Consider the following 113,356-nt stretch of genomic DNA (forward strand, 5'->3'; position numbering starts at 1 on the left):
TTGCCGATGCGCCGTGATGGCGCGATACCGAGTCCCTGATGCGCGAACTGATCCTGCTGCGACACGCCCACGCCGAATCGGCGCATCCCGACCAGCCCGACTTCGACCGGCCGCTGTCGGCCGACGGCCTTGCCGAGGCCGAGGCCGCGGCGCGCTGGCTGCTCGAACAGCGCCTGATCCCCGACCAGGTGCTGTGCTCGCCGGCACGGCGCACGCGCGAGACGCTGGAAGCCGCGCTCGCGGTGCTGGGCTATGTCGACCAGCGCCTGGAGCCGTCGATCTACGAGGCCACCCCCGGCACGCTGGCCGCGTTGCTGGACCGCTACCGCGACACCGAACGCGTGCTGCTGGTCGGCCACAACCCGGGGCTGGAGCGTCTCGTCGCACTGCTGCACAGCGGCCAGTCGGGCGACTACCGCGGCATGCCGCCGGCGGGGGTGGCGGTGCTGGAGTTCGATGAAGGTGCCGCCGTGGAACCCGGTGCGGCGCGCCTTGCCGCGTTCTGGTGGCCGTGACCGGCAGGACCGCGGAACGCTGGTGCTGTGCCTGGCTGTTGCTGCTGGTGGCCTGCCTGCCACGGCCGGCGACTGCGCTCGATGTCACCCGCGTGGATGCGCAGGACTCGGAGGTCGGCTTCGTGCTGCGCACCCGCTGGGGCCAGCGCCTGGAAGGGCGCATCCCGGTGCTGAGCGGTGACGTGCGCCCGGTGGGCGCCGGCCTGCGCCAGGTGCGGCTGCGGCTGTCGGCACGCGATGTCGAGATCGTCGGCCATCCACGCTACACCCAGCTCACCCGCGACGAGGCGTTCTTCGATGCCGACCGGCATCCCGAGGTGAGCTTCGTGTCGGATCCGTTCGGCCCCGAACTGGTGCGCACCGGCGGCGCGCTGGTGGGCGTGCTGCAGTTGCGCGGGGTGGAGCGTCGCGAGACCTTCCATGTCGAGCCCGCGCCCTGCGAACAGCCGATGCGCGAATGCGCGGTGGTGGCCGCCGGGGTGGTCAACCGTGGCGACTATGCGATGGACCGCTGGAGCTTCGCACTCGGCGAGCGCGTGCAGTTCCGGCTGTCGCTGCGTGGCACGGAGGCGGCCGCGCCGTGACTGCCGTGCTGCGTGCGTGCCTGGCCGCGCTGCTGGCGCTGGCCACCAGCGGCTGCGCCGGGCTCGGCGCGGTGCAGCGCGCCGAGGCCCAGCGCATCGCCGATGCCGCGCGCGACACCGTACTGGAATGCGATGACCCCGTCGGGCGCTGCGCGCGCGAGTCGCCGCTGCGCGCGCTCGCCAGCCGCGCCTATGCGGCCAGCACGCCGGACGCGCCGCGCCACTACGCGCTGATGCTCGACTACGGCCAGGACGCGTTGCTCGCGCGGCTGGACCTGATCCGCGGCGCGCGCGAGTCGATCGACCTGCAGACCTACATCTTCGACGAGGACGATTCCGGGCATCTGATCCTCGACGAACTGCTCACCGCGGCGCGGCGTGGCGTGCGCGTGCGCATGCTGGTCGACCAGCTCTCCGCGCTGCGCAACGTCGACACCCTGGCCGCGCTGGTGTCGGCGCACGCCAACTTCGAGCTCCGGGTCTACAACCCGGTGCTGGGCCGCGCGCGCATCAGCTATCCGATGTATGTCGCCGCGGCAGCCTGCTGCTGGCGCCAGCTCAACCGCCGCATGCACAACAAGATGCTGCTGGTGGACGGCATCGTCGGCCTCACCGGCGGGCGCAACTACCAGGACAGCTATTTCGACTGGGACTCCAGCTACAACTTCCGCGATCGCGACATCCTCGTCGGCGGTCCGGTCACCCGCGACATGCAGGCCAACTTCAACGCGTTCTGGATCGCACCGCTGAGCATTCCGGCCGCGCAGCTGTCCGATGTCGGCCGGCGCCTGCTGCGGCATGGCGCACCGGAGATGCCGCACGAACCATTCGCCGCGCCCGACCGCGTGGCCACGGTGTCGCGCCAGGCCGATGACCCGCTGCTGCTCGGGCAGCGGCTGGTGGATGCCGTGATCGCGGTGGGCGAGGTCGAGTTCATTGCCGACACGCCGGCCAAGCATCGTCCGGGGCAGCGTGCGCTGGCGCCGTCGACCGGGCGCCTGCGCGAGCTGATCGAGTCCGCCGACGAGGAGGTACTGCTGCAGACGCCGTACCTGGTGCTGTCGCGCCCGGCGCAGGACATGTTCCGCGCGCTGCACGCGCGCGACGACGGCCCGCGCGTGGTGGTGTCGACCAACAGCCTGGCCGCCACCGATTCCTTCATCACCTACGCGCTGTCGTACAAGTACAAGCGCCGCTACCTGCGCGAGTTCGGCTTCAACATCTACGAGTACAAGCCGTTCCCGCAGAACGCGCCGATCGACCTCGACGCCACCCGCGCGCTCGATCCCGGCTGGGGCCTGGCGGTCACCGGCCACGCGCAGGCCGACGAAGCGCGCGCGCTGGCCGACATCGACGCCGGGCATCGCGACGATGTCCGCCGCAGCGCGGCAACCGCGACCGGCGCGCATGCGGTGCGCGCGGTCGTGGCCGACGACCGGCCCGCGCCGGGCCAGCGCACCCAGCAGCAACGCCTGCCACTGGACCGCGAGTACGCCGCGCTGCGCTATGCCGGCCTCGGCGTGAACCGTCCGGTGCCGCTGCGTCGCGCAGGGCTGCGCTTCGGCCTGCATTCGAAGTCGCTGGTGATCGACCAGCGCGTGGGCGTGGTCGGCACCCACAACTTCGACCCGCGCGGCGACAACCTCAATACCGAAAGCGCGGTGGTGATCGGGGATCCGGCATTCGCGCGCGCACTGGCGGCCAGCATCCGCAACGACATGCTGCCGCAGAACTCCTGGGTGATCGGCCCGCGCGACAAGGCACCGGTGCTGTCGGGCGTGGAGTATTCGCTGGGCAAGGCCTCGGAACAGTTGCCTCTGTTCGATCTGTGGCCGATCCGTTACGCCACGAGCTACGAGTTCGCACCCGGGCCCGGCTGCCCGGTGCCGCCGCCGCCCGACCATCCGGATTTCCGCGACTGCCACCGGCCGGTGGGCGATTTCCCCGAGGTGAACCTCGGCTTCAAGTCGTTGCTGACGCGCATCTTCACCGCGTTCGGAGCGGGGCTGGCGCCGATCCTGTAACTCGCCGCGGCGTCAGGCGTCAGGCGTCTGCAGCTGCCGGCCGCATTGCCCGGATCCGGCCGGGCACCGCGTCACCCCCGTCGTCCTTCTCCCGGTGCCGTCGCGGTCTGACCCGCCCGGCGTGTGCGCGCACCAGGGGATCGGCCCTGAAGCTGAATAGGGTTATGCGACCCATTCAGAAAAGCCTGGAAACGGGCTGAAACCGACCGTCCGTCGGCACATGTTCAGTCGGCCATCCCTATAATCTCTTTCAAATCAACAGCTTGGATCGGATGCGTCGACGGGATGACTTCCGGCACATGGTTTTGCGGACAGGTGTTGTAGTCTACCAGCACACCGCAGCACTACATGCCCACAACGGAGTCCCCCATGAACGTCCACGTCCTCCCCGCCGCCTCCCGTCGCGAGCTGCTGGTCCAGACCCTCAACGCCGTGCGCCAGGCACCGACCGCGTCCTCGCATCGCAACCGCGACTTCGGCATCGGCTACGGCCGCAGCAGCGGTTACGGCCGCGCGGCCCGCTATGTCGACTCGAGCCCGGCGCCGCGGTTCCGCCTCGCCTGACACCCTTTCTTCCAACCAGGAGTTCCATCGATGAAACGTTCAACGTCCCCGTCCATCCCGACCCCGCGGCCGGCCGACGAGCGCCCCCGCAGCGAGCGCAGCACGCGCAGCCATGAGTTCGGCAACTACGCGCGCAGCACCTACCTCAACCATCGCCGCTATGCGTACAGCCCGATGGCCTCGCGTTTCCGCATCGCATGAGCGAAGGCGGCAGCCCACGGGCGCAACGCCCACTGCAGGGATCCACCGCATGATCCGGCCCCATTGACGGCCAGCCCGCCCAACCGCGCGCTGGCCGTCCCCGCCGTGGCTCGGCTATCGTGCCGCCGATGAACGACACCGTTGCACCCGCCAGTACCCGCCCGCTGTTCCGCGGCCAGCCCGACCTCGACGCGCTCAATGCGATGTCGCGCGGCACCGCGATGGAAGCCCTGGGCATCGTCTTCACCGGGGTCGGCCCCGATTACCTGCGCGCGACCATGCCGGTCGAGGCGCGCACCCACCAGCCCTATGGCCTGCTGCATGGCGGCGCATCCGCGCTGCTGGCCGAAACCGTCGGCAGCACCGCCGGCATGCTCGCGGTCGAGGAAGGCAAGGGCTGCGTCGGCATCGAGATCAACGCCAACCATCTGCGCGCCGTGCGCAGCGGCCTCGTGACCGCCACCGCACGCCCGCTGCACGTGGGCCGCCAGACCCAGGTGTGGGAGATCCGCATCGAGGATCCCGCCGGCCGCCTGGTGTGCGTGTCGCGGCTGACGCTTGCGGTGATCCCGCTGTCGCCGTCGCGCGAACCCTCGGCGGACTGACCGGCCGGGGCCGGGCGCGGGCTGACGCATAATCGACGCCGTTCGCGCGCCTGCGCCGCATTTCCATACATGACCACCGCCAGCCCCATCCCGTCCTCCGGCCCGCCCGCCCGTGCGCTGCGCTACCTGCTGCGCACGCCGCTGCTGGCCTGGCATCTCTTCGTGCACCTGACCGTGGTGATGATCGTGGTGGTGTCGCCGCTCGGCCGGCTGCGGCTGCGCAGCGGCGAGTCCCTCGGCCACCGCATCATCCGCGCATGGCAGGCGGGGCTGATGCGGGTGTTCGGTTTCCGCCTGCGCCGCAGCGGCACGCCGTTGCCGGGTGCGGTGCTGTTCGTGGCCAACCACGTCAGCTGGATCGACATCGTCGCCCTGCACAGCCAGCACATGATGGGCTTCGTGGCCAAGAAGGAGATTGCCGGCTGGCCGGTGGTGGGCTGGCTGGCGAAACACGGCGAGACGATCTTCCACCAGCGCGGCAGCCAGGAGTCACTTGGCGGCGTGCTCGAGGAAATGCAGCTGCGCCTGCGCGAGGGCCGTGCGGTCGGGGTGTTCCCGGAAGGCCGCACCCGCGACGGCGCCGAACTGGGGCCGTTCCATGCGCGGATCTTCACCGCGGCGGTGGAGACCGGGGTGCCGGTGCAGCCGGTGGCGTTGCGCTATGGCACGCATGGCGAGGCGCAGCGCGTGGTCGCGTTCCGCGGCCGCGAGAGCTTCGTCGCCAATTTCTTCCGCCTGCTCGGCGAGGCGCCGCGCGATGCCGAGGTCGCCTTCCTCGAGCCGATGATGCCGGGCGATGCCGACGGCCGCCGGCGCATCGCCGAGGTCTCGCGCGAACGCATCATGGCTGCGCTCGGCCAGGCGCCGCGGCACCGCGAGCGTCGCGAGGCCCACGAGGTCGCCGCCGATGCAGGCTAGGGCCCGCGTGACCGGCACCGCGCTGCCCGCCAGCGCCTACGCACCGCCACCCTGGCTGCGCAATGCGCATGTGCAGTCGGTGCTGGGCAGCAGCCAGTGGCGGCGTCAGCGCGGCGCGCGCGCACTGGTGGCGACCGGCGCCGTCACCACCGAGCACCTGCTCGACGGCGGCGACGGCGTGCGCCTGCACGGCCTGCACAGCACCATCGAAGGGCGCACGCCGCGCGGGCTGGCGCTGCTGCTGCACGGCTGGGAGGGCAGCACCGAATCGAGCTACATGCGGCTGACCGCGGCGCGTTTCCTGCGTGCCGGCTTCGACGTGTTCCGGCTGAACTTCCGCGACCACGGCCCGACCCACCACCTCAACGAGGAACTGTTCCACTCCGCACGCATCGACGAGGTGGTGCATGCCGCCGCCGATGTCTGCGCGCGCTTTCCGGCGCGCCCGCTGGTGACCGCCGGCTATTCGCTGGGCGGCAACTTCGCCCTGCGCCTGGCGCTGCGCGCCCCCGGCGCGGGCCTGCCGCTGGTGGCGGTATCGGCGGTGTGCCCGGTGCTCGACCCGGCGCTGACCCTGCAGCAGATGGAGCGGGGCATGCCGATCTACCTGCACCATTTCGAGCGCAAATGGCGCGAATCGCTGGTGCGCAAGCGTTCGCTGTTCCCGCACCGGCTCACTCTCGACGACAGCGTGCTGCGGCTGGGCATGCGCGACCTCACCGAATGGCTGGTGCTGCGCCACACCGCGTTCGGCTCGCTCGACGAGTACTTCGAGGGCTACTCCATCGCGGGTGGGCACCTGGGCGCACTCGAGGTGCCCGCGCATGTGCTGACCAGCGAGGACGACCCGGTGATCCCCGCCGACGGCTTCCGCGCGCTGCCCGACAACCCCTGCCTGCAGGTGGAGATCGCGCGCTGGGGCGGGCACTGCGGCTTCATCGAAAACGCGCGTCTGGACGGCTATGCCGAGCGCTGGGCGGTGGAGCGCCTGCTGGCCGACCCGCAGGTGCTGGCGCAGGCCGCCGCGCACTGAGGGCGCAGGGCGCGTCCGCCACGGCCGCTACAATGGCCGGCCCGGCCAGGTGGCCGAAGCCTGCGGATCCGCGCCCCATGTACGACAGCATTCTCGATGCCCTGCGCCGCGGCGCGCCTGCCGAGGCCCTCGCCGCCGCGCGCGCGCTGGCCACCGAACGCCCCGACGATGCCCGGGCGCGGGAACTGATGGCGCAGGCGCAGCGGATGGCCGGCGACACCGATGGCGCGCTGGCCAGCCTCGACCATGCGATCACCCTGCAACCCGACGAGGCCTCGCTGCAGTTCCAGCGCGCCGCGATCCTGCTGGCCCGCCGCGACATCGACGGCGCGACCTCCGCGCTCGGCCGCACCCTCGAACTCGACCCCAACCGCTACCAGGCCTACATCGTGCAGGCGGAACTGGCGATCGGCCGCGGCGACCTCGACGAGGCCGAGCGGCTGGAAAAGATGGCCGCGCGGCTGGGCGAGGGCGATCCGGGCCTGTCCGCCGTGCGCGGCATGATCGCGCTGCGCCGGGGCGACCGCGACCGCGCACTGTCGATCCTCTCCAGCGCCGCCGAGCGCAACCCCGATGATCCGCAGTTGCTCAATGCGCTGGCGTTCGCCTACATCGCCAGGGACCACCTCGCCTTCGCCGAACAGACCCTGCTGCGGCTGTGCGACCTGGTGCCCGGCAACACCCCGGCGCGCCGGCTGCTGGCCGACGTGGTGCTGCGCCAGGGCCGCCCGGGCGATGCCTCGGCGCATATCGAACAGGTGCTGGCGGCCGGACGGGCCTCGACCGAACACCTGCGCTTTGCCGGCGGCGTCGACATGCAGACCGGGCAGATGCCGCGTGCGACCACGCGGCTGAAGGAGGTGCTCGCCCGCACCCCGGACGACCGCACCACCCTCGACCTGCTGATGCGCTGCTGGGAACTGCAGGACGACCGCGACGATGCCCGCGCCACGCTCGAGGCCGCCATCGCCCGCAGCCCGCGCAACGCCGCGCTGTGGGATGCCCGCCTGGGCGTCGACGGCCATGACGGCGAGGCCGCGCTGGCGGTGGTCGAGCGCTGGAGCCAGGCGATGCCGGAGAGCCCGGCCCTGCTGCAGGCACGCGTGCGGGTGGCACTGGCCGCCGGCGACGCCGCCGCCGCCGAAGCCGCCGCGCGCGAACTGGCCGGACGCCTGCCCAACGACCCGCGCGCCCAGACCCAGTACCTCGACATCCTGTCCGCGCGCGATCCGCAGGCCTCGGTGGCGCATCTGCGCACGCTCGAGGCCGCGGCCGGCGACGACGACAACCGCCGCCTGCAGGTGCAGGGCTGGCGTGCGCTGGCCCATGACCAGGCCGGCGAGGCCGCCGACGCCGCCAGGGTGTGGCTCGACACCCACGCCGCCTGGGCGCAGCGGCTGATGCCGCTGCCGCTGTGGTCGGCGCCCGACGCCCCGCGTGCCCCGGCTGCCGCCGTCGATCCCGACGCCGCCCGGCTGGTGTTCATGGCCGGCCTGCCCGGTGCCGGCCACGAGCAGGTCGGGCGCCTGCTCGACGGCGTGGTGTCGGCGTTCCGTGCCGACCGCCTCGGCACCAACCCGCCGCGCGACGCGCTGCAGAACGTGCACACCGTGGGCCGGCTGGTGCGCGGCGAAACCACCGCCGCCGACGTGCACGCCGAATGGCGCGCGCAGCTGCCGGCCCGTCGCATCCAGGGCGCGCTGATCGACTGGCTGCTGTGGTGGGACAACGCCTACCTCGACATCACCCGCGCCCACCTGCCGCATGCCGAGCTGCTGATGGTCGTGCGCGACCCGCGCGACATGCTGCTCAACTGGTTGGCCTTCGGCAGCCCGGTGCCGTTCCGCATGGGCACGCCCGAGGAAGGCGCCGCCTGGCTGGCGCAGGGGCTCGAGCACATCGTGGTGCTGGCCGAGCAGGAGCTGCAGCCGCTGCTGCTGCTGCGCACCGACGAGGCCGGCAACGACCCGCGGGTGCTGTCGGCCACGCTGGCGCAGCTGCTCGGCGTCGAGCTGCCGGTGCCGCCGCCGCAGCTCTTCAGCGACCAGTACCGCTTCCCGGCCGGCAACTGGCGCCGCTACACCGGCGTGCTCGGCGCGGCGTTCGCGATGCTCACCCCGGTCGCGGTACGGTTGGGCTATTCCGAAACCTGATCCGGAGGATTCCCATGCACATCCGCAGCGACAGTTTCGAGCACGGCCAGCCGATCCCGTCGGAGTTCGCGCTGGGCGCGCCGGAAGGGTTCGGTGGCAACCGCAACCCGCACCTGGCCTGGGGTGACGCGCCCGGAGGCACGCGCTCGTTCGTGCTGATGTGCATCGACGCCGACGCCCCCACGCAACCGGAGATGGCCGGCAAGGAGGGCGTGGAGATCCCGTCCGACCAGCCGCGCGCCGACTTCGTGCACTGGATGATGGTGGACATCCCGCCATCGACCACCGCGATCGACGCCGGCGCCTGCAGCCACGGGTTCGACAAGGGCGGCAAGCCCGACCCGCAGGGCCCGGCCAGCGCGCGCCAGGGCCGCAACGACTACACCGGCTGGTTCGCCGGCGACGCCGACATGGCCGGCACCTACCGCGGCTACGACGGCCCGTATCCGCCGCCCAACGACCTGCGCGTGCACCGCTACTTCTTCCGGGTGTTCGCGCTCGACGTCGACCGCCTCGAGGTCGGCGACGACTTCACCGCCGCCGATGCATTCGCCGCGATGCACGGCCACGTGCTCGCCGAGGCCACGATCCACGGCACCTACTCGCTCAACCGCAACGCGGGCGCCTGACCGTCCGGGCAGCTCCGCGCTGGCTCCAGGCGAGACCCGAGGGGAACGAGTCGTCGCCCCTCTCCCACGTGCGGGAGAGGGTGCCCCGGAAGGCGGGTGCGGGCGGCCCAGCGGCGCTGCGCCCCAGCCGGCAGATGCTCCGCGAAATGCTCCGGAATCCCTGAAGCGCGACCGTTCGACTGTCCTGTGGCGCGAATCCGGTGCCGCCGCAAGTCGGCGCCCGATATCGCCTTGGTTGCGACGGCACCGGACCCCCGCTGGGCGCATCGCGCACCTGCCTTCCGTTCCGACGTCGCGAGCCCGTCCAGGCGCCTGTCGGGTGTTTCGCCGACCAAGGCGGTATCGGGCGCCGACTCGGCGGAATACCCGGCAGGCGTCCCCACGCGGCTGCGCCCCGCGCTCACAAACCCTACCTTGCCCTGGGGCGCCGGCTTCGACTGACCGCCGACGTCGCCTCAACTCCCCGCCGGCATCCATACCAGCAGCGCGATGCCCAGCAGGATGCGGTAGATCGCAAAACCGGTGAAGCGGTGGCGCTTGATGTAGTCCATCAGCCAGCGCACCACGATGAAGCCGGTGACCGTGGCGGCCGCGAACGCCACTGCGACATCGCCCCAGTCCTCGCCACCGGGACCCTCGTCCAGCCACAGCTCCAGGAAGGCATAGCCGCTGGCCGCGAACATCGTCGGGATGCCGACCAGGAACGCGAATTCGGCCGCCGCGGAGCGCCGGCTCAGGCCAAGCAGCATGGCCAGGAAGATCGTCGTCGCCGAGCGTGAGGTGCCGGGAAACACCCCCGCCACCACCTGCGCCAGGCCCACCGCGATCGCCACCGTCCAGGTCACGTAGGCACCGTCGCCGCCGCGGCGCTCGGCGAAGTATTCCGCCACCAGCATCCAGATCCCGCCCAGCACCAGCGCCCACGCCACCGGCGTCACCGACTCCGGCAGCTCCCAGCCGGCCAGCCGCACCGGCAGCCCCACCAGCGCGGTGACCAGGAATGCCACCGCCAGCTTGGCCACGTAGTCGCGGTTGTCGCGATCGCCCAGATTCGTGGCCAGCCCCCACAGCCGCTGCCGGAACACCAGCGTGATCGCCAGGATCGCCCCGGCCTGGATGACGATATTGAAGAAGTCCGAGCGCGCACCGAGCCAGTGCTGCGCGATCAGCAGGTGCCCGGTGCTCGACACCGGCAGGAATTCGGTGACGCCTTCGATGATGCCCAGGACGAGGGCGGACAGCAGGTCGGACACGGGACGGGCCGGCAATGGGAACGCGCGAAAGGATACGGGAGCGTGGCCTGCAGCCGCCGCCGGCGGATGCACCGGGGTGGTGCAGAACATCCAAAGTCCCGCACCAATTCCGGTCAAACACCCACGGGCGCCGCGCCGGTGCCCAATGAAATCAACCACCTGGAATTGGCACGCACCCTGCTATGACTGTGTCATCCCATCCCGCACAGGTGCCACCCGATGTCGTTCGAACAGGTCGAGAAGCTGGTCAAGGATCACAAGGTCGAGTTCGTCGACCTGCGTTTCACCGACATGCGTGGCGTCCAGCACCACGTCACCTATCCCGCCTCCATCCTCGAGCCCGGCCTGTTCGAGGACGGCGTGATGTTCGACGGTTCGTCGATCGCCGGCTGGAAGGGCATCGCCGAGTCCGACATGGTGCTGCTGCCCGATCCGTCCAGCGCCTACATCGACCCGTTCACCGCCGACCCGACCATCATCCTGGTCTGCGACGTGCTCGACCCGGCCACCATGCAGGCCTACCCGCGTGACCCGCGCGGCATCGCGCGCCGCGCCGAGGCCTTCCTGAAGTCGTCGGGCATCGCCGAACAGGCGTTCTTCGGCCCCGAGCCCGAGTTCTTCATCTTCGACTCGGTGCGCTATGCCAACGAGATGGGCAACACCTTCTTCCACATCGATTCCGAGGAAGCGGCGTGGAACACCGGCCGCGAGTACCCGGGCGGCAACCACGGCTACCGCCCCGGGGTGAAGGGCGGCTACTTCCCGGTCGCACCGCTGGATTCGCTGCACGACCTGCGCGCGGAGATGTGCAAGACCCTCGGGCAGATCGGCATCGAGGTCGAGGTGCACCACCACGAAGTCGCCAACGCCGGCCAGTGCGAGATCGGCACGCGCTTCAACTCGCTGGTCAAGAAGGCCGACGAGCTGCTGGCGATGAAGTACGTGATCAAGAACGTCGCGTTCCGAAACGGCAAGACCGCCACCTTCATGCCCAAGCCGATCGTCGGCGACAACGGCAGCGGCATGCACGTGCACCAGTCGCTGGCCAAGGGCGGCAACAACCTGTTCTCCGGCGACGGCTACGGCGGCCTGAGCCAGATGGCGCTGTGGTACATCGGCGGTGTGTTCAAGCACGCGCGTGCCTTGAACGCGTTCACCAACGCCGGCACCAACAGCTACAAGCGACTGGTGCCGGGCTTCGAGGCGCCGGTGATGCTGGCCTACTCGGCGCGCAACCGCTCGGCGAGCTGCCGTATCCCGTACGTGGCCAACCCGAAGGCGCGCCGCATCGAGTTCCGCTTCCCGGATCCGATCCAGTCCGGCTACCTCACCTTCGCCGCGCTGCTGATGGCCGGCCTCGACGGCATCAGGAACCAGATCGATCCGGGCGGCCCCAGCGACAAGGACCTCTACGACCTGCCGCCGGAAGAGGAGAAGAACATCCCCAAGGTCGCGCACTCGCTCGACCAGGCGCTGGAGGCACTCGACGCCGACCGTGGCTTCCTCACCGCCGGTGGTGTGTTCACCGACGACTTCATCGATGCCTACATCGATCTGAAGATGAAGGAGGTCACCGCGTTCCGCTCGGCGACCCATCCGCTCGAGTACCAGATGTACTACACCATCTGATCGCGCCCGCTGTCCTCTCCCGTGCGCGGGAGGGCCATGCACGAACCCTTCTCCCGCATGCGGGAGAAGGTGGCGCGAAGCGCCGGATGGGGCCCGACTGGCCGCCGGCACCTGCCTGCGCTATACCGGTGCACCCCCGCTTCCCGGACTGCATCGCACCGTGATCCGCACGCTCCTGCTTGCCTCCTGCATCGCATTCCTCGCCGCCTGCAGCCACGCCCCGCCGCGCAACCCGATGGCGCAGTGGGTGGAATCACCCAACCACGATGCACGCCGGCCGACGCTGATCGTCGTCCACTACACCGAGCAGGACTCCGCCGCGCAGAGCCTGCACACGCTGCGCACCGGCAACCGCTTCGGCCCGGTCAGCGCGCACTACCTCATCGGCGCCGACGGCACGCTGTACCAGCTGGTCGCCGACGAGCGCCGCGCCTGGCATGCGGGTGCGGGCAGCTGGGGCACCATCAGCGACGTCAATTCCGCCTCGATCGGCATCGAGCTCGACAACGACGGCCACAGCCCGTTCGCCGATGCGCAGATCGACGCGCTCATCGCACTGCTCGGCGACCTCACCACGCGCCTGCGCATCCCGCGTACGCACGTGATCGGCCATTCCGACCTCGCACCCGGTCGCAAGGTCGATCCCGGCCCGCTGTTTCCCTGGCAGCGCCTGGCCGGGGCCGGCTTCGGCATCTGGCCGGCCGCCGATGCACCGCCCGCGCCGGAAGGCTTCGATCCGCTGGTCGCCCTGCGCCTGCTGGGTTACCCGCTCGACAATCCCTCGGCGACGATCCGCAGCTACCGCATGCGCTTCCGCGGCGACAGCGCCGACACCCTGGACGCCGAAGACCTGCGCATCCTGCATGCGCTCACGCGCCACGAGCCCGTGCCGGCGCGGTAGCGGGCGCTGGGAGGAGGTGCCGGGTTCGGCGTTGCCCGTTCGGGGACACGCTCGATGCGAGCCCGGGCGGAGCCAGAGCCAGAGCAGGGCATTTCTGGCGGGTACCGCAGAGCACAACGGAGCAATTCACGCACGCACGAACACTCCAGCAGCAGGCGTTCGCGTCTCGTCTGGAGAGAAGCCTTTCTCAAGCTTTCTTCCGCCTGGGGGCAGTCCACGCGGCCCGCCGCGGCCACAGGGGGATGCCCAGCCGGATATCTCCGCGTCCTGCTCCCACATCCGGCCGCCGGCCATCCATGGCCGGCTCTGGACATCCCCCTGCGTCCGCGGCGGGCACCGACACGGCGTCGAGTCGGGAAGAAGGTCAACGGCGAAGAGCCCCAGACCCGTCGTGGCAGTGACCAACTTCGGCTGCCGCGCTGCTGACCTTCATGCCGCAACTGCCGACGCATGAGCGTGTTGGGCGACGGCTTCAGCAAAAACCGCCGCCGCTTTCCATGCGGTAGCCGGGGAGTCCAGCGTGTGCCATCGCGGACGACTGCAGACCACCGGCCCCGTTCTCCGTGCCGAAACCCACGAACGTTCTGGCCCGTCGCGTGCATCGGGGGATGTGCTCCCAGCCGGCCATGGATGGCCGGCGGCCGGCCGTGGTAGCTGGACGCGGACTCCGGCCGGGGGAGCACATCCCCCGATGCGCGCGACGGGCAGCGCGGGTCACACCGGAGCAGCTCGCGCACGCTCAGACGCGAGGAACCGCCATCCCCCGCACTCCGGGAAACGCGTATGAGCGCGCCATGCCGCAACGCCATCGATGGCGGAAAAAGCGCCGGCCTCCGCACCTGGAGCGTCAGCGCTGGCGCCGCGAGCGTCGCGCGCCGCACTCCACGCGCCGCCGATGGCGAAAAAAGCGCCATCGACGGCGCAGTTGGACGCACCAGAAGCGTCACGCAGCGCCATGCGTGGCGAAAAAAGCGCCATTCGCGGCGATTCGAGCGCGACCCGTGACCGTTTTTCCGCCGGCGCCCGCGTTGCAGACCCCGTGGCCCGGGTCGCCAAGCCCATCGATGGCGCTTTTTTCGCCATCGATGCCGGACCTTGCGGAATGCACGGCCCGCCAGCGTCGCCCGCCACCCAGGAGCGGCCCATGCCTGCCCCGATGTCGTGCCGCGGCGATCGCACCGCCCGGTGCTGCACTACGATGGTGCAATGTCTGCCGACCCTGCACCGCCGCCTGCTGCGCCGGAACTCGATGCACTGACCACGCCGCTGGCCTGGGCCGGCGCGGACGGGCGCGTGGCCGGCTGCAACCACGCGTTCGCGCGCTGGCTGGGGGTCGCGGTGCGGCGGGTGATCGGCACCCCGTTGGCGGCCCTGGACGCGGAGTCGCCGGCACGGCTGGCCGACGTGCTCGAACGCGGCGGACCGCTGGACGCGCCGCTGCGGCTGCGCCGCCTCGCGCTGGCCCTGCCGGGCGGGTCGCCGCGCTTTGCCGACGTCTGGCTGAGCGCGCAGGCCGATGGCGGCTGGCTGCTGGAGGCGCATCCGGTCGATGAATTCCCCGGCGAGGACCCGCTGCGGGTGTTGCCGAGTGCGTTGTCGGCGGCGCTGCGTGGCCTCGCGCACGAACTGCGCAATCCGCTGGCCGGCATCAAGGGCGCCGGCCAGCTGCTGGCGCGGCGCGCGCAGGACGACGACAGCCGCGAACTGGTCGCGCTGGTGCAGTCGGAGGTCGACCGCCTTGCACGCCTGGTCGACGACCTGCTCGAGCCCACTCCGCCGCAGCCGCACGTGCCGCTCAACATCCACGCCGTGCTCGAGCGGGTGCTGCGGCTGGCCGAGAGCGATGCCGGCTGGGGCGTGCGCCTGGTGCGCGACTACGACCCCAGCCTGCCGGAACTCGACGGCGATTCCGCGCGGCTGACCCAGGCGGTGTGGAACCTGGTGCGCAACGCGATCCAGGCCGGCGCCGACACCGTGACCCTGCGCACCCGCATCGAACATGCGGCGCGCATCGCCGATGCACCGCCCGCGCCCGCGCTGCGGCTGGAGATCGTCGACGACGGCCGCGGCGTGCCGGAAGAACTTGCCGAGCAGGTGTTCCTGCCGCTGGTGTCGGGCCGCGCGGACGGCACGGGACTCGGGCTGGCGGTCGCGCAGCAGGTGGCGCGCGAGCACCGCGGGTCGCTGGCCTACCGCTCGCGCGCCGGCCATACCGTGTTCACCCTGCTGCTGCCATTGGCCGCAGCACACGAGGAGATGCAGGGCGATGGCTGATGGCGCGCAGGTCTGGGTGGTCGACGACGACCGTGCGGTGCGCTTCGTGCTGGCCGCCGCGCTCAGCGAGGCCGGCTACGAGGTGTCGGCCTTCGACGGCGCCGCCGCCGCGCTCGGCGCGCTGGGGCAACGGCCGCCGCCGCAGCTGCTGTTCACCGACGTGCGCATGCCCGGCGAGGACGGCCTGGTGCTGCTCGAGCGGCTGAAGGCCGCGCAGCCGCAGCTGCCGGTGATCGTGATGTCGGCCTATACCGACGTCGCCAGCACCGCCGGGGCATTCCGCGGTGGCGCGCACGAATTCCTCTCCAAACCCTTCGACCTCGATGACGCGGTGGCGCTGGCCGCGCGCACGCTGCGCCCGGCGGCGATGCCGGCGGCCGCCACGCCCGTCGTCGACAGCAGCGCAGATGCGCTGATCGGCGACACCCCGCCGATGCGCGAGCTGTTCCGCGCGATCGGGCGCCTCGCGCAGGCGCCGCTCAACGTGCTCATCACCGGCGAGACCGGCACCGGCAAGGAACTGGTGGCGCGCGCGCTGCACCGCGAGTCGCCGCGCGCGCGGCGGCCCTTCATCGCCATGAACACCGCCGCGGTGCCGTCGGAACTGCTGGAAAGCGAACTGTTCGGGCACGAAGCCGGCGCGTTCACCGGCGCCCACAAGCGCCATGTCGGCCGCTTCGAGCAGGCCGATGGCGGCACGCTGTTCCTCGACGAGATCGGCGACATGCCGCTGCCGCTGCAGACACGGCTGCTGCGGGTGCTGGCGGAGGCGGAGTTCTTCCGCGTCGGCGGCCGCGAACTGATCCGCGTCGACGTGCGGGTGGTCGCCGCCACCCACCAGGACCTCGACGCGCTGGTCGCTGCCGGCCGTTTCCGCGCCGACCTGCTGCACCGGCTCGACGTGGTGCGCCTGCACCTGCCGCCGCTGCGCGCGCGCCGCGACGACGTGCCGACGCTGGCCGACGCCTTCCTCGCCGCTGCGGCGCAACGCTTCGCCGCACCGGTCAAGCGCCTCGACGCCGGCGCTCGCGAGCGCCTGCGCGCGCACGACTGGCCCGGCAATGTGCGCGAGCTGGAGAACCTGTGCTGGCGGCTGGCCGCCCTGGCACCGGCGGAGGTCATCGGCGCGGGCGACGTGCGTGCCGCGCTGTCGCCCGGACGTGCGGCGCAAGGTGGCGGGATCGCGGTGACATGGGACGATGCCCTCGCGGCCTGGGCGCGCGAACGCCTGGCCGCCGGCGAACCCGACCTGCATGCGCAGGCACGCGAACGCCTGGACCAGGTGCTGCTGGATGCCGCACTCGAACACACCGGCGGGCGGCGCAGCGAAGCCGCGGCCCGGCTCGGACTCGGCCGCAACACGCTCACCCGCAAGCTCGGCCCGCGGCGGCCTGCGCGGTAGCCGTTGCAGCATGCGCGGGCGATTGCGTGTCTGCCGCGACCGGAACGGAAGTCGCCGAAGCGCCGACAGCCGGATGCGGCCCGTCAGGTGCGCACGCAGAGATTGCGCGCTGGGCGGGAGCAACGCACTGGACCGCTTCATCCTGGCTGTCGCCGACGGCGCTATCTTCGACGCCCTCCCGCATGTCCCGACTGCCGTTATGAACTTCCGTCCCGGTCTTCCATGTGCCGTCCTGCTGCTGTCCGCCTGCGCCGCGACCCCGCGCACGCCGTCGCCACCGGTACCGGCAACACCGCCACCGCCGGTGCATGCCACGGTCGGCACCGCGCAGGAAGCATTCGTGCCGCTGGCATCGGCCTCCGGCAGCCTGGTCAGTGGACGTGCGTCGCTGCTCGCGGCGGACGGTGGCGTGCGTGTCACCGGCGAGGTCGGCGGGCTGGTGCGCAATGGCGCGCATGGCCTGCAGGTGCACGAGCGCGGCGACTGCAGCGCCGCCGATGCCAGCAGCGCCGGCGCCTATTTCGATCCCGCAGCCGGCGCCGACCAGCGCGGGGTAGTGGCCGGCGCCGGGACGCTGCGCATCGTCGCCGACGCCGAGGGCGTGGCGCGCTTCGACCTGCAGGTGCCGGGTGCGGTGCTTGGCGGCGGCGCGGCCAACGACATCGCCGGGCGCGCGCTGGTGGTCTCCGGAGCCACGCCGGGATCCTTCAGCGCACGGGTGGCCTGCGGGGTGATCCGCGTGGTGCGCTGACTGCGCGGCAACGCCGCTTGCGGTATACCGGGTGCCCAGTCCCGAATCGGAGTTCCCCATGCGCAGGATCCTGCTGCTCACCCCGCTCGTCGCCGCTGTGGCCGCGTGTTCGCCGGCCGACCGTGGCGAAGGCGAAATGGCCGCCGACCAGCCGTCGGCCTCGCCGCAGACCGCGCCGCTGGCGACATCCCCGGCCGACCCGGCCGCCAATGCCGACGCGCAGATGATGGGTGGCGTCAACGACCTGATGGCCGCGACCGTCACCCTTGCTCCGACCGCCGGCAACGACGTCAGTGGCAACCTGCGCTTCACCCGCTCCGGCGACGGCATCCGCGTCAGCGGCGACGTGCGCGGCCTGCCCGCGGGCGGCGAGCACGGCTTCCACGTGCACGAGAACGGTGACTGCAGCGCACCGGATGCCACCAGCGCCGGCGGCCACTTCAACCCCACCTCGCAGCCGCACGGCCGCGCCGGCGAAGGCGACCACCACGCCGGCGACAGCGACAACCTGCAGGCCAACGACGAGGGCGTGGCCAGCGCCGACCATCTGCTGGCCGGTGCCACGCTGGGCGATGGCGCACCCACCGACATCGTCGGCAAGGCGGTCATCGTGCATGCCAACCCCGACGACTACACCACCCAGCCGACCGGCAACGCCGGTGACCGCCTGGCGTGTGGCGTGATCGAGGCAAGCGCCGGGCGTTGATGCGCTGCCGCCCTCTCCCGTACGCGGGAGAGGGCGGTCGTGCCGCCGGTGCCGGTGACCTCAGCCGACCACGCTGCGCGGGTCGGCGTCGTCGGGGCAGTGGTCGAAGCGCACCGGGACGCCGTGCGCGCGCAGCACCGCGTCGAACTGGCGCTGGCGCGCCTCGAAATGCATCCATCCCCGCTGCAGGCGCGCCTCGTCGTCCTCGCCTGCGGCATAGCGCGCGCGCCACGCCGCGGGTGAGAACAGCGCAATGCGTGCCTCGCCGCCGGTGTAGTGCACCAGCGGCTCGGGTGCGGCATCCAGCCAGGCTTCGTCAGCGGGTGACAGCAGCGCGACCTCCAGCACCGGCCACAGCGGCGCGATGCCGGCGTGCTCGTACTGCAGCGCGGTCATCGCCAGCAGATCGTGCGCGGTGAGATAGCGCGCATGTTCAATGGCGAGGCCGAACACCTCCTGTGCGTGCAGCGCGGTTTCCGCGCCGGCCATGCCGGTCTCCATCAGTTCTCGCTCGAACGCATCGGCCACCGCCGCGGTGGTCCCGGCGTCGCCACGCAGCACCAGCGGGACCAGCCGCAGCGGGCCGCCAGCGTGCTCGGGTGCGGGGGACAACGCACCCGGCAGGCGGCCTTCGTGGGCACCGAATGCGATGACCCGGCCCCCGGCCTCGCCCGGCGCGCGCGCCGCGAGCTGGTCGAGTTCGCCATGCAGCGGCCAGCCCGGGCGCAGCAGTTCCACCGGGTCGTAGTGGGCACCGACGGTGATCAGGTCCAGCCCGGCCGCGGCAGGCACGAAGCCTGCGAGGTCGCGCGCGATGCGTTCGCCCAGGGCACCGGCATCCGCCTGTGCGAGCGTGTCCGGACCCTGCGCGCGCACGTCGCCGAGTTCGAGTGCGAGTGCGGCGCGCACCACCGGTGCGGGATTCAGCGCGGAGTCTGGCATGTCGATTGGACGTCCCGTACGGCGGCGTTAAACTCGATCGCATTATGCCCGTCAAGGTCGACAGGCACCTTCTTCCCGAGGAGCTCCCGATGCCGTCAGGTCGTCCCGTCGCCGTTCTCGGTGGCGTCCGCATTCCCTTCTGCCGCCAGAACAGCGCCTACGCGGACGTCGGCAACCTCGGCATGTCGGTGCGGACCCTCGGCGCGCTGGTGGAGAAGTTCGGCCTGCACGGGCAGCAGCTGGGCGAGGTCGCGATGGGTGCGGTGATCAAGCACTCCAGCGACTGGAACCTCGGCCGCGAGGCGGCGCTGTCGTCGGGGCTGTCGGCTCTGACCCCGGGCATCACCCTGCAGCGTGCCTGCGGCACCTCGCTGGATTCGATCATCACCGTGGCCAACAGGATCGCCGTCGGCCAGATCGAATCGGGTATCGGCGGTGGCGCCGACACGACCTCCGACGTGCCGATAGTCTACGGCCGCGCACTGCGCCGGCGCCTGCTGGCGGCGAACGCGGCGAAGACGCCGAAGGACAAGCTGGCGGCGTTCCGCGGCTTCCGCCTGCGCGAACTCAAGCCGGACTTCCCGGGCGTGGCCGAGCCGCGCACCGGCAAGTCGATGGGCGAGCACTGCGAGGACATGGCCAAGGAGTGGAGCATCTCGCGCGACTCGCAGGACGAGCTCGCCGCCGCCTCGCACCACAAGCTTGCCGCCGCCTACGACCGCGGCTTCTTCGACGACCTGGTGGTGAGTTTCCGCGGCGTCGCGCGCGACAACATCCTGCGCCCGGACACCTCGATCGAGAAGCTTGCGACGCTCAAGCCCGCGTTCGACCGCGCTTCGGGGCGCGGCACGCTGACCGCCGGCAACTCCACCCCGCTCACCGACGGCGCCGCCGCCTGCCTGCTTGCGAGCGACGAATGGGCACGCGCGCATGGTCATGTTCCGCTGGCATATCTGCGCGATGCGCATGTGTCCGCTGTCGACTTCGTGCATGGCGAAGGCCTGCTGATGGCGCCCACGGTGGCGGTGGCGGAGATGCTCCGTCGCAACCAGCTGACGCTGCAGGACTTCGACGTCTACGAGATCCACGAGGCGTTCGCCGCGCAGGTGCTGTGCACGCTGCGTGCGTGGGAGAGCGCCGACTACTGCCGCAACCGGCTGGGCCTGGATGCGCCGCTGGGCCGCATCGAGCCGGCCAAGATCAATCCGCTGGGCTCGTCGCTGGCGACCGGCCATCCGTTCGCCGCGACCGGTGCGCGCATCATCGCCACCGCGGCCAAGCACCTCGCCGAGCGCGGCGGCGGCCGCTGCCTGGTGTCGATCTGCACCGCCGGCGGCATGGGCGTGGTGGCGATCCTCGAACGCTAGTCGCTCACCCGTGCCGCGTAAGCGGACGCGGGTGTCGACTTCCCGGAGAGATCGATGTTTCCGGAGCCCGGGCAAGCGGGGCGCCCGCGGGTTCCTGTCTCTCAGCGTGAGCAGCCGGCAGCAGCCACGCCTTATCGGTGCTACTGGCGGTGCCGCACCCGCCCACCGACATGCGCCGGCGTCACGCGAGCCGCTACCGCAGCGGCGGATCCAGGTCGCGGTCGCGCATCACCTCGCCATCCAGCGGCATCACCGTGCCCGTGCCCGTGCCGGCGCCGCTGTCGCGTGGCGGCAGTGCGGCCACCGGCTGTCCGCGGCCGGCGCGCAGCGCATTCGCGTAGGCATAGCGGGCACGGCCCTCGTCGCCCTGTGCCAGCCACGCATCGCCCAGCACTTCCCAGGCGCCGGTGCCGGCGCCCTGGTCGATCGCGCGATGCGCGTAGTCCTCGGCGCGCTGCCACTGCGACTGCTCCGCGGACAGCCGTGCCAGCGCCAGCAGCAGGGCCGGGCTGCCCGGGTGCTTCGCCAGCCAGCGCTCGCAGGTGGCGATGCGGTGTTCGCTACGGCCCAGCGGCAATGCGCCATAGCGGATCGCAAGCTTCTCGTCCCAGCGCGTGTCCAGCGCCTGTTCGAGGCTGCGGGTGGCCGCTTCCTGCCAGCCCAGTGCGGCCGCGCGTTCGGCATAGGCGGCGGTCACCGGTGCGTCGGCACGCACGCCCTTGGGCAGTGCCTCCCAGCGCGATGCCAGCAGGTTCTGGTCCTCGGCCTCGCGCAGCGACGCGGCCGCCCAGCGTGCCTCGAGATCGTCGAGCCGCTCCTTCGGCAGGGCGTGCTGCTGGCGCAAGGCACCGAGCAGTTCGTAGGCCTGCATCGCCTGGCCGGACGCGGCGAGCGCTTCCGCGCGCAACGCCAGCCCGCGTGGCGGCAACGGCTGCGCCGCGGGGGTGTCCAGCGCGACCAGTGCATCGGTGGGACGTTCGTCGGCCAGCGCGAGCTCGGCGGCAGCGATGGCGCGTGCGGCAGGATGCCGGTCGCCGAAACCCTCCAGGCCACGGCGCGCAGCGGCACCGTCGCCGCGCGCCCATGCCGCCTGCACCGCGGCGATGCGTGCCGCGGCCTCGGTGTCGGGGTCATCGACCGCCTCGGCCAGCAGCTTCTCGGCGCGGCTGTAGTGGCCCTCGTGCAGGGCGACCATGCCCTCGGGCAGGCGCAGGCGCGCGTGGCGGTCGCGGCGCCGGTTCCAGGTGCGGAACGGAAAGCTCAGCAGTGCCCACACCAGCCACAGCGCCAGCAATACCAGCAGCGCGATGCCGATCGCCTCGACCAGGCTGGCGGTGTAGTCGTAGCCGCCATAGCGCACCAGCACATGGCCGGTGTCGCCCGACAGCAGCATGTGCGCAATGAACGCGCCCAGCACCGCGAGTACCAGCAGGAACAGCACGTTGCGAAGGACAGTCATGGAAGGCGCTCCCCGAGTGGAAGGACTTGGGCCACGCCACGCTAGTGCGCGCCCTGTCTGCGGAGAATGAATGCGCGAACGGGCGTCGCCCGCTCAGGGCAACGCCATCGCCGCCGCCAGCAGCGCTTCCGGCTGCGGGCTGTGGGCCGCGCGCGCGTGGGCGAAGCCCGATGCGCGGGCGAGATCGGCCAGGCGTTCGCTGGCCGCAACCACCCGTGCCGAGCGCAGGCGGCGCGCGGCGGGCCCGGGCAAGGCCTCGAGCACGCGCTGCAGCGCCTCGCCACTGGTCAGCGGCAGCAGCAGCGGGGCATCACCGGTGTCGAGCAGCTGCGCGATCGCCGCAGTGTCGAGCGGCAGCGGATCACGCACATAGACATCGGCGCGCACCACCCGGGCGCCGCGCGCGACCAGTTCGGCAGCGATCTGACCGCGGCCGCCCGGGGCGGTCACCAGGCCGACGATGCGGCCGCGCACCGCGGCGGCGTCCACCTGGGGCATCGCCAGCAGTCCTTCGCTGTCCTGGCGCTCGGGCGCAGCGGCGTTGGCGACGCCGGCGGCGCGCAAGGCCGCGCAGGTGCCGGCCCCCACGGCCAGGCGCGCGCCGGCACCGGCCAGCGGCATCAGCGCGGCGGCAGCTGCCACCGCGGGCGGGCTGGTGAAGATCGTGACCGGCGCATCCAGCGCGGCGGCCAGCGCGGTACGTGCCGCGGGATCGTCGCGATGCACGATCCGCCACGGCGAGAGCGCGATCAGGCCCAGGCCATGGGCGGCGGCGGCGCGCTCGAGGGTCGCGTGTTCGCCCGCCGGGCGCAGCGAGATCACGTAGGATGCCGGCCGCTCGGGCACGGCGGGAACACTGGCATGCGGCATGGCCGCAGCTTGGTGCCTGGGCCGACGTCCCGCAACCGCGACAGGAGTTCCGATGACCGCACCGATCACTGCCGACCCCGCCGCCCTCGAGCGCCTGCAGGCGCACTTCGACGGCATGCCGCCGGTCGCGGCGATGCAGGTCGGCGTCACCGGCTGGGACGGCGACTGCCTGCGGCTGTCGGCACCGCTGGCCACGCACGTCAACGACAAGGGTTGCGCGTTCGGCGGCAGCCTGGTGTCGCTGGCAACCCTTGCCGCCTGGGGCCTGGTGACCCTGCAGGTGGAGGCGGCCGGGCTGGACGCCGATGTCTTCGTCGCCGCCACCGAGGTGCGCTACCGCGCGCCGCTGTTCGCCGACCTCCACGCGCAGGCGCGGCTGGAGGAGGGCGCGTGGCCGGACTTCATCGACACCCTGCGTACGCGCGGCCGCGCCAGCACCTGGCTGGTCGCTTCGGTCCCGCTGCCCGACGGTGGCATCGCCACCGAGGCACGCTTGCGCTACGCGGCGATCCTGCGTGCGCCGGTTTCCGCGCCGGGGCAGGCCGACTAACATGCCGGCGGGGACCAACAACGGGATGCATGCGATGCGCTGGATGCGGTGGGGCACGATCGTGGCGCTGATGCTGGGCACGCTGCTGCTGGCGGGCTGCGCCACCGCCGGCAAGAAGACCAGCGAACTCGAACGCATGCAGTACATGTATTCGGCGGCGATCCGCTGGGGCGATTTCGAGGGTGCCTGGAACCTCGTCGATCCGGAGCTGCGCGAGGCGCACCCGATGAGCGAGCTCGAGTTCCAGCGCTACGAGCAGATCCAGATCTCGGGCTACCGCGAACTCGCCACGCAGCCGGGCGAGAGCACCGCCGCGCGCGAGATCCAGATCGGCGTGATCAACCGCCACACCATGGCCGAGCGCACGGTGCGCTACACCGAGCAGTGGCGCTACGACGCCGAGGCCGGCCGCTGGTGGCTGGCCGGCGGGCTGCCGGACTTCTGGGCCGGCGAGTAGCGCCGCGTCCGCGCATCACCCGGTGTTTTGCGCCCCGCCGCGCGCTGGGCGACAATCGCCGCCCGCCGTCTGCAGTAACCGAATCCCGTGACTTTCGAAGAACTGCTGGCATTTGCCGGCCGCAACCACCTGCTCGCGTTGGCGCTGGCCGGCATCACGCTGGCCCTGATCTGGACCGAGATCGCCCGCCTGACGCGCGGCTTCAAGGGTCTGCGCCCCGCCGAGCTGACCGTGCTGGTCAACCGCGAGAACGCGCTGGTGGTCGACCTGCGCCCCAGCGGCGACTTCGAGAAGGGGCATATCCCCGGCTCGAAGAACGTGCAGATGAGCCAGTTCGATCCCGAGAACAAACAGCTCGCCGCGGCCCGCGCGCTGCCGGTGGTGCTGGTGTGCAAGACCGGCCAGACCGCCAACACGGCCGCCAAGCGGCTGAAGAAGGCCGGCTTCGAGCAGGTCTACGTGCTCGAGGGCGGCATCGGCGCCTGGCAGCAGGCCGACCTGCCGCTCAAGCGCGGCCGCTGAGCACACCCGGCGCGCCGCGGTCGCGGTGCCATAATCGATCCTTTCCGATCCCACTACCCGAATTCCGCTGGAGTCCACCATGTCCGAGCAAGACAACGTCGCCGCCAATGGCGCCGCCGCCCCCGCGCAGCCCGCCGGCGCGCAGTTCACCGTCGAGAAGATCTACGTCAAGGACGTGTCCTTCGAGTCGCCCAAGGCGCCCCAGATCTTCAACGAGCAGGCGCAGCCGCAGCTCAACATGAGCCTCAACCAGAGCGTGCAGCGGGTGGGCGACAACGGCTACGAGGTCGTGCTCAAGATCACCCTGACCTGCTCGCTGGCCGAGGACAACACCGTCTACGTCGCCGAAGTCGCGCAGGCCGGCGTGTTCGGCCTGGCCGGTTTCGAGCCCAACGTGCTCGACGCCATGCTCGGCACCCACTGCCCGAACGTGCTGTACCCGTACGCGCGCCAGCTGCTGGGCGAGCTGATCCAGGCCGGTGGCTTCCCGCCGTTCCTGCTGCAGCCGATCAACTTCGACGCGCTGTATGCCGAAGGCCTGCGCCAGCGCTCCGGCCAGCAGGCCGGCGACGGCACCGAGATCGTCGGCAACGCCTGACCGATGGTGTCGCGACCGCATGTCGCGGTGCTGGGCGCGGGCTCCTGGGGCACCGCGCTCGCCGCCCTGATCGCCCGCCATGACGTCCCCACCGTGCTGTGGGGACGCGATGCGCAGGCGGTCGAGGCGATCGACCGCGACCACGTCAATGCCCGCTACCTGCCGGGCATCGCCCTGCCGGAGTCCCTGCGTGCAACCGCCGACCTCGGCCGCGCCCTCGACGGGGCCGGCCTGGTGCTGGTGGTGGTGCCATCGCACGCGTTCGCGGAAACGCTGCGCGCGATCGCACCGCTGCGCCCGCATGCTGCCGGCGTGGCCTGGGCGACCAAGGGCTTCGAGCCCGGATCCGGGCGCTTCCTGCACGAGGTCGCCGCCGAGGTGCTCGGCCCCCACGTGCCGCTGGCGGTGGTGACCGGCCCGTCGTTCGCCAAGGAGGTCGCGCTCGGGTTGCCGACCGCGCTCACCGTGCATGCGCACGACGAGGCCTTCGCCGAGCAGGTGGCCGGGGTGCTGCACGGCCCGGCCTTCCGTGCCTACACCGGCAGCGACATGAGCGGCGCCGAACTTGGCGGCGCGATGAAGAACGTGCTGGCGGTGGCCACCGGCGTCGCCGACGGCATGGGCCTGGGCCTCAACGCCCGCGCCGGCCTGGTGACCCGCGGTCTCAACGAGATGCTGCGCCTCAACATGGCGATGGGCGGCCGCCCGGAAACCCTGATGGGCCTGGCCGGGCTGGGCGACCTGGTGCTGACCGCCACCGGCGACCTCTCGCGCAACCGCCGCCTCGGGCTTGCACTGGGCCGCGGCCAGCCGCTGGAGGAAGCGGTGCGCGAGATCGGCCAGGTGGTGGAGTCGGTACAGACCGCCGACGAGGTCATGCGCCTGGCCGACCGCCATGGCGTCGACCTGCCGATCGCCGCGAACGTGCGCGATGTCCTGCATGGCGACATCACCCCCGCCGAAGGCGTCGCCCGCCTGATGGCCCGCGAGCGCAAGTCCGAATACCCGGCAAAGCTGTTCGGCTGAGCCGGGCGCCCCGGGGCTGGTGGCAGCCGCCGCGGAGCAGGTTCCTTTCGGTTGAGCGAGCGCCGCTGGCCCGCCGCGGCCACAGGGGGATGCCCAGCCGGATATCTCCGCGTCCTGCTCCCACATCCGGCCGCCGGCCGTCCATGGCCGGCTCTGGACATCCCCCTGCGTCCGCGGCGGGCCCCGAACGGTCGTCGCGTCTGAAAGAAGATCAACGGCGAACAAGGTCAGGCCGTCGCGGCAGTTGACGACTTCGGCTGCCGCCGTTGTAGACCTTCATGCTCCTGAAAAACGGGAGACTGTTGACTGCTGAACGCACGAGCGTGATCGGTTGCAGACGGCACCGGCACTCACCGCTGTTGATTTCCGTGCCGGAGCCGGCGAATGCCGGAGCCCGTCGCGTGCACCGCGGGGTGTGCGGACAGCCGGCCATGGATGGCCGGCGGCCGGCCGTGGTAGCTGGACGCGGACTCCGGCCGGGGGAGCACACCCCCCGGTGTGCGCGACGGGCAGCGCGCGCCACAACGGAGCCACTCGTACGCGCGCACGAGCAGTCCAGTCGCCTGTCATTGCCCACGACCTTGGGACGAACAAAAAAAGACCCGGCCGTTGCCGGCCGGGTCGAACGTCGCATATCGGGGGAGAGAGAGATCTTGCGACGTGTCCCGCGGGTCGGGGAGGGAGCTCCCGCGGGGTATTGCCCTGTGCTGGTGCTTACCAGGTGAAGCGCGGACCGACGAACCACTGGGTGTCGCCGCCGGCGAACTTCACGTCGCCGGACACGCCCCAGTTCGGGGTGAACTTCCACTGTGCGCCCAGGCGGCCGTAGAAATCGTCGCCGTAGATGCCGTCGAAGTCCTCGTAGCCGGCCATCGCATAGCCTTCGAACTGCGGGGCCAGCGCACCGCGCAGGCCGACCTCGACGCTGAAGCCGTCGGCTTCGTAGTTGTTGCCGAAGATGTCGCGGCCGGCATCGAACTTCTCGTAGGCCACCCGGGTCACCAGGTCGGCATTCGGGGAGATGCCGTGGTTGTAGCCGATGCCGACGCGCCACTCGTCGAAGTCGACCGGGGTGTTGTCGATGTCCTGGCGCTGGAAGCCACCGAACACATGGAAGTTCGGGTGGAACGCGACCGAGCCCCGCGCGGCGAAGCCGTCGGCGTCGCTGTCCGAATTGTTGGTGGCGATGTAGCCGGCTTCGACATAGTTGTAGGACAGCGCGGATGCCGACTGCGCGGACGCGGCGAACGGCAGGGCCACGGCCAGGCCGAGGGCGAGCAGGGAAGCCTTGATTCGGGACATTCGGAGCGCCTTTTGAGTGGAAAGCGGCTGAAAGAGGGCCGGCCCGGGAGGACGGGAGGGAGGGAGCGCGAATCCAGACGAACGAACTTGCGCACCGGCCTTCCGGACCGACGGGCGTCATTTTGCTGACTGGGGGCCAACGTGCCCTGAATTGTGTACGGCGCAGTACAGGAACTTTTCCGGAACTGTTCAGTTGCGATCACGGGTGACTGACGGCGGGCCCGGAAGAATCGGCGGAATGAGCCCTGTGCTCGCCCGACCCGTCTGCCCGTGGAGCCCGCCATGCGCCGTATCTGCTGCCCCGTGATCCTCGCCCTCGGTCTAGCTGCCTGTGGCGGCGGCGACACCGAATCCGCCGTGGACACCCCCGGAGCGGACGAATCGCCGAAGACGCGGGTGCTCGAAGCCGGTGCCGCGGTGCTGCAGGACAAGCCTCCGATCGATGCGATCAATGCCTACCTCGACGGCTTCCACTTCTACAACGGGCGGATGGAGGCGCAGATGGAGGCGCACCACTACTGCTCGCACCTCAACGAGGACGTCATCCAGTGCGTGATCTACGACGGCAACGTCGGCGACGCCAAGCTGATGGGGGTGGAGTACATCGTCAGCGAGCGGCTGTTCGCGGCGCTGCCCGAGAGCGAGAAGCCGCTGTGGCACAGCCATTCGTACGAAGTGAAGTCGGGCACGCTGGTCGCGCCCGGCATTCCGGAAATTGCCGAGGACGAGCTGATGGAGAAGCTCGTCGGCACGTACGGCAAGACCTGGCACACCTGGCATACCGACCTCGACAAGGAACTGCCGTACGGCGTGCCGCAGCTGATGATGGGCTTTACCGCCGATGGCCAGTCCGACCCGGCGATGGTGGCCGCGCGCGACGAGCGCCTCGGGGTGGACGGTCACGCCAAGCGCGAGCGCCGCGCCGATATCGTCGTGCCGCCGGTGCTGCCGGGTGCGAATGCGTGGGAGCAGGGCAACGTGATCCAGCTCGACGATCCCACCGGGCACGAGCACGGTCGCAGCGGTGCGACGCCACCGGCGGGGACCGATCCCGCGGAGCGCAATGCGAGTTCGCAGACCGGAGGTGAGACGACCGCACCCGCGGAGTGAGAGGTCCGACCGGAGCAGTCAGGCCATCACTCGGGTGGCGTTCGCCGCTTGCGCGGGGCTGATGGATGCGGCCGCCAACGCGGCACGTGCGGATGACCCGGCACGTGCCAGCGCCAGTGGAAATCGATGGCCTGGCTGATGCCGATGCGCGGCCCGACCGCAGGCGTTGCGGGCGGCGGGGTGCCATCGTCGACGATGGCGATGCCGCGGTCGGGCGCGACGAGGTCGGCGCCGTCGAAGTCGCCGGTGATGCCCATCGCCTGCGAGAGCTTGCCCGGGCCGTTGGCGAGATCGCGGTCGCGGCGCGCGCCCGGCCGTGCGGCGCGGATCAGGTCGAGCCCCTGCAGCGGTTCGATCGCCCGTAGCAGCACGCCGGCGCCCTCGCCGACATCGCCGCACACCGCGTTGCTGCCCCAGTGCATGCCGTAGGTGAAGTAGACATACAGGTGGCCGGGCTCTCCGAACATCGTGGCATTGCGCCGGGTCGGGCCGCGGTGCGAATGCGCGGCGGGATCCTCGCTGCCGGCATAGGCCTCGACCTCGACGATGCGGCCGGCGCGGCCGTCATCGCGAACAAGGATCCTGTTGAGCAGCTGCGGCGCCACTTCCGTTGGATGGCGGCGGTAGAAGTCGCGGGGCAGCAGCGTCCAGTGCGCGGGCAATGGAAAGGGCATGCGCATCCTGTGTGGGTGGGGTGTGCAGCCTGCACGGATGCGGGTGGCTGCGGGGTCAACGGCCATCGGCACCCACGTAGGGGCGCCTGAGCCGGAGGGCGTTCGGGGCTCCGGGATGATGAAAGACGGATACGCAGGGGCGCCTGCCGGGTATTCCGCCGAGTCGGCGCCCGATATCGCCTTGGTCGGCGAAACACCCGGCAGGCGCCTGAGGACGGCATCGCGATCTGGACGGAAAGCAGCGCGAGAGGAGATGTCGGAGCCCCCACGACCAAGTACGGAGAACTTCTCCCAGTCGTGCCGGGACGCGCCCATCGTCCGGCGTGCCGCACCGTGGCTGCGATGATGATGTTCCCGCACAGCTGCACTGTCCTGCCATGCCCGATCTCGAACTGCGCCCGGTCCTACATCTGCTGCTGCACGTGCTGGTGCCGCTGGCGGTCGCGCGCATCGTGTGGCCGGAGCATTGGCGGCGCGCCGCGATCTGGATGCTGGCGGGCTGGCTGATCGATATCGACCACCTGCTCGCGGACCCCGTCTATGCCCCGGGGCGTTGCAGCATCGGCTTCCATCCGCTGCACACCTGGCCCGCGGTGGGCGTGTATGCCGCGCTGATGGTGCCGAAACGTACGCGCTGGTTCGGCACCGGGCTGGTCATCCACATCGTGCTCGACGCGATCGACTGCGTGCTGATGTAGCGGCGCTACACCGAACCCGCGAACCCGTGCTGTCGCCAGGCCTCGAACACCACCACCGCCACCGCATTCGACAGGTTGAGGCTGCGGTTGTCCGGGCGCATCGGCAGGCGCAGGCGGCGGTCGGCCGGGATTCCGGTAAGCACGTCGTCGGGCAGACCCCGGGTTTCCGGGCCGAACAGGAAGGCATCGCCCGCCTCGAAGCGCACCTGGTCGTGGCGCGTGCTGTTGCGGGTCGACAGTGCGAACAGCCGCGGCGGCGCGAGTGCCACCAGCGCCGCTTCCAGCGAGTCGTGCACGTTCAGCGTCGCGTACTCGTGGTAGTCGAGACCGGCGCGCCTGAGCTGGCGGTCGTCGAGGTCGAAGCCCAGCGGGCGGATCAGGTGCAGGCGCGCGCCGGTGTTGGCGCACAGGCGGATCACGTTGCCGGTGTTGGGCGGGATCTCGGGCTGGTAGAGCAGGACGTCGAACATGCGCGTGGTCACCGGCGGGGGCGCAAGTGTCGCACCCGCTGCCGCGCCGCGGTCACCAGGGGATCGGCTCGCCCTGCCAGTCGAAGAAGCTGCCGGAGTCGGCCATCGACAGGTCGTCGACCCGCGCCAGCAGCCCGGCCACCGCATCCTCGGGCGCCACCTCGGCCTGTTCGCCGCCCATGTCGGTGCGCACCCAGCCGGGGCTGACCGCCACCACCACGATGTCGCGCACCGACAGTGCCTGTGCCAGCAGCACCGTCGCCATGTTCAGCGCGGCCTTGCTGATCGCATAGCTGGGGGTACCGAAGCGCGTGGTCAGGCCGATCGCACCGATGCGCGAGGACATGTTGACCACCCGCGCACCATCGGCGAGCTGCGGTGCCAGTGCCTGCGTCAGCAGGTAGGGCCCGGCGGTGTTGGTGCGGAAGCTGTGTTCGAGGTTGTCGAGGTCGAGCGCGCCGAAGCGCTCGCCCGAATGCAGCACGCCGGCATTGTTGATCAGCAGGTCGATGTGCGCGTCTTCCAGGACCAGCGGCAGCTCGCGCAGCAGTTCCGCGTGAGCGCGTGGTTGGGTGATGTCGAGCGGCAGCACGTGCAGGTGGCCGGGATATTCGCCGGCCAGGGTGTTGAGCGCGGTGGCCCTGCCGGGCTCGCGTGCGGTGGCGACGACGCGGTCGCCGCGGGCCAGCAACTGGCGGGTGAACTCCAGGCCGATGCCGCGGTTGGCACCGGTGACGAGGACGTGGCGGGACGGTTGGCTGTTCATGCCGAGAGTGTGCCTGCCGGCGGCGCCAAGGGCATGTGGGCAATGACCAGTGGCGGGTGCGATGCGGTGATCGTGGCGGCTACCATCGGCGTCCATCGACCGTCCGCCCGGACAAGGAGACCGCATGCGCCACGCCCGTACCGCTGCCGCCGCAGCACGCCCCCGTACCGCCATCCTCGCCTGCGCGCTGGGGCTCGCCCTCGGGATGGGCGCGCTGGTGCCGTCCGCGTTCGCACAGACCCCGCCGCCGGCGGTCGACATCGCCTACGAGCAGTTCACCCTGCCCAACGGCCTGCGCGTGGTGGTGCACACCGACCGCAAGGCGCCGATCGTGGCGGTGAACCTCTGGTACCACGTCGGCTCCAAGGACGAGCCGGCCGGGCGCACCGGCTTCGCGCACCTGTTCGAACACCTGATGTTCCAGAAGACCGAGCATCACGAGGGTGAGTTCTTCGCCCCGTTCGAACTGGTCGGCGCCACCGACATGAACGGCACCACCAACTCCGACCGCACCAACTACTTCCAGAACGTGCCCACCACCGCGCTCGACATGGCGCTGTGGATGGAATCCGACCGCATGGGCCACCTGCTCGGCGCGGTCGACCAGGCCGCGCTCGACGAGCAGCGCGGCGTGGTGCAGAACGAGAAGCGCCAGGGCCAGAACCAGCCCTATGGCCAGGTCTGGGAAGTGCTGGGCAAGTCGCTGTACCCGAAGGGACACCCGTACCACCACAGCGTGATCGGCTCGATGAACGACCTCGACGCCGCCACGCTCGAGGACGTGCAGCAGTGGTTCCGCGCCTGGTATGGCCCGAACAACGCGGTGCTGGTGCTGGCCGGCGACATCGACGTGGCCACCGCGAAGGAGAAGGTCGCGCGCTACTTCGGGCATATCCCGGCCGGGCCGACGATGGCGCAGCCGTCGGTCGATCCCGCGCGCCGCACCGCCACCACCCGCGACACCCTCGAGGACAAGGTGCCGCAGACGCGCATCTACCGGGTGTGGAACGTGGCCGAAACCGGCTCCGAGGATCTCGAGCGGCTGCAGGTGCTCGCCCATGTGCTCGGCGGTGCGCGCACCTCGCGGCTCGACCGCCGGCTGCTGCACACGGACCGCCTGGTCGACAGCATCAGCGCGATGGCCGGGGGCGGCCAGCTGGGTTCGCGTTTCATGATCATGGCCAACGTGCGCGACGGCGTTGAGCCCGCGCAGGTGGAGGCCGCGATCGACGAAGAACTCAAGCGGTTGATCGCCGAAGGTCCCGATGCCGGCGAGGTGGAACGCGCGAAGACCGCGGTGCGCGCCGGCTTCATCCGCGGCATCGAGCGCATCGGCGGCTTCGGCGGCAAGGCCGACGCGCTGGCCGAATGCACGGTGTACGAGCAGGACCCGGGCTGCTTCCGGCGTTCGCTCGAGACGATCGCCGCGACCACCGCGGAGCAGGTCGCCGCGGTGGGCGGCACCTGGCTGGCCGCGGGCGACCACGTGCTCACCGTGGTCCCGGGCGAGCGCCAGGAGATTCCCGAGGAGCCCGCGGTGACGCCGGCGCCGTTCGAGCTGCCACCGGTCGACTCGAAGTACACGCATACGCAGCCGCAGGTCGATCGCAGCCAGGGCGTGCCGGTGCCGGAGAGCTTCCCGGAACTCGCGTTCCCGGCGCTGGAGCGCGCGCAGCTCTCCAACGGCACGCAGGTCATCCTCGCCCGCCGCAGCGACATTCCGGTGGTGCAGATGAGCTACGAGTTCCCCGGTGGCTACGCCGCCGACCAGGGCCGCAGGCTCGGCACCTCCGGTTTCACCATGGGCATGCTCGACGAGGGCGCCGGCGAGCTGCGCGCGCTGGAGTTCGCCGAGCGTGCCGAGGCGCTCGGCGCGGTGCTGTCGTCGGGCGCGAGCCTGGATGGCGGCAACGCCTACCTGTCGGCGCTCAAGGAGAACCTCGATCCGTCGCTTGCGCTGTATGCGCAGATGATCCGCGCGCCGCGCTTCGACCCGTCCGAGATCGACCGCGTCAAGGCGACCTGGATCGCCGGCATCCGCCAGGAGAAGGCGCGCCCCAATGGCGCCGCGCTGCGGGTGCTGCCGCCGCTGCTGTATGGCGAAGGGCATCCGTATGCGATCCCGCTCAGCGGCAGCGGCACCGAGCAGTCCGTGGCCGCGCTGACCCGCGACGACCTCGTCGCCTTCCATCGCGACTGGGTGCGCCCGGACAACGCCACCCTGGTGGTCGTCGGCGACACCACGCTGGACGAGATCGTCCCGGCGCTGGAGCGCCACTTCGGCGACTGGCGCGCCGCCGGTCCGGCCCCGGAGCTGCCGTCGGTGGATGCGGTCGCACGCCCGGCCAGCCCGCGGGTGTTCCTGATCGACCAGCCGGGTGCGGTGCAGGCCAACATCTTCGTCGGCCAGCTGGTGCCATCCAGCCGTGATGACGGCGCCACCCGCTTCGGCATCGCCAACTCGGTGCTCGGCGGCACCTTCACCTCGCGGCTCAACATGAACCTGCGCGAGGACAAGCACTGGTCGTACGGCGCGTTCACCACGACTGTCGGTGCGGTCGGGCCGCGGCCGTGGATCGCGCTGGCACCGGTGCAGATCGACCGCACCGCCGATGCGCTGGCCGAGATGCGCCGCGAGATCACCGAATACGCCAGCGGCCAGACCCCGGCCACGGCTGACGAAGTGGCCAAGATCCAGGCCACCGAGATCCGCGGCCTGCCGGGTTCATACGAGACCGCCAGCAGCGTGCTGTCCGAGATCTCGGCCATGGTGCGCTACGGCCGTGCGGACGATTACGTCGAGCAGCGGCGTGCCGAGATCGAGGCGCTGACCCCTGACCAGGTCCACGAGGCGGCCGCCACGATCGACCCGCAGCGGCTGACCTGGGTGATCGTCGGCGACCTGTCCAAGATCGAGGCCCCGGTGCGCGCGCTGGAACTGGGCGAGGTGTCGGTGGTCGACGCCGACGGCAACCCGGTGGCGGGCAGGTAACCACGACCGGCAAACCGCACCCTTCTCCCGCGAGCGGGCAAACCACACCCTTCTCCCGCGAGCGGGAGAAGGTGGCCCGAAGGGCCGGATGAGGGCAGGCAGGGCATCCGCGCCACGGCGGATCGCCATCGGCAGCGGTCAGCGCCGCCGGGCAACGCACCCCCGCCCGCCGCCAATGGCAGAATCCCCGCTCTTCACGCCTTCCGGAGTCATCCCATGCGCGCACCTCTCCTTGCGGTCCTGTTCCTCGCCACGACCGGCTGCACCTGGGTGCACATGGCGCCCGGTGCCAGCGCGGTGCGGGTCGCGCCCACCGCGCCCTCCGGCTGCGAGAAGCGCGGCGAGGTGGAGGTGTCGGTGAAGCACAACGTGGCCTTCATCGAACGCAACCAGCTGCGCGTGCGCGAGGAGCTGGAAACCCTGGCCCGCAACGAGGCCCCCGGGATGGGCGCCGACACCGTGCATCCGCTGGCCCCGCCGACTGCCGGCAGCCAGCGCTTCGCCGCCTGGCGCTGCGGCGGCTGAGCCGCGCACCCCGCGATTCAGTTTGACCGCCCATTCAAAATGCGCGGGGAACCGGAAGCCGGTACCCTATGTCACCTTTTTTGCCGCGGTGCCCACGTCCATGCTGTTCCAACACGTCGCCATTGCCGGTCTGGCCCACATCGACGCCCCGCGGCGGCTGACGTCGGACGAAATCAACGCGCGCCTCAAGCCCACGCTCGACCGCCTCAACATCAAGACCGACGTCCTGCAGGACATCGCCGGCATCCACGCCCGGCGGCTGTGGGACGACGACGTCCAGGCCTCCGATGCGGCCACGCTCGCCGCGGTCAAGGCGCTGGCCGATGCCGGCATCGACCCGGCCAAGGTCGGCCTGCTGGTCAACACCTCGGTCAGCCGTGACTACCTCGAGCCGTCCACCGCGTCGATCGTCAGCGGCAACCTCGGCATGTCCGACACCTGCCAGAACTTCGACCTCGCCAACGCCTGCCTGGCCTTCCTCAACGGCATGGACGTGGCCAGCCGCATGATCGAGCGCGGCGAGATCGACTACGCGCTGGTCGTCGACGGCGAGACCGCCAACCTCGCCTACGAGAAGACCATCGAGCGCCTGCTGCGCCCGGAGGCCACCGAGGAGGACTTCCGCAACGAGCTCGCCACGCTGACGCTGGGCTGCGGTGCCGCGGCGATGGTGCTGGCACGCGCCGAGCTCGCCCCCGGCGCGCCGCGCTACAAGGGCGGCGTGACCCGCGCGGCCACCGAGTGGAACACCCTGTGCCGCGGCAACCTCGACCGCATGGTCACCGACACCCGGATGCTGCTGATCGAGGGCATCAAGCTGGCGCAGAAGACCTTCATCGCCGCCAAGGCCAAGCTCGGCTGGGCGGTCGAGGAGCTCGACGAGTTCGTGATCCACCAGGTCAGCAAGGCGCACACCGCCGCCTTCATCAAGGCCTTCAACATCGATCCCAAGAAGGTCATGACCATCTTCGGCGAGCACGGCAACATCGGCCCGGCCTCGGTGCCGATCGTGCTGTCGAAGCTGCGCGAGGACGGCCGCCTGAAGAAGGGCGACCGGGTGGCGCTGCTGGGCATCGGCTCCGGCCTGAACTGCTCGATGGCCGAGGTGGTCTGGTAATACCGGCCACACCTTCGTCGTGATCCGGGGCCGGCCTGTCCGGCCCCTGTCATGTCCGCCCGCGGCGGCCTGACCGGCCCCGCGCGCCGCCACGCGCGACGCATCGGTTCGCGGGCGCGGCACGCGCCACGCGCGCCTTGCACACCCACCCACATCGACCGGTGCCACCGCGCCGCGCTGGTGCAGATCCCATGGAATTCGGCCTCGACGTCCTCGCCCTGCTGGCCCTGGCCGCATTCGTCGCCGGCACCATCGACGCGATGGCCGGCGGTGGCGGGCTGATCACCATCCCCGCGCTGATGGCGGCCGGGGTGCCGCCGGTGCAGGCGCTGGCCACCAACAAGCTGCAGTCGAGCTTCGGCACCAGTGGCGCCGTCTACGCGTTCGCCCGCCGTGGCTGGATCGACTTCCGGCGCATCGCCTGGCCGGCGGGTGGCGCGTTCGCGGGCTCGGTGGGCGGCGCACTGGCGCTGCAGGCGGTGGATCCCTCGTTCCTCGCCGGGCTGGTGCCGCTGCTGCTCATCACCATGGCCGGCTACTTCCTGTTCGGGCCGAAGCCCAGCGAGACCGATACCCGAGCGCGGCTCGGCGAGGGCGCGCTGGTGGCGACGATGACCGGGCTGGGGTTCTACGACGGCTTCTTCGGCCCCGGCGCCGGCTCGTTCATGGCCACCGCGCTGGTGGCGCTGTTCGGCATGGGCCTGGTGTCCGCCACCGCGCATACCAAGTGCCTCAACCTCGCCAGCAACGTCGCGGCGCTGATCACCTTCGTCATCGGCGGCCAGGTGCTGTGGCTGCTGGGCCTGGTGATGGCGGTGGCCAGCCTCGCCGGCGGCCAGCTCGGCGCCCACCTCGCGCTGAAGGTCGGCAGCCGCGCGATCCGCCCGCTGCTGGTGGTGATGTCGCTGGCGCTGACGGTGAAGCTGCTCGCGGACCCGGACAATCCGCTGGTGGAGTGGGTAAAGCGTGTCTTCGGCTGAGGCACCGCATGGGACGTGCCTAAAAAACGTCAGAATTTGTACACGTCGCCTGCGATGTGTATAAGAATCCGGGTTTCCTGTCCACGAGGACTCCGGCATGCCCCTGCCTCCCCTGTCCGATCTGGACCCGCATCGGTTTGAAACCGTGCCGATCTTCCGGCTACTGGTTGAAGCCAACCGCAGGCTGGCCGAACTCAAGGGCGTCGCCGCCGGCATTCCCAACCAGAACATCCTCATCAATACCTTGACCCTGCAGGAAGCACGGGACAGCTCGGCCATCGAGAACATCGTCACCACGCAGGACGATCTCTACCGCGATGAGGAAGCCAGCGATGCCGTCGGCACGGCCGTCAAGGAAGTCCTGCGCTATCGCCAGGCGCTGCGCGCCGGCCACGAACGCGTGAAGGCGACCGGCCTGCTCACGCTCAATACCATTCTCGACATCCAGGAACAGCTCGAGTGCAACCGCGCCGGCCTGCGCAAGCTGCCCGGCACGGCGTTGCGCGACGGTGCCGGGCAGCTGGTCTACGAACCGCCGCAGGATGCCAACGACGTGCGCCGGTTGATGGGTGGCCTGGAGCGCTTCATGCACGACGAGCCGTCGTTCGCGGCCGATCCGTTGGTGAAGATGGCGCTGGTCCACCACCAGTTCGAGAGCATCCACCCCTTCTACGACGGCAACGGGCGCACCGGGCGCATCGTCAACGTGCTGTATTTGGTCAAGGAGGGGCTGCTCGATATTCCCGTGCTCTACCTCAGCCGGCACATCGTACGCACCAAGCCGGACTACTACCGGCTGCTGCAGGCGGTGCGCGACGACGATGCATGGGAAGACTGGGTGCTCTACATGCTTGAGGCTGTCTCCGTCACCGCGGCCGAGACCATCGACACCGTGCAGGCGATCAAGGTGCTGTTGCAGGACACCAAGCAGCACCTTCGCAGCGAGTACCGGTTCTACAGCCAGGACCTGCTCAACAACCTGTTCAACCACCCCTATACCCGCGTCGAGTTCCTGCAGCGCGAGCTCGGTATCGCGCGCGCCACGGCCACCAAGTACCTGGATCAGCTGGCGCGGGACAGCGTGCTCGACAAGATCCGCGTGGGGCGCAACAACTACTACGTGAACCGGCCATTGTTCGCCCTGCTCAGCCGCGAGGGTGCGCCGGAGGAGCGCGCGTGAGCCTGTCCGTCGACGCCGGGAGTGCGTACACATGCCGCTGGGTCTCGACGAAGTCCGCGACCGCGCCCAGCCGGTGTGGGGCAGGGCCCGACCTGTCGAGTTGTGGCATCACTACCTAATCAATTGCGTCGCGAGCAATCTCCCGAAGCAGATCCCGATGAAACCGCTCCGGATCCTGGATATGCGGCGAATGCCCGAGATCCTCGTACTCCACCAGTACCGCGCCCGGGATCGCGGCCGCGGCCCGGCGCCCCAACGTCCGATAGTCGCCCAGCCTGGCCTGGGCCTCGGCCGGCGCTGCCGCCTTCCCCAGCGCCGTCCGGTCATGCACGCCAATGAACAGCGTCGTCGGCACCCGTAGCAGCGGCAGTTCGTAAACCACCGGCTGCCACATCAACATGTCGAACGTCAGCGCCTGGTGCCACGCCACCAGTTCGCGGCCCGGGCCTGCATACATGCCGGCCTGCATCCGCGCCCAGCGCTCGAACTCCGGGCGCCATTCGCCCGCGTAGTACACCCTGGTCTGGTAGTCGCGGATGCTGTCGTAGGTGGTGCGCAGTTCCGATGCGTAGACCGCTTCCACCGGCTGGTAGGGCACGCCCTTGGCCTTCCAGTCCTCCAGGCCGATGGGGCCCACGAGGGCCAGGTGCTCCACGGCGTCGGGATACATCAGCGCGTAGCGCATCGCCAGCATGCCGCCCATGGAATGCCCGACCACCACGCTGTGCTCGATGCCAAGCGAGGCCAGCAGGCCGCGTGTGTTGTGGGCCAGGCCGGCGAGCGCGTACTGGTAGCCGTCGGGCTTGCTGGACTTGCAGAAGCCCACCTGGTCGGGCGCGATCACGCGGTAGCCGGCCTGCGCAAGCGCGGCGATGGTCTGCTCCCAGGTGGCGGCGCAGAAGTTCTTGCCGTGCAGCAACAGCGCGGTGCGGCCGTTGGCCTCGCCGGTGGGCGCCACGTCCAGGTAGATCATCTCCACCTGCCGGCGCTGCGATTCGAACGCATGCGTGTGGACCGGGTGCGGGTACTCGAAGCCTTCGAGCCGCGGGCCGTAGGCGGCGCGGTTGTCCGCGGACGCAATGCCGGTGATGCCCGGGAGGCCCGCGAACAGGAGTGCTGCTGTGGTCAACCGGATCCCGCTGCGCATGCCTGCTCCTGGTCGGCTCAGCCCGCGTGCTTTTCGCGATGGTTGCCGGCGTGGTGCATCAGCCGGTCGGTCCAGGCGATGCCGATGGCCGACAGGATGAAGATGGCATGGATGATCGCCTGCCACATGATGCCGTCGGCGGTGTAGGTGGTGCAGGTGCGCACGTTGGCGGCGCCGCCCATCTCCATCCACAGTTTCGCCGCCTGCAGTGCGTCGACGGTGCCGCAGGTCGGCAGGCCGCCGGCCATCCCGGCCTCGATGAAGGTCTTGAGCAGGTGGATCGAGCTGATGCCGATGATCGCCATCGCCAGCTTGACCTTGAGCACGCTGGCGTTGACGTGGGACAGCCACTCCGGCTGGTCGGGATGGCCTTCCAGCCGCAGCCGCGACACGAAGGTTTCGTAGCCGCCGACGATCACCATCACCAGCAGGTTGGAGATCATCACCACGTCGATCAGGCCGAGCACGATCAGCATGATCGCCTGCTCGCCGAGGCTGGCCGCACCGTGGATCAGGTGCCACAGCTCCTTGACGAACAGCACGACATACACGCCCTGCGCGGCGATGAGGCCGAGGTAGAGCGGAAGCTGCAGCCAGCGGGAACTGAAGATCAGCCCGGCGAGCAGGCCGGGCGGGGTGGTGGTGGCGGGGGAGGACATGCAGGCGCCGCAGGACAGGGCGGCGCAATGTAACGACCGCGCCGGCATCCTGCCAAGCGCCGCGTGTGTGGCTGCCGTCAGTGCTCGATGGCCTCGCTGCCGATCAGCGTCTGCAGTTCGGATTCCAGCACCGAGATGCGCGCCGCCAGCCGCGCCGCCTCGTCCGGGCCCACGTGCACCAGACCGTCGAGCAGCTCGGACAGGCGCAGCAGGCGCTCGCGCTGGTCACGCACCGCCACCCGCGTGCGCCGCGCGCGCAGGTCGCTGACCTGCACGTGCAGGTCGCTGCGCCGGTAGCGCTCGCGCAGCAGCATGCTCAGGCGGTCGGCGGTGCGCTGGTCGGCATCGCTCCACGGCACGCTGCGCCCGCGCACCACCTCGTGCCAGGCGGAGAAGGAACGGCGTGGGCCGAGGCGGTTGCCGCTCGCGTCGAGCTGCATCGGCTCGCCAGGCGGCCCCGCCCAGCGGACCTCCTCCACCTCCTCGCAGCGGAAGAAGAACAGCCAGTCGCCGGTGGCCGGATCCAGCGGCAGCGCCAGCACGCCGGCAAGGCCGTCACCGTCGACGTCGCCTTCCCAGTCGCTGGCATTCGCGGTGGCGATGATGTTCGGTGCCGAGCGGTGCTCGGCCCAGCGCACCAGGCGTGGCTTCGCGTCCGCGCCCGGCGTACGCCCGGCGGTGTGCCACTGCCCGCGCTGGAACAGCGCCACGCCGTCGCTGGCCACGGCACGCAGCAGCAGGTCGAGGTTGTCGGGCAGCGCCAGGCGCGGGTCGGGCGCGGCGGCCAGGCGCAGGGAGAGGGTGTCGCGCACCTGGCGTGCGTCGTCTTCCTGCGCCACCGCGCGCTGCTGGTCGCGCGCGGCGATGCGCATCGACACGAACAGGCCGAACAGGTCGGCCGAGGCGCGCACGCCCGGCGACAGCCGCCGCGGCGTGCGGTGGTGGCAGGCGATCAGGCCCCACAGGCGGCCGCCGGCGACGATCGAGATCGAGGCCGATGCCGCCACGCCCATGTTGCGCAGGTATTCCATGTGCACCGGCGACACGCTGCGCAGCGCGTGCTGGCCGAGATTGAGCGGATCGCCATTGGCGTGGCGGTCGGGGATCACCGGCACCGGCACGTAGGACACGTCCGGGATCACCCGCACGCGGTTTCGCAGGTACAGCGCACGCGCCTGCGCCGGAATGTCGGAACCCGGATAGCGCAGGCCGAGGTAGGAGGGCATGCCCGGATCGCGCGCCTCGGCCACCACCTCGCCGGCATCGTCGTGGCGGAAGCGGTAGATCATCACCCGGTCGTAGCCGGTCAGCAGGCGCACCTGTTCGGCGACCTGCTGGTTGAAGCCGTCGGCATCGTCGTGGCCGGCCAGGCGCGAGATCATCGCCTGCGCGGCCATCGTCGGCGAACGTTCGCCCGAGGCGTTCTGCGGCTGCACCTCGATCTCCAGGTGCACCAGGCCATCGGCCACGTGCACGCCGATATCGCACAGCTGCGCCATCGGCCCGATATTGCCGATCGCGGCGCGCTGCGGCGGTGCGCCGGCTTCGGTGAAGCCGATGGTCTCGGCGATCGGTTCGATCAGGTCGCTGGTGAAGAACTCGCGCAGCGACTGCCGCAGCATGTCTTCCGGCGGGTAGCCGGTGACCTCCTCGATGTTTGCCGACACGTGGCGGATGGTCCAGTCGGGCAGCGCGCAGCTGATCATGTAGCCATGCGGCTGGATCGCGCCGGACTGGTGGATCGGTTCGCGTGCGCACGCGGCGAGCGCGCGGTCGAGGGGCTTGGTCATGGCACATCGTCCAGAAGGAGCGCACGGCGCAGGCCGGCTTCGGCGGCGGCGAACGCATCGTGCGCGCCCTCGACGAGCAGCGCTTCGCGTGCAGGTGGGAGTGCCGCTTGCGCGAGCTGTTGCAGCACCGCCGGCCATTCGCCGTCGATGGCATGGCGGTCGAGGAAGCGGGCGCCGCGCTGGGCGGTGAATCCCAGGCGCTGCGCATCGCGCCGCAGCAGGCGCGCGCCCATGCTGCTTCCTGCTATCACGTAGCGCCAGCCAAGGCGTTCTTCGGCACCGGTCGCGCGCTGCAGCCTGCCGCACGGCGGCAATGGGGGCAGTTCCAGTGCAACCAGGTCCGCGGACAGCCACAGCGAGCGCAGCGGAGGCTCGTCGAGGACCGCTTCGGCATCGCTGATGAAGCGGTGCATGCCGCGCAGGTAGGCGTGGTAGGTGGCGACGTCGGCCAGGCCGCCCGCAAGCAGCCCGTCGAGCTGCCGGTGGGCGGACAGCGTTGCTTCTCGCAGCCGATCGCGCAGATCGGCGACGGGTTTCAGGGCGGTCAGAGGCATCGGTCGAGGATACAGATCGGGCCGGCAGCAGTATTCACTTTCGTGGCACCCGCGTGAACGAGTCAGCTTCAGCCGGGCGTGGCTGCGGCGTCCCTGCCCGCCGTGGGTGCCGGTGCTGTCGATGGCAGGGCGCGCCGGGTGCCCGCGATAGAATGGGCGCGCCGCCGGATTCCGGCATTCCAGGCGTTGTGCGTGCAATTTCCCGATTACCCGTTCCAGGGCCGGCGGATCGAGGTCCGGCCGGGCGTGCTCCAGAAGGGCGTGCTCCAGCACGTGCTCGACGAGGGCCCGCGCGATGGCGAGGTCGTGCTGATGCTGCACGGCAACCCGTCGTGGAGTTACTACTGGCGCCACCTGGTGCTCGGGCTGCGCGACCGCTACCGCTGCGTCGTGCCCGACCACGTCGGCATGGGCCTGTCGGACAAGCCCGACGATGCGCGCTACGCGTACACGCTGCAGTCGCGCATCGACGATCTCGACACCGTGCTCGACCGCCTCGGCATCGACGGGCCGGTGACGCTGGCGGTGCACGACTGGGGCGGCATGATCGGCTTCGGCTGGGCGCTGCGCGATCCCTCGCGCGTGCGCCGGCTGGTGATCCTCAACACGGCGTCATTCCCGCTGCCGGCGGCGAAGAAGATGCCGTGGCAGATCGCCTTCGGCCGCGACCTGAAACTCGGCGAGCTGGTGATCCGCGGCTTCAACGCGTTCTCCGCCGGTGCGTCGTGGATCGGGGTCGAACGGCGGATGCCGGCGGCGGTGCGCCGCGCCTATGTCGCGCCGTACGACAGCTGGGCCAACCGCATCTCCACCGTGCGCTTCATGCAGGACATCCCGCTGGGCCCGGAGGATGCCGCCTGGCCGCTGCTCGAAGCGGCCGGCCGTGCGCTGCCGGGGTATGCCGACCGCCCGGCCTTTATCGGCTGGGGACTCAAGGATTTCGTGTTCGACCATCATTTCCTCGACGGCTTCCGCCGCGCGCTGCCGCAGGCCGAAGTGCAGGCCTTCGACGACGCCGGGCACTACGTGCTCGAGGACCGCCACGAGGTGCTGGTGCCGCGCATCCGCGCCTTCCTGGACGCGCATCCGCTGCAGGCGGGGTAGGCGAATCGGCCGCGGGCTCGGCCGTGAGCCAGGAGTCTGGAATTCGAAGCCCGGAGCTCAGGCCCGGAGCCCAGAGCCCAGAGCCCAGAGTCAGAGCCAAAGCCTGAAGCCGAGCCCGGGGTGGCCCACCGCGGCCACAGGGGGATGCCCAGCCGGATGGCTCCGCGTCCTGCTACCACATCCGTCGCCGGCCATCCCTGGCCGGCTCTGGGCATCCCCCTGCGTCCGCGGCGGGCCCCGAGCTGGTGTCGTGTCTGGGAGAAGGTCAACCGCAAGAGCGTCAGGCCGCCGTAGCAATCGACGACGTCGGCTACAGCGGGTTCTCCCTGTCGGACTGATCGACGCACGAGCGTGGTCGGCTCCGTTGAGGTCTCCACGACCACTGAAGCGGGGAGGGGCCGGAACAGACAACCAGTAGCTTTGGAACCCCTTCTCCCGCCTGCGGGGTGAAGAGGCGCGTTTGCGAGCCACCGGCTCGCGCGGCGATGAACGCCCGAGCGGCGACGCGAGGGGCTGGGGCGCGGAGCGGGGGCAGGGGTGAGGGCCAATGCCACGTAGGAAAGCCCTCATCCGCCCCTTCGGGGCACCCCGCTCGGCGCCGGGCGTTCGGATGTGCGCGAGCAGTGGCTCGAGAGCCGCACACCCTCACCCCGCGAGCAGGACAAGGGTGGTCACAGCGACCTGGTCGGCCACCGCGCCTGCCCTTCCTGCCGAAGCCGGCGAACGTCCGGGCCCGTCGCGTGCGCCGGGGGGTGTGCTCCCAGCCGGCCATGGATGGCCGGCGGCCGGCCGTGGTAGCTGGACGCGGACTCCGGCCGGGGGAGCACACCCCCCGGTGCGCGTGACGGGCAGCGCGACCGCGAACGAAGCCCCATCGCCGGCGAAGCACGCGCGACGGGCTGCGCGCCCCGGAACGGAAGCAACTACCGGTGCGCGCGACGGGCAGCGCGAACGCGAATGAAGCCCCGTCGCCGGCGCGACCCGCGCAACACGGGCAACGCGACTCGGAACGAAGCAAGTACCGGCCGCGCGACGGGCAATGCCTCCCCCGGCGCGACCTCACGCCGCCAGCGGCGGTGCCGGGGTGGGCGGGTCGCGGTCGTGGTCGCCGTCGTCCGGCCAGCCCTCGTTGGCGGCCTCGCGCCAGGCCCAGTCGCCCGGCTGCAGCGGCGCCAGGCCGTGGGCGGTGCGGGCGCGGTCGCACTGCGGGCTCGGCCGGCCGTGTTCCCAGGCCGCCTCCACCTCGCGGCACACCGACGGCCGCGACGGATAGATCGTGCAGCCGGCGCGCACCCCGATCTCGGCATCCAGCGCGGTGCAGCGCGAAGGCAGCGAACGCGTGCCGCGCATCACCAGCCGGTGCGGATCCAGCGGTTCGGTGAGCGCGGCCGGCACCGGCCCGCCCAGCGCGGGGTCGGCTTCCGACCAGTGGAACGCGACGCGGAAGGTGGCGCAGCAGGCGCCGCAACTCAGGCACGGATGGGTCATGCGTGCGGCCGCGAAAGGAGGGGGACGGGCGCGCGATTCTCCGCCGCCGCCGCTGCGTCGGCAATCACCGGCGATTGTTCCATCGATCGGGTCAATGACGTCACGCATGACGTCATTGACGTCATCGTTCATATCGCGGACCTCATCGATGAGGTCGGCGATATCACGCATGAGGTCCGCGACGTCATCCGCGAGGTCCGCGATATCAACGATGAGGTCGCGGACGTCAACGATGAGGTTGGGTACGTCAACGATGAGGTCGCGCACGTCAACGATGAGGTCCGCGATATGACGCGTGAGGTCGCGGACGTGATGCATGGGGTCGACGACGTCATGGATCAGGTCGCCGATCTCACCGGTGACGTCGGCGACCCATCCGCCATGTCCGCGACCCTGTACGCGGCGCCGGTGACCCCGCCGGCGGCGCCCGATGCACGTCGGGGCGGGTGGCGGGCGCCTGTATCCTTGCCCGCATGAGCGTAGAACCCGATTTCCCGCGCGCCGCCGTGCCGGCCGCGGGCGCCTGCAACATCGCCGCGGTGCTGCCGGAACTGGCCGCCGCCTCCGCCGAGCGCGTCGCCATGCACTGCCCCGGCCGCACCGGGGCCTACGACGTGCACCTGACCTACCGCGAGCTCGATGCGCGCAGCGACGCCATCGCCGCGGGGCTGGCCAGCCACGGCATCGTGCGCGGCACCCGCACCGTGGTGATGGTGCGGCCGACGCCGGAGTTCTTCCTCTTGATGTTCGCGCTGTTCAAGGCCGGCGCGGTGCCGGTGCTGGTCGATCCCGGCATCGACAGGCGCGCGCTGAAGCAATGCCTGGACGAGGCGCAGCCGGACGCCTTCGTCGGCATTCCGCTGGCGCACATCGCGCGGGTGGTGCTGGGCTGGGCGCGTTCGGCGCGGGTGCGCATCACCACCGGCACGCGGCGGCTGTTCGCCGATGCCACGCTCACCGAAGTCGAGCGCGCCGGCGCCGGTGCCGGGCCGCAGCTGGCGGCCACCGATCCCGACGATATCGCCGCGATCCTGTTCACCAGCGGCTCCACCGGCGTGCCCAAGGGCGTGGTCTATCGCCACCGGCATTTCGTCGCCCAGGCGCGGATGCTGCGCGATGCCTTCGGCATCGCACCCGGCGGCGTCGACCTGCCGACCTTCCCACCGTTCGCGCTGTTCGATCCGGCGCTGGGGCTGACCTCGATCATCCCCGACATGGATCCCACGCGGCCAGCGTCCGCCGACCCGCTGAAGCTGCACCGCGCGATCGAGCGCTTCGGCGTCGACCAGCTGTTCGGCTCGCCGGCGTTGATGCGGGTGCTGGCCGAACATGGCCGCCCGCTGCCGACGCTCCGCCGGGTGACCTCGGCCGGGGCGCCGGTGCCGGGCGACGTGGTCGCGCGCATGCGCGAGCTGCTGCCCGACGATGCCAACTTCTGGACCCCGTACGGCGCCACCGAATGCCTGCCGGTGGCGGTGATCGAGGGCCGCGAGCTGATCGCGCTGCGTGCGCGCACGGAGGCCGGCGCCGGCACCTGCGTCGGCCGCGCGGTGGCGCCCAACGAGATCCGCATCATCCGCATCCGCGACGACGCGATCGCGGACTGGTCGCAGGCCGAGGAACTGCCGGCCGGCGAGGTCGGCGAGATCACCGTCGCCGGGCCCACCGTCACCGACAGCTACTGGAACCGCGACGCGCAGACCCGGCTGGCGAAGATCGCCGAAACCGTGGCCGACGGCAGCACCCGCATCGTCCATCGCATGGGCGACCTCGGCTGGTTCGACGACGAGGGCCGGCTGTGGTTCTGCGGCCGCAAGTCGCACCGGGTGGAAACGACCGCGGGGCCGCTGTACACCGAGCAGGTCGAGCCGGTGTTCAACACCCATCCGCAGGTGGCGCGCTCCGCGCTGGTCGGCGTCGGCGACGCCGGGGCGCAGCTGCCGGTCGTGTGCGTGGAGCTGCGCGGCAGCGCCGATGCCGCCGCGCGCAACCGTATCGCCGCCGAACTGCGTGCGATCGGCCAGCGCCATGCGCATACGCAGGCGATCGCGCTGTTCCTGTTCCATCCCGGGTTCCCGGTCGACATCCGCCACAACGCCAAGATCGGCCGCGAGAAGCTGGCGGCCTGGGCCACGCAGCGGCTGCAGCGGCGTGCGGGAGCACAACGATGAAGGTGTTGGTGACCGGCGGCGGTGGCTTCCTCGGCCAGGTGCTGTGCCGCGGGCTGGTGGCGCAGGGGCATGCGGTGGCGAGCTTCAATCGCGGCCATTACCCGGCGCTGGATGCGATCGGCGTGGAGCAGCGACGCGGCGACCTCGCCGATGCGGCGGCGGTGCGCGATGCATTCGCCGGTGCCGATGCCGTGTTCCACAACGCCGCGAAAGCCGGCGCCTGGGGCAGCCATGACAGCTACTACCAGGCCAACGTGGTCGGCACCCGCAACGTGCTCGATGCCTGCCGCGCGCACGGCATCGCGCGGCTGATCTACACCTCCACGCCCAGCGTCACCCACCGCGCCACGCATCCGGTCGAGGGCGGCACCGCCGACACCGTGCCCTATGGTGAGGACCTCAAGGCGCCGTACGCGGCCACCAAGCGCATCGCCGAGGAGGAGGTGCTGGCGGCCAACGATGCGACGCTTGCCACCATCGCGCTGCGCCCGCGGCTGATCTGGGGGCCGGGCGACAACCAGCTGCTGCCGCGGCTGGTGGAGCGCGCCCACGCCGGCCGCCTGCGCTTCGTCGGCGACGGGCGCAACCGCATCGACACCACGTTTATCGACAACGCCGCGCAGGCGCACCTCGATGCCTTCGCGCATCTACAGCCCGGTGCCGCCTGCGCCGGGCGTGCCTACTTCATCAGCAACGGCGAGCCGATGGCGGTGCGCGACATCGTCAACGCGCTGCTCGAAGCCGCCGGAGCGCCGCGGGTGGAGAAGACCATCCCGTTCCGCGTCGCCTATGCCGCCGGTGCCGCCTGCGAGGCGCTGTGGCCGCTGCTGCGCCGCAACGACGAACCGCCGATGACGCGCTTCCTCGCCGAGCAGCTGGCGACCACCCACTGGTACGACATGGCCCCGGCCACGCGCGATTTCGGCTACGTGCCGCGGGTGTCGATTCACGAGGGTCTCATCCGGCTGAAGGCGAGCTGGCAGCGCTGATACACCCATCACCCGATGATGACTGGGGGCTGGCCACGATGGGGGCCCACGCCACTTCCGGCACACAAGGGAGACCCCCGATGCTCAGCTATGCCGTCATCTTCTTCGTCATCGCCATCATCGCCGCCGTGCTGGGCTTCAGCGGTATTGCCGGGGCCGCGAGCAACATCGCCTGGATCCTGTTCGTCGTGTTCCTGGTGCTCGCCGTGATCTCGATGATCCGCGGCCGCAGGGTATAAAAAGCGCTGCAGATCGCGATTGCACGAAGCCCGCCGCAAGGCGGGCTTCGTCGTTGTGGGCGGGCGGATGCGGACGGCATCGCGACGTAGGGCACCGGCACATGGCGGCGACCGGCGCGCCGCTACAATGCCGCCATGGCCGCATCCCCGTTCCCCCGTGTCCTCGCCTGGAAGCCGCTTGCCGGCCGAGCGCTCGAACTGGCGCTCAACCAGCTGCTTGCGCTCGATCCCGACACCCGCGACGCGGTACGCCGCCTCGACGGGCGCCACGTGGTGGTGCGGCTGGCCGCCCCGGAACTTGCATTGCGGCTGGATGTCGACGGTGACCGCCTGCGGGTCGGCGCGGTCGAAGGCGATGCCGAGGCGGACCTCTCCGTGCGCGGCACGCTCGCTGGCCTGCTTGCGCAGCTGCCGCTGCTGCAGCGCTCCGGCGCGGCGGGCACCGGGCGCGTGCGCATCGAAGGCGATGCCGATCTCGCACGGCAGCTGCAGCAGCTCGCACGCGGCTTCGATCCCGACTGGCAGGCGCCGTTCGTGCGCGTGTTCGGCGAGGTCGCCGGCGTGCAGATCGCGGACCTGTTGGCCGGTGCGTTGCGGCGTGCCGATATCGCCGGGCGCAACCTGGCCGGCACCACCGCCGAGTTCCTGACCGAGGAATCGCGCGACCTGGTCGGCCGCAACGAGCTCGAGGCCTTCCTCGACGATGTCGATGCGCTGCGCGACGGCGTCGAGCGCGTCGATGCACGGGTGCGGCGCCTGCGCACGCTCGCGTCCGAACGGGGCATCACCATGCCCGGGGCTGGCCGATGAGTGCGACCCGGCGTGCCCTGCGCATCGGCCGCGTCCTCATCCGCTACCGCCTCGACGACCTGCTGGCCGACACCGCCGCGGAGCGCTGGCTGCGGCTGATGCGGCCGTTCGTGCCGCGTGCATCGCCCGAAGTGGCGGCGATGCCACCCGGCGTGCGGCTGCGCCTGGCGCTCGACGAACTCGGGCCGATCTTCGTCAAGTTCGGGCAGATCCTCTCCACCCGCCGCGACCTGATCCCGCCGCCGATCGCCGAAGAGCTGGCATTGCTGCAGGACAGCGTCGCGCCGTTCGACGGCGCGCAGGCGCAGGCACTGGTGGAAGCCGCCCTCGGCCAGCCGATCGACGTGGCGTTCGCGCGCTTCGACACGGTGCCACTGGCCTCGGCCTCGATCGCCCAGGTGCATGCCGCCACCCTGCATGGCGTGGGCGGTGCGCCCGGGCGCGAGGTGGTGGTCAAGGTGCTGCGGCCCGGCGTGGAAACGCGGATCGCTGCCGACATCGCGCTGCTGCGCCGCATCGCCGCGCTGGTCGAACGCACCCATCCGCGCGCCGACAAGATCCGCCCGCGCGAGGTGGTGGCCGAGATCGAAAGCACGCTGGCCGCCGAACTCGACCTGCAGCGCGAAGGCGCCAATGCCTCGGTGCTGCGGCGCAACTGGCTGGGCTCGGATGCGCTGTACGTGCCCGAGGTGGTGTGGTCGCACACGGCCGAACGCGTGCTGACGCTCGAACGTGTGCATGGCATTCCCAGCGATGACATCGCCGCGCTGGATGCCGCCGGCATCGACCGTCGCGCGCTCGCCGCCAGGGGCGTGCGCGTGTTCTACGAACAGGTGTTCCGCGACAACTTCTTCCACGCCGATGCGCACGCCGGCAACATCTGGGTCGATCCGGATCCGGCGCGCGCGCGCGATCCACGCTTCATCGCACTGGATTTCGGCATCGTCGGCCAGCTCTCGCGCGAGGACCAGTACTACCTCGCCGAGAACTTCATGGCGATCTTCAACCGTGATTACCGCCGCATCGCCGAACTGCACCTGGAGGCCGGCTGGATGCCGCCGCACCTGCGGCTGGACGAGCTCGAAGCCGCGGTGCGCGGGGTGTGCGAGCCGTACTTCACCCGGCCGCTGTCGGAGATCTCGCTGGCCGAGGTGCTGGGCAAGCTGTTCCGCACCGCGCAGCGCTTCCAGCTGACCCTGCAGCCGCAGCTGATCCTGCTGCAGAAGACCCTGCTGTCGATCGAGGGCCTGGGCCGGCTGCTGGATCCGAAGATCGACATCTGGGCCGAGGCGCGGCCGGTGCTCGAGCGCATCCTGCGCGAGCGCTACAGCCCGCGCCGGCTGGCGCGCGAGTTCCGCCGCCGGTTGCCGGAACTGGTGACCCATGCGCCCGACATGCCGGTGCTGGTGCACGCCTGGCTGCGCCAGCAGGTCGAGGGCCGCCACGAACTGCGCATGCGCTCGTCCGACCTCGCCGCGCTCAATGACAGCGTGCACGGGCTGCAGCGGCGCGTGGTCGGCGCGATCGTCGGCGTCGGCCTGCTGATCGCGGCGTCGGTGCTGTATGCGCTGGAAGCCGGCGGCGCGTCGCTTGCCGGCATCCCGCTCGCCGCCTGGGCGGCCGGCCTGGGCGGGCTGTGGGCCCTGCTCGCCGCCTGGCCGCGGCGCGGGCGTTGAGCGCGTACGACCAGGCTCCCGCCCGCGCGGACGCATGAGCGCACATATGGATCTCTCTCCCCCGAGCCCAGGGCGCATGGGCGTTTGCATGCACCCTTCTCCCGTCTGCGCGAGACAGATCGGCAGGATTGCCGATCTGGACGGCGAACGCCGCCCGGAGGGTGAGCGCCATGGATGGCGCGAATCCAGGTGGCGCGAAGCGCCGGATGAGGGTGCTCCCCGCCACGCCCGGACGCCGGTGCGCCGCCCCATGTCCGCGTCCGCATGACGGATTCCATCCCCGTCCTCCACGCGGACGACCTGCTCGCCGTGGTCGACAAGCCGGCCGGACTTGCCATGCACGACAGCAGGCTTGCCCGCGGCGAGCCGGAGTTCCTGGTCGATCGCCTGCGCGCGCAGTTCGACCGCCCGGTCTACCTCGCCCACCGCCTCGACCGCGCCACCAGCGGCTGCGTGCTGGTCGCGTTCGACCGCGAGGTGGCCGGGCTGCTCGGCGAGCAGCTGATGTCGCGCACGGTCGACAAGGAATACCTCGCGGTGTGCCGCGGCTGGCCGGCGGAGGTGGAGTTCACGGTCGACCACCCGCTCGACGGCGGCCCCGGCAAACCGTTGAAGAAACCGGCGACCACCTCGTTCGAACGCCTCGCCACCGTCGAGCTGCCGATGCCCACCGGGCAGTTCGACAGCGCCCGCTATGCGCTGCTGCGCGCGCGCCCGTTGACCGGCCGCTTCCGGCAGATCCGCCGGCACCTCAAGCACCTTTCGCACCACCTGATCGGTGATACCAGCCACGGCGACGGCCGCCACAACCGCAATTTCCGCATGCTCGGCATCCACCGCATGCTGCTGCACGCCTCGGCGCTGTCGTTCCGGCATCCGGGCGATGGCCGCGCGCTGCGGGTGGACTGTGCGCCGTCCGGGGAGTTCACCCGCGCGCTGGCGCTGTTCGAGCGCGCGCCGGCGGACCGCCCGCCCGCCACGCCATTGCCCTGAGCCTGGACCCGGCGCATTCCCGGAAGCGGCGATCCGTACGTCGGGCATCCGTGGATGCGGCAACGCCCTGTCGGGGCGAATGGCCCTCGCCGGGCAATTGCGGCGAGGGCGCCATGGGGCCGGGATGCCGCGCCGGCGAGCCGCCGACGCGTTGCACCGCCGGCCGGTCCTGCGCCTATTCGCCCGCGGCGATCGCGCGGATGTCCTGCTCCATCTCCTGCAGCATCGGGATCACCATCTGCTGCACCGCGGCCATGGTGTTCTGCATGAGCTGCGGCATGCGGTCGAGCAGCTTCTGCCCGGCGTCACTGGAATAGAAGCCGATCATCGCGTCCATGTCCTCGCTGGTGAACGTGGCGAGGTAGATGTCGCGGTACACCGGTTCCAGCTTCTCCCAGGCCAGTGCCTCCACCATGCGCGCCTGGTTGCGTTGCATCAGCTGTTCGAGCTGCGCGCGTCCGGCGGCGTCGAGTTCCTGCCCGGCGGTGAGCTGCGCGACCATCTGCTGCTGCGACATCTGCACCTGCGGCAGGATCGCATCGACGGTCTCGCGTGCACGCATCACCTCCAGCAGGCGGTCCGCCTGCGCGGCGGTCGGTGGCGCGGCGAACGCGGCGGGGGCGAAGGCGAGGGCCGCCACGAGGGCAAGGGTCTGCAGGTGCTGGCGCATCGGACATCCTGGTCATCAAGGGAGCGCGGATGGTCCGCGACGCGTCCGCAGGCGTCAAACCGCGGATCAGACGCCCATGTAGCGCCCGGGACGGTGGTTGAACATGATCACCAGGCTCAGCACCGTCGCCCCGATCGCGGAATACAGCACCAGCCCCGGCTCGAACAGCAGCAGCGCCAGCGTCATCAGCGCCGCGTCGAAGCCCATCTGGATGCGGCCGGCGCTCCAGCCGCGGCTGCGCTGCAGGTACACCGCGAGGATGCCCACGCCGCCGAGGCTCGCGCGGTGGCGGATGAAGAACAGGATGCCCAGCCCGGTGAGTGCCCCGCCGACGATCGCGGCGTACAGCGGCGACAGCTCCGCCGCCGACACCCAGCGCGGCAACGCATCGGCCACCCAGCCCACCGCGGCGACCGCGCAGAAGGTCCTGATGGTGAACTCCCAACCCATCCGCCGCGCCGCCAGCCAGTAGAACGGCAGGTTCACCAGCACGAAGGTCAGGCCGAACGCCCAGCCCAACGCGTGGTGCAGCATCAGCGCAACGCCGGCCATGCCACCGATCACCAGCCCACCTTCGGCGAAGACCCCGAGGCCGAGCGAGGCGGTCAGCGTCGCCAGCAGCAACCCCTGTACGTCTTCGGCAACGGTGTGGCGCGCCGCGGCGGCCGCGGCCGGCGTTCCGGCGGAATCGGGCGGTGGGGTCAACGGGCCGGAGGTGACCGGCATGGTGCCGGCGTCCGCATGGGCCTGCGGGGCGGGGTCTGGCGGCGCGGGCACGGCGGTGTCCATGGGGTGCTTTGCTGCGGCGCAGCATGATCGCAGCCACGCACTGCCGCGACAATCCCGCCCGCAGTGCCTCGTTCATCGCCCCCGCGTGTCTCCAGCAGCCTTCCGGCCCCCGCCCGGCACGCGCGCGCGTGCCCCGTCGCGGGCGATCGGGCGTGAGCGCGCGCTACGAGGTCCCGGAGGACGAGATCGTGGAGCGCTTCGTGCGGGCCAGCGGCCCCGGCGGCCAGAACGTCAACAAGGTCTCCACCGCGGTCGAGCTGCGCTTCGACATCGCCGGCTCGCCCACGCTCGACGACGCGCTGCGCACCCGGCTGCTGGCGCGACGCGACCGCCGCGTCACCGCCGACGGCGTACTGGTGATCAGCGCGCAGCGCTTCCGCACCCAGGAGCGCAATCGCGAGGACGCCCGCGTGCGGCTGCAGGCGTTCATCGATGCCGGCCTGCATGTGGATGCCCCGCGCATCGCCACCCGGCCTACCCGGGCCTCCAAGAAGCGCCGCCTTGATGGCAAGCGCGCACGCAGTGACATCAAGCGCGGCCGTGGCCGCCCTGACTGGAGCGATTGAGTTGGACCCGACCCCCGAATCCCAGGACGACCTCCTGATCACGGTTCCACCCAACGTGCCGCGCGTGAAGCCCAACCGTTTCACCCGCTGGCTGGCGCGGACCATCCTGCGTATCGGCGGCTGGCGGGTGGTCGGCGAGCTGCCGGACGTGCCGCGGCTGGTGCTGATCGGCGCGCCGCATTCCTCCAACTGGGACGGGTTGTGGGCGTTCAGCGCCAAGGTCGCGCTGGGCCTGGACATCCGCGTGCTGGGCAAGGATTCGCTGTTCCGGATGCCCGGACTGGGCTGGTTGCTGCGCCGGCTCGGGGTGATCCCGGTCGACCGCTCCGCGGCCAGTGGCGTCGTGCTGCAGGCCGCGCAGCTGCTGCGTACCCGCGAACAGCTCTGGTATGGCCTGGCCCCGGAAGGCACCCGCAAGCGCGTGGAGCGCTGGAAGCCCGGCTTCTGGAAGATCGCCAAGTCCGCCAACGTGCCGATCCTGCGGATGTACCTGCACTACCCGGACCGGGTGGTCGGCTTCGGCCCCCTGTTCCACCCGGGCGCCGACCTCGCCACCGACATGGCCGAGCTGCGCGAGTGGTACCGCCCCTGGATCGGCAAGAACCGGGGGACGATCTGAAGCCTGCACGCGCCGCCCTGGCAGGTAGCCTGGCGCTGTTGCTGGGTGCGGCGGGCGTCTGGCTGTGGCTGTCCCGTGAGGAGGCAGGCCCCGCGCCGGTTGCCGGGACCCCGTCTGCCGCGGCAGACGGCGCCGCCGTCGGGCAGGTGCCGGCGCCGTGGGCGCCGTTGCCCCCGCCGGGGCAGCCACTGCGACTGGTGGCGGCCGACCTGCGGGCGCGGGCCGACCGCGGTGATGCCCGCGCCGCCTGCAGGCTCGCCGCGGAAGCGATGTACTGCGATGGCGCCTGGCTCGCGGCGCGCGAGGCGGAGCGCAGTGCCCAGCGTGTGTTGGCCCACGTCGCGAAAATGCCGGTCGATGCCGGCACCCGCGAGCGCGTCCGCGGACAGCAGGCAGCGGCGGAGGCGAATCTCGCCGCGACCGAGGCGCGGTGCGGCGGGGTCGACCCGCTGGACCCCGCCGAGCGCGTGCACTACTGGCGGCAGGCGGCGTTGGCCGGCCATCCCGCGGCAATGCGCCACTACGCGGTCGGCAACGCGTTCCGCTGGCGCGACGTGGTGGAGGTTGCGCCACAGCTCGATATCTACCGGCGCGAAGCCGAGTCGGTTGCCACCCGGGCCGCGCGCGCGGGCGATCTGGACCTCGCCATCGCCCTCGGGCTGGCTTATCTCGGGACCCGAGACGACCCGTCCTGGCGCCCGTTCCTTGCCCAGGTGCTGCGGCCCGATCCCGCGCGCGCACTGGCGTGGTTGCAGGCGGCACGCGCGCATCCGGCCGTCGTCGCGCTCCCGCCCGGCCATGCACTGCGCGAACGCCTGGATGCGGGACTCGAGGAAGCGGCCGGGCAGCTGCCGCTCGACCAGCCGGTGCCAGCCCCGGAAGCCCTGCCAGTGCTCGCGGGCGTGGTGCCACGGGCGGATCCCCGCAATGGCGGCATTGGCGATATCGACCCGACGGCCTGCGACGCGGAGCTCCTTCGCCGGCACTGACCCTCAGCGGTCGGAGTGCGCGCCGCGCCTGGCGCCATCGGCGTCGAACAGGTCCGGCTTGATCAGCTCGATGAAGGCGCGCGCCTGCGGCGACGGGCGCTTTCCCTTGCGCATCACCACCCCGTAGCTGCGGCGCGGGAACCAGCGCGCCAGCGGGCGCGCGGTCAGGTGCGCGAGGTCGGCGCCGTCCAGGCACATCGCGGTGACGATGCTGATGCCCAGGCCCATCGCCACGTAGCGCTTGATCACCTCCCAGCCGCCGACCTCCATCGCCACCGTGTACGGCACCCGGTGCTGGTGGAACACCATGTCGACCAGGCGGTAGGTGGTGAGCCGGCGTGGCGGCAGGATCAGGCCGTAGGGCGAGAGATCCTCCAGCGCCAGCTCGGCCTTTTCCGCGAGCGGGTGGCCGTGCGGGGTGATCAGCATCGGGTCGAAGCGGTAGACCGGCGCGTAGTCCAGATCGCCGGGCACGTCGAGCATCGAACCCACCGCAAGATCGACCGCGTCGCGGCGCAGCAGGTCCAGGCCGCCTTCGCCGGTCACGTTGTGCAGGTGCAGGCGCACCTCCGGCTGCGCCATCCGGTAGGCGGCGATGATCGGCGGCAGCAGGTGGAGGATGGTCGCGGTGCCGGCGGCGATCTGCAGCTCGCCGGCGTCCATGCCGCGCAGCTGGTCCCTGAAGGCCGTGGTCAGCCCGTCGAACTGCTCCACCAGCGGGCGCGCCAGCTCGTACAGCGCCTCGCCTTCGCGGGTCGGCACCAGCCGCCGGCCGCTGCGCTCGAGCAGGCGGACGCCGAGGTCGCGCTCGAGCGCCTGCAGCTGCAGGGTGACCGCGGGCTGGCTCAGGAACAGCGCCTCGGCTGCACGCGACACCGAACCGAGCCGGGCGACCTGGCAGAACGCCCGCAGCGGCTTCAGGCGGTCGCCCTTGTAGGCGAATACCGCGCCCGATCGTGCTGGATTGGCGGATTTTGGCGGCATATGAGTTCGCCTTATGCAAGCAATTGATAAAACTGCTTTGCCAAATACAGTACGCGAAAGGATGGTGGGGCTCGACCCCATGCAAGGAGCTTCGTATGTCCGCCGTCCTCAAGCCCGCCGCTGCGTGCGTCGAATATCCGGCCGACGCCGACGACCTGCTGCCACCCGGCGTCGGCGCGCTGCTGGCCGACCTGCATCGCCGCTTCGAACCCCGGCGGCAGGCCCTGCTGGCCGCGCGCGCCGCACGGCAGGCGCGTTTCGATGCCGGCGCGCTGCCGGATTTCCGCGCCGATACCCGCGCGATCCGCGAGTCCGCCTGGCGGGTGGCGCCGCTGCCGCCGGCGCTCGAGGACCGCCGGGTCGAAATCACCGGGCCGGTCGACCCGAAGATGGTCATCAATGCGCTCAATTCCGGCGCCAACTGCTACATGGCCGATTTCGAGGACTCGACCGCACCGGCGTGGGCCAGCCTGGTGACCGGCCAGCGCGCGCTGCGCGAGGCGGTGGCCGGCACCCTCGAATTCACCAGCCCCGAGGGCCGCCACTACGCGCTGGTCGCGGCTGAAGAGCAGGCGGTGCTGATCGTGCGCCCGCGCGGCTGGCACCTCGACGAAAAGCATGTGCGTATCGATGGCGAGCGCCTGTCCGCGGCGCTGTTCGATGCCGCGGTGTTCGTGATCCACAACGCCGCGTCGCTGGCCGCGCGCGACCGTGGCCCGTACCTGTACCTGCCCAAGCTCCAGTCGATGGAGGAGGCGCAGCTGTGGGAGGCCGTGCTGGCGCACCTGGAGCAGGCGCTGGGGTTGGCAGCCGGGCAGATCCGCGTGACCGTGCTGATCGAGACGCTGCCGGCGGTGTTCGAGATGGACGAGATCCTGCACGCGCTGCGCGGGCGGGCCGCCGGCCTCAACTGCGGCCGCTGGGACTACATCTTTTCGTACATCAAGACCTTCCGTCGCCACCGCGACCGGGTGCTGCCCGAACGCGCACAGGTCACGATGGAGCAGCCGTTCCTCAGGGCCTATTCGGAGCTGCTGATCCAGACCTGCCACCGCCGCGGCGCCCACGCGATGGGCGGCATGGCCGCGCAGATACCGATCGCCAACGATCCCGAAGCGAATGAAGCGGCGATGGCGCGCGTGCGTGCCGACAAGCTGCGCGAGGTCACCGCGGGACACGACGGCACCTGGGTCGCGCATCCCGGGCTGATCGCACTGGCGCGCGGGATCTTCGACGAACGCATGCCGACACCGCACCAGCACCATTTCGCCCGCGAGGACGTGCTGGTCGGCCGCGACGAGCTGATCGCGCCGCCGCTCGGCTCGATCACCCGCAAGGGCTTCGAGGACAACGCCGAGGTGTGCGTGCGCTACCTCGCGGCGTGGCTGTCGGGCAACGGCTGCGTGCCGATCCACGGAATGATGGAGGACGCCGCGACCGCGGAGATCGCGCGTGCCCAGCTGTGGCAGTGGCTGCACTACGCCGATGACCCCGGCAGCGACCCGCTGTGCCTGGACGACGGCACGCCGATCGACTTCGTGCTGTTCGACGCCGTCCTGCTCAACCTGCCGTCGCGCCTGCAGCGCGAGCGCGTGCCGGGGCTGGATCGCGTGCCCGAGGCGCTCGGCCTGCTGGAACGCCTGACCCGCGCCGAGACCCTCGTCGACTTCCTGACCCTGCCGGCCTACGAGCGGCTGGACGACTGATCGCGGCTTTTTACCCTTCCAGGACTGGAGCATTCCCATGAACCACCAGACACTGCCCGACGCCGATGCCATTGCCCGTGACTGGGCCGGCAACACCCGCTGGACCGGCATCACCCGCCACTACGGCCCCGAGGACGTGGTCCGCCTGCGCGGCACCGTGCACGTCGAACACTCGCTCGCCCGGCTCGGCGCGGACAAGCTGTGGACGTCCCTGCACAGCGAGCCATTCGTCAACGCGCTGGGTGCGCTCACCGGCAACCAGGCCATGCAGCAGGTCAAGGCCGGGCTGAAGGCGATCTACCTGTCGGGCTGGCAGGTGGCGGCGGATGCCAACCTCGCCGGGCAGATGTATCCCGACCAGTCGCTGTACCCGGCGGACTCGGTGCCGGCGGTGGTGAAACGCATCAACAACACCCTGCTGCGCGCCGACCAGCTGCACCATGCCGAAGGCGACGATTCCATCGACTTCCTGCAGCCGATCGTGGCCGACGCCGAGGCCGGCTTCGGCGGCGTGCTCAATGCCTACGAACTGATGAAGGCGATGATCGAGGCGGGTGCGGCCGGCGTGCATTTCGAGGATCAGCTGGCCTCGGTGAAGAAGTGCGGCCATATGGGCGGCAAGGTGCTGGTGCCGACCCGCGAGGCGATCGAGAAGCTCAATGCCGCCCGCCTTGCCGCCGACGTCATGGGCGTGCCGACGCTGATCATCGCGCGCACCGACGCGGAAGCCGCCGACCTCCTCACCTCCGACATCGACGACAACGACCGCCCGTTCTGCACCGGCGAGCGCACGGTGGAAGGCTTCTACAAGACCCGCAACGGTCTCGACCAGGCGATCAGCCGCGGCCTCGCCTATGCGCCCCACGCCGACCTGGTGTGGTGCGAGACCGGCAGGCCCGACCTCGAGTTCGCGCGCCGCTTCGCCGAGGCGATCCATGCGAAGTACCCCGGCAAGCTGCTCGCCTACAACTGCTCGCCGAGCTTCAACTGGAAGAAGAACCTCGACGACGCGACGATCGCCAGGTTCCAGAGGGAACTGGCGGCCTACGGTTACCGCTTCCAGTTCATCACTCTGGCCGGCTTCCACGCCCTCAACTACTCGATGTTCCACCTCGCCCACGGCTACGCGCGCGAGCAGATGAAAGCGTTCGTGGAACTGCAGGAAGCGGAGTTCTCCGCCGCCGAACGTGGCTTCACCGCGGTGCGCCACCAGCGCGAGGTCGGTACCGGCTATTTCGATGCGGTGACCCAGGTGATCCAGCGCGGCCAGTCCTCGACCACCGCGCTGACGGGGTCGACCGAGGAGGAGCAGTTCACCCGCGCGGCATGAGTGGGGTTCTGGCCGCGGACCTGCGCGGATGGGCACGGATCAAGGCAAGAGCGTCAAGGCGGGAGGAATGGATGGGAGGCCAGCCTTGGCAAGGAGCATTGCTGTCCGTGTTGATCCGCGCCATCCGCGGCTGATCGTCTCAAGCCACCGCGGCCACCGGCTCCTGGGTGAAACCGCGATAGGTCAGTGCTTCGGCGAGGTGCGGGGCGAGGATGTCGGCGCTGCCGTCGAGGTCGGCGATGGTACGGGCCACGCGCAGGATGCGGTGCATTGCCCGCGCCGACAGCTGCAGTGATTCGATCGCACGTTCGAGCAGTTGCTGTTCGGCCGCGCGCAGACGGCAGTGCGCGGTGGTCGCGGCTTGGTCCAGCTGCGCATTGCAGCGGCCGCTGCGTGCCTGCTGCAATGCACGCGATGCTTCGACGCGTGCACGGATCGAAGCGCTTGCCTCGCCTTCGGGTGCATCCGGCCGCAGCTCATGGGCGGGCAGCCGTGGCACCTCCACATGCAGGTCGATGCGATCCAGCAGCGGCCCGGAGATGCGCGAGCGGTAGCGGCGCACCGCGTCGGGTGCACAGCGGCAGCGTCCGGATGTATCGCCCGCCCAGCCGCAGGGACAGGGATTCATCGCGGCGACCAGCTGGAAGCGCGCAGGAAACTCCGCCTGCCGCGCGGCGCGCGAGATCGTCACCACGCCCGATTCCAGCGGCTCGCGCAGCACTTCCAGCGCCGAGCGGTTCCATTCGGGCAGCTCGTCCAGGAACAGCACCCCGCGGTGCGCCAGCGAGATCTCGCCGGGCCGCGGTTCGCTGCCGCCGCCGGCAAGCGCCACCGCGCTGGCCGTGTGGTGGGGTGCCCGGAACGGCCGTTGCCGCCAGCGCGCCGGGTCCAGCCCGCCGTTGACCGAGGCCACCGCGGCGGCTTCCAGGGCCTCGTCGTCGCCGGGCTCCGGCAGCAGTCCCGGGAGCCGCGAAGCGAGCAGCGTCTTGCCGCATCCGGGCGGGCCCACCAGCAGCAGGTGGTGGCCACCGGCGGCGGCGATCTCCAGCGCACGGCGCGCGCGCGCCTGCCCGCGCACATCGCGCATGTCCGCGGTACTGGCCGGAATCGCCACCGGAGCCACCCCGGCCGGCAGAGTCGCGCGGCCGTGCAGCATCGCGCACACCTCCAGCAGGGTGCGCGCGGCGCGCACGTCCACCCGTGCGGCGAGAGCGGCCTCGGCGGCATTCCCGGCCGGCACCACCAGGCGGCGCCCGGTCTGCGCCACCGCGAGCGCGGCGGGCAGCGCGCCGGCCACCGGGCGCAATTCGCCGGTCAGGCCGAGCTCGCCGATGAATTCGGTATCGTGCAGTGCCTCCAGCGGGATCTGACCGCTGGCGGCAAGGATGCCCAGCGCGATCGGCAGGTCGAAGCGGCCGCCGTGCTTCGGAAGGTCCGCCGGGGCGAGGTTGACGGTGATGCGGCGCGCGGGGAATTCGAACTGCGCGCACTGGATTGCGGCGCGCACCCGGTCCTTGGCCTCGCGTACCGCGGCTTCCGGCAGGCCGACGATCGACATCGACGGCAGGCCACCGCCGAGGTGCACTTCCACCTGGACCGGTGGTGCTGCAACCCCGACACGCGCGCGTCCATGCACGAGTGCGAGTCCCATGGCGGCTGCCGTTGCGCCCTCAGTGGGCGGAACCGTCCCGTGGGGGATTGCGGGCGAGCTCGGCCTCCAGCCACTGCACCGCCTGCTCGAGCGCCTCGAGCTTCTCGCGCGTGCGCAGCAGCACCGCGCGCTGCACGTCGAACTCCTCGCGGGTCACCAGGTCGAGCTTGCCTAGCCCGGATTGCAGCACCGCGCGGAAGTTCTCCTGCATCTCCTCGCGGCTCTCGCGCAGGCCCGGCGGCACCAGCCCGCTGAGGCGTCGTGCGAGTTCGTCGATGTTGCTGAGGTCGATCATGGGGGAGGCTCCGGTTTCGCGGCCAGCATGGATGCGCGCCGCTGTCGGCGCAGTCGGCGCGGATCGCGAAACGCGGTAGGAAAAGTCCGTACGGGACGGATCGGTGATGGATCGCATTGTAGCCGCCGGGCGCCCGCAGGCAGTGCGCTATGCTGCCGCTCGATCCGATGGAGGTTGCGTGAATGAAGATGGTCATGGCGATCATCAAGCCCTTCAAGCTCGACGATGTGCGCGAGGCACTGGCCGATGCCGGCGTCGCCGGCATCACCGTCACCGAGGTCAAGGGCTTCGGCCGGCAGAAGGGCCATACCGAGCTCTATCGCGGTGCCGAGTACGTGGTCGACTTCCTGCCCAAGCTCAAGCTCGAGGTGGCGGTGACCGACGACCAGGTCGACACCGTCGTCGAAGCCATCCTCAAGGCCGCCAACACCGGCAAGATCGGTGACGGCAAGGTGTTCGTGTATTCACTCGAACGCGCCGTACGCATCCGCACGGGTGAGCTCGACGGGGATGCGCTATAAGGGAGGTCCGGGGGCGTCGATCGTCGGCGCATGCGCCAGGATGTCGAGGAGAGCGGAATGAACGGAAGGATCGCAGCGGCGATGCTGTTGCTTGGGATGTGGACGGGTGACGCGCTGGCCCAGTCGCAGGGGCCTGTTCTAGTCGAAACCGATGCGTCCGCGATCGTTGCGCAGCAGAACGAGATCCGGCAGGCCGCACAGCAGCGCAGCGGGCGATACAAGGACATGGCAGGCGCCGACCGCGATCGGCTCCTGCAGGTGCAGGACAGGGTGTTGGGCAAGCTCGATGGCCGCACCAGTACCACCGAGCTCCCGCGGGCCGACCAGGTGGCACTGTTCAACGATCTCGAGGAGATCAGCGCGCTGGTCAACAAGGCCGAGGACGACCGCATGATCTGCGAGCGCAGCCGGCCGATCGGCAGCAACCGTCCGGTCAGCGTCTGCAAGACCGTGGCGCAGCGTCGCGAAGAGCGTGAGCGTTCGCTCGAATCACGTGGCCCGCGTGATGCGCGTTGTGCGGGTGGGGCGTGTCCGCAGACCGGCACGCCTGGCTGGAACTGAAGCGTGTGCCACCGACCGCGCTGACGGTCGGTGGCGTTGTCCCGTCAGACAGCCATCAGCGCGCCGCCAGCGCGTTGGCCACGAACGGCGGCAGTACCTGCGCCGCGCGGTGCATCTCGGCGCTGTAGTACCGGGTCTCGAACGCCTTGGCTGCTGCGTCGTCGGCGCGGAAGTCGAAGCCGCGGCCGCCCTTGCGTGCCAGCGTGCAGCTCCACCAGCCGGTGGGGTAGCAGGGCTGCGGGAAGGGCAGGGTCTGGAAGCTGTCGAAACCGGCCTTGCCCATTTCCGCGCGCATCGCCTGGATCAGTTCCAGCAGCACCAGCGGTGATTCCGACTGCTGCACGAGGATGCCGTCGTCCTTCAGTGCGCGGAAGCAGCTTTCGAAGAAGCTCCTGTTGAACAGCCCTTCGGCGGGGCCGACCGGATCGGTGGAATCGACGATCACGATGTCGAGCGAGCCCGGCGGGGCGTCCTTCATCCAGGCGATGCCGTCGTCGAACAGGATCTCCGCGCGCGGGTCGCCATTGGATTCGCACAGCTCCGGGAAATACTTCTCGGCCATCCGCGTGACCTGCTCGTCGATATCGCACTGCACCGCGCGCTCGACGCCCGGGTGCCTGAGCACCTCGCGCAGCGTGCCGCAGTCGCCGCCGCCGATGATGACCACCTGCTTCGGGTCGGGATGGGTGAACAGCGCCGGGTGCGACATCATCTCGTGGTAGAGGAAGTTGTCGCGCGTGGTCACCATCATCGCGCCGTCGATCAGCATCACGTTGCCCCAGTCGGTCGACTCGTAGATCTCGATCTTCTGGAACGGCGACTGCACCTCGTCGAGCTTGCGGGTGACGCGATAACCGATCGCGGAGCCTGCGGGGTCGAAGTTCTCGTACAGCCAGTCGGTCGTGGTCATGGGGGTGCTCTCGCAGGGACGCGGCCCGCGTGGGCGTTGTCGTGGGGCGCGCGCGGAGGCGTCGCAGCGGGGCCGCGGATTGTAACGGAGCCGGCGTGACCACCCCTGCGCGCCGGCCTCCGTAGAATGGGCGCCCCCACGCTTTCTCCGGATGTCCGCCATGGCTGCCTGGTCCATCGACCACGCCCGCAAGACCTACTCGATTCCGCACTGGTCGGAAGGCTTCTTCGACGTCGACGAACAGGGTCGCGTGGTCGTGCGTCCGGGCGACCGCGACGCCCGGGCACTGCCGCTGCCGGCGATTGTCGACGACGCGCTGGCACAGGGCGCGAACCTGCCGCTGCTGGTGCGCTTCCCCGAGATCCTCGGCCACCGGCTCGGCCAGCTGCAGTCGGCATTCGCCGAGGCCCAGGCCGACTGGGAGTACACCGGCGGCTACACGGCGGTGTATCCGATCAAGGTCAACCAGCACGCGGGCGTCGCCGGCACGCTGGCCTCGCACCATGGCGAGGGCTTCGGGCTGGAGGCCGGCAGCAAGCCGGAGCTGATGGCGGTGCTCGCGCTGAGCCGGCCCGGCGGCACCATCATCTGCAATGGCTACAAGGACCGCGAGTACATCCGCCTGGCGCTGATCGGCCGCCGGCTGGGGCTCGAGACCTATATCGTCATCGAGAAGCCGACCGAGCTGCGGCTGGTGATGGAGGAGTCGGCCGCACTCGGTGTCGAGCCGCTGCTGGGCGTGCGTATGCGGCTGGCGTCGCTGGGCGCGGGCAAGTGGCAGAACTCGGGTGGCGACAAGTCGAAGTTCGGCCTGTCGCCGCGGCAGCTGCTGGATCTGTGGAAGAGCCTGCGCGACAGCGGCCGCAGCGACCGCCTCAAGCTGCTGCATTTCCACATGGGCTCGCAGATCTCCAACGTGCGCGACATCGCCAACGGCATGCGCGAGGCCACGCGTTACTTCGTGGAGCTTTCGCGGCTGGGCGCGAAGATCAGCCGTGTCGACGTCGGCGGTGGCCTGGGCATCGACTACGAGGGCACCCGCTCGCGCAGCTACAACTCGGTCAACTACGGCATGCGCCAGTACGCCAGCAACATCGTGCAGCCGCTGGCGCAGGCCTGCGCGGAGCATGGCCTGCCGCAGCCGCGCATCCTCACCGAATGCGGTCGCGCGATGACCGCGCACCACGCGGTGCTGGTGGCCAACGTGTCGGAGGTCGAACGCGCCCCGGAAGGCCGGGTGCCCGACATCCATGACGACGAGCCGTCGGTGGTCAGCCAGCTGCGCGAGATCCACGGCGAGCTCGACCAGCGCCCTGCCGTCGAGCTCTACCACGAGGCGCAGCACTTCCACGCCGAGGGCCTGGCGATGTACGCGCTGGGCCAGCTCGACCTGGTGCACCGCGCGCGTATCGACGACCTCTTCTACGCGATCGCACACGCCGTGCGTGCGCGGCTGACCTATGACGAGAAGAGCCATCGCCCGCTGCTGGACGAGCTCAACGAGCGTCTGGTCGACAAGTACTTCGTCAACTTCAGCATCTTCGAATCGATGCCCGACGTGTGGGCGATCGACCAGGTGTTTCCGATCGTGCCGATCGAGCGCCTGGACGAGGCGCCGGAGCGGCGCGGCATCATCGCCGACCTCACCTGCGACTCCGACGGCCAGATCGACACCTACGTCGAGAACGAGGATCTCGACAGCTCGCTGCCGCTGCATGCGATGCGTCCCGGCGAAACCTACCGGCTCGGTTTCTTCCTGGTCGGCGCCTACCAGGAGATCCTCGGTGACATCCACAACCTGTTCGGCGACACCGACGCGATCGAGGTGCGCCGCAGCGGCGACGGCTTCGCGATCCACCAGCAGCGCCGTGGCGACACCACCGACGTGATGCTCGACTACGTGGGCTACCGCATCGACGACCTGCGCCAGCGCTACGAGGACAAGCTTTCCGCCGCCAGCCTTGGGGACGACGAGATGGTGCGCCTGCGCGAGGCGCTGGAAGCCGGGCTCACCGGCTATACCTACCTGGACAGCGCGCCGCTGGACTGACTGCCACGCGGCGCTCCTGCGGGAGCGCCTCCAGGCGCGATCGTCTTTCCAGCCGGTTCTTTCAGCCCGCGCGCGCGATCTGGAAGCCGGCGAACGACTGGCTGACCGGCATCACTTCCAGCCGGTTGATGTTGAGGTGCGGTGGCAGGTTGGCCACCCACCACAGAGTTTCGGCGATGTCGGCGGCAGTGATCGGGGCCGCACCGCGGTACAGCGCATCCGATGCCACCTGGTCGCCACCGGTGCGCACCAGGGTGAATTCGGTCTCGGCCAGCCCCGGTTCGATCGAGGTCACGCGCACGCCGGTGCCATGCAGGTCGGCGCGCAGGCCCAGCGAGAACTGGGTGACGAAGGCCTTGGTGCCGCCATAGACGTTGCCGCCCGGGTATGGGTAGCTGCCGGCGATGGAGCTCACGTTGAGAATCGCGCCGCGGCGCGCGATGAGCGTCGGCAGCAGCACGTGGGTCAGCGTGGCCAGCGCGGTGACGTTGGTGTCGATCATCTGCCGCCACTGCGCCAGGCTCGCCTGCTGCGCGGGCGCGGTGCCGAGCGCGAGGCCTGCGTTGTTGACCAGCACGTCGATGTCGCGGAACGCATCCGGCAGGCCGTCGAGCGCGGCCTGCATGGCATCGGCATCGCGGATGTCGAAGGCGCAGGCATGCACCTGCTCACCCAACGCGTCGGCCAGTGCCTGCAGGCGCTCGGCGCGGCGGCCGCAGGCGACCACGCGCCAGCCGGCGCTGGCGAAACGTTCGGCGGTGGCGCGGCCGAAACCGGCGGTGGCGCCGGTGATCAGGATGGTCCGGGTCATCTAAGCACTCCGTCGCAGGCGGAAAAGCGGTGCCGAAGGTCGCTGGCGCGTGCTGCCGCCAGACCCGCCCGAGGCGGCGTCACGCCACGCCGGCGCGCGGTATTACTGCACCTTGATCGGCAGCGCCTGCAGCCCGCCGTTCTGGAGCTTGGCCTTGGCATCGGCCAGTTCGGTGGCGGTGCCGTAGGGGCCCATGCGCACGCGGTAGACGGTGCGCCCGTTGGCGTTGCCGGATTCGACCCGTGCCGACAGGCCCAGCAGCGCGATCCGCGCCTTCAGCGCCTCGGCATCGCCGGACGCGCTGAACGACCCGGCCTGCAGCAGGTAGCGCGCGGTGGTGTCCTGTGCCGGTGCAGCCGTCGCGGCCGGCGTTGCCGGGGCGGTCGTGGTCGCCGGCGTGGTGGTCGCCGCGGTGGAGGCCGGCGACGGTGCCGCGGCGGGCGCCTGCGGGGTGGCCGGGTCGGCGGCGTCCTGGCGGCGCTGTGCATCCTCGCGCTGGCGGCGGGCCTCTTCGGCGCGGGCGCTGGCGGCGAGCTCGGCATCGGTCATCGGCACTTCCTGGCCCGGCAACACGGTGTAGAAATCGTAATCGGGCTCGGTTGCCGGCAGCGGCGCGGGGTCGGCGGCCGCCGGGCGTCGGCGCGCGGGCGCGGGTGCTGCGTCCTCGTCGATGCTGGACGGCAACGCCGGCTGCGCATCCGGGTTGGCGCGAGGGCGGTAGAAGCCGTCGCTGCCGTCGGACTTCAGCACGCGCGGCGCCAGCATCACCACGATGATCGTCAGCACGATGCCGATGATCATCCACGCCCAGCCGGGCAGCCCGCCGGAGTTGCCGCCGTTGCGCCGTGCCTGCGATCTACCGCGTCGTGCTGCCACTGCCTTGCCTTCCTCGAGTCGTTGCCGCCAGGCGGCCGGATGGAACAGAAAAATCCCGCGATCCAGTGTATGCCGAAGGCGCGGACCGCGCCGTCATCCCGCGGTGCGGGGCTACATCCGCTGCGGTGCGGCCACCCCGAGCAGGGCCAGGCCGTTGGCCAGCACCTGGCGGGTGGCGAGCGCCAGCGCCAGTCGCGAATCGCGCAGCCCGGCATCGTCAACCAGGAACTGGTGGTCGTTGTAGTAGGACTGGAACGCCTGCGCGAGTTCGACCAGATAGGCCGCCACCAGGTGCGGCTCCAGCGACTGCCCGGCCGCCTCCACCACCTCAGGGAAGCGCGAGAGGTCGGTGAGCAGGTCGCGGGTCGCGCCGCTGTCGAGGTCCGGCAGCCGCTCCAGCCCGCTGGCGGCGTCGAATGCCAGTCCGCGTTCCTCCAGCTGCCGCAGCAGGCCGCAGATGCGCGCGTGCGAGAGCTGCACGTAGTAGACCGGGTTGTCGAGCGACTGGCTGCGGGCGAAATCGATGTCGAACACCAGCTGCGAATCCGGGCGCCGCGCGACCAGGAACCAGCGGGTGGCGTCGCGTCCGACCTCGTCGATCAGGTCGCGCAGGGTCACGTAGCTGCCGGCGCGCTTGGACAGCTTCACCTCCTCGCCGCCACGCATCACCGTGACCATCTGGTGCAGCACGTATTCCGGCCAGCCCTGCGGAATGCCGGCATCCAGCGCCTGCAGGCCGGCGCGCACCCGCGCCAGCGAACCGTGGTGGTCGGCGCCGAGTTCGGTGATCGCGCGCTCGTAGCCGCGCTGCCACTTCGACAGGTGGTAGGCGACATCCGGCACGAAGTAGGTGTAGGTGCCATCGGACTTGCGCATCACGCGGTCCTTGTCGTCACCGAAACCGGTGGTGCGCAGCCACAGCGCGCCGCCTTCCTCGTAGGTGTGGCCGTGGGCGATGAGCTCGCGCACGGTTTCCTCGACCTTGCCGTCGGCGTACAGCGACGACTCGAGGAAGTACACGTCGAACGCCACCCCGAACGCGGCGAGATCCGCGTTCTGCTCGCGGCGCAGCCAGGCCACCGCGAAGCGGCGGATGGCATCGAGGTCGTCGGGGTCGCCGGCACCGGCCACGGTGTGGCCGTCGACCTCGACGCTGTCGCCGCGCAGATAGGCGGCGGCCACGTCGGCGATGTAATCGCCGTTGTAGGCGTCCGCCGGCCAGTCGGCATCACCCGGCGCATGCCCGTGGGCGCGGGCCTGGGTGGAGCGTGCGAGGTTCTCGATCTGCACGCCGGCATCGTTGTAGTAGAACTCGCGCGCCACGTCCCAGCCATTGGCCTCGAGCACGCGGGCGATGCAGTCGCCGATGGCCGCCGCGCGGCCATGGCCGACATGCAGTGGTCCGGTCGGGTTCGCCGACACGTATTCCACGCCGGCGCGGCGCCCGGCCCCGGAACTGTTGTGGCCGTACGACTCGCCGAGCTCATGCACCGCGCGCAGCTGCGCCTGCCACGCCGTGGGCGTGAGGCGGAAGTTGATGAACCCCGGTCCGGCGATGTCCACCGAGGCCACCAGCCCGGTCTGTGGCAGCGCCGCGGTCAGTGCCTGGGCGAGTGCGCGCGGATTGCTGCGGGCAGGCTTGGCCAGCAGCATCGCCACGTTGGTGGAGAAATCGCCATGGCTGCGATCCTTCGGCCGCTCCACGATGAATTCGGGCGTGGCGAGGTCGCCGGGCAGGTCGCCCCGGGCACGCAGGGCGTCGAGGCCCTGTTCGATCAGGGCGCGGAGCTGGGATTTCACAGGCGTTGGGCGGTATTGCAGGGGGCCGATAGTGTAGACGGCCGCGGGCCGGCACGTTCCGCCGGGCGTTGCCTACACCCAGCCGCGCGCCGCCAGCGACACCGGTGGGCCGTCGCCGATGACGAAGTGGTCGAGCAGGCGCACGTCCACCAGCCCCAGTGCCTGCTTGAGCTGCGCGGTCACCGCCCGGTCCGCCGCGCTCGGCTCGGCGCTGCCGCTGGGATGGTTGTGGCCGACGATCAGCGCCGCGGCGTTGTGCGCCAGCGCGCGCCGCACCACCTCGCGCGGATGCACTTCGGCACCGTCGATGGTGCCGCGGAACAGTTCCTCGAACGCCAGCGCGCGGTGGCGGGTGTCGAGGAACAGCGCGGCGAACACCTCGTGCGGGTAGCCGCGCAGGCGCTGCGCGAAATAGCGGCCGGCGGACTGCGGATCGCTCAGTGCCTCGCCACGCTCGAGGCCGGCGGCGAGGTAGCGGCCGCACAGCTCGAGCGCGGCCGCCAGCAGCGCCGCGCGTGCCGGGCCCAAGCCGGGAAGTGCGGCCAGCTGCGCCGGCGTGCGTTCGAGCAGCTTCCGCAGCGGGCCGTGGCCTGCCAGCAGCTCGCGCGCGGTGGCAACCGCGTCGCGCCCGCGCAGCCCGGAGCCCAGGAACAGCGCCAGCAGTTCCGCATCCGACAGCACGGCGGCACCGCGGGCCAGGAGTTTCTCGCGTGGTCGTTCGCTGCTGGGCCAGTCGCGGATGTGCATGGCAAGCCTCGTGGGAAGAGCGTCGCGGCGGGCGGCCTGCACGACAGGGGAGGCCGTGGGTTTCGGGGTGGCCGCCCGCACGACGACGCCGGATGCATTGCAGCGCGCGGCGGCAGCCAGCGCAGCCGGGGGCGGCCCTGCCTTCGGGTAAGCTGTGGGCCCGCGTCCGTGTCGGATTTTTCCCACCCATGAGCCAGTCACCTCCGCCGCTCGACGGCCTGCTTGCCGGCCAGCGCGTGCTGGTGTGCGTGGGTGGCGGGATCGCCGCGTACAAGGCCGCCGAACTGGTGCGCCGCCTGCGCGACGCCGGCGCCGTGGTGCGGGTGGCGATGACCGAGCACGCGCAGCAGTTCGTCGGCACCGCGACCTTCCAGGCCGTTTCCGGCGAGCCGGTGCGCACCTCGCTGTGGGATGCCGCCGCCGAAGCCGCGATGGGACACCTGGAGCTCGCCGCGTGGGCCGACCGGGTGGTGGTCGCGCCGGCCACCGCCGACCTCATCGCGCGCCTCGCGCACGGTTTCGCCAACGACCTGGTCAGCACCCTGTACCTCGCCACCGAGGCGCGGGTGGCGATCGCCCCGGCGATGAACCACCGCATGTGGCGGCACCCGGCCACCCAGGCCAACGTGGAGACATTGCGTGCGCGCGGTGTGCAGGTGATCGGCCCCGACGACGGTCCGCTGGCCGAGGGCGAATCCGGCCCCGGGCGCCTGCGCGAACCGGAATGGATCGTGCGCGAGCTGGCCGGATGAGCAGAGCGCTTGCCGGCCTGCGCATCGTGGTGAGCGCGGGCCCGACCTACGAGGACATCGACCCGGTGCGCTTCCTCGGCAACCGCAGCAGCGGGCGGATGGGCTTCGCGGTGGCCGCGGCGGCCGCGCGCCGCGGCGCCGACGTGGTGCTGGTCGCGGGCCCCGTGCATCTCGACACCCCGCCGGGCGTGCAGCGCATCGACGTACGCTCTGCCGCGCAGATGCACGCGGCGGTGTTCGCCGCGATGCCGGCCGATGCCTATATCGCCGCTGCCGCCGTCGCGGACTACACCCCGCGCGTGGTGGCCGCCGACAAGCTCAAGAAGAACGGCGACACCCTGCTGGTCGAATGCGTGCGCACCGCCGACATCCTCGCCGATCTGGGCGCGCACGCGCTGCGGCCACGCCGGCTGGTCGGCTTCGCCGCCGAGACCGGCGACCTGGCCGGCTACGCGCGCGACAAGCTGGTGCGCAAGCGCCTGGACGTCATCGCTGCCAACCGCGTCGGCCAGCCGGGCAGCGGTTTCGAGAGCGAGGACAACGCGCTCACCGTGTACTGGCCCGATGGCGAACAGTCGCTGGGGCCGGCGCCGAAGACCGTTATCGCCGAGCAACTGCTCGACCTGGTGTTCGCCAGCTGATCCCACTGCCGCCCCGCTCCGGGTGCGGCCCTGCCACGGAGCCACCGGTGTCCGCAATCCATGTCCTGCAGGTCCAGCGCCTCGATCCGCGTTACGGCGACGAATGGCCGCTGCCCGCCTATGCCACCGCCGGCAGCGCCGGGCTCGACCTGCGCGCCGCGCTCGATGCACCGCTCGAGCTCGCGCCCGGCGATGCGGCGCTGGTGCCCAGCGGGCTGGCGATCCATATCGGTGATCCCGGCCTGTGCGCGGTGGTGCTGCCGCGCTCGGGCCTCGGGCATCGGCACGGCATCGTGCTGGGCAACGGCACCGGGCTCATCGACGCCGACTACCAGGGGCCGCTGATGATCAGCGTCTTCAACCGTGGGCGCGAGGCCTACACGATCGCCGTCGGCGACCGCATCGCACAGCTGGTGCTGCTGCCGGTGGTGCGTGCGGATCTCGAGTTGGTGGATGGCTTCACGGCGAGCGCGCGCGGCAGTGGCGGCTTCGGGCATACCGGTGTGCGTTGACGCCGCGCACGTTGCCGATGTCGCGCATGGCGCGGATCGGCGGTACGTTATGCGCCGTGCGCCGGTGCATGGCACGCATGTTGCGTAGACATCTGGACGCGGTGGCGGCGCAGGGGGCGTCGCCACGACGCGTCCTGATCCGGCTGCCCTGGGGAACCAAAGGATGAGCGACACCCAACCGCACAAGGCCCGCCTGCTGCTGGCGCGCGCGCGACCGTTCCTGCCGCTGGTGGCGATCGCGCTGGCGGCGCTGGCGCTGTGGATCGCCTGGGGCGGCTGGCGGCATGTGCAGGACGGCAACCGCCGCGCCGCGCTGGAGCAGGCGCGCGACCTGGTCTCGCTCTCGGTCGCGCAGGCCCTGCAGGCCGAACAGGAGCGCCTGCGCGAGCGGCTGGAATCGGCCGACGTGCGCGGCCCGCTGCTGCGTGGCGAGGTCGAGGCCGCGGCTGCCGCGCTCGCGCGTGACTGGCCGATGCTGGAAGAGGCCGCGGTGTATCCGCCGGCCCTGCAGAGCGTCTACGCCGATCTGACCCGGAACGGCTTCGGCCGCGCCGCGGTGCTGGAGGCGGCGATGAGCGAGGACCGCGCGCTGTCGCTGGTCATCCGCGAGGACGGCAGTGAACGCCTGGCGGTCGCGGCGCCGATCAAGGATGCCGGCGGCGCACTGGCCGGCGTGGCGGTGGCGCGGCTGCCGCTGGCGCGCATCCGTGCCGGGTTCGACAGCGCGGTCATCGACGAGGGGCGCATGTACCTGGCGCTGCGGCAGGGCAGCGTCACCCTGCTTGAACGCGGCAGCGCCGAGCATGCCGGCGCCGCCGAGCGACTGGGCACACCGGTGGCTGGCAGTGGCCTACGGGTCGCGGCCGGCCTCCCGTATGGCGTTGCCGCGCCGTTCGGCCTGGCCGGAATGCCGGCGTTCGTCGTCGCGCTGGTGCTGCTGCTGCTCGCCTACGTCGCCTGGCGCGTGCTGCCCGGCCTCGCACGCGATGCGGTGGCCGGCGAGGACGGCGCGCCCACCCTGCTCGAAGCCGTCGCCCTCGCCCCGGGCGACATCGAATCCCCCCAGAAATCCGAGGTCAAGGACGTGTCCAAACCCCAAGCGGCCCGCATCGATCGCAGCATCTTCCGCGCCTACGACATCCGTGGCGTGGTCGGCGAGACCCTCGATGCCGGGATTGCCGAGCTGATCGGCCAGGCCATCGGTTCGCTGATGCGCGAGCAGGACCTCGCCGACATCGTGATCGGCCGCGATGGCCGCCTGTCCGGCCCCGACCTGCTGGCCGGGCTGACCGAAGGCCTGCGGCGCGCCGGCCGCAACGTCATCGACATCGGCATGGTGCCGACGCCGGTGGCCTACTTCGGCGCCTACCACCTGCGTACGGGCTGCTGCATCTCGCTGACCGGCAGCCACAACCCGCCGGACTACAACGGCTTCAAGATCGTGGTCGGCGGCGAGACGCTGTCGGGCGACGCCATCGTCGACCTCTACGCGCGCATCGCCGAGGACCGCCTCTACACCGCACCGGCGCCCGGCGGGTTGAGCCAGCAGGACATCGCCGACGCCTATGTCGAGCGCATCGCCTCCGACGTGCAGGTCGAGCGCCCGCTCAAGGTGGTCGTGGATGCCGGCAACGGCGTGGCCGGCGAGATCGGTCCGCGCGTGCTGGAAGCGATCGGTGCCGAAGTGGTGCCGCTGTACTGCGAGATCGACGGCACGTTCCCCAACCACCATCCGGACCCGAGCGAGCCGCACAACCTCGAGGACCTGGTGAGCATGGTCAAGCGGCTGGATGCGGACCTCGGCATCGCCTTCGACGGCGACGGCGACCGCCTCGGCGTGGTCACCCGCGACGGCGAGAACATCTTCCCCGACCGCATGCTGATGCTGTTCGCCGCCGACGTGCTGGAACGCAACCCGGGCGCGGTGATCATCTTCGACGTCAAGTCGACCGGAAAGCTGCCGGGCCACATCCTGCGCCACGGCGGCAGCCCGCTGATGTGGAAGACCGGCCACTCGCTGATCAAGGCCAAGATGCGCGAAACCGAGGCCGAACTTGCCGGCGAGATGAGCGGCCACTTCTTCTTCGCCGAGCGCTGGTACGGCTTCGACGACGGCATCTATGCCGCCGCGCGCCTGCTGGAGATCCTCGCCGCGCAGGCGGAGACGCCCACCGCGGTGCTGCACGCGCTGCCGGCCGGCGTGTCCACGCCGGAGATCAAGGTGCAGGCGCCGGGTGGCGACCCGCATGCCTTCGTCGAGCGCTTCCAGGCCGCCGCCACGCTGGACGGCGCGCGCCTGTCGACCATCGACGGCGTGCGCGCCGACTGGGCCGACGGCTGGGGCCTGGTGCGTGCCTCCAACACCACCCCGGTGCTGGTGCTGCGCTTCGACGCCGACAACGAGGCCGCATTGAAGCGCATCCAGCAGACCTTCCGCGAGCAGCTGCTGGCGGTGGATCCCGCGCTTCCGCTGGAGTTCTGACCAGCAGTCCGGCTCCGGCCGGTAGCAGCCGGGAATGATGCGATGCGGCGGCCTGCGGGCCGCCGCGTTGCGATGGAGAGTCGGCAACGGTCCGCGTCGATCCCGGGAGCCCTGATTTTTCCTGCAGTTCACCGCGCGGTTTCCAGGCGTCTGCCGGGTGTTTGCCGACCAGGGCGATACCGGGCGCCGACCCGGCGGAATGAGCGGCAGGCGCCCCCGCTCGCGTCCTTGCTACAGCGCCCAGCACGTCAAAACCCGACGCGCGACCGCGGATTTCTCCGATGGCGCTGGATGACATGTCGCGCGAAGCTCGACCTGTCGCCCAGGGACGGGCACCGGATGCCGTGACATGGACAGGACGGTCGTCAAACCACTGGCTGCGGATCGCGCTGTTGTGCGGCGTGTCCGCGTGCAGCACCGCACTGGCGGTACCGCCGGGTGATGCGCCACCGATGCTGGCCACCAGCTACGCCGACAGCGTCGACGACATCGGCGCGTACTGGGTCAGCGAGAAAACTCGATGGCGTGCGCGCGCGCTGGGACGGCAGTGCGCTGTGGACGCGTGGTGGCATGCGCATCCGCCCGCCGGCGTGGTTCACCCGCGGCTGGCCCACGCAGGCGATGGACGGCGAGCTGTGGATCGGCCGCAACCGCTTCGACGAAGTGAGCGCGCTGGTGCGAGCGAGTGACGGCAGCGATGACCCCGCCTGGCACGCGGTGCGCTTGCTGGTGTTCGACCTGCCCGGCGAGGAGGTGGGCTTCGAGGCGCGCATCGCACGCATGCGGCGGCTGCTCGACGCCGCCGGCATCGACTGGCTGCGCCCGGTGCGCCAGCGGCGCTTCGCGGACCGCGCGGCGCTGGATGCGCACTTCCACGCGGTGCTCGCCGCCGGTGGCGAGGGCCTGATGCTGCACCATCGCGATTCGCGCTACCGCAGTGGCCGCAGCGAACTGCTGCTGAAGTACAAGCCGCATGACGATGCCGAGGCGCGGGTGATCGCGCACCTGCCCGGTCAGGGACGGCATGCCGGCAGGCTGGGTGCGTTGCTGGTGGAACTGCCGGATGGTCGTCGGCTGCGGTTGGGCAGCGGCCTCACCGACGCCCAGCGCGATGCGCCGCCGGCGATCGGCAGCTGGGTGACCTTCCGCCATTCCGGGCTGACCACGCGCGGCCTGCCGCGCTTCGCCCGCTTCCTGCGTGTACGCGACGAACTGCCGCCCGCCGACCCGTGACGCGCGCTGCCCGGCCTCAGTCGGCCTGCAGGCGCTTCAGTTCGCGGTAGCGCGCCAGCGCGTCCTGCAGGTCGCGGTCGAGGGTGCTGCGCTCGGCCAGCTGCTGCTGGAGGATCGCCTGCTGGCGCAGCAGGTCGGCATGCTGGGCAAGGATGTTGTCGGCCAGCGGCTTGCGCACCGGCTGCTGCTGCAGCTCGAGGTCGGCGGCCTGGCGCAGCAGGCTGAGCAGGCTGGCGCGCAGGTTGGCCACGCCCATCTGCGAGGTCTTCACCGATTCCTCGACCAGGGTGATGCGCTCGCCGTAGGCACGCTCGAGGTCGGATTCGGCCGCGTAGGACTCCACCATCGCAAGGTCCCGGCGCTGGCGTGCGGTGTCGGCTTCCGCGGCCTGCGCGGCCTGCCGTGCGGCCTCGGCGGCGGCGGCGCGTTCCGCCGACGACAGTGCCCGCCCCAGCTGCTCGCGCGCCAGGCCGGTGCGTGCGTTGAATTCGGTACGCGGGGCATCCACCGCCGAGGCCGGCAGCGCATCACCGCAGATCTTGCGGCCACTCTCTTCCCAGCAGTACACCCGGCGGGTGTCGCCGCCGGCCTTCTGCGCGGTGACCGGCAGGCAGGCAAGCAGGGCGGTCGCCCACAGCGCCGCGGTGATGATCGTCTTCGTTGCCATGACTGCTTCCGTCCCCCCGGTCGGTCCGCCGGCGCTCATTGCTGGCTGCCGTAGCGCGCGCGGTAATCGACCAGCCGCGCGTGTTCGAACGAGAGTGTCGTGCTTCGGGTGGCGAACGCAAGCAGATCGTCGAGCGTCGCCACCGCGACCACCGGCACGCCGTGCGCGTCCGCCACCGCCTGCGCCGCGGAACGGCGCGGCGTGGCATGCACGTCGACCACTTCCTGGCGGTCGAGCGCGATCACGATGCCGGCCACGGTGCCGCCGGCGTCGGCGATCAGCCCGAGTGCCTCGCGGATCGCGGTGCCGGCGGTGATCACGTCGTCGACGATCAGCACCCGCCGGCCCGCCAGCGGTGCACCGATCAGCGTGCCGCCCTCGCCATGCGCCTTGGCTTCCTTGCGGTTGAAGGCCACCGGCAGGTCACGGCCGCGGCCGGCGTATTCACAGGCCAGTGCGGTCGCCAGCGGGATGCCCTTGTAGGCCGGGCCGAACAGCAGGTCGAAATCGAGGCCCGCCGCGTCGATGGCATCGGCGTAGCAACCGGCCAGCCCGGCCAGCGCCGCGCCGGAATCGAAGCGGCCGGCGTTGAAGAAATAGGGGCTGGTGCGGCCGGACTTGAGGGTGAACTCGCCGAAGCCCAGGGCCTCGGCCTGGAGCGCCAGCTGCAGGAACCGGGTGCGATGGTCGGGCATTGAGGTGCAGGGCGGCCGCGGGGTCGCAATGGTAACAAGCTGCACCGCGTTGACCGGGATCAACGCGACGAGGACAGCAGGTGACCTAAGGTCGGGGGTGACGGTATCCCGACATGGAGGAGCGACATGCAGCATCCGACCCGGACTGGACTGGCGATCGCGGCGACCCTGCTGGTGGCGGTGGCCTGCAGCCAGAGCGACGGTGATCGCGCCGCACCGGCCGACAGCGGCGCGGGCGCCACGGCGGAGACCGCGACGGCGCAGGCGACCCCGGCCGCCGGCGGGCAGGTTGCCCTCGAGGGCGTGCCCGGGACCGCACCGACCGCCGATGCACCGGACCCGGCCGATGCCGCCGCCGCAGGCGACGGCGACCGCCTGCGCACCACCGCCGCGGCGCTGTTCGGCACCATTCCGGAGCGCGTGGAGGAACTGCGCGGGCAGCCACTGTCGCAGGCGCAGGTCGACCTCGGCCATATGCTGTTCTTCGAGCCGCGCCTGTCGCGCAGCCAGCTGCTCACCTGCAACACCTGCCACAGCATCGGCACCGGCGGTGCCGACAACGTGCCGGTCTCCATCGGCCACGGCTGGCAGCAGGGCCCGCGCAACTCGCCCACGGTGTTCAACGCGGTGTTCAATGCGGCGCAGTTCTGGGACGGACGCGCCGCCGACCTCGCCGAACAGGCCAAGGGCCCGGTGCAGGCCAGCGTGGAGATGAACAGCACGCCGGAGCTGGTGGTCGAGACCCTGGAGAGCATCCCCGGATACGTCGAGCGCTTCGGCGAGGCGTTCCCGGGCCAGGCCAACCCGGTGAGCTTCGACAACATGGCGCTGGCGCTGGAGGCGTTCGAGGCCACCCTGGTGACACCGGATTCGCGCTTCGACCGCTGGGTGCTGGGCGACGACGGCGCGATGGACGGGACCGAACGCCGTGGGCTGGAGCTGTTCATGGCCAGCGGCTGCGCCTCCTGCCACAACGGGCGCAATTTCGGCGGCCAGACGTATTTCCCGTTCGGCGTGATCGAGCGTCCGGGCGCCGACATCCTGCCGCCGGGGGACAAGGGCCGCTTCGAGGTCACCGCCACCGCCAGCGACGAATACGTGTTCCGCGCCGCGCCGCTGCGCAACGTCGAGCTGACCGCGCCGTACTTCCACTCCGGCCAGGTGTGGGACCTCGAGCAGGCGGTGGCGATCATGGGCACCGCGCAGCTGGGGCGGGAACTCAACGACGAGGAAGCCAGCGCGATCGCCGCGTTCCTGCGCACGCTGACCGGTCGCCAGCCGACGGTGGAGTACCCGATCCTGCCGCCCAGCACGCCCGACACCCCGCGACCCACCCGGTAACGCGCACCGGGACGTGCCGCTGCCGGGGCATGGCCGGTGGCGGTGCGCTAACCTTCAGACCCGCGGCGGGCCAGTGCCCGCCGCGTCCGTCTTCCAGCACCGGCAGCACCATGCGCATCATCAGCTTCAACGCCAACGGCATCCGTTCCGCGGCCAGCAAGGGGTTCTTCGACTGGTTCGCCCTGCAGGATGCCGACATCCTCTGCGTGCAGGAAACCAAGGCGCAGGAGCACCAGCTCGCAGGTGATGCGTTCCGTCCGCCGGGCTACCACGTCGCCTTCCGCGATGCGCAGACCAGGAAGGGCTACAGCGGTGTGGCGATCTACAGCCGCCGCGAGCCCGACGAACTGCGCGCGTCGCTGGGCTGGGCCCCGTTCGACGACGAGGGCCGCTATCTCGAGGCGCGCTTCGGCAACCTCAGCGTGGTGTCGTTCTACATCCCGTCCGGGTCGTCGGGCGAGCTGCGCCAGGGCTTCAAGTTCGAGGTGATGGAGTGGCTGAAGCCCATCCTCGACGAGTGGCTCGCCAGCGGCCGCGACTACGTGCTGTGCGGCGACTGGAACATCGTGCGTGCGAGGAACGACATCAAAAACTGGACCGGCAACCAGAAGAATTCCGGCTGCACGCCGCCGGAGCGCGCGTGGCTCAACGGCCTGGTCGCCGATGCCTGCGGCGACGGCTCGCCGCAGCCGGCGCATGGCTGGGTGGACACGTTCCGCGCGCTCAGGCCCGACGAGGTGGAATACACCTGGTGGAGCAACCGCGGCGCGGCGCGCGCCAACAACGTCGGCTGGCGCATCGACTACCAGTTCTGCACGCCATCGCTGCGCGAGCGCCTGTCCGCTTGCTCCGTGCTGCGTGAGCCGCGCTTCTCCGACCATGCGCCCTATACCGTGGACTACCGCGCATGAGCCAGGCCGGCGACGCCGCCGCGCCGGCGTCCTACAAGGGCTGGGCCGGCATCCGCCGCGCGTTCGGTACGCCATCGGCGATCACCATGCTGGTGTTCGGCTTCGGCTCCGGCCTGCCGTTCCTGCTGATCGCGTCGATGACGCTGTCCACCCGCCTGCGCGATGTCGGGCTGGATCTCGGCAGCATCGGCCTGATCAGCCTGGCGAGCTTCTTCTACCTGCTGAAGTTCCTGTGGGCGCCACTGATCGACCGCTACGCGTTCCCGCTCACTGCCTTCCTCGGCCGGCGGCGCTCGTGGCTGCTGTTCTCGCAGCTGCTGGTGGCGGCAAGCCTGGGCGCGCTGGCGCTGTCGCGGCCGGAAATGGGCGTGACCACGCTGGTGATGTGGGTGCTGGTCGGCTCGTTCGCCGGTGCCACCCAGGATTCGGTGGTCGATGCCTACCGCATCGAGGTCGCGCCGGCCGCCGCACAGGGCGCACTCGCCGCCACCTATACGCTGGGTTACCGCATCGGCCTGATCGTCGGTGGCGCCGGCGCGCTGTACCTGGCCGAATTCCAGGGCTGGACCAATGCCTACCTGTGGATGGCCGCGCTGATGCTGGTGCCGGTGCTGACCACGCTCATTGCCCGCGAGCCGGCGGTGCCCGAGGCCACGGTGGTGCGACGGATCGATTTCATCGGCGCGTTCTGGCAGCCGTTCACCAGCTTCTTCTCCAGCAACGGCCTGCTGCTGGGGCTGGCGCTGCTGGCCTTCGTCGGCCTGTTCAAGTTCCCCGACCAGGTGATCGGGGTGATGGCCGGGCCGTTCTACCTCGACTCCGGCTACAGCAAGGCCGATATCGCCACCGTGTCCAAGCTCTACGGCATCTGGACCGGGATCGTCGGCGCCTTCGTCGGCGGCGTGTGCGTGGCCGCGTTCGGCTTCCGGCGGATGCTGTTCGTGGCCGCGGTGGGGGTGGCGCTGTCCAACCTCGCCTTCCTGCTGATGGCCTACAACCCGGGGCAGATCTGGGCGTTCTACCTCGCCATCAGTGCCGACAACCTGTTCCAGGGTTTCGCCGGCACCGTGCTGGTGGCCTTCATGTCGTCGTTGACCGACCGCAACTTCACCGCCACCCAGTACGCGCTGCTGGTGTCGCTGGCCAACCTGCCGGGCAAGTTCGCCGGTGGCGTGTCCGGGTTCCTGGTGGAGGCCACGTCCTACGCCACCTTCTTCATCCTCAGCGCGCTGACCGTGGTGCCGACCTTGCTGCTGCTCGGCTGGCTGTGGCAGCGTATCCGCGATCCGGTCAGGGAGCCCGGTGCCATGGGGGGAACAGGGGGATGAACGTGGCTGGCATGGACATCGTGCTTCGCGATGTCGACGAAATCCTCGCTCGGCGGATCCGCCGCCTCGCCGAGGCGCGCGGCTGGGCGCTGTCGGACGCGCTGCTGTACCTGCTCGAGCAGGGCCTGCATGTCTACGAGGGCGAGACCCCCGGCTTCGACACCGAGGAGGTCGACGTGCTGCAGGAGGCGCTGGCCGCCCTGCAGTCGGTGCCGGACGATCCCGGCTATGCGCTGATCGGGCGCGTCGACAGCGGCGGCCGCTGATCGCGGGAGCGATCCGCAGGCGCGGCGGCGGGCAGGGCGAACAGACGATCCACCGCGGCAACGCGCGGCGGGGGCGTGCGAATACGGCGTCGCCTCAGGCGGCACCGGGCGTGGCCGGGTAGATCCCGCCCAGCACCCGCGGCCCGGCGGCGCCGGTCACCGAGGGCAGGTTGCCGGGCAGGCCGCGCACGGTCTGCCGCGCCAGCCATGCGAACCCCATCGCCTCGACGAAATCCGGATCCAGCCCGTGGGCGGCGCTGGACTCCAGCGCGCACGGCAACGCCGCGGCCAGGGCCTGCATCAGCACCGGGTTGTGCACGCCGCCGCCGCAGGCGATGACGCGCGCGGTGCCGGCACTGTTGGCACGCAGTGCATCGACCACGGTGGCGACGGTCAGCGCCAGCAGGGTGGCCTGGACGTCGGCGGGTGATTCGTGCCCGGCCAGCCGGCTGTCGACCCAGCCGAGGTGGAACTGGTCGCGCCCCGAGGACTTCGGCGGCGCCAGCGCGAACCACGGGTCTTCGCGCAGCCGCTCCAGCAGTACACCGTCGACCTGCCCGGAGGCGGCAAACCCGCCATCGCGGTCGTAGGGCTGCCCGCGGTGGCGCTGGCACCAGGCATCGAGCAGGCCGTTGGCCGGGCCGGTGTCGAAGCCGCGCACGCCGTCGGGCGTCTCCGCCGCCGGCAGCAGGGTGAGGTTGGCGATACCGCCGAGATTGAGCACCGCACGCGGCTCGTGCGGGTGCTGCAGCAGCGCCGCGTGCAGGGCCGGCAGCAGCGGTGCGCCCTGGCCGCCGGCGGCGACGTCGCGGCGTCGGAAGTCGGCGACCGTGGTGATCCCGGTGCGCTCGGCGATCAGGCCGGGGTCGCCCAGCTGCAGGGTGAAGCGATCGCGGCCGTCGAGTGCGCGGCCCTGCGGCCGGTGGCGCAGGGTCTGGCCATGCGATCCGATCGCGGCGATCTCAGCCGCACGCAGGCCGCTGTCGGCCAGCGCCTGCAGCGCGGCATCGGCCAGTGCGGTGGCGATCCGGGTATCGAGCTCGCCGATGTCGTCGAGAACGAGCGGCACGGCGTGCTGGCCGAGTGCGACCAGCTGGCTGCGCAATGCCGGGTCCCAGGCATAGGTGCGGCCGAACAGCAGTTCGGCCTGCAGCCGTGGCTGGCGGTCGTCGACATCGGAAAAGCGCACCAGCGCGGCATCGATGCCATCGGCGCTGGTGCCCGACATCAGGCCGAGGAACACATCGGGCGCGGAAGGCGGCATCGGGCGGGACACGGGGCCGCGCAGGCGGCCGGGACGGCGTGGCCGGCGGATGCCGGCCCGTCCGGTCAGCCGGCGTTGCCGGCCGGGGCGGTCGTGGAGGCGACGCGCGCGCCGTTGTCGACGGCAGCCTGCTGCGCGTAGTGCACCGCCTCGACCTGCTCGATGCGCGCCAGCGCCGGTGCGACTGCGGCGCGGAAGGCGGCCAGCTCGGCACCCTTGAGCGGCTCCGGCGGCGGCATGGTCTGGCTGAGCGGGTTGCGGTGTGCACCGTTGACGCGGAATTCGTAGTGCAGGTGCGGGCCGGTCGCCAGGCCGGTGGCGCCGACATAGCCGATCACCCGGCCCTGCGGCACGCGATCGCCCTGGCGGACGTTGCCGAACTTCGACATGTGCGCATACAGCGTGGTGTAGCCGCGGCCGTGGTCGAGGATCACCACGTTGCCGTAGCCGCGCTGCCAGCCCTTGAACTGCACGCGGGCATCGCCGGCGGCCATGATCGGGGTGCCGGTGCGCGCGGCGTAGTCGACGCCCTTGTGCATGCGCATGGTGCCCAGCACCGGATGCCGGCGCGCACCGAAGTTGGAACTCAGGCGCGAGAACTCGACCGGCGTGCGCAGGAAGCTCTTCTTCAGCGGGCGGCCGTCGGCGGTGAAGTACTCGGCCTTGCCGTCGCGCTCGTAGCGGAAGCCGGAATAGGTCTTGCCGCCGGTGGTGAAGGTCGCGGCGATGACGTCGCCGGTGCCGATCTTCTCGCCCTCGCGCCACAGTTCCTCGAGCACCACGCTGTAGCGGTCGCCGGGCTGGATCTCGCGCGAGAAGTCGATGTCGTACTGGAAGATGCTGTCGGTCATCGTGTGGATGACCTTGGGCGACAGCCCGGCCTGGCGCGCCGAGCCGTACAGGGAGTTGCTGATCTCGCCGGTGACCACGGTGGCGTGGCGCTCGACCGGGCGCTCGATGACGTTGGCCTTGACCTCGTCGCCGGCCAGCGACAGCTGCACGCGCTCGGTGGTGCCGCGGTCGAAGCGGAATCCGCGCAATGCGCCGGATTCGTCGATGTCGAAGCCGAGTTCGGTGCCCGGGCGCAGGCGGGTCAGCGCGCCGCGCACGGCGTCGGTCTCGAGGATGCGGTGCAGGGTGGTGGCCGGGATGCCCTGGGCCTCGAAGATCGCGCCGAGGGTCTCGCCCGGCTGCACCGCCACGGTCTGCCAGCTGCGCTGGACCGCAGCGCGGGCCGGCGCCTGCAGCGGCGGCAGCGTGAGCGCCATGGTGGTGAGCGCGGGCTGCGCGCCGTCACCGGCCTGCAGGGCATTGGAGAAGCCGGGCACCATGGCGATGACCAGCGCGCCGAGGCTGGCGAAGATGCTTGCCTGGCCCCAGTGGCGGCGCGTCCAGCGCCCGTTGAAACTGTTGCGGTCGAGCAGTTGTGGAATCTGCTCGGAAAGCTGGCTTGCCCTCAGCGCGAGGGCGCGGCGGTTGGCCAGACGGACGAGTCGGTTGCGTTCGGGGTCGAACGCCGGGTCGTTGGTCGTCATCTGCTATCCCGTGGCTGCGTGAATTCCGCGTCAGCGCGGTAAAGTAAAGACCTCAACACGGTGCGTCAAATGCCTGACACCACTGGGAATTTCGGGAATTGCCAGTGCTAACAGGGTCTTAACACCGTTTTCAGAACTCCATCACATTCAGCCGCGGGCGCGTGCCGGCGGGCTTTCCAGGAATCGCCGTGACCGTTGCCGACCCCGCCATCCAGGCCGCCTATGACCAGATCGCCCGCGGCAGCGAGGAGCTTCTCAAGCCCGATGAACTGATGGCGCGGCTGCAGGCCGGTCGCCCGCTGCGCGTGAAGGCGGGCTTCGACCCGACGGCGCCCGATCTCCACCTTGGCCACACCGTGCTGCTCAACAAGCTGCGCCAGTTCCAGGATCTCGGCCACACCGCGATCTTCCTGATCGGCGACTTCACCGGGATGATCGGCGACCCGTCGGGCAAGAACGCCACCCGCAAGCCGCTGTCGCGCGAGGACGTGCTGGACAACGCGCGCACCTACGAGGCGCAGGTGTTCAGGGTGCTCGACCGCGAGCGCACCGAGGTGCGTTTCAACTCGGAGTGGTTCGGGAAGATGTCCGCCGCCGACATGGTGCGGCTCGCCGGCCAGCTCACCGTCGCGCGCATGCTCGAGCGCGACGATTTCGCCAGGCGGCACGCCGCGCAGCAGCCGATCGCGATCCACGAGTTCCTGTATCCGCTGGTGCAGGGTTACGACTCGGTGGCGCTGGAAGCCGACGTCGAGCTCGGTGGTACGGACCAGACCTTCAACCTGCTGATGGGCCGCGGCCTGCAGGAGCACCACGGGCAGAAGCCGCAGGTGGTGCTGACGATGCCGCTGCTGGAAGGCCTCGACGGCATCAACAAGATGTCGAAGTCGCTGGGCAATTACATCGGCATCACCGAGCCGGCGATCGACATCGTCAACAAGACGATGAAGATCGGTGACGCGCTGATGTGGAAGTGGATCGAGCTGTTGAGCTTCGAGATCTCCATTGCCGAGGCGGCGGCGCTGCGCGGCGAGGTGGCTGCCGGACTCAACCCGCGTGATATCAAGCTGCGCCTGGCGCGGCGAGCTGGCGACGCGTTTCCACGATGCGGCCGCGGCCGAGACCGCCATCGCCGGCTGGCACGCCGCGGTGACCGGGCAGGGCGATACCTCGCTGCTGCCGCTGCAGGAGGTCCAGGTGCCGGCCGAAGGCCTGCGCATCGCGGCGCTGCTGACCGCGGCGGGCATCACGCCGTCGAATTCCGAGGCCAACCGCAAGCTCAGGGAGCGCGCGGTCAAAGTGGACGGGGCGGTCGTCGACGACGCGGGGCTGGTGTTCGCGCCCGGCTTCGAGGGCGTGCTGCAGGTCGGCAAGCGCAATTTCGCGCGGGTGCGGCTTGCTGGGTTGACGGAGGAGGGGCGACTTCACCTGTCCCAGCTTGCGCCTCCCGGCAGGAACCTGCCGTGTCTCAATCGGCGTGCAGCGTGATGCGTGCGATCCGATCGATGACACCGGCCATCGTGATGGCGGCCTCTTCGAAGATCTCTCCCTCCGCGGTGGCCATGACGGCCTCGAGCACGTCCGCCAGCGCTTCCAGTGGTTTCTGCGCATCGACGAGGAGATGGCGCGTGTTCTCACCGGTGTCGTCGCTCGCATCCGGCGCCGATGGGATGACCGCAACCGTGACCGCACTCGTCGCCGATGGTGCGGTCGACGCGGGGATGGCGCGCTCCAGCATGTTCGCGCCGGCCTGGTCGCCTGCACGCGCCAGACGCTGCGCCAGGCCAAGGTGGATTGCGGCGATCTCCGCCTCCTGCAGGGCCAGGAAATCGCGCAGTGCCGCGACCGAATCGAACTGCAGCTCGGCGGGTCCCGGTCGCCTGGCCTGCCTGCTGCCGCGCTCGCGGTGGTAGGCCCGGCGCCGCCATCGGCGCAGAAGCGCTGCGTGCCGCAGTTCCTCGTTACCGAGCTTCTCGGCTTCCGCCCTGACGTGCGCGCTGTCGGCGCGGGCGGCCAGGTAGGCATAGAAGGAGAACGCCCGCTCCTCGTTCTCCACTGCCAGCGCGAAAGCGCGGTAGGGCGTGAGCAGGGCGCTCCCGGCCACGTCCTCCCATGAGCTGGACAGATCGGCCGGCAGCCGCCATTCGACGTCGTGGGCCTTCGTCTCGGGTTCACCCACCGAAGCCGCCCATCGGTCCACGGCAACCACGTGGTTGCGCTCCTCTTCCAGCATCACGCGAAACGCCGCCGCCGTGGCAGGCTCGCCGCGATGGTCCATCAGCTCGGCGAGCAGGGCGTAGCGCCGGACCGCTTCTTCCTCGATGGCCCTGGCGATTCCCACCAGCGTGGTCATGTCGACCACGTCGATCTCCGGGTCCTCGCGCAGCAACGAACGACGCCGCGCGCTGTGCCCGCGCATACGGTGATCAGGTGCAGAAGGTTCGTGCAAGTTGCTGTCGGAAGGGGTTCGACGCATGGGGGTGCCCCGCCTATACTCGTTCGCGGCGGCCACCCGCGCGGTGGCCCGGTAGATCCGCACCAATCATCCCACAGGCATTCCCGAGGGTAGATTTGAGCGAGCCGGCGAGCGTGGCATGGCGAATCGTTTTCGCCATCATCCTGTTCTGCGCTCTGTCGTGGCGGCCGGCCGGTGCGCAGTCTCCGGCGACGTTCGATACCTTCGTGAGCCGGGTCGCGCCCGGCGACCTCGTACCCGGTGCCGACCGCTTCGGGCCCACGCAGCTGACGCCGCCGGTCGCGCAGGTGTTCCGGGGCGACCAGGTTGTGGGCTATGCCTACCTGAACACGCAGTACGTCAACGCGGACGGATACTCCAGCAAGCCGATCCATATCCTGGTCGGGCTCGACACGGCCGGCACCATCACCGGCATCCGCATGGTCGCGCACAGCGAACCGATCGTGCTGATCGGCATCCCGGAACAGCGCGTCATCGATTACCTGGCGCCTTTCGTCGGCTACAACCCGCTGCAGGCGGCCGCCACGGGAGCCGGGCCACCGCGCGTGAACCTGGTCAGCGGCGCCACCGTGACCGTGCTGGTGATGGGGGAAAGCGTCACCCGATCGGCAGCACGGGTGGCCCGGCTGCTTGGCCTCGATGGTAGCCAGCCGGCGGCGGCTGCGAGCGTGGCGCCGCAGGCGCGCGCCCTGGATCCGGAGGCCGGCTCGATCACCGGCTGGCAGGAGCTGCTCGACCAGGGTGCGGTCTCGCACCTGCACCTGACCGTCGGGCAGGTCAACGAGAGTTTCGTCGAAGCCGGCGATCCGGTGGCCGCGCAGCGTCCGCAGAGCGGCGCTCCTGACGACCCGTTCATTGATCTTTACGTGGCGCTGGTGTCGCAGCCGGCGATCGGGCGCAGCCTGCTGGGCGAAAGCGAGTACGCCAGCATGCTGGGGATGCTGGCGCCCGGCCAACAGGCCATCCTCGTCGGCGGCTCCGGCATCTATTCGTTCAAGGGATCCGGGTATGTGCGCGGCGGCATCTTCGACCGCATCGAGCTGATCCAGGGTGCCGAGACGATCCGCTTCCGTGACCAGTTCCATCGGCGCGTGGGTGTGCTCGCGGCAGGGGACGCGCCGGCGCTGAAGGAAATCGGGATCTTCGTCATTCCGGACGGCAGCGAGTTCGATCCGGCGCAGCCCTGGCGCCTGCAGCTGCTCGTGCAGCGGGCCACCGGTGCGTTGAGCAAGGCTTTCGTGTCGTTCGACCTGCCCTATTCGATCCCGGCGCAATACACCACGGGCGGTTCCGCACCGGGTGCGGGCTCCGCCACTGCCGGCATGCCGCCCGCAGCCGGGCTGGCCGCCGGCATGGGGTCCCACGCGTTCCTCGCGGACGACACCGATCCCCTGTGGAAGCGGATGTGGCAGAGCAAGACCGTTTCCATCGCCGTGCTCGGGGTGATGCTGATCGCGCTGACGCTGATTTTCTTCTTCCAGGATGCCCTGGTGAAGCGGGAGCTGCTGTTCGACCGGATCCGCCTGGCCTACCTCGTGGTCACCCTGTTCTGGCTGGGCTGGGTGGCCCAGGCGCAGCTGTCGGTGGTCAACGTCCTGACATTCACCACCTCGCTGCGCGACGGCTTCAACTGGTCGTCGTTCCTGGTCGATCCGCTGATCTTCATCCTGTGGTGTTCGGTGGCGGTGGCGCTGATCTTCTGGGGGCGCGGGGCCTTCTGCGGCTGGCTGTGCCCGTTCGGTGCACTGCAGGAACTGACCAACCGGTTGGCCAAGGCGCTGAAGGTGCCGCAGCTGAAGATCCCGTGGGGCGTCCACCAGCGCATGTGGCCGATCAAGTACATCATCTTCCTCGTCCTGTTCGGCGTTTCGCTGGGGTCCCTGGCCTATGCGGAGGTGCTGGCCGAGGTCGAGCCGTTCAAGACGGCCATCATCCTTCGCTTCATGCGCGACTGGTGGTTCGTGCTGTTTGCCGTGGCCCTGATCGTCATCGGGCTCTTCGTCGAGCGCTTCTTCTGCCGCTACCTGTGCCCCCTCGGGGCGGCGCTTGCGATCCCGGGGCGCCTGCGGATGTTCGACTGGCTCAAGCGCTACCGCGAGTGCGGCAATCCGTGCATGCGCTGCTTCAAGGAGTGCCCGGTCGAAGCGATCCACCCCGAAGGCCATATCAACCCGAACGAGTGCATCTCGTGCCTGCACTGCCAGGTGCTGTACCACAGCGACACCAAGTGCCCGGTCCAGATCCAGCGGCGGCTCAAGCGCGAACGGCGCGCGGCGGCCTCGAAATCGATCCCGCTTGCGGTGCTGCCCGCAGCCGGCGACCAGACCCCCGCAGCCGATGCCAGCCAGTGAATCCCCGCTGTTGGTTTTTACTTCCCGATGGAGGAAAGAACGTGAGTGATCACAAGAGCAAATCAATCGACCCGGCCGACCCGGCGATGCCGAACTCCGGCCGAAGGGCGGTCCTGACCGGCAGCATGGCGCTGGCAGCCGGTGCTGCGGCCACGGGCCTGCTGGCCGGCTGCAGCGATCGGTCGGGCAACGGCGTCGCCACGGGGGCCGGTGCCTCGGCTGCGGGCGGTACGGCCGCCTCCGATGCCGCGGCCAGGATCCACATCGCGCCGGGCGAACTCGACGAGTACTACGGCTTTCTCTCGGGCGGCCAGAGCGGGGAGATCCGCATCGTCGGGATGCCGTCGATGCGTGAGCTGATGCGCATCCCGATCTTCAACCGCTGCAGCGCGACCGGCTGGGGCCAGACCAACGAGAGCCTGAGGGTCCTCACCGAAGGCCTGACGCCGCAGACCAGGGAATTCCTGAAGAACCGCGGCGGCACCCACCTCAACGGCGACGCGCACCATCCGCACATGTCGTTTACCGACGGCGCCCACGACGGCCGCTATGTGTACATCAACGACAAGGCCAACACGCGGGTGGCACGCGTGCGCTGTGACGTCATGAAGTGCGACAAGATCCTCGAGCTGCCGAACCAGCACACGGTCCACGGCATGCGCCTGCAGAAGTATCCGAAGACCGGCTATCTGTTCTGCAACGGCGAAGACAGCGTGCCGCTGCAGAACGACGGCACCAATCTCAATGACCTCGAGCAGTACCGCTACATCTTCAGCGCGGTCGATGGCGAGACCATGCAGGTCGCCTGGCAGGTCATGGTCAGCGGCAACCTGGACAACGTCGACGCCGATTACCAGGGTCTGTACGCCTTCTCGACCAGCTACAACTCCGAGGAAGGCATGACGCTTGGCGAGATGACCGCCTCCGAGCAGGACCACGTCGTAGTCTTCGACATCAAGGCGATCGAGGCCGCGGTCGCCAACGGCGAGGCCGAAACCATCAACGGCGTACCGGTCCTGGACGGTCGCAAAACGGCGAACTCGGCGTTCACCCGCTACATCCCGGTGTCCAACAGCCCGCACGGCATGAACATGGCGCCCGATGGCATCCACGCCGTTGCCAATGGCAAGCTGTCGCCGACCGCCACCGTGTTCGACGTACGTAAGTTCCCGGAACTGTTTGCCGGAACGATCCAGCCGCGCGACACCGTCGTCGCCGAGCCGGAACTCGGCCTGGGCCCGCTGCATACGGCGTTTGACGGCCGCGGCAACGCCTACACGACCCTCTTCATCGATAGCCAGATCGTCAAGTGGAACATCGCGAAGGCGGTGCAGCTGTACAACGGCGAGGACGTCGACCCGATCATCCAGAAGCTCGACGTGCAGTATCAGCCGGGCCACAACCACACCTCGATGGGCGAGAGCAAGGAGGCCGACGGCAAGTGGCTGATGTCGCTCAACAAGTTCTCCAAGGACCGGTTCCTCAACGTGGGCCCGCTGAAGCCCGAGAATGACCAGCTGATCGATATCTCCGGCGACGAAATGGTCGTGGTGCACGACGGTCCGTCGTTCGCCGAACCGCATGACATCGAGATCATCCACCGCTCCAAGGTCAACCCGGTCAACGTCTGGGACCGCAACGACCCGATGTGGGAAGACGCGCGCAGGCAGGCCGCGGCGGATGGCGTCAAGCTCGAGTCCGCCTCCCAGGTCATTCGCGACGGCAACAAGGTGCGGGTCTACATGACCTCGGTGGCCCCGGCCTTCAGCCTGACCGACTTCACCGTCAAGCGCGGCGACGAAGTGACCGTGTACGTGACCAACAACGACAGCGTGGAAGACCTGACCCACGGCTTCACCATCGTCAACTACGGCGTGGCCATGGAAGTCGGCCCGCAGGCGACCGCCTCGGTCACCTTCACCGCCGACCGCCCCGGCGTCTACTGGTATTACTGCCAGTGGTTCTGCCACGCCATGCATATGGAAATGAAGGGGCGGATGCTGGTCGAGGCCTGAGCGTGACGCGTAATGGACTTCCGGCGCCTCGGCGCCGGTGGCGCCTGCTCGGCCGGGGCGGGCATCCCGCCCCGGCGTTCCGGCAGGCGCTCGTGTGTGGCTTGGCGACGGTCTGCCTCATGGTGTCGAACGGGATGTCGGCCGCCGAGCACGGGGTGCCTCCGGGCACCCTTCTGCAGCCGGTGATCGACGCCGCGGCGCCAGGCGACACCATCCGCCTGACGGCCGGCCGGCACGCCGGCCCGGTCGTCATCGACAGGACGCTCTCGCTCGTCGGCGAGCCCGGCGCGGTGATCACAGGGCCCGGCACCGGCAGCGTGGTCACGGTCACGGCGCCGGACGTGCGCATCCACGGGCTGGAGATCAGCGGATCGGGCACCGACCTGGCGGCGATGGATTCGGCAATCCTGGTGCGCGAGTCTGCACTGCGGGCGGACGTCCGTGACAACCACCTGGTTGGCAACCTGTTCGGCGTGTACCTGCACGGGGCCGGCGACTCGATCGTCCAGGACAACGTCATCACCGGGCGCAAGGACATGCGCCTGGCCGAGGCCGGCAACGGCGTCTCGATCTGGAATGCCCCCGGCGCCGCAGTGATCGGCAACACCATCAGCCATGGCCGCGACGGTATCTACGTCAGGGTCAGCAACCGGAACACCTTCGAGCGCAACACCTTCTCCGACCTGCGCTTCGCGATCCACTACATGTATACCCACGACAGCCGCATCATCGGCAACACGTCCCGCGGCAACCACGTCGGCTGGGCGATCATGTTTTCCAAGGGGCTGGAAATCCGCGATAACGTGTCCATCGGCGACCGGGATCACGGCCTCATGCTCAACGCCACCAACGAGTCGCAGGTGGTCGGCAATACCGTCCGCGATGGTGGTGAAAAGTGCGTGTTCATCTACAACGCCAACCGCAACCGGTTCGACAGCAACTGGTTCGAGGGTTGCCCGATCGGCGTCCACTTCACCGCCGGGTCCGAAGGCAACGCGCTCGTCGGCAACGCCTTCGTGGCCAACCGGATGCAGATCAAATACGTGGGCACCCGCCACCTCGACTGGGCGTCGGAAGGACGTGGCAATTACTGGAGCGACAACCCCGCCTATGACCTCGATGGCGACGGCATCGGCGATCGGCCGTATCGGCCCAACGACGTGATGGACGAGATCCTGTGGACGCTGCCGCAGGCCAAGGTGCTGGTGAGCAGCCCGGCGGTGCAGATGGTGCGCTGGGCGCAGGCGCGCTTCCCCGCGTTGTCCACCGGCGGCGTGGTGGACAGTGCGCCGCTGATGCGTCCGCCGCAGATGTCGCGGGATGCATCGCCATGAGCGTCATCGCCGAATGGAACGGGGTGACGCGTCGCTACGGCGCCGTGGTCGCGGTCCGCGACGTCAGCCTCGCGCTGAATGCCGGGGAGGCGACCGCGCTGGTGGGCCACAACGGTGCCGGCAAGACCACGCTGATCAAGCTCCTGCTCGGCCTCGTGCAGCCGGGCGAAGGCACGGTGCGCGTGGCCGGCGTCGACCCGGCCGGCGCACGCGGCGCCGACGCCCGGCGCACGCTCGGCTTCCTGCCCGAGAACGTGGCCTTCCATGGCGCGATGACCGGCACCGAGCTGATGACGTTCTATGCCGGGCTCAAGCGTCACTCGCCGCGCCGCAACCAGGAGTTGCTGGCCATGGTCGGGATCGCGGATGCCGCCAACCGGCGGGTGTCGACGTATTCGAAGGGCATGCGCCAGCGGCTCGGCATCGCCCAGGCCCTGATCGGCGAGCCGCGGCTGCTGTTGTTCGACGAGCCCACCAGTGGCCTGGATCCCGCATCCCGCGTCGATGTCTTCAACACCATCGACATGCTGCGCGGCAGCGGCGCCACGGTGCTGGTCTGTACCCACGCGCTGGCCGAGGTCGAGAACCGGGTGGACCGGGTCGCGATCATGAATCGCGGCCAGTTGCTGGCGGCCGGCACCCTCGACCAGCTGCGCGAAGGTGCTGTTCCGGAGGTGCGTCTGCGGCTGCGCATGCGCGAGGGCGGGGTTGACCCGGCGCCGCTGCTTGCCGGACTTCCGGCAGGAAGCCGGTGTAAGGCACAGGCCGATGACACGCTGGTGCTCAGCGTGCCGGCGTCGGAAAAAATGGCCGCGCTGCGGACCCTCGCGGCGACCGACGGCGTCGAGGACATCCACACCGCGACGCCCGGCCTCGAGGACCTCTACCGGCACCTGGTCGAGCAGCAGGCGGGCGCGGCATGAACGTATTGAAGCTTGCGATGCAGGAGATCCGGGCCGGCCTGCGCAACCGCTGGGTGGTCGCGACCACGCTGCTGCTGGCCGCGCTGTCGCTGTCGTTGGTGCTGCTGGGCAGTGCCCCCACCGGTGCGGTCAGTGCCGACCCGCTGGCGGTGGTGGTGGTCAGCCTGGCCAGCCTCACGATCTTCCTGATCCCGCTGATTGCGCTGCTGCTGTCGTTCGATGCCATCGTCGGCGAGCAGGAGCGCGGCACCCTGATGCTGCTGCTGTCCTACCCGGTGGCGCGCTGGCAGGTGGTCGTGGGCAAGGCCCTCGCTCACGTCTGCATCCTGGGCATCGCCACGCTGCTGGGCTATGGCGTCGCGGCGGCAACGCTTGCGATGGGCAACGAAACCGGCACGCTGGCTTGGGGCGCCTTCGCGATGATGGTGCTCACGTCGATCATGCTGGGTGCGGCCTTCGTGTCGATGGGCGTACTGGCGAGCACGCTGGTGCGAGAGCGCGCGACCGCGGCCGGCCTGGCGGTGGCGGCGTGGCTGTTCTTCGTGCTGATCTACGACACCGCCCTGCTGGGCATCCTGGTGGCGGACCAGGGCCGTCACGTGACCCAGAGCGTGCTGGACGTGCTGCTGCTGCTCAATCCGGCCGACGTCTACCGGATCTTCAACATGACCGCCAACGATGGCGTGGCCGTCTACAGTGGCCTGGCCGGCCCGGGCAACGCGGCCCCGCTTCCGCCAGGCGTGCTGTTCGCGGTGCTGGCGACCTGGGTGATGGCTCCGCTGGCGCTGGCGATACTTGCATTCAGGAGAAGGCCGATATGAGGACTGGACCGATGAAATGGGCCGCGATCGGCCTGGCGCTGCTGCTGGCCACCGCCTGCGACCGCAACGCACCCACCGGGCCGCCGCCGGCCGCGGTCGAGGTTCCGGACGATGCCAGCGGCCACTACTGCGGCATGCTGCTGTCCACCCACGACGGCCCCAAGGGGCAGATACACCTCGAAAGCCGCGACGCGCCGATCTGGTTCTCGTCGGTGCGTGACACCATCGCTTTCCTGCGCCTGCCCGAGGAAGCCAGCGACATCGCAGCGGTCTACGTCAACGACATGGGCCGGGCCCGGATATGGAACCAGCCCGAAGCCGGGACCTGGGTGGACGCGCGCAACGCGTGGTTCGTGGTGGAGAGCTCCTTGGTCGGCGGCATGGGCGCGCCGGAGGCGGTGCCCTTCTCCACCGAGCCTGCGGCGGAACAATTCCGCGCCAAACACGGCGGGCGGATCGTCCGTCTCGACGATATTCCAGACGACTACGTGCTTGGCCCGGTGGACCTGTCATCGTCCATGCCGGAGGAGCACCAGGGCCATTGAGGATCCGGTCATGCTGAATCGCCGACGTTTTCTTTCAGTCGCCGCCACCGCTGCAGTCCTGGGATCGGTGCCGGGCCGGCCTGCATTTGCCGCATCGGCTGCGTCGCCGGCGCCCACCGTCTGGAAAGGCGTGGCGATGGGCGCGGTGGCCTCGATGACGCTGGTCCACCCGGACCGTGCACAGGCGCAGGCGATGATCGCGCGCTGCATGGCGGAGGTGGAGCGGCTGGAATCGATCTTCAGCCTGTACCGGGCGGATTCGGCCCTGTCCCGGCTCAATGCCGCCGGCCGGCTGGACGATCCGCAGACCGAACTGGTGCAGCTGCTGTCGTTCGGTCTGTCCCTGGCGCAGGCCAGCGGCGGCGCGTTCGATCCCAGCGTGCAGCCGCTGCTGCGGCTGTATTTCGACCATTTCTCGCGGCCGGGTGCCTCCCCGCAGGGCCCCACGGCCGCGGCGATTGCCCAGGCGCGGCAGCGGGTGGGCTTTGCCGACGTCGAAGTGGGCCTGGGCCGGATCCGCCTCGGCCGTCCCGGTGCTGCGATCACGCTGAACGGCCTGGCCCAGGGCTTCATCACCGACCGGGTTGCCGACCTGCTGCAGGCCAACGGCTTCGACAACGTATTGATCGACCTCGGGGAAGGGCGTGCGCTCGGCCATCGCCCCGACGGCGCACCCTGGCGCGCCGGCGTCGCCGATCCGGCCGAGCCCGGACGGACCCTGTTCGAACTGCCGCTGGGCAGCGCGCGAGGCCAGTATCCCGCGCTGGCGAGTTCCGGCGGCTACGGCACGCGCTTCGGGCCGAATCCGGCCCTGCATCACCTGCTCGATCCCCGCACCGGCCGCAGCGCCAACCACCATGCGGCGGTCTCGGTGGCGGCCCCGCGGGCCACGCTCGCCGATGGCCTCTCCACCACGCTGCTGGTTCTGTCGCCGGAGCAGCGCACGCCGCTGCTCGCGAACTACCCGACCGTGCGCACCTGGTTCGTGGATGCCGCAGGCCACGTCACCGGCCCCGACGGTGCACCGGCCGGTGGGGCCTGACAGCCAGGCATGAAAAAGGCGGGGGACATGCCCCCGCCTTTTTCGACTTACCCGCGGATGCTCAGCCGACGGAAAGGGTGCCGTTCATGAGCGCCGAATGGCCGGGGAAGCTGCAGAAGAACTTGTAGGCCTCGCCCGCCTGCAGATCGCTGACGGAGAAGGTGACCGAGGTCGTCTCGCCGCCGCCGATCATGTCGGTTGCCGCGATGACGCGCTCGTCGTCGGGCTTCAGGAAGCCCGCCTCGAGACCCGCTGCCATGCCATCGGCCGCCACGCCCGGCATGTCGCCCGAGGTCGTGATGACCACGTTGTGGCCCATGGCCGCGACCGGCATCTTGCCGACGTGGTTCATCGTGATCGTGAAGTCGCTGCAGGAAGACGGAACGGTGATCGACCGGGTGTTGAACTGCATCGCGTCGTTGCTTTCGATCACGATCTCGCAGCCTGTGACGACGGGATCGGTGCCGGTGGCCGCGGGTGTGGCAGCTGTGGTCGCCGGGGTGGTGGCCTCAGCCGGAGCAGCCGGCGGTGTCTGCGCCGGGGTGGTGTCGGCCGCGGCGGGCGGCGGCGTGGCCGTTGAAGCCGGCGGCGCGGAATTGTCGCCACAGGCGGACAGGGCCAGCGCGCATGCGGCGGTCAGGAGGGTCAATTTGATGTTCATGCGGGAACTCCGGGAAGTGACGGGGGGCATGTGCCGGGAAGCAGAGCCGCGCCAGTGTGGAGGCGCGCGCCACCGCGCATGATACGCCCCCGTGTATTGGGGGTCTGTCAATCCAGTCGGTCCCGGCAGCCCTCGTCCACACGCCGGCCAGCCGGCGAAGCGCGCGCTACCAGCTCATCCGGTGAAGGTGGACTGCACTACGCCGGGCCCGTGACCTGCCCCAAAAGGAACGGCGCCCGAAGGCGCCGTCCTTTGTGTCGCGGTGTCAGCCGGTTACTGCGCCGACATCATCGCGTCGCGGTTGGCCTTGAAGGGATTGCCCTCGTACCAGTTCGGCCAGCGGGTGGTGTCGTCGACCAGCACGCGGCCGACGCCGTACAGCGCTTCGAGGTCCTGCACCACGCCTTCGAGGTTCCACTCCTCGAGGAACACGTCGCCGGGCTGGTGGTAGCGGCTGGCGTAATCCTTGGCTGCCGCCTCGCCGCCGGCGGTGCCGCCGTCGACGAGGTCACCGCCACCCTTGGCGTACAGCGCCGGCACGCCGGCCTTGGCGAAGTTGAAGTGGTCGGAGCGGAAGTAGAAGCCACCCGCCGGGTTTCCCTCTTCGGCGAGCACGCGACCCTGGCGCTCGGCCTCCACCTTGAGCAGGTCCTCCAGCTCCGAGTTGCCCATGCCGGTGACCACGAAGTCACGCGACGGCCCGGCCACGCTCATCGCGTCGAGATTGATCACCGCGGCGATCTTCGACAGCTCGAAGCTCGGGTGGGCGACGTAGTACTTCGAGCCGAGCAGGCCGGATTCCTCCAGCGTGACCGCCAGGAACGCGACCGAGCGCTTCGGCGCCGGCTGCGTGGTGGCGAACCGCTCGGCGATCTCGATGATGCCGGCGATGCCGGTGGCGTTGTCGACGGCGCCGTTGTAGATCACCTTCTCGCCGTCCTCGCCCTCGTGCGCGCCGAGGTGGTCCCAGTGGCCCATGTAGATCACCGCCTCGTCCGGGCGCTCGCTGCCGGGCAGGACGCCGATCACGTTGCGCGAGGACTTCTCGGCGATGGTGCTGGCGAGGTCGAACGACACCGTGGCGTTCAGCGGCACCGGGCGGAAGCCCCGGCGGTTGGCGGCGGCGATCTGCGCGTCGAGGTCGAGGCCCGCGGCCTCGAACAGCTCGCGCGCCACGTCCCCGCTGATCCAGCCCTGCGCCGGCAGGCGCGGGTCCGGATCGTCCTCGGCACGCAGGTCGAACTGCGCGCCCGACCAGGAATTCTTCACCACGTCCCAGCCGTACGATGCGCCGGGGGTGTCATGGATGATCAGCGCGGCGCTCGCGCCCTTGCGTGCGGCCTCCTCGAACTTGTACGTCCAGCGGCCGTAGTAGGTCATGCGGTCGCCTTCGAACAGCTGCGCGTCCTGGGCGTGGAAGCCGGGGTCGTTGACCAGCATGACCACCGTCTTGCCTTCGACGTCGAGGCCGGCGTAGTCGTTCCAGTTCTGCTCCGGTGCGTCCACGCCGTAGCCGACGAACACCAGCTCGCTGTCGGCCACGCTCACCTGCGGCTGGCCGGTGCGGGTGCCGATCACCATCTCGTCGCCGAAGGCCAGCGTGCGCTCGCCCTTGGGGCCATTGATGCGCAGCGTGGTGGTGGTATCGGCGGTGGTCTCGATCATCGGCACCGTCTGGTACCAGCTGCCGTCGGCGCCGCCGGGCTCGAGCCCGATGCGCTCGTACTGCGCGCGGATGTACTCGACGGTCTTCTCACCGCCCGCCGAACCGGGGGCGCGGCCTTCGAACTCGTCGGAGGCGAGGGTGCGGGTGAGTTCGGCGAAATCGGCCGTGGTGATGTCGGCGGAGAACGCATGGGCGGCGGCGTCGGTGCTGCCCTGCGCCGGCGCGGGCTGCCCGTTCGCCTCCGGGGACGCAGCGTCGCGGTTGCAGCCGGCCAGCGCGAGCGCTGCGGCCAGCGTGCCGATCAGGAGGGGTCTGTGCATGCGGTGTCTCCGGTACGGGAACCGCCGATTCTAGGCCACCCGGCGCCCCCGGCCACTGCGGCGGGCGCCCGGGCTACCGCGGGTCAGTCGCGCGGCGGGCGGTCGCCGCTGTAGGCCTGCGCTTCGGCACCGCTGATCGCGCCGGTGCGCGCGCTCTCGTGCACGTACAGGGTGACCGCGCGTTCGAACACCATCTCGCCGTCCACCACCGCGCCGGGGCCGATGACGATGCGCGGCTTGCGCTGGTTGATGTTGATCGGGAACCACGACGACGACGGCTTGCGCACGTACAGGCCGCCACGCACGTGCGAATCGGCGCCGATGGTGACGTCGCCGTTGATGGTCTCCACATCACCGCCGACGCGGGTGGCGACCAGGCCGATGCCGCCGTTGACGGTCTCGACATCGTCGCCGACCTCGCTGCCGCGGTCGAGGAAGATGCTGCCGCTCACGGTTTCCACCTTGCCGGCGACACGGGTGTCGCGGCCGCCGCGGATCCCGCCGTTGACCGTGGTCAGGCTGTCGATGGCGACGTTGTCGCCGAAGGTGATGCCACCGTTGACCGTCTCCAGGTCACCGGCGGTGACGCGGCTGCCGAGTCGGATCCCGCCGTTGACGGTCTCCACATCGCCGGCGCGCGCGCCGTCGCCAATACGGATGCCGCCGTTGACGGTGTCGATGTCGCCGACATGGCGGTCGGCTTCGACCGAGATGCCGCCGTTGACCTTGCTGAGGTTGTCCTGCGCCATGGCCACGGGCGCGCACAGCGCGGCGGCGATCGCCAGGGCGAAGGCGGAACGGGTACGGAAGCGGTTGCGGTTCATGCGTGGGTTCCCTCGACGTCGGATGGACGCGGTGGCGCGCGGGGCGCCGCCACGCCGTCAGCATGCGCGGGCGCGGCTACAATCGCACCTGTCCGAAGTCACAGGGCCGAACGTCGTGTCCATTGCCTCCCGCCGCGCCAAACCCGCCGTCCTGCTGATCCTCGATGGCTGGGGTTACCGCGAGGATCCCCGCGACAACGCCATCGCGCTCGCCGATATCCCCAACTGGCGGCGGCTGTGGGACGCCGGCCCGCGCACGCTGGTGCATACCGAAGGCCGCCATGTCGGCCTGCCGGACGGGCAGATGGGCAATTCCGAAGTCGGCCACATGAACATCGGCGCCGGCCGCGTGGTGTACCAGGAACTCACCCGCATCGACGCCGCGATCGAGGACGGCAGCTTCTTCGACAACGCCGAACTGCTTGCTGCATGCGATGCGGTGCGCGCGTCCGGCGGCACCCTGCACCTGATGGGCCTGGTGTCGCCGGGCGGCGTGCATGCGCACGAGCGCCATCTGTACGCGATGCTGGACCTTGCCGCGCGCCGCGGCGTGGCACAGGTCGCGGTGCATGCCTTCCTCGATGGCCGCGACATGCCACCGCGTTCGGCGCAGCCCAGCCTCGAGCGCCTGCAGGCCGAATGCGCACGCGTGGGCAATGCGCACATCCACAGCCTGTGCGGCCGCTACTTCGCGATGGACCGCGACAACCGCTGGGAACGCGTACGCCGCGCCTGGGACGTGGTCGTCGAGGCGCAGGGCCTCACCGCCACCGATGCGCAGTCGGCACTGGCCGCGGCCTACGCCCGTGACGAGAACGACGAGTTCGTGCAGCCGGTGGTGCTCGACGGCGCCGCGCCGATGGCCGATGGCGACGCCGTGGTGTTCATGAACTTCCGCGCCGACCGTGCGCGCCAGTTGAGTGCCGCCTTCGTGCAGCCGGGCTTCGACGGCTTCCAGGCACGGCGGCCGGCACTGGCACGGTATGTCTGCCTGACGAATTACGACGCCACGCTGCCGGCGCCGGTGGCGTTCGCGCCCGACGACCTGCGCAATACCCTCGGTGAAGTGCTGGCCGCGCATGGGCTGACCCAGCTGCGCATCGCCGAGACCGAGAAGTACGCCCACGTGACCTTCTTCATGAGCGGTGGCCGCGAGGTGCCGTTCGCCGGCGAGGAACGCATCCTGGTGCCGAGCCCGAAGGTCGCCACCTATGACCTGCAGCCGGAGATGAGCGCGCCCGAGGTGACCCGGCGCCTGGTCGAGGCGATCGAGGCCGAGCGCTTCGACGCCATCATCTGCAACTTCGCCAACCCCGACATGGTCGGCCACACCGGCGACCTGCAGGCGGCGATCAAGGCGGTGGAGGCCGTCGACCGTGCGGTCGGCGAGGTGGTGGCCGCGGTGACCGCGCGCGGCGGCGAACTGCTGGTGACCGCCGACCACGGCAACGTCGAGATGATGCGTGATCCGGAAACGGGTGAGCCGCACACCGCGCATACGGTGGGCCCCGTGGGGCTGGTGTACGTCGGCCGCTCCGGCGTGCGCCTGCGCGAGGGCGGTGCGCTGCGCGATCTGGCGCCGACCCTGCTCGACATGCTCGGCGTCGTGCCTCCGGCCGAGATGACCGGCACCTCGCTGCTGCTGCACGGCTGATGCGAGCGGCCGCGCGCTGCGCGATCGTCCTCGGCGCCGCGCTGCTGCTGGCGTTGCCTGCGGCCGGACAGAACCAGCGCGAGACCGAACGGCGGCTGCAGCAGGTCAAGCGCGAGCTCGATGCCGTCGCCAGCGAGCGCCGCAAGCTGGAAGGCGAGCGCGGCGAGGCCACCCGCGCCCTGCGCGCCGCCGACGAGCGCGTCGCCGCTGCCGCCCGCGCGCTGCAGGAAACCGAGGCGCAACTGGCACGCGAACAGGTCGAACTCGCCGCACTCGGCGAACGCCGCGACGCGTTGCGCGAGCGGCTCGGCGCGCAGCGCGAGGAACTCGCCGCGCTGCTGCGCGCCGCGTACACGGTTGGCGACCATGCCGCGCTGAAGCTGCTGCTGTCGCAGGACAACGCCGGCGGGTCCGGGCGCCTGCTGGCCTACCACCGCCACCTGCAGCGCGACCGCGGCGAACGCATCCGCACGCTCGGCAGCGAACTCGCGGGCCTCGACACCCTGGAGCGCGAGATCGGCGAGCGCACCGCCGCACTGGAAGCCACCCGTGCCACCCAGCGTGCGCAACGTGCCGCACTCGAGGCCGACCGCAAGGCGCGTGCCGACACCGTGGCCGGGCTCGAACAGCGCTATGGCGATCGCCGGCAGCGCGAGCAGGCGCTGGGCCGCGACGCGCGTGGACTCGAGCAGGTACTGACCCAGCTGCGCGCGGCCGCGCGCCGTGCCGCGGCCGAGCGGCGTCGCGCCGAGCAGGCGGCCGCACGCGAAGCCAGCGCGACGCCGGGCAGGACCACGACGCCGCGCCGCGCGCCGGCACAGGTCGCGCGCACCGCACCGGTGCAGGTCGGTGGCCTGGGCTGGCCGGTGGCGGGCACCCTGCTGGCGCGCTTCGGTGCACGCATGCCCGATGGCCGGGCGAGCTCCGGGGTGCTGATCGGCGCCGCCGCGGGCACCCCGGTCAAGGCGGTGGCCGAGGGCACGGTGGTGTTCGCCGAATGGATGACCGGCTACGGCAATATCGTCATCGTCGACCACGGCAATGGCCACATGAGCCTGTACGCCCACAACGATGCGGTGCTGCGCCAGGTCGGCGACCGTGTCGGGCGTGGCGATACCGTCGCCAGCGTCGGCAATTCCGGCGGGCAGGGGCAGCCGGCGCTGTACTTCGAGCTGCGCCGCGACGGCAAGCCGATCGATCCGACGATCTGGCTGCAGAGGCGCTGAACGCGCCACCGTGGCGGCGTCATGCACGCGTGCATAATCGGGTGACTCACCCGGAGAAACGTTGCATGCGTGTGCGCCTGTTGCCGCTCCTGATCGCCGGCCTGCTGTCAGCGCCGTTGCTGGCGCAGACGCCGCCGGCCGACCCGCCGGACGCCGGCGTACCCGCAAGCGAGGCCACGCCCACCGCGGACGCCGACCGCGCCGCGCCGCAGGACGCTGCCCCGCAGCACGCCCCCGGGCAACCGGTTCCCGGGCAACCTGCTCCCGAGCAGCCCGCCGACCCGGAGCGAGTCGACCCGGAGCAGCCCGCGCCGCCGCCCGACGAGCGCGAGCAGACGCTTGCGGTCCCGGCCGCCGACGACCCCGATGCCGGCACCCAGCCCTCGCGGCGGGTGCCGCTGGACGAGATCAAGCGTTACGTGGCGGTCTACAACGCGGTGCGCGAGGCCTATGTGGAGCCGGTCGACGATGCCGAGCTGATGCAGTCGGCGATCCGCGGCCTGCTGCTCGACCTCGACCCCCACAGCGCCTATCTCGCCGCCGAGGATGCCGAGGCGTTCGACGAGAGCACCACCGGCGCCTACAGCGGCATCGGCGTGGAAGTGATCCAGCTGCCGGAGGGTGGGCTGCGCGTGGTCGCGCCCATCGACGGCACCCCGGCCGCGCGCGCGGGCCTGCGTTCGGGCGACGCGATCGTCGCCGTCGATGGCGTGCCGCTGACGCCGGCCAGCCACGAGGGCCACGGCCCGCTGCGCGGCACGCCAGGCACGTCGGTCACCCTGACGGTGATGCGCGAGGGCGAGCCGGCGCCGCTGGAGATCCCCGTCGAGCGCGAGACCATCCGCGTGGTCAGCGTGCGCTCGCGGATGCTCGAGCCGGGATACGGCTATATCCGCGTCAGCGCCTTCCAGGTCGACACCGCGGCCGAGTTCCAGCGCCAGCTGAAGGCGCTGCAGGCCGATGGCGCACTGCGCGGGCTGGTGCTGGACCTGCGCAGCAACCCGGGCGGGCTGCTCACCGGCGCCGTGCAGATCGCCGACGACCTGCTCGACAGTGGCCAGATCGTCAGCACCCGCGGGCGCATCCCGATCAGCGAGGCGGTGTTCAACGCCACCCCGGGCGACCTGCTGGCCGGTGCGCCGGTGGTGGTGATCGTCGATGCCGGGTCGGCCAGCGCGTCGGAAGTGCTGGCGGGCGCGCTGCGCGACAACGACCGTGCGCGCATCATCGGCAGCCGCACCTTCGGCAAGGGCTCGGTGCAGACCGTGCTGCCGCTCGACAACGGCGACTCGGTCAAGCTCACCACCGCGCGCTACTACACCCCGAGCGGGCGCTCGATCCAGGCGCGCGGCATCGATCCCGACCGCGAGCTGATGCCCGAAGGCGGCGATGCGCCGGCACGCAATGGCTGGTCGGAAGCCGCCCTGCCGGGGCACCTGCGTGGCGACGAGGAGGAAGGCCTGCCCGGCGACAGCGCCGGCGCGGTGCTGGAGGGCGATGGCCCGATCGACGCCGCCCTGGCGGAGCTGAAGGGTGGCGCCACGGTGCCGCCAGCGTCTGCACCGACTGCCGCCGCGCAGGGCGGAGCCCCTGCCGCGCCGGCCGCGGATGACCCGGCCGCGGCGGACGAGGTCGCACCCGCCGCCGCCACGCCCACCGGCGAGGCGACAGACGACGACGCATCCGGCGACGCCACGGAACAGGATGGCGACGCCGCGGACGGCGGGTCGACCTCGCCCGCGGCGGCGCCGCCGGAGCCGGCCGACGCCGGCGACTGAGCCCGCGCTATTCCGCAGCCAGCCGGCAGTCGATCCCGACGCCGTCGCGTTCGGCGACCGCAAGTTCGCCCTGGAAGGCGCCGCAATCGAGCAGCGCAGCGCCGGAACCACCGGTGCCGTCGTGCACCTCGATGCGCAGCTGCGGCCGCCGGCCCTCGATCAGCGCGAGGTCCGCGGCGGCGAACACCGGCGAGCGGAAATGCACCTCCCCGGCACCGCCGGTCTCGCGGCTGTCGCGATGCAGGCTGAGCCATGGCTGCTCGGTGCCGGGCAGGCGGCGCTGCTGCGCGGCCACGGTGGGATAGCCGAACCACTCCGCGGTCACGGTGATCGTCGCGTGCTCGACGGCGACGATGCGCGACGCCGCCTCCGACAGGCCCAGGGTGACGGTGAATCCGTTGCCTGCCGGCGCGCTGGCCGGATGCGTGGCATCGGCGACGGGCGTTGGCGTGCGGGTGCAGGCAACCAGTACGAGCACCAGGGCCGCGGCGGCGGCGCTCAGGCGTGCGATGTGGACGCCGGGCGCAGCCATGCCGGACTCAGCGCGGCTTGGCCGGGAACGGGAACGGCGTGACCACGCGCTCGCCGGACTCCGCATCGCGGATCGCCGACTGTCCCTTGCGCTCCACTTCCTCCACCCGCAGCACGCTCTGCATCGGCAGGTGCAGCACCCGGGTGTCGGCGAACTCGCTGCGCAGGCGTTCCTCGGTGGGGTCGACCACCAGGGTGTCGTGGACATCGAACACCAGGTCGGCGACCTCGACGAAGCCCCACAGGCTGCCGCTGGCCACGCGCCGCGCGTACAGCTCGTAGACGCGGCCGTGGTTGAGGAAGCTGATCTTGTACAGCGGCCTGGACATGCCGCGGATTATAGAAGGCGCCACATCGGCGGTGGTGAGCGCGCGGCACGCAGCGCGCGCGCAGTGTCGCCGTCAGTAGCCGTTGCGGCGGCGCAGCCTGCGTGCGATCGCCCCGCGGGACGCCACCGCGAACGCCACTCCGAACAGGAAGCCGCCGACATGCGCCGCCCACGCCACGGTGCCGAAGGCCGGGCCGATAAAGGCGAACACCACCTGCAACAGCGCCCAGATGCCGATCAGCAGCGAGGCCGGTGCGCGCACGAACTCCAGGAACAGCCCCAGCGGCACCACCACCCCGAGCCGCGCGCTGGGAAACAGCGCCAGGTAGGCGCCGATGATCGCCGATACCGCGCCGCTGGCGCCGATGATCAGCCGGTCGGGTGCACCGATCGCCAGCGCGGCGATGAAGTTCGCGAACGCGCCGCCGACCAGGAACAGCAGCAGCAGCCGCCAGGAGCCCATCGCCCGCTCGGCCGGCAGGCCGAAGATCATCAGGAACACCAGGTTGCCCAGCAGGTGGGTCCAGTCGGCATGCAGGAACAGCGCGGTCAGCAGCCGCAGCCAGCGTTCGGATTCCGCCCAGGTGCGCCACAGGTCGGGCGGTGCCAGGCCGCCGCTCAGCGCGCCCCATTCCAGCACCAGGTCGTGGCGCACCGCATCCGGGCGCATGGCGGCGGCCACGTAGGCCAGCCACAGCAGCGCGGCCAGCAGGGGCGTGGCCCAGCGGAACAGGGTGCGTGCGCGGGTGGGGACGGCAACGAACATGCAGGCGGCGATGGCGCGGATGCCGTCACGATAGCAGCCGGAAAATGCGGCAGCGCGTCGAGTAACCGCTCCGGACCGTACGGTATAGTGCGGCGCGCACCGCGTTCGGGAGGGAGCTTCCGATGGACGGGACCAGGCCGGCACAAGGCCCGGGCCGCGGCGGTGCGTCTTCCCACACCGTCATCGGAGTTCCTTACCCCATGCTCAGCCATACCCGCCTCCTGACCCTGTCCGCGCTCGCGCTCGGCGTGGCCGGCGCGCTTGCTTCCGGCAACGCCGCCGCCGCCGGCTTCCAGCTCAAGGAAAACAGCGTCAAGTCCCAGGGCACCTCGTTCGCCGGCACCGCCGCCAAGACCGGCGACAGCTCCGTCGTGGTCAACAACCCGGCCGTGATGACCCAGTTCGAAGGCACCACGATGCAGGCCGATGTCACCGTCATCGACCTCAACTACGAATACCAGGGCAGTGGCACCGACGCCCTCGGCCAGCCGCTGAGCGGCGGCAACGGCGGCAACGCCGGCGGCGTGACGCCGGTTCCGGCGCTGTCGGTGGTGCACAAGCTCGACAACGGCCTGGCGGTCGGCGCGATGATCAGCGCGCCGTTCGGCCTGGCGACGGACTACGACCAGGGCTGGATGGGCCGCTACTCGGCGCTGGAATCCGACGTGCAGGTCGTGGACCTGACCCTGTCCGGCGCGCTGGACATCACCGACCGCTTCTCGGTCGGCGCCGGCCTGATCTTCTCGCAGGCCGACGTCACCCTGTCGCGCGGCGTCGACTTCGGCACCCTGCTGTTCTCCAACCCGGCAACCCGCGCGCTGCCGTTCGCCCGCCCGCAGGCGGCTGACGGGACCGCCGAGATCCAGGGCGACGACGTGGGCTTCGGCTACATCGTGGGCATGCACCTGCGCCCGACCGACACCGTGGCGATCGGCGTGAGCTACCGCTCCGAGATCGACTACGAGCTGACCGGCACCGCCGACTGGACCGTGCCGGACAACGTGCGCACCGTGTTCAACGCCAGCCCGATGACCGCGCAGCTGTTCGCCGATGGCGGTGCGTTCGCCGAGCTGACCACGCCGTCGATCCTCAACGTCGGCGTGACCTGGCAGGCCACCGACCGCTTCGCGCTGATGGGCACCTACGCGCGTACCGGCTGGTCGTCGCTGCGCGAAGTGCGCATCCAGTTCGATAATCCGGACCCGGATTCGGTCGAGCCGTTCGAGTGGAAGGACGTGTCCTACTACGCGCTGGGCGCGGAATACATGCTCAACGACGGCTGGACCCTGCGTGGCGGCGTGGCGTACGACGAGACCCCGACCAGCATCGAGCACCGCACCCCGCGCCTGCCCGACGCGAACCGCATGTTCTACTCGGTCGGCGCCACCTGGCGTGTCACCGACGCGTTCGACATGAACTTCGCCTACACCCGCATCGAGCCGAAGAACCCGCGCATCGACATCAACGAGCCGGGCTACAGCCTGTCCGGCCCGTTCGACGGCGACGCCAACCTGTTCGGCATCTCGGCGCAGTACCGCTTCTGAGTGTCCTGAAGCACCCTGCGTGATCCGGAAGAGCCCCGCTTCGGCGGGGCTTTTTCTTGGGTCCTCTCCAGGCCCTAGGTGAGCATGATCGCCAGGGTGTTCGAGCCCCCTTTGAGCTGCTTCGTCGTGAGCCGCGCTGTCCGTCGCGCGCACCGGGGGGTGTGCTCCCCCGGCCGGACTTCGGCCGGCTGGGCATCCCCCTGTGGCCGTGGTGGGGCGCCCCGGGTTCCCCCAGAGCCGCCATACCTCGATCTAAAGAAAGGTCTCCTGCTTCCGCCCGATCCGGCAGCCGCTCAGCCGGAGTCCGCTTCGGCCGGAATGGACCGGATCAGCCCGCCAATCGCTCCAGCAGCCAGGCCCACGCCGGCAGCGTGGCCAGCGACAGCACGATCCCGTAGCCGACCAGCGCCGCGACCAGTCGCGGCGCGAGGCCGTGGGAGATCGCCAGCGCCGCCGCGGTGATCATGCTGGGCATCGCCGATTCGATCACGTTGGTCTGGAACATCGGCGGCGGCATCCGGAATGCCAGCGACAGCAGCAACGCGCAGGCCGGCATCAATACCAGCTTGATCACCAGGCCTGCGGCCAGCGGGCGCAGCTCGTCACGCGGCAGCCGCAGGCGGATCGACAGCCCCACCGCCAGCATCACCAGCGGCAGCAGCGCGTCGGCAAGCTTCTGCAGGCCGCCGGCGATCCATGTCGGTGGCTGCTCGGGCATCACCGTCAGGCCCACCGCCAGCGCCCACAGCGGCGGAAACCGCACGATGCGCAACCCGATCTCGCGCATCGTCGGGGGCGTATCGCCGGAGTAGCGCGCCAGCACGTACAGGCCGAAGGTCGATAGCAGCACGAAGGTGCCGAACTGGTCGTAGACCACCGCGTACGGCAGCGCCTCGTCGCCCAGCAGCGCACGCACCATCGGAAAACCGATGAAGCTGCTGTTGCCCAGCGCGGTGAGCAGCAGCAGCGCTCCGGTCTCGTCCCGGCGCAGCCGCAGCACGCGGGCCAGTGCCAGCACCAGCAGCGAACTGATCACCGCCAGCAGCCACGGCGTCACCGCCACCCCGACCAGCGAGGGATCGAAGCGCAGCCGCGGCACGTAGATCAGCACCGCCGCCGGCAGGCACACGTACAGCACCACCCGGTTGAGCGTTTCCGCCGCGCTGTCGGGCAACACGTCCAGGCGTGCGAACAGCATGCCCAGCGCGAGCATGGTCAGGATCAGTGCGAACGCATCGAATGCCATGGCGGACCGTGAAGGGGGAGGGCAACGACATGCCTGAAACGACGACGCCACGGCAGGCCGTGGCGTCGTGATGGCCGGATGCCGGGAGGATCAGTCTTCGAGCGTCAACAGCGAGGCGTTGCCGCCGGCCGCGGTGGTGTTGACGGTCACCGCCTTCTCGGTGGCGAAGCGCGCCAGGTAGTGCGGGCCGCCGGCCTTGGGACCGGTGCCCGACAGGCCCTGGCCACCGAACGGCTGCACGCCGACCACCGCACCGATCTGGTTGCGGTTGACGTAGACGTTGCCCACCCGCACCCGCGCGGTGATCCTGTCGACCGTCTCGTCGATGCGCGAGTGGATGCCCAGCGTCAGCCCGTAGCCGGTGGTGTTGATGTGGTCGATCACCTGGTCGAGTTCATTCGCCTTCCAGCGGATCACGTGCAGCGCGGGGCCGAACTTCTCGTGGTCGAGCTGCGACAGCGACTTCAGCTCCCACGCATGCGGCAGGAAGAACGTGCCGTGCTCCATCGCCGGGGTCGGCTGCGCGCGCGCGATCAGCCGCGCTTCGGACGCCATGCGTTCGGCGTGCTGCTCGAGCATGCGCACCGCCTCGTCGTCGATCACCGGGCCGACGTCGGTCGACAGCAGCGCCGGGTCGCCCACGCGCAGCCTGGCCATCGCACCGGCCAGCATTTCGATGACCTTGTCGGCGATGTCGTCCTGCACGAACAGCACGCGGGCCGCCGAGCAGCGCTGCCCGGCCGAGGTGAACGCCGAACCCAGCACGTCCTTGATCAGCTGCTCGGGCAGCGAGGACGAATCGGCGATCAGCGCGTTCTGGCCGCCGGTCTCGGCGATCAGCACCGCGATCGCGGCGTCGCGCGCGGCGAGTGCCCGGTTGATCGCGCGCGCGGTGAACGTCGAGCCGGTGAAGGCCACGCCGGCGACGCGGTCGTCGCGGGTCAGCGCACTGCCCACGGTGGCGCCGTCGCCCGGCACGAACTGCAGCACGTCGGCGGGAACGCCGGCCTCATGCAGCAGCTCGACCGCGTAATAGCCGGTGAGCGTGGTCTGCTCCGCCGGCTTGGCGATCACGCTGTTGCCGGCGGCCAGCGCCGCGGCCACCTGGCCGGCGAAGATCGCCAGCGGGAAGTTCCACGGGCTGATGCATACGAACACGCCGCGGCCGGCGAGCTGCAGCGTGTTGCTCTCGCCGGTGGGGCCGGGCATCGCCTCGGGCAGGAACAGGGTGCGCGCCTGGCCGGCGTAGTAGCGCAGGAAGTCCACCGCCTCGCGCACTTCGGCCACGCCATCGGGAATGCTCTTGCCGGCCTCGCGCGTGCACAGCGCGATGAACTGCGGCATGCGCGCTTCCAGCAGGTCGGCGGCATGTTCGAGGATCGCCGCACGCGAGGCGGCCGGAATGGCGTCCCAGCGCGGCTGCGCGGCGACCGCGTTGGCGAGCGCACGTTCCACCGTGGCCTCGTCGGCCGGCAGCCAGTGGCCGACGGTCTGGCGGCGATCGGCGGGGTTGGTCACCGCGATCTGCATGCCGCCCGGCTGCGCGCCCGGCACCAGCGGCGCCGCGCGCCAGCCCATGCCGTGCGCATTGACCTGCTCGGCGAGCTGGCGCAGCTGGTCGTCGTTGGCGAGGTTGACGCCCATCGAATTGCTCCTGTCGTGGCCCTGGCTGCGGTAGAGGTCGACCGGCAGCGGAATGCGGGGGTGGGGAATGCTGTCGTAGCCGGCGACCGTCTCGACCGGGTCCTGCACCAGCGCCTCGACCGGCACGGTCTCGTCGCTGATGCGGTTGACGAAGCTGGAGTTGGCGCCGTTCTCGAGCAGGCGCCGCACCAGGTACGGCAGCAGGTCCTCGTGGCTGCCCACCGGCGCGTACACGCGGCAGGGCACGCCGAGGCGGTCGGCCGGGATCACCTCGGCATACAGGTCGTCGCCCATGCCGTGCAGCTTCTGGAACTCGTACGGCGTGGTCTTGGCGCGCGCCGGTGCCGGCAGGTACAGCCCGGCCATGCGGTGCACCGCGGCGATGGTGTGTGCGTTGTGGGTGGCGAACATCGGGTACACGAGGTCCGCGGCCTCCAGCAGCCTGCGCGCAGTGGCCAGGTAGCTGACGTCGGTGTTGGGCTTGCGGGTGAACACCGGGTAGTCGGGGTGGCCATCGACCTGGGCGCGCTTGATCTCGCTGTCCCAGTAGGCGCCCTTGACCAGCCGCACCGGGATGCGGCGGCCACCCTGGCGGGCGAGGTCGATGATCCAGTCGAGCACGAACGGCGCACGCTTCTGGTAGGCCTGCACGACGATGCCGAAGCCTTCCCAGCCGGCCAGCGACGGGTCGCGCCAGGCGCGCTCGATGACGTCGAGCGACAGTTCCAGGCGGTCGGCTTCCTCGGCGTCGATGGTCAGGCCGATGCCGTGGCCCTTCGCCTGCTGTGCCAGCGACAGCAGTGCCGGCACCAGTTCCGCCAGCACGTTGGCGCGGTTGGCATGCTCGTAGCGCGGATGCAGCGCCGACAGCTTCACCGAGATCGATGGTGCCGCGAACACCGCGTCCGGGCCGTCGCCGCGCGGGCGGTCGCGGTGCTGGCCGATCGCATCGATGGCCAGGCGGTAGGCCTTCAGGTAGCGCGCGGCGTCGGCGTCGGTGAGCGCGGCCTCGCCGAGCATGTCGAAGGAATAGCGGTAACTGGCGTTCGCACCCTTGCGGCTGCGCGCCAGCGCCTCGTCGATGGTGCGGCCCATCACGAACTGGTGGCCCATGATCTTCATCGCCTGGCGGGTGGCCAGGCGGATCACCGGCTCGCCGACGCGGCCGATCAGGCGCTTGAACGCGCTGTGGGCATCGCGGCGGGTTTCATCGGCAAGGTCGACCAGCCGCCCGGTCAGCATCAGGCCCCAGGTGGAGGCGTTGACCAGCAGCGAATCCGACTGGCTCATGTGCTTCTTCCAGTCGGCCTCGCCGAGCTTGTCGCGGATCAGGCGGTCGGCGGTGTCCTCGTCGGGGATGCGCAGCAGGGCTTCGGCCACGCACATCAGCAGCACGCCTTCCTCGCTGCCGAGGTCGTACTGCTGCATGAAGGCCTCGATCGCGCCCTGGTGGCGTGCGCGCTCGCGCACCCGGCGCACCAGGTCGGCGGCGGTGGCCTGCACCGCGGCGGTGTCGGCGGCCGGCAGGCGTGCCCGGTCGAGCAGGGCGCGGACGTGGGTCGCCTCGTCGCGGATCCACGCCGAGGTGATGGCCGCGCGCGGTGCCGCCGGCTGCGGGGGAAGCTCTGGGGAGACGATTTCGGACACGGCAACCGCGCAGGACAGGGAAACGGTCCATTCTAGGTGGCGGCCCCGGTCGCGGACAGACCGATCCGGCCGCTTCCACGCGTCGCAATGGCGCATGATTCAGCTTGCCGCCGCGTGAGGAAGGGCGCTCCACGGTCATCGTCGCCCGGGTCGCGCAGGCGTCGGGGGGCACCGGCCGCGTCGCGCCGCGGTTTTACCCCGCGCCGGTGCCGCGACGCGCGGCTGCTTGCCCCTCGCAAGCGCGCGCCGCTACCATGCAGCGATTATCCGCAGTACGCCGCCGCTTCTGCGCACGTCCCCGGCTCGCCGGGAACAGTAGATGGTCGCGTCCGCTGCCAGCCATCCGCCATCAGGCATTCGGGGTCCCATCGTGATGCAAGCCGGTCGTTCCAACCCCTGGGGCATGCGCTGCGCGCTCATCGCGCTCGCCATGTCCGCGCCCGCCACGGCGCTCGCGCAATCCGCAGATCCGCACCGGTGGCAGCTCAACATGGGCCGCGGCGTCACCTCCACCGCCCAGCATGCCTACGACGCGCACATGTTCGCGCTGTGGGTGTGCGTGGCGATCGGCGCGATCGTGTTCGCGGCGATGGGCTGGGCGATGTTCTTCCACCGCAAGTCGCGCGGTGCGGTGGCGGCGCAGTTCAGCCACAACACCATCGCCGAGGTCATCTGGACGGTGATCCCGGTGATCCTGCTGGTGATCATGGCGATCCCCGCCACCCAGAAGCTGATCGCGATGTACGACACCCGCGATTCCGAGATGACCGTCAAGGTCACCGGCTACCAGTGGATGTGGACCTACGAGTACATGGGCGAGGACGTCACCATCGTCAGCCGCATGGACCGCGAGAGCGACCGCCTGCGCCAGGATCCCTCGGCCACCCGCGAGCAGCTCGAGGCCCACGGCAACTACCTGCTCGAGGTCGACAACGAGCTGGTGCTGCCGGTCGACACCAAGGTCCGCTTCGTGATCACCGCCGACGACGTCATCCATTCCTGGTGGGTACCGGCGCTGGGCTGGAAGCAGGACGCCATCCCCGGAATCATCAACGAGGCCTGGACCGAGATCCTCGAGCCGGGCGTCTACCGCGGCCAGTGCGCCGAGCTGTGCGGCAAGGACCATGCCTTCATGCCGATCGTGGTGCGCGCCGTGCCGCGCGCCGAGTTCGACACCTGGCTGGCCGCCGAGAAGGTCGCCAACGCGCCGCAGCCGGCGCCCCCGGCCGCGCCGGCCACCCCCGCGCAGCCGGAAGTGGAGCCGGCCGCCCCCGCCGCGGACGCCACCGCGCGCATTCCTGCCGAGACGATCGCCGCGCCTGTCGCCGGCTGATCGATCCCACCCAGACTTCCAGGCCACGCCATGTCCACCCATACCGCCCACGCCGACCACACCACCGACGAGCACGGCCACAAGCAGAGCTTCGTCGAGCGCTGGTTCTTCTCCACGAACCACAAGGACATCGGCACGCTGTACCTGCTGTTCTCGTTCGTGATGTTCATCATCGGCGCCGCGATGAGCGTGATCATCCGCGCCGAGCTCACCGTGCCCGGCCTGCAGATGGTCGAGCCGATGTTCTTCAACCAGATGGTCACCATGCATGCGCTGGTGATGATCTTCGGCGGCGTGATGCCGGCCTTCGTGGGCCTGGCCAACTGGATGATCCCGCTGCAGATCGGCGCGCCGGACATGGCGCTGCCGCGCATGAACAACTGGTCGTTCTGGATCCTGCCGTTCGCCTTCGCGATGCTGCTGATGACGCTGTTCCTGCCCGACGGCGGCCCCGCCAGCGGCTGGACGCTGTACCCGCCGCTGTCGCTGCAGGGCGGCAACAACGTCGCGTTCACCATCTTCGCCATCCACATGATGGGCATCAGCTCGATCATGGGCGCGATCAACGTCATCGCCACCGTGCTCAACATGCGCGCGCCGGGCATCGACCTGCTGAAGATGCCGATCTTCTGCTGGACCTGGCTGATCACCGCGTTCCTGCTGATCGCGGTGATGCCGGTGCTGGCGGGCGCGGTGACCATGCTGCTCACCGACAAGTTCTTCAGCACCAGCTTCTTCTATGCCGCCGGCGGCGGCGACCCGGTGATGTACCAGCACATCTTCTGGTTCTTCGGGCATCCCGAGGTCTACATCATGATCCTGCCGGCATTCGGCGTGGTCTCGGAGATCATCCCGACCTTCAGCCGCAAGCCGCTGTTCGGCTACCAGGCGATGGTCTACGCCACCGCGGCGATCGCGTTCCTGAGCTTCATCGTCTGGGCCCACCACATGTTCACCGTGGGCATGCCGCTGGGTGGCGAGATCTACTTCATGTTCGCCACCATGCTGATCGCCATCCCCACCGGGGTGAAGGTGTTCAACTGGGTGTCGACGATGTGGCGCGGCGCACTGACCTTCGAAAGCCCGATGCTGTGGTCGATCGCGTTCGTGATCCTGTTCTCGATCGGCGGTTTCTCCGGGCTGATGCTCGCCATCGTGCCGGCCGACTTCCAGTACCACGACACCTATTTCGTGGTCGCGCACTTCCACTACGTGCTGGTGACCGGCGCGCTGTTCGGCATCATCGCCGCGGTGTACTACTGGTGGCCGAAGTGGTCCGGGCGCATGTACAACGAGGCCTGGGCCAAGGTGCACTTCTGGTGGACGGTGGTGTTCGTCAACCTGCTGTTCTTCCCGCAGCACTTCCTCGGCCTGGCCGGCATGCCGCGCCGCATCCCGGACTACAACGTGGTGTTCGCCGACTGGAACCTGGTCAGCTCGATCGGTGCGTTCGGCATGTTCGTCACCCCGTTCATGATGTTCGGCATCCTGTTCCATTCGCTGAAGAAGGGTGCGCCGGCCCCGGCACGTCCATGGGAAGGCGCGCGTGGCCTGGAGTGGACGGTGCCGTCGCCAGCTCCGCACCACACCTTCACCACCCCGCCGGTGATCCGCCCGGGCGACCTGGCGCATGGCGATGTCGAACACCTGGACTACGACGACACCAGCTCGCACATCGACACCGCGACCGACAGCAATGCAAGAAAGGCCTGATCCACGCCAGGATCCCGCCCGCGTCGCCGGAAACCGGCGGCGCGCGCGGCGTACCGCGCTGGTGATCGGCGCGGTGGCGGTGACGATCTACGTGGTCTT

Annotated in this window: 101 protein-coding genes and 3 pseudogenes; 68 read left to right on the forward strand and 36 right to left on the reverse strand. The window is 70.6% G+C overall.

From position 1 onward, the window contains the following. The first annotated feature begins 38 nt into the window (after window positions 1-38). The 10 genes from ERL55_RS00795 (at window position 39) to ERL55_RS00835 (ending at window position 9,226) form a co-directional block, all read left to right on the forward strand. Window positions 39-515 (forward strand): histidine phosphatase family protein, encoded by a 477-nt coding sequence (locus ERL55_RS00795; RefSeq protein WP_129134731.1) that lies wholly within the window; start codon window positions 39-41, stop codon window positions 513-515. Continuing rightward, window positions 512-1,099 (forward strand): YceI family protein, encoded by a 588-nt coding sequence (locus ERL55_RS15095; protein WP_164972079.1) that lies wholly within the window; start codon window positions 512-514, stop codon window positions 1,097-1,099. The genes ERL55_RS00795 and ERL55_RS15095 overlap by 4 nt, the downstream gene beginning before the upstream one ends. Beyond that, window positions 1,096-3,123: a phospholipase D-like domain-containing protein gene (locus tag ERL55_RS00805; protein ID WP_241685798.1), complete on the forward strand. Its 2,028-nt coding sequence runs from the start codon at window positions 1,096-1,098 to the stop codon at window positions 3,121-3,123. The genes ERL55_RS15095 and ERL55_RS00805 overlap by 4 nt, the downstream gene beginning before the upstream one ends. A gap of 369 nt (window positions 3,124-3,492) precedes the next feature. Further along, window positions 3,493-3,687 carry a hypothetical protein gene (locus ERL55_RS00810; protein WP_129134734.1) on the forward strand — a complete coding sequence of 65 codons (195 nt, stop codon included), beginning with the start codon at window positions 3,493-3,495 and terminating at the stop codon, window positions 3,685-3,687. Between the two features lie 30 nt (window positions 3,688-3,717). Continuing rightward, the gene (locus ERL55_RS14805) at window positions 3,718-3,888 is read left to right on the forward strand and encodes a hypothetical protein (protein ID WP_164972080.1); all 171 of its coding nucleotides are present in this window, start codon (window positions 3,718-3,720) and stop codon (window positions 3,886-3,888) included. Between the two features lie 128 nt (window positions 3,889-4,016). Further along, window positions 4,017-4,493, forward strand: coding sequence for a hotdog fold thioesterase (locus tag ERL55_RS00815; protein WP_129134735.1), 477 nt, complete (start codon window positions 4,017-4,019; stop codon window positions 4,491-4,493). Between the two features lie 69 nt (window positions 4,494-4,562). Next, window positions 4,563-5,411, forward strand: coding sequence for a lysophospholipid acyltransferase family protein (locus ERL55_RS00820; RefSeq protein WP_129134736.1), 849 nt, complete (start codon window positions 4,563-4,565; stop codon window positions 5,409-5,411). Window positions 5,412-5,433: 22 nt separating this feature from the next. After that, window positions 5,434-6,444: an alpha/beta fold hydrolase gene (locus tag ERL55_RS00825; protein WP_129137132.1), complete on the forward strand. Its 1,011-nt coding sequence runs from the start codon at window positions 5,434-5,436 to the stop codon at window positions 6,442-6,444. Between the two features lie 77 nt (window positions 6,445-6,521). After that, a complete protein-coding gene (locus ERL55_RS00830) occupies window positions 6,522-8,597 on the forward strand; it encodes a tetratricopeptide repeat protein (RefSeq protein ID WP_164972081.1) in 2,076 nt (691 codons plus the stop codon). Between the two features lie 14 nt (window positions 8,598-8,611). Next, window positions 8,612-9,226: a YbhB/YbcL family Raf kinase inhibitor-like protein gene (locus ERL55_RS00835; protein WP_129134738.1), complete on the forward strand. Its 615-nt coding sequence runs from the start codon at window positions 8,612-8,614 to the stop codon at window positions 9,224-9,226. A 455-nt stretch (window positions 9,227-9,681) separates the two neighbouring features. Here ERL55_RS00835 and ERL55_RS00840 read toward each other — a convergent pair whose 3' ends face one another. Then, window positions 9,682-10,479 (reverse strand): undecaprenyl-diphosphate phosphatase, encoded by a 798-nt coding sequence (locus tag ERL55_RS00840; RefSeq protein WP_129134739.1) that lies wholly within the window; start codon window positions 10,477-10,479, stop codon window positions 9,682-9,684. Window positions 10,480-10,698: 219 nt separating this feature from the next. Here ERL55_RS00840 and glnA point away from each other — a divergent pair, with 219 nt between their 5' ends. The 7 genes from glnA (at window position 10,699) to ERL55_RS00875 (ending at window position 18,142) form a co-directional block, all read left to right on the forward strand. Next, window positions 10,699-12,108, forward strand: coding sequence for a type I glutamate--ammonia ligase (glnA, locus tag ERL55_RS00845; RefSeq protein ID WP_129134740.1), 1,410 nt, complete (start codon window positions 10,699-10,701; stop codon window positions 12,106-12,108). Window positions 12,109-12,271: 163 nt separating this feature from the next. Continuing rightward, entirely contained in the window at window positions 12,272-13,009 is a 738-nt protein-coding gene (locus ERL55_RS00850; protein ID WP_241685868.1) for an N-acetylmuramoyl-L-alanine amidase, read from the forward strand. A gap of 783 nt (window positions 13,010-13,792) precedes the next feature. Then, window positions 13,793-14,014 (forward strand): hypothetical protein, encoded by a 222-nt coding sequence (locus ERL55_RS00855; RefSeq protein WP_129134741.1) that lies wholly within the window; start codon window positions 13,793-13,795, stop codon window positions 14,012-14,014. A 201-nt stretch (window positions 14,015-14,215) separates the two neighbouring features. Then, on the forward strand, window positions 14,216-15,283 hold the full coding sequence (locus ERL55_RS00860; protein ID WP_129134742.1) for an ATP-binding protein: 1,068 nt from the start codon (window positions 14,216-14,218) through the stop codon (window positions 15,281-15,283). Beyond that, window positions 15,276-16,685, forward strand: a complete 1,410-nt coding sequence (gene ntrC / locus ERL55_RS00865) for a nitrogen regulation protein NR(I) (RefSeq protein ID WP_129134743.1) — start codon at window positions 15,276-15,278, stop codon at window positions 16,683-16,685. Before ERL55_RS00860 ends, ntrC begins: the two co-directional genes overlap by 8 nt. 199 nt (window positions 16,686-16,884) lie before the next feature. Continuing rightward, on the forward strand, window positions 16,885-17,436 hold the full coding sequence (locus ERL55_RS00870) for a superoxide dismutase family protein (protein WP_129134744.1): 552 nt from the start codon (window positions 16,885-16,887) through the stop codon (window positions 17,434-17,436). 58 nt (window positions 17,437-17,494) lie between these two features. Next, window positions 17,495-18,142, forward strand: a complete 648-nt coding sequence (locus tag ERL55_RS00875) for a superoxide dismutase family protein (protein WP_129134745.1) — start codon at window positions 17,495-17,497, stop codon at window positions 18,140-18,142. Between the two features lie 60 nt (window positions 18,143-18,202). On the opposite strand, the gene ERL55_RS00880 is transcribed toward ERL55_RS00875, so the two are convergent. Then, window positions 18,203-19,084 (reverse strand): hypothetical protein, encoded by an 882-nt coding sequence (locus ERL55_RS00880; protein ID WP_241685799.1) that lies wholly within the window; start codon window positions 19,082-19,084, stop codon window positions 18,203-18,205. 89 nt (window positions 19,085-19,173) lie between these two features. On the opposite strand from ERL55_RS00880, the gene ERL55_RS00885 reads away from it, so the two are divergent. After that, window positions 19,174-20,451 carry an acetyl-CoA C-acetyltransferase gene (locus tag ERL55_RS00885; protein ID WP_129134746.1) on the forward strand — a complete coding sequence of 426 codons (1,278 nt, stop codon included), beginning with the start codon at window positions 19,174-19,176 and terminating at the stop codon, window positions 20,449-20,451. A 193-nt stretch (window positions 20,452-20,644) separates the two neighbouring features. Here ERL55_RS00885 and ERL55_RS00890 read toward each other — a convergent pair whose 3' ends face one another. Then, window positions 20,645-21,910 (reverse strand): heme biosynthesis HemY N-terminal domain-containing protein, encoded by a 1,266-nt coding sequence (locus ERL55_RS00890; RefSeq protein WP_129134747.1) that lies wholly within the window; start codon window positions 21,908-21,910, stop codon window positions 20,645-20,647. A gap of 93 nt (window positions 21,911-22,003) precedes the next feature. Further along, window positions 22,004-22,780 carry a uroporphyrinogen-III synthase gene (locus ERL55_RS00895; RefSeq protein WP_129134748.1) on the reverse strand — a complete coding sequence of 259 codons (777 nt, stop codon included), beginning with the start codon at window positions 22,778-22,780 and terminating at the stop codon, window positions 22,004-22,006. Window positions 22,781-22,832: 52 nt separating this feature from the next. Here ERL55_RS00895 and ERL55_RS00900 point away from each other — a divergent pair, with 52 nt between their 5' ends. From ERL55_RS00900 to ERL55_RS00920, 5 genes are all read left to right on the forward strand, one after another. Then, window positions 22,833-23,330, forward strand: coding sequence for a YiiD C-terminal domain-containing protein (locus ERL55_RS00900; RefSeq protein ID WP_241685800.1), 498 nt, complete (start codon window positions 22,833-22,835; stop codon window positions 23,328-23,330). Between the two features lie 43 nt (window positions 23,331-23,373). After that, complete coding sequence (locus ERL55_RS00905; RefSeq protein WP_100323989.1) at window positions 23,374-23,787, forward strand: hypothetical protein; 414 nt, start codon at window positions 23,374-23,376, stop codon at window positions 23,785-23,787. Between the two features lie 87 nt (window positions 23,788-23,874). Then, complete coding sequence (locus tag ERL55_RS00910; protein ID WP_129134749.1) at window positions 23,875-24,309, forward strand: rhodanese-like domain-containing protein; 435 nt, start codon at window positions 23,875-23,877, stop codon at window positions 24,307-24,309. A gap of 79 nt (window positions 24,310-24,388) precedes the next feature. Continuing rightward, a complete protein-coding gene (gene secB, locus ERL55_RS00915; RefSeq protein WP_129134750.1) occupies window positions 24,389-24,907 on the forward strand; it encodes a protein-export chaperone SecB in 519 nt (172 codons plus the stop codon). A 3-nt stretch (window positions 24,908-24,910) separates the two neighbouring features. Then, on the forward strand, window positions 24,911-25,933 hold the full coding sequence (locus ERL55_RS00920) for an NAD(P)H-dependent glycerol-3-phosphate dehydrogenase (RefSeq protein WP_129134751.1): 1,023 nt from the start codon (window positions 24,911-24,913) through the stop codon (window positions 25,931-25,933). Window positions 25,934-26,647: 714 nt separating this feature from the next. Here ERL55_RS00920 and ERL55_RS00925 read toward each other — a convergent pair. Beyond that, window positions 26,648-27,226, reverse strand: coding sequence for a diffusible signal factor-reguated Ax21 faimly protein (locus tag ERL55_RS00925; protein ID WP_164972225.1), 579 nt, complete (start codon window positions 27,224-27,226; stop codon window positions 26,648-26,650). Window positions 27,227-27,517: 291 nt separating this feature from the next. Here ERL55_RS00925 and ERL55_RS00930 point away from each other — a divergent pair, with 291 nt between their 5' ends. Beyond that, window positions 27,518-28,345, forward strand: a complete 828-nt coding sequence (locus tag ERL55_RS00930; protein ID WP_129134753.1) for an OBAP family protein — start codon at window positions 27,518-27,520, stop codon at window positions 28,343-28,345. A gap of 26 nt (window positions 28,346-28,371) precedes the next feature. Here the strand turns inward: ERL55_RS00930 and ERL55_RS00935 are convergent, their stop codons facing one another. After that, a complete protein-coding gene (locus ERL55_RS00935) occupies window positions 28,372-29,019 on the reverse strand; it encodes a DNA-3-methyladenine glycosylase (RefSeq protein WP_129134754.1) in 648 nt (215 codons plus the stop codon). Window positions 29,020-29,396: 377 nt separating this feature from the next. Here ERL55_RS00935 and ERL55_RS00940 point away from each other — a divergent pair, with 377 nt between their 5' ends. Beyond that, window positions 29,397-29,717 carry a DUF6122 family protein gene (locus tag ERL55_RS00940; protein ID WP_129134755.1) on the forward strand — a complete coding sequence of 107 codons (321 nt, stop codon included), beginning with the start codon at window positions 29,397-29,399 and terminating at the stop codon, window positions 29,715-29,717. Window positions 29,718-29,722: 5 nt separating this feature from the next. Here the strand turns inward: ERL55_RS00940 and ERL55_RS00945 are convergent, their stop codons facing one another. Both ERL55_RS00945 and ERL55_RS00950 read right to left on the reverse strand, forming a co-directional pair. Further along, window positions 29,723-30,187 (reverse strand): tRNA (cytidine(34)-2'-O)-methyltransferase, encoded by a 465-nt coding sequence (locus ERL55_RS00945; protein WP_129134756.1) that lies wholly within the window; start codon window positions 30,185-30,187, stop codon window positions 29,723-29,725. Window positions 30,188-30,239: 52 nt separating this feature from the next. Further along, window positions 30,240-30,953 carry an SDR family oxidoreductase gene (locus ERL55_RS00950; RefSeq protein ID WP_129134757.1) on the reverse strand — a complete coding sequence of 238 codons (714 nt, stop codon included), beginning with the start codon at window positions 30,951-30,953 and terminating at the stop codon, window positions 30,240-30,242. 124 nt (window positions 30,954-31,077) lie between these two features. On the opposite strand from ERL55_RS00950, the gene ERL55_RS00955 reads away from it, so the two are divergent. From ERL55_RS00955 to ERL55_RS00975, 5 genes are all read left to right on the forward strand, one after another. Next, complete coding sequence (locus tag ERL55_RS00955) at window positions 31,078-33,945, forward strand: pitrilysin family protein (RefSeq protein ID WP_129134758.1); 2,868 nt, start codon at window positions 31,078-31,080, stop codon at window positions 33,943-33,945. Between the two features lie 216 nt (window positions 33,946-34,161). Beyond that, window positions 34,162-34,470, forward strand: a complete 309-nt coding sequence (locus ERL55_RS00960) for a DUF4156 domain-containing protein (RefSeq protein ID WP_129134759.1) — start codon at window positions 34,162-34,164, stop codon at window positions 34,468-34,470. 100 nt (window positions 34,471-34,570) lie between these two features. Continuing rightward, window positions 34,571-35,587, forward strand: coding sequence for a 3-oxoacyl-ACP synthase III (locus ERL55_RS00965; RefSeq protein ID WP_129134760.1), 1,017 nt, complete (start codon window positions 34,571-34,573; stop codon window positions 35,585-35,587). Window positions 35,588-35,778: 191 nt separating this feature from the next. After that, window positions 35,779-36,567 (forward strand): TSUP family transporter, encoded by a 789-nt coding sequence (locus tag ERL55_RS00970; RefSeq protein ID WP_129134761.1) that lies wholly within the window; start codon window positions 35,779-35,781, stop codon window positions 36,565-36,567. Between the two features lie 97 nt (window positions 36,568-36,664). Further along, a complete protein-coding gene (locus ERL55_RS00975; protein ID WP_129134762.1) occupies window positions 36,665-37,747 on the forward strand; it encodes a Fic family protein in 1,083 nt (360 codons plus the stop codon). 115 nt (window positions 37,748-37,862) lie between these two features. Here the strand turns inward: ERL55_RS00975 and ERL55_RS00980 are convergent, their stop codons facing one another. From ERL55_RS00980 to ERL55_RS14810, 4 genes are all read right to left on the reverse strand, one after another. Further along, window positions 37,863-38,882, reverse strand: coding sequence for an alpha/beta hydrolase (locus ERL55_RS00980; protein WP_241685869.1), 1,020 nt, complete (start codon window positions 38,880-38,882; stop codon window positions 37,863-37,865). A gap of 29 nt (window positions 38,883-38,911) precedes the next feature. Next, entirely contained in the window at window positions 38,912-39,553 is a 642-nt protein-coding gene (locus ERL55_RS00985) for a TIGR00645 family protein (protein ID WP_129134764.1), read from the reverse strand. Window positions 39,554-39,630: 77 nt separating this feature from the next. Then, a complete protein-coding gene (locus tag ERL55_RS00990; RefSeq protein ID WP_164972082.1) occupies window positions 39,631-41,343 on the reverse strand; it encodes a GAF domain-containing protein in 1,713 nt (570 codons plus the stop codon). Beyond that, on the reverse strand, window positions 41,340-41,897 hold the full coding sequence (locus ERL55_RS14810) for a biliverdin-producing heme oxygenase (RefSeq protein ID WP_164972083.1): 558 nt from the start codon (window positions 41,895-41,897) through the stop codon (window positions 41,340-41,342). Before ERL55_RS14810 ends, ERL55_RS00990 begins: the two co-directional genes overlap by 4 nt. A 192-nt stretch (window positions 41,898-42,089) precedes the next feature. On the opposite strand from ERL55_RS14810, the gene ERL55_RS00995 reads away from it, so the two are divergent. Beyond that, complete coding sequence (locus ERL55_RS00995) at window positions 42,090-43,001, forward strand: alpha/beta fold hydrolase (protein WP_129134766.1); 912 nt, start codon at window positions 42,090-42,092, stop codon at window positions 42,999-43,001. Window positions 43,002-44,060: 1,059 nt separating this feature from the next. On the opposite strand, the gene ERL55_RS01000 is transcribed toward ERL55_RS00995, so the two are convergent. Continuing rightward, entirely contained in the window at window positions 44,061-44,489 is a 429-nt protein-coding gene (locus tag ERL55_RS01000) for a YkgJ family cysteine cluster protein (protein WP_129134767.1), read from the reverse strand. Between ERL55_RS01000 and ERL55_RS01005 the strand changes: the two genes are divergently transcribed. The 7 genes from ERL55_RS01005 (at window position 44,481) to ERL55_RS01035 (ending at window position 51,367) form a co-directional block, all read left to right on the forward strand. Continuing rightward, window positions 44,481-44,966, forward strand: a complete 486-nt coding sequence (locus ERL55_RS01005) for a methyl-accepting chemotaxis protein (protein ID WP_129134768.1) — start codon at window positions 44,481-44,483, stop codon at window positions 44,964-44,966. The two genes, ERL55_RS01000 and ERL55_RS01005, sit on opposite strands and share 9 nt — an antisense overlap. Then, complete coding sequence (gene oleC, locus ERL55_RS01010) at window positions 44,963-46,660, forward strand: olefin beta-lactone synthetase (RefSeq protein ID WP_129134769.1); 1,698 nt, start codon at window positions 44,963-44,965, stop codon at window positions 46,658-46,660. Before ERL55_RS01005 ends, oleC begins: the two co-directional genes overlap by 4 nt. Further along, a complete protein-coding gene (oleD, locus tag ERL55_RS01015; RefSeq protein WP_129134770.1) occupies window positions 46,657-47,649 on the forward strand; it encodes a 2-alkyl-3-oxoalkanoate reductase in 993 nt (330 codons plus the stop codon). The genes oleC and oleD overlap by 4 nt, the downstream gene beginning before the upstream one ends. Window positions 47,650-47,729: 80 nt before the next feature. After that, on the forward strand, window positions 47,730-47,888 hold the full coding sequence (locus ERL55_RS01020) for a DUF1328 domain-containing protein (protein WP_100323834.1): 159 nt from the start codon (window positions 47,730-47,732) through the stop codon (window positions 47,886-47,888). 135 nt (window positions 47,889-48,023) lie between these two features. After that, a complete protein-coding gene (locus tag ERL55_RS01025) occupies window positions 48,024-48,698 on the forward strand; it encodes an SCP2 sterol-binding domain-containing protein (protein WP_129134771.1) in 675 nt (224 codons plus the stop codon). Continuing rightward, window positions 48,695-50,374 carry a ubiquinone biosynthesis regulatory protein kinase UbiB gene (ubiB, locus tag ERL55_RS01030; protein ID WP_129134772.1) on the forward strand — a complete coding sequence of 560 codons (1,680 nt, stop codon included), beginning with the start codon at window positions 48,695-48,697 and terminating at the stop codon, window positions 50,372-50,374. Before ERL55_RS01025 ends, ubiB begins: the two co-directional genes overlap by 4 nt. Before the next feature lie 264 nt (window positions 50,375-50,638). After that, the gene (locus tag ERL55_RS01035; RefSeq protein WP_129134773.1) at window positions 50,639-51,367 is read left to right on the forward strand and encodes a pseudouridine synthase; all 729 of its coding nucleotides are present in this window, start codon (window positions 50,639-50,641) and stop codon (window positions 51,365-51,367) included. Window positions 51,368-51,542: 175 nt separating this feature from the next. Here the strand turns inward: ERL55_RS01035 and ERL55_RS01040 are convergent, their stop codons facing one another. Both ERL55_RS01040 and ERL55_RS01045 read right to left on the reverse strand, forming a co-directional pair. Then, complete coding sequence (locus ERL55_RS01040) at window positions 51,543-52,037, reverse strand: DUF2059 domain-containing protein (RefSeq protein ID WP_129134774.1); 495 nt, start codon at window positions 52,035-52,037, stop codon at window positions 51,543-51,545. Window positions 52,038-52,103: 66 nt separating this feature from the next. After that, window positions 52,104-52,763 carry a YitT family protein gene (locus ERL55_RS01045; RefSeq protein ID WP_206733390.1) on the reverse strand — a complete coding sequence of 220 codons (660 nt, stop codon included), beginning with the start codon at window positions 52,761-52,763 and terminating at the stop codon, window positions 52,104-52,106. A 215-nt stretch (window positions 52,764-52,978) separates the two neighbouring features. Here ERL55_RS01045 and arfB point away from each other — a divergent pair, with 215 nt between their 5' ends. The 3 genes from arfB (at window position 52,979) to ERL55_RS01060 (ending at window position 55,000) form a co-directional block, all read left to right on the forward strand. After that, window positions 52,979-53,392: an alternative ribosome rescue aminoacyl-tRNA hydrolase ArfB gene (gene arfB / locus ERL55_RS01050; protein ID WP_232139762.1), complete on the forward strand. Its 414-nt coding sequence runs from the start codon at window positions 52,979-52,981 to the stop codon at window positions 53,390-53,392. After that, complete coding sequence (locus ERL55_RS01055; RefSeq protein ID WP_129134777.1) at window positions 53,331-54,011, forward strand: lysophospholipid acyltransferase family protein; 681 nt, start codon at window positions 53,331-53,333, stop codon at window positions 54,009-54,011. The genes arfB and ERL55_RS01055 overlap by 62 nt, the downstream gene beginning before the upstream one ends. Window positions 54,012-54,208: 197 nt before the next feature. Beyond that, window positions 54,209-55,000 carry a hypothetical protein gene (locus ERL55_RS01060; protein ID WP_129134778.1) on the forward strand — a complete coding sequence of 264 codons (792 nt, stop codon included), beginning with the start codon at window positions 54,209-54,211 and terminating at the stop codon, window positions 54,998-55,000. Between the two features lie 3 nt (window positions 55,001-55,003). On the opposite strand, the gene ERL55_RS01065 is transcribed toward ERL55_RS01060, so the two are convergent. Then, window positions 55,004-55,984, reverse strand: a complete 981-nt coding sequence (locus ERL55_RS01065; protein WP_129134779.1) for a LysR family transcriptional regulator — start codon at window positions 55,982-55,984, stop codon at window positions 55,004-55,006. A gap of 95 nt (window positions 55,985-56,079) precedes the next feature. Here ERL55_RS01065 and aceB point away from each other — a divergent pair, with 95 nt between their 5' ends. Continuing rightward, window positions 56,080-57,690, forward strand: a complete 1,611-nt coding sequence (aceB, locus tag ERL55_RS01070) for a malate synthase A (RefSeq protein WP_129134780.1) — start codon at window positions 56,080-56,082, stop codon at window positions 57,688-57,690. Between the two features lie 37 nt (window positions 57,691-57,727). Continuing rightward, window positions 57,728-59,020: an isocitrate lyase gene (aceA, locus tag ERL55_RS01075; protein ID WP_129134781.1), complete on the forward strand. Its 1,293-nt coding sequence runs from the start codon at window positions 57,728-57,730 to the stop codon at window positions 59,018-59,020. A 139-nt stretch (window positions 59,021-59,159) separates the two neighbouring features. On the opposite strand, the gene ERL55_RS01080 is transcribed toward aceA, so the two are convergent. After that, a complete protein-coding gene (locus ERL55_RS01080; protein WP_129134782.1) occupies window positions 59,160-60,671 on the reverse strand; it encodes a YifB family Mg chelatase-like AAA ATPase in 1,512 nt (503 codons plus the stop codon). 19 nt (window positions 60,672-60,690) lie between these two features. Beyond that, complete coding sequence (locus ERL55_RS01085; protein WP_129134783.1) at window positions 60,691-60,966, reverse strand: accessory factor UbiK family protein; 276 nt, start codon at window positions 60,964-60,966, stop codon at window positions 60,691-60,693. Between the two features lie 182 nt (window positions 60,967-61,148). Between ERL55_RS01085 and ERL55_RS01090 the strand changes: the two genes are divergently transcribed. After that, window positions 61,149-61,487, forward strand: a complete 339-nt coding sequence (locus tag ERL55_RS01090) for a P-II family nitrogen regulator (RefSeq protein WP_129134784.1) — start codon at window positions 61,149-61,151, stop codon at window positions 61,485-61,487. Window positions 61,488-61,544: 57 nt separating this feature from the next. Further along, the gene (locus ERL55_RS01095) at window positions 61,545-62,048 is read left to right on the forward strand and encodes a hypothetical protein (protein ID WP_129134785.1); all 504 of its coding nucleotides are present in this window, start codon (window positions 61,545-61,547) and stop codon (window positions 62,046-62,048) included. A gap of 55 nt (window positions 62,049-62,103) precedes the next feature. Here the strand turns inward: ERL55_RS01095 and speE are convergent, their stop codons facing one another. Next, on the reverse strand, window positions 62,104-62,958 hold the full coding sequence (gene speE, locus ERL55_RS01100) for a polyamine aminopropyltransferase (protein ID WP_129134786.1): 855 nt from the start codon (window positions 62,956-62,958) through the stop codon (window positions 62,104-62,106). Between the two features lie 160 nt (window positions 62,959-63,118). On the opposite strand from speE, the gene speA reads away from it, so the two are divergent. Then, window positions 63,119-65,008, forward strand: coding sequence for an arginine decarboxylase (gene speA, locus ERL55_RS01105; RefSeq protein ID WP_129134787.1), 1,890 nt, complete (start codon window positions 63,119-63,121; stop codon window positions 65,006-65,008). Window positions 65,009-65,069: 61 nt separating this feature from the next. Here the strand turns inward: speA and ERL55_RS01110 are convergent, their stop codons facing one another. From ERL55_RS01110 to radC, 4 genes are all read right to left on the reverse strand, one after another. Further along, window positions 65,070-65,819 (reverse strand): SDR family NAD(P)-dependent oxidoreductase, encoded by a 750-nt coding sequence (locus ERL55_RS01110; RefSeq protein ID WP_129134788.1) that lies wholly within the window; start codon window positions 65,817-65,819, stop codon window positions 65,070-65,072. Window positions 65,820-65,921: 102 nt separating this feature from the next. Next, a complete protein-coding gene (locus ERL55_RS01115; protein WP_129134789.1) occupies window positions 65,922-66,695 on the reverse strand; it encodes an SPOR domain-containing protein in 774 nt (257 codons plus the stop codon). Window positions 66,696-66,806: 111 nt separating this feature from the next. Further along, a complete protein-coding gene (argS, locus tag ERL55_RS01120; RefSeq protein WP_129134790.1) occupies window positions 66,807-68,495 on the reverse strand; it encodes an arginine--tRNA ligase in 1,689 nt (562 codons plus the stop codon). Window positions 68,496-68,567: 72 nt separating this feature from the next. Continuing rightward, the gene (gene radC / locus ERL55_RS01125; RefSeq protein WP_129134791.1) at window positions 68,568-69,242 is read right to left on the reverse strand and encodes a DNA repair protein RadC; all 675 of its coding nucleotides are present in this window, start codon (window positions 69,240-69,242) and stop codon (window positions 68,568-68,570) included. Between the two features lie 188 nt (window positions 69,243-69,430). On the opposite strand from radC, the pseudogene coaBC reads away from it, so the two are divergent. From coaBC to ERL55_RS01145, 4 genes and pseudogenes are all read left to right on the forward strand, one after another. Then, a pseudogene (coaBC, locus tag ERL55_RS01130) lies at window positions 69,431-70,635 on the forward strand (bifunctional phosphopantothenoylcysteine decarboxylase/phosphopantothenate--cysteine ligase CoaBC). Window positions 70,636-70,682: 47 nt separating this feature from the next. After that, window positions 70,683-71,147 (forward strand): dUTP diphosphatase, encoded by a 465-nt coding sequence (dut, locus tag ERL55_RS01135; protein ID WP_164972084.1) that lies wholly within the window; start codon window positions 70,683-70,685, stop codon window positions 71,145-71,147. Between the two features lie 163 nt (window positions 71,148-71,310). Continuing rightward, the gene (locus tag ERL55_RS01140) at window positions 71,311-73,629 is read left to right on the forward strand and encodes a phosphomannomutase/phosphoglucomutase (protein WP_129134792.1); all 2,319 of its coding nucleotides are present in this window, start codon (window positions 71,311-71,313) and stop codon (window positions 73,627-73,629) included. Between the two features lie 525 nt (window positions 73,630-74,154). Continuing rightward, complete coding sequence (locus ERL55_RS01145) at window positions 74,155-74,862, forward strand: DNA ligase (RefSeq protein ID WP_241685801.1); 708 nt, start codon at window positions 74,155-74,157, stop codon at window positions 74,860-74,862. Between the two features lie 16 nt (window positions 74,863-74,878). On the opposite strand, the gene ERL55_RS01150 is transcribed toward ERL55_RS01145, so the two are convergent. Together ERL55_RS01150 and pyrE are read right to left on the reverse strand one after the other, a co-directional pair. Further along, entirely contained in the window at window positions 74,879-75,529 is a 651-nt protein-coding gene (locus tag ERL55_RS01150; RefSeq protein ID WP_129134793.1) for a hypothetical protein, read from the reverse strand. 35 nt (window positions 75,530-75,564) lie between these two features. Then, on the reverse strand, window positions 75,565-76,224 hold the full coding sequence (gene pyrE, locus ERL55_RS01155; protein ID WP_129134794.1) for an orotate phosphoribosyltransferase: 660 nt from the start codon (window positions 76,222-76,224) through the stop codon (window positions 75,565-75,567). Between the two features lie 126 nt (window positions 76,225-76,350). Here pyrE and ERL55_RS01160 point away from each other — a divergent pair, with 126 nt between their 5' ends. The 4 genes from ERL55_RS01160 to ERL55_RS01175 all read left to right on the forward strand — a co-directional run bounded on the left by ERL55_RS01160 (window position 76,351) and on the right by ERL55_RS01175 (window position 80,070). Continuing rightward, complete coding sequence (locus tag ERL55_RS01160; protein WP_206733340.1) at window positions 76,351-77,565, forward strand: cytochrome-c peroxidase; 1,215 nt, start codon at window positions 76,351-76,353, stop codon at window positions 77,563-77,565. Between the two features lie 110 nt (window positions 77,566-77,675). Continuing rightward, window positions 77,676-78,476 (forward strand): exodeoxyribonuclease III, encoded by an 801-nt coding sequence (locus ERL55_RS01165; protein WP_129134795.1) that lies wholly within the window; start codon window positions 77,676-77,678, stop codon window positions 78,474-78,476. Beyond that, window positions 78,473-79,804, forward strand: a complete 1,332-nt coding sequence (locus tag ERL55_RS01170) for an MFS transporter (RefSeq protein WP_129134796.1) — start codon at window positions 78,473-78,475, stop codon at window positions 79,802-79,804. Before ERL55_RS01165 ends, ERL55_RS01170 begins: the two co-directional genes overlap by 4 nt. An 11-nt stretch (window positions 79,805-79,815) precedes the next feature. After that, entirely contained in the window at window positions 79,816-80,070 is a 255-nt protein-coding gene (locus ERL55_RS01175) for a hypothetical protein (RefSeq protein ID WP_129137138.1), read from the forward strand. Between the two features lie 94 nt (window positions 80,071-80,164). Here the strand turns inward: ERL55_RS01175 and ERL55_RS01180 are convergent, their stop codons facing one another. After that, a complete protein-coding gene (locus tag ERL55_RS01180; protein WP_129134797.1) occupies window positions 80,165-81,334 on the reverse strand; it encodes an anhydro-N-acetylmuramic acid kinase in 1,170 nt (389 codons plus the stop codon). Between the two features lie 65 nt (window positions 81,335-81,399). Next, window positions 81,400-82,869 (reverse strand): peptidoglycan DD-metalloendopeptidase family protein, encoded by a 1,470-nt coding sequence (locus ERL55_RS01185; protein ID WP_129134798.1) that lies wholly within the window; start codon window positions 82,867-82,869, stop codon window positions 81,400-81,402. Window positions 82,870-83,078: 209 nt separating this feature from the next. Here ERL55_RS01185 and tyrS point away from each other — a divergent pair. Next, a pseudogene (tyrS, locus tag ERL55_RS01190) lies at window positions 83,079-84,267 on the forward strand (tyrosine--tRNA ligase); the annotation flags it as partial. A 70-nt stretch (window positions 84,268-84,337) separates the two neighbouring features. Here the strand turns inward: tyrS and ERL55_RS01195 are convergent. Further along, window positions 84,338-85,288, reverse strand: a complete 951-nt coding sequence (locus ERL55_RS01195) for a ferritin family protein (RefSeq protein ID WP_206733341.1) — start codon at window positions 85,286-85,288, stop codon at window positions 84,338-84,340. Window positions 85,289-85,551: 263 nt separating this feature from the next. Here ERL55_RS01195 and ERL55_RS01200 point away from each other — a divergent pair, with 263 nt between their 5' ends. The 7 genes from ERL55_RS01200 (at window position 85,552) to ERL55_RS01230 (ending at window position 94,376) form a co-directional block, all read left to right on the forward strand. Beyond that, complete coding sequence (locus tag ERL55_RS01200; RefSeq protein ID WP_206733342.1) at window positions 85,552-87,696, forward strand: NosR/NirI family protein; 2,145 nt, start codon at window positions 85,552-85,554, stop codon at window positions 87,694-87,696. Window positions 87,697-87,737: 41 nt separating this feature from the next. Continuing rightward, the gene (nosZ, locus tag ERL55_RS01205) at window positions 87,738-89,711 is read left to right on the forward strand and encodes a TAT-dependent nitrous-oxide reductase (RefSeq protein WP_241685802.1); all 1,974 of its coding nucleotides are present in this window, start codon (window positions 87,738-87,740) and stop codon (window positions 89,709-89,711) included. A gap of 119 nt (window positions 89,712-89,830) precedes the next feature. Continuing rightward, the gene (locus ERL55_RS01210) at window positions 89,831-91,045 is read left to right on the forward strand and encodes a nitrous oxide reductase family maturation protein NosD (protein ID WP_129134801.1); all 1,215 of its coding nucleotides are present in this window, start codon (window positions 89,831-89,833) and stop codon (window positions 91,043-91,045) included. After that, the gene (locus ERL55_RS01215; protein ID WP_129134802.1) at window positions 91,042-91,968 is read left to right on the forward strand and encodes an ABC transporter ATP-binding protein; all 927 of its coding nucleotides are present in this window, start codon (window positions 91,042-91,044) and stop codon (window positions 91,966-91,968) included. Before ERL55_RS01210 ends, ERL55_RS01215 begins: the two co-directional genes overlap by 4 nt. Then, window positions 91,965-92,789 carry an ABC transporter permease subunit gene (locus ERL55_RS01220; RefSeq protein ID WP_129134803.1) on the forward strand — a complete coding sequence of 275 codons (825 nt, stop codon included), beginning with the start codon at window positions 91,965-91,967 and terminating at the stop codon, window positions 92,787-92,789. Before ERL55_RS01215 ends, ERL55_RS01220 begins: the two co-directional genes overlap by 4 nt. Before the next feature lie 11 nt (window positions 92,790-92,800). Then, the gene (locus ERL55_RS01225; RefSeq protein WP_129134804.1) at window positions 92,801-93,334 is read left to right on the forward strand and encodes a nitrous oxide reductase accessory protein NosL; all 534 of its coding nucleotides are present in this window, start codon (window positions 92,801-92,803) and stop codon (window positions 93,332-93,334) included. A gap of 10 nt (window positions 93,335-93,344) precedes the next feature. After that, a complete protein-coding gene (locus tag ERL55_RS01230) occupies window positions 93,345-94,376 on the forward strand; it encodes an FAD:protein FMN transferase (protein ID WP_129134805.1) in 1,032 nt (343 codons plus the stop codon). A 61-nt stretch (window positions 94,377-94,437) separates the two neighbouring features. Here ERL55_RS01230 and azu read toward each other — a convergent pair whose 3' ends face one another. The 3 genes from azu to ERL55_RS01245 form a co-directional block, all read right to left on the reverse strand. Further along, window positions 94,438-95,037 (reverse strand): azurin, encoded by a 600-nt coding sequence (gene azu, locus ERL55_RS01235; protein ID WP_129134806.1) that lies wholly within the window; start codon window positions 95,035-95,037, stop codon window positions 94,438-94,440. Window positions 95,038-95,310: 273 nt separating this feature from the next. Beyond that, window positions 95,311-97,023 carry a M28 family metallopeptidase gene (locus tag ERL55_RS01240; RefSeq protein ID WP_129134807.1) on the reverse strand — a complete coding sequence of 571 codons (1,713 nt, stop codon included), beginning with the start codon at window positions 97,021-97,023 and terminating at the stop codon, window positions 95,311-95,313. Between the two features lie 83 nt (window positions 97,024-97,106). Further along, window positions 97,107-97,772, reverse strand: coding sequence for a hypothetical protein (locus tag ERL55_RS01245; protein WP_129137140.1), 666 nt, complete (start codon window positions 97,770-97,772; stop codon window positions 97,107-97,109). A 190-nt stretch (window positions 97,773-97,962) separates the two neighbouring features. Between ERL55_RS01245 and gpmI the strand changes: the two genes are divergently transcribed. The 3 genes from gpmI to ERL55_RS01260 all read left to right on the forward strand — a co-directional run bounded on the left by gpmI (window position 97,963) and on the right by ERL55_RS01260 (window position 102,505). After that, window positions 97,963-99,501, forward strand: coding sequence for a 2,3-bisphosphoglycerate-independent phosphoglycerate mutase (gene gpmI, locus ERL55_RS01250; RefSeq protein WP_241685803.1), 1,539 nt, complete (start codon window positions 97,963-97,965; stop codon window positions 99,499-99,501). Continuing rightward, window positions 99,501-100,727 (forward strand): peptidoglycan DD-metalloendopeptidase family protein, encoded by a 1,227-nt coding sequence (locus tag ERL55_RS01255; protein ID WP_129134808.1) that lies wholly within the window; start codon window positions 99,501-99,503, stop codon window positions 100,725-100,727. The genes gpmI and ERL55_RS01255 overlap by 1 nt, the downstream gene beginning before the upstream one ends. 65 nt (window positions 100,728-100,792) lie before the next feature. Continuing rightward, window positions 100,793-102,505, forward strand: coding sequence for a S41 family peptidase (locus ERL55_RS01260; protein ID WP_129134809.1), 1,713 nt, complete (start codon window positions 100,793-100,795; stop codon window positions 102,503-102,505). Window positions 102,506-102,512: 7 nt separating this feature from the next. Here ERL55_RS01260 and ERL55_RS01265 read toward each other — a convergent pair whose 3' ends face one another. The 3 genes from ERL55_RS01265 to ERL55_RS01275 form a co-directional block, all read right to left on the reverse strand. Then, complete coding sequence (locus ERL55_RS01265; RefSeq protein WP_129134810.1) at window positions 102,513-103,037, reverse strand: hypothetical protein; 525 nt, start codon at window positions 103,035-103,037, stop codon at window positions 102,513-102,515. 7 nt (window positions 103,038-103,044) lie between these two features. Then, window positions 103,045-103,365 (reverse strand): DUF1820 family protein, encoded by a 321-nt coding sequence (locus ERL55_RS01270; protein ID WP_129134811.1) that lies wholly within the window; start codon window positions 103,363-103,365, stop codon window positions 103,045-103,047. A 72-nt stretch (window positions 103,366-103,437) separates the two neighbouring features. Next, window positions 103,438-104,130 carry a rhomboid family intramembrane serine protease gene (locus tag ERL55_RS01275; protein WP_129134812.1) on the reverse strand — a complete coding sequence of 231 codons (693 nt, stop codon included), beginning with the start codon at window positions 104,128-104,130 and terminating at the stop codon, window positions 103,438-103,440. A gap of 200 nt (window positions 104,131-104,330) precedes the next feature. On the opposite strand from ERL55_RS01275, the gene ERL55_RS01280 reads away from it, so the two are divergent. Beyond that, a complete protein-coding gene (locus ERL55_RS01280; protein ID WP_164972085.1) occupies window positions 104,331-105,674 on the forward strand; it encodes an outer membrane protein transport protein in 1,344 nt (447 codons plus the stop codon). A 328-nt stretch (window positions 105,675-106,002) separates the two neighbouring features. Here ERL55_RS01280 and ERL55_RS01285 read toward each other — a convergent pair whose 3' ends face one another. Together ERL55_RS01285 and putA are read right to left on the reverse strand one after the other, a co-directional pair. Continuing rightward, window positions 106,003-106,920, reverse strand: a complete 918-nt coding sequence (locus tag ERL55_RS01285) for an AEC family transporter (RefSeq protein WP_129134814.1) — start codon at window positions 106,918-106,920, stop codon at window positions 106,003-106,005. Window positions 106,921-107,010: 90 nt separating this feature from the next. After that, the gene (putA, locus tag ERL55_RS01290; protein WP_241685870.1) at window positions 107,011-110,202 is read right to left on the reverse strand and encodes a bifunctional proline dehydrogenase/L-glutamate gamma-semialdehyde dehydrogenase PutA; all 3,192 of its coding nucleotides are present in this window, start codon (window positions 110,200-110,202) and stop codon (window positions 107,011-107,013) included. Window positions 110,203-110,614: 412 nt separating this feature from the next. On the opposite strand from putA, the gene coxB reads away from it, so the two are divergent. Together coxB and ctaD are read left to right on the forward strand one after the other, a co-directional pair. Further along, the gene (gene coxB / locus ERL55_RS01295) at window positions 110,615-111,544 is read left to right on the forward strand and encodes a cytochrome c oxidase subunit II (RefSeq protein WP_129137142.1); all 930 of its coding nucleotides are present in this window, start codon (window positions 110,615-110,617) and stop codon (window positions 111,542-111,544) included. Window positions 111,545-111,574: 30 nt separating this feature from the next. Further along, a pseudogene (gene ctaD / locus ERL55_RS01300) lies at window positions 111,575-113,191 on the forward strand (cytochrome c oxidase subunit I); the annotation flags it as partial. Window positions 113,192-113,356 lie beyond the last annotated feature (165 nt).

It is taken from the genome of Luteimonas sp. YGD11-2 (assembly GCF_004118975.1).
Lineage (GTDB): Bacteria > Pseudomonadota > Gammaproteobacteria > Xanthomonadales > Xanthomonadaceae > Luteimonas > Luteimonas muca.

Coding starts and splice junctions, on each gene's coding strand:
- ERL55_RS00795 (WP_129134731.1), top strand. CDS start 39: ATGCGCGAACTGATCCTGCTGCGACACGCCCACGCCGAATCGGCGCAT.
- ERL55_RS00810 (WP_129134734.1), top strand. CDS start 3,493: ATGAACGTCCACGTCCTCCCCGCCGCCTCCCGTCGCGAGCTGCTGGTC.
- ERL55_RS14805 (WP_164972080.1), top strand. CDS start 3,718: ATGAAACGTTCAACGTCCCCGTCCATCCCGACCCCGCGGCCGGCCGAC.
- ERL55_RS00815 (WP_129134735.1), top strand. CDS start 4,017: ATGAACGACACCGTTGCACCCGCCAGTACCCGCCCGCTGTTCCGCGGC.
- ERL55_RS00820 (WP_129134736.1), top strand. CDS start 4,563: ATGACCACCGCCAGCCCCATCCCGTCCTCCGGCCCGCCCGCCCGTGCG.
- ERL55_RS00830 (WP_164972081.1), top strand. CDS start 6,522: ATGTACGACAGCATTCTCGATGCCCTGCGCCGCGGCGCGCCTGCCGAG.
- ERL55_RS00835 (WP_129134738.1), top strand. CDS start 8,612: ATGCACATCCGCAGCGACAGTTTCGAGCACGGCCAGCCGATCCCGTCG.
- glnA (WP_129134740.1), top strand. CDS start 10,699: ATGTCGTTCGAACAGGTCGAGAAGCTGGTCAAGGATCACAAGGTCGAG.
- ERL55_RS00855 (WP_129134741.1), top strand. CDS start 13,793: ATGAGCGCGCCATGCCGCAACGCCATCGATGGCGGAAAAAGCGCCGGC.
- ERL55_RS00860 (WP_129134742.1), top strand. CDS start 14,216: ATGTCTGCCGACCCTGCACCGCCGCCTGCTGCGCCGGAACTCGATGCA.
- ntrC (WP_129134743.1), top strand. CDS start 15,276: ATGGCTGATGGCGCGCAGGTCTGGGTGGTCGACGACGACCGTGCGGTG.
- ERL55_RS00870 (WP_129134744.1), top strand. CDS start 16,885: ATGAACTTCCGTCCCGGTCTTCCATGTGCCGTCCTGCTGCTGTCCGCC.
- ERL55_RS00875 (WP_129134745.1), top strand. CDS start 17,495: ATGCGCAGGATCCTGCTGCTCACCCCGCTCGTCGCCGCTGTGGCCGCG.
- ERL55_RS00880 (WP_241685799.1), bottom strand. CDS start 19,084: ATGCCAGACTCCGCGCTGAATCCCGCACCGGTGGTGCGCGCCGCACTC.
- ERL55_RS00885 (WP_129134746.1), top strand. CDS start 19,174: ATGCCGTCAGGTCGTCCCGTCGCCGTTCTCGGTGGCGTCCGCATTCCC.
- ERL55_RS00890 (WP_129134747.1), bottom strand. CDS start 21,910: ATGACTGTCCTTCGCAACGTGCTGTTCCTGCTGGTACTCGCGGTGCTG.
- ERL55_RS00895 (WP_129134748.1), bottom strand. CDS start 22,780: ATGCCGCATGCCAGTGTTCCCGCCGTGCCCGAGCGGCCGGCATCCTAC.
- ERL55_RS00900 (WP_241685800.1), top strand. CDS start 22,833: ATGACCGCACCGATCACTGCCGACCCCGCCGCCCTCGAGCGCCTGCAG.
- ERL55_RS00905 (WP_100323989.1), top strand. CDS start 23,374: ATGCGGTGGGGCACGATCGTGGCGCTGATGCTGGGCACGCTGCTGCTG.
- secB (WP_129134750.1), top strand. CDS start 24,389: ATGTCCGAGCAAGACAACGTCGCCGCCAATGGCGCCGCCGCCCCCGCG.
- ERL55_RS00920 (WP_129134751.1), top strand. CDS start 24,911: ATGGTGTCGCGACCGCATGTCGCGGTGCTGGGCGCGGGCTCCTGGGGC.
- ERL55_RS00930 (WP_129134753.1), top strand. CDS start 27,518: ATGCGCCGTATCTGCTGCCCCGTGATCCTCGCCCTCGGTCTAGCTGCC.
- ERL55_RS00935 (WP_129134754.1), bottom strand. CDS start 29,019: ATGCCCTTTCCATTGCCCGCGCACTGGACGCTGCTGCCCCGCGACTTC.
- ERL55_RS00940 (WP_129134755.1), top strand. CDS start 29,397: ATGCCCGATCTCGAACTGCGCCCGGTCCTACATCTGCTGCTGCACGTG.
- ERL55_RS00945 (WP_129134756.1), bottom strand. CDS start 30,187: ATGTTCGACGTCCTGCTCTACCAGCCCGAGATCCCGCCCAACACCGGC.
- ERL55_RS00950 (WP_129134757.1), bottom strand. CDS start 30,953: ATGAACAGCCAACCGTCCCGCCACGTCCTCGTCACCGGTGCCAACCGC.
- ERL55_RS00955 (WP_129134758.1), top strand. CDS start 31,078: ATGCGCCACGCCCGTACCGCTGCCGCCGCAGCACGCCCCCGTACCGCC.
- ERL55_RS00960 (WP_129134759.1), top strand. CDS start 34,162: ATGCGCGCACCTCTCCTTGCGGTCCTGTTCCTCGCCACGACCGGCTGC.
- ERL55_RS00965 (WP_129134760.1), top strand. CDS start 34,571: ATGCTGTTCCAACACGTCGCCATTGCCGGTCTGGCCCACATCGACGCC.
- ERL55_RS00970 (WP_129134761.1), top strand. CDS start 35,779: ATGGAATTCGGCCTCGACGTCCTCGCCCTGCTGGCCCTGGCCGCATTC.
- ERL55_RS00975 (WP_129134762.1), top strand. CDS start 36,665: ATGCCCCTGCCTCCCCTGTCCGATCTGGACCCGCATCGGTTTGAAACC.
- ERL55_RS00985 (WP_129134764.1), bottom strand. CDS start 39,553: ATGTCCTCCCCCGCCACCACCACCCCGCCCGGCCTGCTCGCCGGGCTG.
- ERL55_RS00990 (WP_164972082.1), bottom strand. CDS start 41,343: ATGACCAAGCCCCTCGACCGCGCGCTCGCCGCGTGCGCACGCGAACCG.
- ERL55_RS14810 (WP_164972083.1), bottom strand. CDS start 41,897: ATGCCTCTGACCGCCCTGAAACCCGTCGCCGATCTGCGCGATCGGCTG.
- ERL55_RS01005 (WP_129134768.1), top strand. CDS start 44,481: ATGGGTCATGCGTGCGGCCGCGAAAGGAGGGGGACGGGCGCGCGATTC.
- ERL55_RS01000 (WP_129134767.1), bottom strand. CDS start 44,489: ATGACCCATCCGTGCCTGAGTTGCGGCGCCTGCTGCGCCACCTTCCGC.
- oleC (WP_129134769.1), top strand. CDS start 44,963: ATGAGCGTAGAACCCGATTTCCCGCGCGCCGCCGTGCCGGCCGCGGGC.
- oleD (WP_129134770.1), top strand. CDS start 46,657: ATGAAGGTGTTGGTGACCGGCGGCGGTGGCTTCCTCGGCCAGGTGCTG.
- ERL55_RS01020 (WP_100323834.1), top strand. CDS start 47,730: ATGCTCAGCTATGCCGTCATCTTCTTCGTCATCGCCATCATCGCCGCC.
- ERL55_RS01025 (WP_129134771.1), top strand. CDS start 48,024: ATGGCCGCATCCCCGTTCCCCCGTGTCCTCGCCTGGAAGCCGCTTGCC.
- ubiB (WP_129134772.1), top strand. CDS start 48,695: ATGAGTGCGACCCGGCGTGCCCTGCGCATCGGCCGCGTCCTCATCCGC.
- ERL55_RS01035 (WP_129134773.1), top strand. CDS start 50,639: ATGACGGATTCCATCCCCGTCCTCCACGCGGACGACCTGCTCGCCGTG.
- ERL55_RS01040 (WP_129134774.1), bottom strand. CDS start 52,037: ATGCGCCAGCACCTGCAGACCCTTGCCCTCGTGGCGGCCCTCGCCTTC.
- ERL55_RS01045 (WP_206733390.1), bottom strand. CDS start 52,763: ATGCCGGTCACCTCCGGCCCGTTGACCCCACCGCCCGATTCCGCCGGA.
- ERL55_RS01055 (WP_129134777.1), top strand. CDS start 53,331: ATGGCAAGCGCGCACGCAGTGACATCAAGCGCGGCCGTGGCCGCCCTG.
- ERL55_RS01065 (WP_129134779.1), bottom strand. CDS start 55,984: ATGCCGCCAAAATCCGCCAATCCAGCACGATCGGGCGCGGTATTCGCC.
- aceB (WP_129134780.1), top strand. CDS start 56,080: ATGTCCGCCGTCCTCAAGCCCGCCGCTGCGTGCGTCGAATATCCGGCC.
- aceA (WP_129134781.1), top strand. CDS start 57,728: ATGAACCACCAGACACTGCCCGACGCCGATGCCATTGCCCGTGACTGG.
- ERL55_RS01080 (WP_129134782.1), bottom strand. CDS start 60,671: ATGGGACTCGCACTCGTGCATGGACGCGCGCGTGTCGGGGTTGCAGCA.
- ERL55_RS01085 (WP_129134783.1), bottom strand. CDS start 60,966: ATGATCGACCTCAGCAACATCGACGAACTCGCACGACGCCTCAGCGGG.
- ERL55_RS01090 (WP_129134784.1), top strand. CDS start 61,149: ATGAAGATGGTCATGGCGATCATCAAGCCCTTCAAGCTCGACGATGTG.
- ERL55_RS01095 (WP_129134785.1), top strand. CDS start 61,545: ATGAACGGAAGGATCGCAGCGGCGATGCTGTTGCTTGGGATGTGGACG.
- speE (WP_129134786.1), bottom strand. CDS start 62,958: ATGACCACGACCGACTGGCTGTACGAGAACTTCGACCCCGCAGGCTCC.
- speA (WP_129134787.1), top strand. CDS start 63,119: ATGGCTGCCTGGTCCATCGACCACGCCCGCAAGACCTACTCGATTCCG.
- ERL55_RS01110 (WP_129134788.1), bottom strand. CDS start 65,819: ATGACCCGGACCATCCTGATCACCGGCGCCACCGCCGGTTTCGGCCGC.
- radC (WP_129134791.1), bottom strand. CDS start 69,242: ATGCACATCCGCGACTGGCCCAGCAGCGAACGACCACGCGAGAAACTC.
- ERL55_RS01140 (WP_129134792.1), top strand. CDS start 71,311: ATGAGCGACACCCAACCGCACAAGGCCCGCCTGCTGCTGGCGCGCGCG.
- ERL55_RS01150 (WP_129134793.1), bottom strand. CDS start 75,529: ATGGCAACGAAGACGATCATCACCGCGGCGCTGTGGGCGACCGCCCTG.
- pyrE (WP_129134794.1), bottom strand. CDS start 76,224: ATGCCCGACCATCGCACCCGGTTCCTGCAGCTGGCGCTCCAGGCCGAG.
- ERL55_RS01160 (WP_206733340.1), top strand. CDS start 76,351: ATGCAGCATCCGACCCGGACTGGACTGGCGATCGCGGCGACCCTGCTG.
- ERL55_RS01165 (WP_129134795.1), top strand. CDS start 77,676: ATGCGCATCATCAGCTTCAACGCCAACGGCATCCGTTCCGCGGCCAGC.
- ERL55_RS01170 (WP_129134796.1), top strand. CDS start 78,473: ATGAGCCAGGCCGGCGACGCCGCCGCGCCGGCGTCCTACAAGGGCTGG.
- ERL55_RS01175 (WP_129137138.1), top strand. CDS start 79,816: ATGGACATCGTGCTTCGCGATGTCGACGAAATCCTCGCTCGGCGGATC.
- ERL55_RS01180 (WP_129134797.1), bottom strand. CDS start 81,334: ATGCCGCCTTCCGCGCCCGATGTGTTCCTCGGCCTGATGTCGGGCACC.
- ERL55_RS01185 (WP_129134798.1), bottom strand. CDS start 82,869: ATGACGACCAACGACCCGGCGTTCGACCCCGAACGCAACCGACTCGTC.
- ERL55_RS01195 (WP_206733341.1), bottom strand. CDS start 85,288: ATGCGCGGGCACAGCGCGCGGCGTCGTTCGTTGCTGCGCGAGGACCCG.
- ERL55_RS01210 (WP_129134801.1), top strand. CDS start 89,831: ATGGTGTCGAACGGGATGTCGGCCGCCGAGCACGGGGTGCCTCCGGGC.
- ERL55_RS01215 (WP_129134802.1), top strand. CDS start 91,042: ATGAGCGTCATCGCCGAATGGAACGGGGTGACGCGTCGCTACGGCGCC.
- ERL55_RS01220 (WP_129134803.1), top strand. CDS start 91,965: ATGAACGTATTGAAGCTTGCGATGCAGGAGATCCGGGCCGGCCTGCGC.
- ERL55_RS01225 (WP_129134804.1), top strand. CDS start 92,801: ATGAAATGGGCCGCGATCGGCCTGGCGCTGCTGCTGGCCACCGCCTGC.
- ERL55_RS01230 (WP_129134805.1), top strand. CDS start 93,345: ATGCTGAATCGCCGACGTTTTCTTTCAGTCGCCGCCACCGCTGCAGTC.
- azu (WP_129134806.1), bottom strand. CDS start 95,037: ATGAACATCAAATTGACCCTCCTGACCGCCGCATGCGCGCTGGCCCTG.
- ERL55_RS01240 (WP_129134807.1), bottom strand. CDS start 97,023: ATGCACAGACCCCTCCTGATCGGCACGCTGGCCGCAGCGCTCGCGCTG.
- ERL55_RS01245 (WP_129137140.1), bottom strand. CDS start 97,772: ATGGCGCAGGACAACCTCAGCAAGGTCAACGGCGGCATCTCGGTCGAA.
- ERL55_RS01255 (WP_129134808.1), top strand. CDS start 99,501: ATGCGAGCGGCCGCGCGCTGCGCGATCGTCCTCGGCGCCGCGCTGCTG.
- ERL55_RS01260 (WP_129134809.1), top strand. CDS start 100,793: ATGCGTGTGCGCCTGTTGCCGCTCCTGATCGCCGGCCTGCTGTCAGCG.
- ERL55_RS01265 (WP_129134810.1), bottom strand. CDS start 103,037: ATGGCTGCGCCCGGCGTCCACATCGCACGCCTGAGCGCCGCCGCCGCG.
- ERL55_RS01270 (WP_129134811.1), bottom strand. CDS start 103,365: ATGTCCAGGCCGCTGTACAAGATCAGCTTCCTCAACCACGGCCGCGTC.
- ERL55_RS01275 (WP_129134812.1), bottom strand. CDS start 104,130: ATGTTCGTTGCCGTCCCCACCCGCGCACGCACCCTGTTCCGCTGGGCC.
- ERL55_RS01280 (WP_164972085.1), top strand. CDS start 104,331: ATGCTCAGCCATACCCGCCTCCTGACCCTGTCCGCGCTCGCGCTCGGC.
- ERL55_RS01285 (WP_129134814.1), bottom strand. CDS start 106,920: ATGGCATTCGATGCGTTCGCACTGATCCTGACCATGCTCGCGCTGGGC.
- coxB (WP_129137142.1), top strand. CDS start 110,615: ATGCGCTGCGCGCTCATCGCGCTCGCCATGTCCGCGCCCGCCACGGCG.